This window comes from Cellulomonas sp. PS-H5, assembly GCF_019265565.1.
Classification (GTDB): domain Bacteria; phylum Actinomycetota; class Actinomycetes; order Actinomycetales; family Cellulomonadaceae; genus Cellulomonas.
This window is the reverse complement of record NZ_JAHVCI010000004.1, coordinates 1-115,343: the sequence shown is the minus strand read 5'-3', so window position 1 is coordinate 115,343 and position 115,343 is coordinate 1. Positions and strand designations below refer to the sequence as shown.

The 115,343-nt window shown below is 76.4% G+C and carries 98 protein-coding genes, 3 tRNA genes and 1 other RNA gene (1 of these 102 running past the window's edge); 37 read left to right on the top strand and 65 right to left on the bottom strand.

The window, feature by feature from the left end; translation table 11 throughout:
* Positions 1-2,841 carry the 5' portion of a carbohydrate-binding protein gene (locus tag J5O08_RS03610; protein WP_218705467.1) on the bottom strand. Its footprint begins 177 nt before the window's first position, so the window shows 2,841 of its 3,018 coding nt (coding positions 1-2,841); its start codon is at positions 2,839-2,841; its stop codon lies off the left edge, out of view.
* A gap of 360 nt (positions 2,842-3,201) precedes the next feature.
* Positions 3,202-3,288: transfer RNA gene (locus J5O08_RS03605), tRNA-Ser, on the bottom strand.
* A gap of 85 nt (positions 3,289-3,373) precedes the next feature.
* On the opposite strand from J5O08_RS03605, the gene J5O08_RS03600 reads away from it, so the two are divergent.
* The 3 genes from J5O08_RS03600 (at position 3,374) to J5O08_RS03590 (ending at position 6,430) form a co-directional block, all read left to right on the top strand.
* Positions 3,374-4,249, top strand: a complete 876-nt coding sequence (locus J5O08_RS03600; RefSeq protein ID WP_218705492.1) for a Sir2 family NAD-dependent protein deacetylase — start codon at positions 3,374-3,376, stop codon at positions 4,247-4,249.
* Between the two features lie 229 nt (positions 4,250-4,478).
* Positions 4,479-5,456, top strand: coding sequence for a carbohydrate ABC transporter permease (locus tag J5O08_RS03595; protein ID WP_147794867.1), 978 nt, complete (start codon positions 4,479-4,481; stop codon positions 5,454-5,456).
* Positions 5,456-6,430 carry a carbohydrate ABC transporter permease gene (locus J5O08_RS03590; protein ID WP_218705466.1) on the top strand — a complete coding sequence of 325 codons (975 nt, stop codon included), beginning with the start codon at positions 5,456-5,458 and terminating at the stop codon, positions 6,428-6,430. Before J5O08_RS03595 ends, J5O08_RS03590 begins: the two co-directional genes overlap by 1 nt.
* Before the next feature lie 131 nt (positions 6,431-6,561).
* Here J5O08_RS03590 and J5O08_RS03585 read toward each other — a convergent pair whose 3' ends face one another.
* From J5O08_RS03585 to J5O08_RS03540, 10 genes are all read right to left on the bottom strand, one after another.
* On the bottom strand, positions 6,562-8,598 hold the full coding sequence (locus tag J5O08_RS03585; RefSeq protein WP_218705465.1) for a hypothetical protein: 2,037 nt from the start codon (positions 8,596-8,598) through the stop codon (positions 6,562-6,564).
* A 56-nt stretch (positions 8,599-8,654) separates the two neighbouring features.
* Entirely contained in the window at positions 8,655-9,320 is a 666-nt protein-coding gene (locus tag J5O08_RS03580; protein WP_308281312.1) for an SIS domain-containing protein, read from the bottom strand.
* A complete protein-coding gene (locus J5O08_RS03575) occupies positions 9,313-10,512 on the bottom strand; it encodes an ROK family protein (RefSeq protein WP_218705464.1) in 1,200 nt (399 codons plus the stop codon). The genes J5O08_RS03580 and J5O08_RS03575 overlap by 8 nt, the downstream gene beginning before the upstream one ends.
* Before the next feature lie 396 nt (positions 10,513-10,908).
* A complete protein-coding gene (locus J5O08_RS03570; RefSeq protein ID WP_218705463.1) occupies positions 10,909-11,961 on the bottom strand; it encodes a LacI family DNA-binding transcriptional regulator in 1,053 nt (350 codons plus the stop codon).
* A 34-nt stretch (positions 11,962-11,995) separates the two neighbouring features.
* The gene (locus J5O08_RS03565; RefSeq protein ID WP_218705462.1) at positions 11,996-13,864 is read right to left on the bottom strand and encodes an MBL fold metallo-hydrolase; all 1,869 of its coding nucleotides are present in this window, start codon (positions 13,862-13,864) and stop codon (positions 11,996-11,998) included.
* Between the two features lie 117 nt (positions 13,865-13,981).
* Complete coding sequence (locus J5O08_RS03560; protein ID WP_218705461.1) at positions 13,982-15,691, bottom strand: ATP-binding protein; 1,710 nt, start codon at positions 15,689-15,691, stop codon at positions 13,982-13,984.
* Between the two features lie 133 nt (positions 15,692-15,824).
* A complete protein-coding gene (locus J5O08_RS03555; RefSeq protein WP_218705460.1) occupies positions 15,825-17,408 on the bottom strand; it encodes an FAD-dependent oxidoreductase in 1,584 nt (527 codons plus the stop codon).
* Entirely contained in the window at positions 17,405-19,327 is a 1,923-nt protein-coding gene (locus J5O08_RS03550; RefSeq protein WP_218705458.1) for a hypothetical protein, read from the bottom strand. The genes J5O08_RS03555 and J5O08_RS03550 overlap by 4 nt, the downstream gene beginning before the upstream one ends.
* A 41-nt stretch (positions 19,328-19,368) precedes the next feature.
* Positions 19,369-20,760 carry a GH1 family beta-glucosidase gene (locus J5O08_RS03545; protein WP_218705457.1) on the bottom strand — a complete coding sequence of 464 codons (1,392 nt, stop codon included), beginning with the start codon at positions 20,758-20,760 and terminating at the stop codon, positions 19,369-19,371.
* Positions 20,757-23,579 carry a hypothetical protein gene (locus J5O08_RS03540; protein WP_218705456.1) on the bottom strand — a complete coding sequence of 941 codons (2,823 nt, stop codon included), beginning with the start codon at positions 23,577-23,579 and terminating at the stop codon, positions 20,757-20,759. Before J5O08_RS03540 ends, J5O08_RS03545 begins: the two co-directional genes overlap by 4 nt.
* Positions 23,580-23,740: 161 nt before the next feature.
* Here J5O08_RS03540 and J5O08_RS03535 point away from each other — a divergent pair, with 161 nt between their 5' ends.
* The gene (locus J5O08_RS03535) at positions 23,741-24,208 is read left to right on the top strand and encodes a DUF6234 family protein (protein ID WP_218705455.1); all 468 of its coding nucleotides are present in this window, start codon (positions 23,741-23,743) and stop codon (positions 24,206-24,208) included.
* Here J5O08_RS03535 and J5O08_RS03530 read toward each other — a convergent pair.
* Positions 24,205-25,062, bottom strand: coding sequence for a helix-turn-helix transcriptional regulator (locus tag J5O08_RS03530; RefSeq protein WP_218705454.1), 858 nt, complete (start codon positions 25,060-25,062; stop codon positions 24,205-24,207). The two genes, J5O08_RS03535 and J5O08_RS03530, sit on opposite strands and share 4 nt — an antisense overlap.
* A 174-nt stretch (positions 25,063-25,236) precedes the next feature.
* Between J5O08_RS03530 and J5O08_RS03525 the strand changes: the two genes are divergently transcribed.
* A complete protein-coding gene (locus J5O08_RS03525; RefSeq protein WP_218705453.1) occupies positions 25,237-26,166 on the top strand; it encodes an SDR family oxidoreductase in 930 nt (309 codons plus the stop codon).
* 78 nt (positions 26,167-26,244) lie between these two features.
* Here J5O08_RS03525 and J5O08_RS03520 read toward each other — a convergent pair whose 3' ends face one another.
* The 4 genes from J5O08_RS03520 to J5O08_RS03505 are packed head-to-tail and all read right to left on the bottom strand — an operon-like array spanning position 26,245 to position 30,939.
* A complete protein-coding gene (locus tag J5O08_RS03520) occupies positions 26,245-27,768 on the bottom strand; it encodes an alpha-amylase family glycosyl hydrolase (protein WP_218705452.1) in 1,524 nt (507 codons plus the stop codon).
* Positions 27,765-28,469: an aspartate/glutamate racemase family protein gene (locus tag J5O08_RS03515; RefSeq protein WP_218705451.1), complete on the bottom strand. Its 705-nt coding sequence runs from the start codon at positions 28,467-28,469 to the stop codon at positions 27,765-27,767. Before J5O08_RS03515 ends, J5O08_RS03520 begins: the two co-directional genes overlap by 4 nt.
* Positions 28,466-29,350, bottom strand: coding sequence for a hypothetical protein (locus J5O08_RS03510; RefSeq protein ID WP_308281311.1), 885 nt, complete (start codon positions 29,348-29,350; stop codon positions 28,466-28,468). The genes J5O08_RS03515 and J5O08_RS03510 overlap by 4 nt, the downstream gene beginning before the upstream one ends.
* Positions 29,347-30,939, bottom strand: a complete 1,593-nt coding sequence (locus tag J5O08_RS03505; RefSeq protein WP_218705487.1) for an L-fuculokinase — start codon at positions 30,937-30,939, stop codon at positions 29,347-29,349. Before J5O08_RS03505 ends, J5O08_RS03510 begins: the two co-directional genes overlap by 4 nt.
* Before the next feature lie 94 nt (positions 30,940-31,033).
* Between J5O08_RS03505 and J5O08_RS03500 the strand changes: the two genes are divergently transcribed.
* Genes J5O08_RS03500 through J5O08_RS03490 form a run of 3 tightly spaced genes read left to right on the top strand, consistent with a single transcriptional unit; the run spans position 31,034 to position 33,920 of the window.
* Positions 31,034-31,810, top strand: a complete 777-nt coding sequence (locus J5O08_RS03500) for a DeoR/GlpR family DNA-binding transcription regulator (protein ID WP_218705450.1) — start codon at positions 31,034-31,036, stop codon at positions 31,808-31,810.
* Positions 31,807-33,195, top strand: a complete 1,389-nt coding sequence (locus J5O08_RS21510; protein ID WP_218705449.1) for a four-carbon acid sugar kinase family protein — start codon at positions 31,807-31,809, stop codon at positions 33,193-33,195. The genes J5O08_RS03500 and J5O08_RS21510 overlap by 4 nt, the downstream gene beginning before the upstream one ends.
* Positions 33,192-33,920 (top strand): class II aldolase/adducin family protein, encoded by a 729-nt coding sequence (locus J5O08_RS03490; protein ID WP_218705448.1) that lies wholly within the window; start codon positions 33,192-33,194, stop codon positions 33,918-33,920. Before J5O08_RS21510 ends, J5O08_RS03490 begins: the two co-directional genes overlap by 4 nt.
* Positions 33,921-33,960: 40 nt before the next feature.
* Here J5O08_RS03490 and J5O08_RS03485 read toward each other — a convergent pair whose 3' ends face one another.
* Entirely contained in the window at positions 33,961-34,206 is a 246-nt protein-coding gene (locus J5O08_RS03485) for an STAS domain-containing protein (RefSeq protein ID WP_218705447.1), read from the bottom strand.
* Between the two features lie 260 nt (positions 34,207-34,466).
* Here J5O08_RS03485 and J5O08_RS03480 point away from each other — a divergent pair, with 260 nt between their 5' ends.
* Positions 34,467-37,496, top strand: coding sequence for a glycoside hydrolase family 38 C-terminal domain-containing protein (locus J5O08_RS03480; protein WP_218705446.1), 3,030 nt, complete (start codon positions 34,467-34,469; stop codon positions 37,494-37,496).
* A gap of 192 nt (positions 37,497-37,688) precedes the next feature.
* Here the strand turns inward: J5O08_RS03480 and J5O08_RS03475 are convergent, their stop codons facing one another.
* Positions 37,689-39,740, bottom strand: coding sequence for a beta-N-acetylglucosaminidase domain-containing protein (locus tag J5O08_RS03475; protein ID WP_218705445.1), 2,052 nt, complete (start codon positions 39,738-39,740; stop codon positions 37,689-37,691).
* Positions 39,741-39,914: 174 nt separating this feature from the next.
* Here J5O08_RS03475 and J5O08_RS21320 point away from each other — a divergent pair, with 174 nt between their 5' ends.
* A complete protein-coding gene (locus J5O08_RS21320; protein WP_304518487.1) occupies positions 39,915-42,725 on the top strand; it encodes an alpha-mannosidase in 2,811 nt (936 codons plus the stop codon).
* Positions 42,726-42,807: 82 nt separating this feature from the next.
* On the opposite strand, the gene J5O08_RS03465 is transcribed toward J5O08_RS21320, so the two are convergent.
* Positions 42,808-45,393, bottom strand: a complete 2,586-nt coding sequence (locus tag J5O08_RS03465) for a hypothetical protein (RefSeq protein WP_218705443.1) — start codon at positions 45,391-45,393, stop codon at positions 42,808-42,810.
* Between the two features lie 246 nt (positions 45,394-45,639).
* Here J5O08_RS03465 and J5O08_RS03460 point away from each other — a divergent pair, with 246 nt between their 5' ends.
* Positions 45,640-47,010, top strand: a complete 1,371-nt coding sequence (locus tag J5O08_RS03460; protein WP_218705442.1) for an ABC transporter substrate-binding protein — start codon at positions 45,640-45,642, stop codon at positions 47,008-47,010.
* Positions 47,011-47,082: 72 nt separating this feature from the next.
* Here J5O08_RS03460 and J5O08_RS03455 read toward each other — a convergent pair whose 3' ends face one another.
* From J5O08_RS03455 to J5O08_RS03440, 4 genes are all read right to left on the bottom strand, one after another.
* Positions 47,083-47,544 (bottom strand): nucleoside deaminase, encoded by a 462-nt coding sequence (locus J5O08_RS03455; RefSeq protein ID WP_308281308.1) that lies wholly within the window; start codon positions 47,542-47,544, stop codon positions 47,083-47,085.
* 54 nt (positions 47,545-47,598) lie between these two features.
* Positions 47,599-47,955: a TraR/DksA C4-type zinc finger protein gene (locus tag J5O08_RS03450; RefSeq protein WP_217615080.1), complete on the bottom strand. Its 357-nt coding sequence runs from the start codon at positions 47,953-47,955 to the stop codon at positions 47,599-47,601.
* 70 nt (positions 47,956-48,025) lie between these two features.
* Complete coding sequence (locus tag J5O08_RS03445; RefSeq protein WP_308281307.1) at positions 48,026-48,982, bottom strand: SHOCT domain-containing protein; 957 nt, start codon at positions 48,980-48,982, stop codon at positions 48,026-48,028.
* 38 nt (positions 48,983-49,020) lie between these two features.
* Complete coding sequence (locus J5O08_RS03440) at positions 49,021-49,827, bottom strand: hypothetical protein (RefSeq protein WP_218705440.1); 807 nt, start codon at positions 49,825-49,827, stop codon at positions 49,021-49,023.
* A 202-nt stretch (positions 49,828-50,029) separates the two neighbouring features.
* Between J5O08_RS03440 and J5O08_RS03435 the strand changes: the two genes are divergently transcribed.
* Positions 50,030-51,187 (top strand): pyridoxal phosphate-dependent aminotransferase, encoded by a 1,158-nt coding sequence (locus J5O08_RS03435; protein WP_218705439.1) that lies wholly within the window; start codon positions 50,030-50,032, stop codon positions 51,185-51,187.
* Positions 51,188-51,223: 36 nt separating this feature from the next.
* On the opposite strand, the gene J5O08_RS03430 is transcribed toward J5O08_RS03435, so the two are convergent.
* Positions 51,224-51,748, bottom strand: coding sequence for an O-acetyl-ADP-ribose deacetylase (locus tag J5O08_RS03430; protein ID WP_218705438.1), 525 nt, complete (start codon positions 51,746-51,748; stop codon positions 51,224-51,226).
* A 94-nt stretch (positions 51,749-51,842) separates the two neighbouring features.
* Between J5O08_RS03430 and J5O08_RS03425 the strand changes: the two genes are divergently transcribed.
* Together J5O08_RS03425 and J5O08_RS03420 are read left to right on the top strand one after the other, a co-directional pair.
* Positions 51,843-52,067, top strand: a complete 225-nt coding sequence (locus J5O08_RS03425) for a hypothetical protein (protein WP_218705437.1) — start codon at positions 51,843-51,845, stop codon at positions 52,065-52,067.
* Positions 52,068-52,135: 68 nt separating this feature from the next.
* Positions 52,136-52,618 (top strand): GNAT family N-acetyltransferase, encoded by a 483-nt coding sequence (locus J5O08_RS03420; protein WP_218705436.1) that lies wholly within the window; start codon positions 52,136-52,138, stop codon positions 52,616-52,618.
* 142 nt (positions 52,619-52,760) lie between these two features.
* On the opposite strand, the gene dtd is transcribed toward J5O08_RS03420, so the two are convergent.
* From dtd to J5O08_RS03375, 9 genes are all read right to left on the bottom strand, one after another.
* Positions 52,761-53,198: a D-aminoacyl-tRNA deacylase gene (dtd, locus tag J5O08_RS03415; RefSeq protein WP_218705435.1), complete on the bottom strand. Its 438-nt coding sequence runs from the start codon at positions 53,196-53,198 to the stop codon at positions 52,761-52,763.
* Between the two features lie 10 nt (positions 53,199-53,208).
* Positions 53,209-54,222 carry an asparaginase gene (locus J5O08_RS03410; RefSeq protein WP_218705483.1) on the bottom strand — a complete coding sequence of 338 codons (1,014 nt, stop codon included), beginning with the start codon at positions 54,220-54,222 and terminating at the stop codon, positions 53,209-53,211.
* A gap of 101 nt (positions 54,223-54,323) precedes the next feature.
* Entirely contained in the window at positions 54,324-54,671 is a 348-nt protein-coding gene (locus J5O08_RS03405; RefSeq protein ID WP_308281305.1) for a DUF2516 family protein, read from the bottom strand.
* A gap of 65 nt (positions 54,672-54,736) precedes the next feature.
* Positions 54,737-55,858 (bottom strand): aromatic acid exporter family protein, encoded by a 1,122-nt coding sequence (locus tag J5O08_RS03400; RefSeq protein ID WP_218705434.1) that lies wholly within the window; start codon positions 55,856-55,858, stop codon positions 54,737-54,739.
* A 7-nt stretch (positions 55,859-55,865) separates the two neighbouring features.
* Positions 55,866-57,038 (bottom strand): folate-binding protein YgfZ, encoded by a 1,173-nt coding sequence (locus tag J5O08_RS03395; protein WP_218705433.1) that lies wholly within the window; start codon positions 57,036-57,038, stop codon positions 55,866-55,868.
* Between the two features lies 1 nt (position 57,039).
* A complete protein-coding gene (locus tag J5O08_RS03390; RefSeq protein WP_217615072.1) occupies positions 57,040-57,633 on the bottom strand; it encodes an FABP family protein in 594 nt (197 codons plus the stop codon).
* Positions 57,634-57,799: 166 nt separating this feature from the next.
* A complete protein-coding gene (locus tag J5O08_RS03385) occupies positions 57,800-58,279 on the bottom strand; it encodes a DUF4395 domain-containing protein (protein WP_218705431.1) in 480 nt (159 codons plus the stop codon).
* Between the two features lie 71 nt (positions 58,280-58,350).
* On the bottom strand, positions 58,351-58,791 hold the full coding sequence (locus J5O08_RS03380; protein ID WP_218705429.1) for a thioredoxin family protein: 441 nt from the start codon (positions 58,789-58,791) through the stop codon (positions 58,351-58,353).
* Between the two features lie 49 nt (positions 58,792-58,840).
* Entirely contained in the window at positions 58,841-59,608 is a 768-nt protein-coding gene (locus tag J5O08_RS03375) for a hypothetical protein (protein WP_255589220.1), read from the bottom strand.
* A gap of 157 nt (positions 59,609-59,765) precedes the next feature.
* On the opposite strand from J5O08_RS03375, the gene J5O08_RS03370 reads away from it, so the two are divergent.
* From J5O08_RS03370 to J5O08_RS03355, 4 genes are all read left to right on the top strand, one after another.
* Positions 59,766-60,503, top strand: coding sequence for a response regulator transcription factor (locus tag J5O08_RS03370; protein WP_218705425.1), 738 nt, complete (start codon positions 59,766-59,768; stop codon positions 60,501-60,503).
* 69 nt (positions 60,504-60,572) lie between these two features.
* Complete coding sequence (locus J5O08_RS03365) at positions 60,573-60,788, top strand: hypothetical protein (protein ID WP_218705424.1); 216 nt, start codon at positions 60,573-60,575, stop codon at positions 60,786-60,788.
* 35 nt (positions 60,789-60,823) lie between these two features.
* The gene (nhaA, locus tag J5O08_RS03360) at positions 60,824-62,149 is read left to right on the top strand and encodes a Na+/H+ antiporter NhaA (RefSeq protein WP_308281304.1); all 1,326 of its coding nucleotides are present in this window, start codon (positions 60,824-60,826) and stop codon (positions 62,147-62,149) included.
* An 11-nt stretch (positions 62,150-62,160) separates the two neighbouring features.
* A complete protein-coding gene (locus tag J5O08_RS03355; protein ID WP_218705423.1) occupies positions 62,161-63,084 on the top strand; it encodes an alpha/beta fold hydrolase in 924 nt (307 codons plus the stop codon).
* 67 nt (positions 63,085-63,151) lie between these two features.
* On the opposite strand, the gene nth is transcribed toward J5O08_RS03355, so the two are convergent.
* On the bottom strand, positions 63,152-63,880 hold the full coding sequence (nth, locus tag J5O08_RS03350) for an endonuclease III (protein WP_218705422.1): 729 nt from the start codon (positions 63,878-63,880) through the stop codon (positions 63,152-63,154).
* A gap of 159 nt (positions 63,881-64,039) precedes the next feature.
* On the opposite strand from nth, the gene J5O08_RS03345 reads away from it, so the two are divergent.
* Both J5O08_RS03345 and J5O08_RS03340 read left to right on the top strand, forming a co-directional pair.
* The gene (locus J5O08_RS03345; protein ID WP_168216927.1) at positions 64,040-64,462 is read left to right on the top strand and encodes a hypothetical protein; all 423 of its coding nucleotides are present in this window, start codon (positions 64,040-64,042) and stop codon (positions 64,460-64,462) included.
* 93 nt (positions 64,463-64,555) lie between these two features.
* On the top strand, positions 64,556-65,191 hold the full coding sequence (locus J5O08_RS03340; RefSeq protein WP_203669331.1) for a Crp/Fnr family transcriptional regulator: 636 nt from the start codon (positions 64,556-64,558) through the stop codon (positions 65,189-65,191).
* A gap of 87 nt (positions 65,192-65,278) precedes the next feature.
* On the opposite strand, the gene J5O08_RS03335 is transcribed toward J5O08_RS03340, so the two are convergent.
* The 3 genes from J5O08_RS03335 to J5O08_RS03325 are packed head-to-tail and all read right to left on the bottom strand — an operon-like array spanning position 65,279 to position 66,255.
* A complete protein-coding gene (locus J5O08_RS03335; RefSeq protein WP_218705421.1) occupies positions 65,279-65,761 on the bottom strand; it encodes a RidA family protein in 483 nt (160 codons plus the stop codon).
* Complete coding sequence (locus J5O08_RS03330; RefSeq protein ID WP_146837291.1) at positions 65,758-65,919, bottom strand: DUF4177 domain-containing protein; 162 nt, start codon at positions 65,917-65,919, stop codon at positions 65,758-65,760. The genes J5O08_RS03335 and J5O08_RS03330 overlap by 4 nt, the downstream gene beginning before the upstream one ends.
* 33 nt (positions 65,920-65,952) lie before the next feature.
* Positions 65,953-66,255 (bottom strand): WhiB family transcriptional regulator, encoded by a 303-nt coding sequence (locus J5O08_RS03325; RefSeq protein WP_217615062.1) that lies wholly within the window; start codon positions 66,253-66,255, stop codon positions 65,953-65,955.
* A gap of 249 nt (positions 66,256-66,504) precedes the next feature.
* On the opposite strand from J5O08_RS03325, the gene J5O08_RS03320 reads away from it, so the two are divergent.
* From J5O08_RS03320 to J5O08_RS03310, 3 genes are all read left to right on the top strand, one after another.
* Positions 66,505-68,937 (top strand): transglycosylase domain-containing protein, encoded by a 2,433-nt coding sequence (locus J5O08_RS03320; RefSeq protein WP_218705420.1) that lies wholly within the window; start codon positions 66,505-66,507, stop codon positions 68,935-68,937.
* Positions 68,934-69,911: a metallophosphoesterase gene (locus J5O08_RS03315; protein ID WP_218705419.1), complete on the top strand. Its 978-nt coding sequence runs from the start codon at positions 68,934-68,936 to the stop codon at positions 69,909-69,911. The genes J5O08_RS03320 and J5O08_RS03315 overlap by 4 nt, the downstream gene beginning before the upstream one ends.
* A gap of 87 nt (positions 69,912-69,998) precedes the next feature.
* Positions 69,999-70,072: transfer RNA gene (locus J5O08_RS03310), tRNA-Pro, on the top strand.
* 129 nt (positions 70,073-70,201) lie between these two features.
* On the opposite strand, the gene J5O08_RS03305 is transcribed toward J5O08_RS03310, so the two are convergent.
* The 6 genes from J5O08_RS03305 to J5O08_RS03280 all read right to left on the bottom strand — a co-directional run bounded on the left by J5O08_RS03305 (position 70,202) and on the right by J5O08_RS03280 (position 75,361).
* Positions 70,202-71,350 (bottom strand): diguanylate cyclase, encoded by a 1,149-nt coding sequence (locus J5O08_RS03305; RefSeq protein WP_218705418.1) that lies wholly within the window; start codon positions 71,348-71,350, stop codon positions 70,202-70,204.
* A 106-nt stretch (positions 71,351-71,456) separates the two neighbouring features.
* The gene (locus tag J5O08_RS03300; RefSeq protein WP_147794901.1) at positions 71,457-72,227 is read right to left on the bottom strand and encodes an ABC transporter permease; all 771 of its coding nucleotides are present in this window, start codon (positions 72,225-72,227) and stop codon (positions 71,457-71,459) included.
* Between the two features lies 1 nt (position 72,228).
* Positions 72,229-73,206, bottom strand: a complete 978-nt coding sequence (locus J5O08_RS03295; RefSeq protein ID WP_218705417.1) for an ABC transporter ATP-binding protein — start codon at positions 73,204-73,206, stop codon at positions 72,229-72,231.
* A 78-nt stretch (positions 73,207-73,284) separates the two neighbouring features.
* Positions 73,285-74,055, bottom strand: a complete 771-nt coding sequence (locus J5O08_RS03290; protein WP_218705416.1) for a hypothetical protein — start codon at positions 74,053-74,055, stop codon at positions 73,285-73,287.
* Positions 74,052-74,972 carry an ABC transporter ATP-binding protein gene (locus J5O08_RS03285; RefSeq protein ID WP_218705415.1) on the bottom strand — a complete coding sequence of 307 codons (921 nt, stop codon included), beginning with the start codon at positions 74,970-74,972 and terminating at the stop codon, positions 74,052-74,054. Before J5O08_RS03285 ends, J5O08_RS03290 begins: the two co-directional genes overlap by 4 nt.
* On the bottom strand, positions 74,969-75,361 hold the full coding sequence (locus J5O08_RS03280; protein WP_218705414.1) for a GntR family transcriptional regulator: 393 nt from the start codon (positions 75,359-75,361) through the stop codon (positions 74,969-74,971). Before J5O08_RS03280 ends, J5O08_RS03285 begins: the two co-directional genes overlap by 4 nt.
* A 187-nt stretch (positions 75,362-75,548) precedes the next feature.
* Here J5O08_RS03280 and J5O08_RS03275 point away from each other — a divergent pair, with 187 nt between their 5' ends.
* Positions 75,549-76,487: an NADP-dependent oxidoreductase gene (locus J5O08_RS03275; RefSeq protein WP_218705412.1), complete on the top strand. Its 939-nt coding sequence runs from the start codon at positions 75,549-75,551 to the stop codon at positions 76,485-76,487.
* A 70-nt stretch (positions 76,488-76,557) separates the two neighbouring features.
* Here J5O08_RS03275 and J5O08_RS03270 read toward each other — a convergent pair whose 3' ends face one another.
* The 4 genes from J5O08_RS03270 to J5O08_RS03255 all read right to left on the bottom strand — a co-directional run bounded on the left by J5O08_RS03270 (position 76,558) and on the right by J5O08_RS03255 (position 80,437).
* Positions 76,558-77,634 (bottom strand): aspartate-semialdehyde dehydrogenase, encoded by a 1,077-nt coding sequence (locus J5O08_RS03270; RefSeq protein ID WP_218705410.1) that lies wholly within the window; start codon positions 77,632-77,634, stop codon positions 76,558-76,560.
* Positions 77,631-78,905 (bottom strand): aspartate kinase, encoded by a 1,275-nt coding sequence (locus J5O08_RS03265; RefSeq protein ID WP_217615051.1) that lies wholly within the window; start codon positions 78,903-78,905, stop codon positions 77,631-77,633. The genes J5O08_RS03270 and J5O08_RS03265 overlap by 4 nt, the downstream gene beginning before the upstream one ends.
* A gap of 114 nt (positions 78,906-79,019) precedes the next feature.
* A complete protein-coding gene (locus tag J5O08_RS03260) occupies positions 79,020-79,799 on the bottom strand; it encodes a TSUP family transporter (protein WP_218705408.1) in 780 nt (259 codons plus the stop codon).
* Positions 79,796-80,437, bottom strand: a complete 642-nt coding sequence (locus tag J5O08_RS03255; protein WP_218705407.1) for a TetR/AcrR family transcriptional regulator — start codon at positions 80,435-80,437, stop codon at positions 79,796-79,798. Before J5O08_RS03255 ends, J5O08_RS03260 begins: the two co-directional genes overlap by 4 nt.
* A gap of 130 nt (positions 80,438-80,567) precedes the next feature.
* On the opposite strand from J5O08_RS03255, the gene J5O08_RS03250 reads away from it, so the two are divergent.
* On the top strand, positions 80,568-80,993 hold the full coding sequence (locus J5O08_RS03250; RefSeq protein WP_217615048.1) for an organic hydroperoxide resistance protein: 426 nt from the start codon (positions 80,568-80,570) through the stop codon (positions 80,991-80,993).
* A 315-nt stretch (positions 80,994-81,308) separates the two neighbouring features.
* Positions 81,309-83,843, top strand: coding sequence for a LuxR C-terminal-related transcriptional regulator (locus J5O08_RS03245; protein WP_218705406.1), 2,535 nt, complete (start codon positions 81,309-81,311; stop codon positions 83,841-83,843).
* 30 nt (positions 83,844-83,873) lie between these two features.
* On the opposite strand, the gene J5O08_RS03240 is transcribed toward J5O08_RS03245, so the two are convergent.
* The 4 genes from J5O08_RS03240 to J5O08_RS03225 form a co-directional block, all read right to left on the bottom strand.
* On the bottom strand, positions 83,874-84,452 hold the full coding sequence (locus tag J5O08_RS03240) for a DUF5063 domain-containing protein (protein ID WP_371300529.1): 579 nt from the start codon (positions 84,450-84,452) through the stop codon (positions 83,874-83,876).
* Positions 84,453-84,649: 197 nt separating this feature from the next.
* The gene (gene recR / locus J5O08_RS03235; RefSeq protein WP_147794914.1) at positions 84,650-85,249 is read right to left on the bottom strand and encodes a recombination mediator RecR; all 600 of its coding nucleotides are present in this window, start codon (positions 85,247-85,249) and stop codon (positions 84,650-84,652) included.
* 298 nt (positions 85,250-85,547) lie between these two features.
* Positions 85,548-87,362, bottom strand: a complete 1,815-nt coding sequence (locus J5O08_RS03230) for an HNH endonuclease signature motif containing protein (protein ID WP_218705405.1) — start codon at positions 87,360-87,362, stop codon at positions 85,548-85,550.
* Positions 87,363-87,486: 124 nt separating this feature from the next.
* Positions 87,487-90,759: a DNA polymerase III subunit gamma and tau gene (locus J5O08_RS03225; protein WP_308281303.1), complete on the bottom strand. Its 3,273-nt coding sequence runs from the start codon at positions 90,757-90,759 to the stop codon at positions 87,487-87,489.
* Between the two features lie 567 nt (positions 90,760-91,326).
* On the opposite strand from J5O08_RS03225, the gene J5O08_RS03220 reads away from it, so the two are divergent.
* The 4 genes from J5O08_RS03220 (at position 91,327) to J5O08_RS03205 (ending at position 95,571) form a co-directional block, all read left to right on the top strand.
* A complete protein-coding gene (locus tag J5O08_RS03220; protein WP_218705404.1) occupies positions 91,327-92,238 on the top strand; it encodes a MetQ/NlpA family ABC transporter substrate-binding protein in 912 nt (303 codons plus the stop codon).
* A gap of 587 nt (positions 92,239-92,825) precedes the next feature.
* Entirely contained in the window at positions 92,826-93,725 is a 900-nt protein-coding gene (locus J5O08_RS03215; RefSeq protein WP_218705403.1) for a MetQ/NlpA family ABC transporter substrate-binding protein, read from the top strand.
* Positions 93,726-93,841: 116 nt separating this feature from the next.
* Positions 93,842-94,912, top strand: coding sequence for a methionine ABC transporter ATP-binding protein (locus J5O08_RS03210; protein ID WP_218705402.1), 1,071 nt, complete (start codon positions 93,842-93,844; stop codon positions 94,910-94,912).
* Between the two features lie 59 nt (positions 94,913-94,971).
* Positions 94,972-95,571 carry an ABC transporter permease subunit gene (locus J5O08_RS03205; protein WP_210417435.1) on the top strand — a complete coding sequence of 200 codons (600 nt, stop codon included), beginning with the start codon at positions 94,972-94,974 and terminating at the stop codon, positions 95,569-95,571.
* A 96-nt stretch (positions 95,572-95,667) separates the two neighbouring features.
* On the opposite strand, the gene J5O08_RS03200 is transcribed toward J5O08_RS03205, so the two are convergent.
* From J5O08_RS03200 to ffs, 6 genes are all read right to left on the bottom strand, one after another.
* Positions 95,668-97,125 (bottom strand): FAD-binding oxidoreductase, encoded by a 1,458-nt coding sequence (locus tag J5O08_RS03200; RefSeq protein ID WP_218705401.1) that lies wholly within the window; start codon positions 97,123-97,125, stop codon positions 95,668-95,670.
* Entirely contained in the window at positions 97,122-98,330 is a 1,209-nt protein-coding gene (locus J5O08_RS03195) for an alpha-hydroxy acid oxidase (RefSeq protein WP_308281302.1), read from the bottom strand. The genes J5O08_RS03200 and J5O08_RS03195 overlap by 4 nt, the downstream gene beginning before the upstream one ends.
* A 139-nt stretch (positions 98,331-98,469) precedes the next feature.
* Complete coding sequence (locus J5O08_RS03190) at positions 98,470-100,269, bottom strand: serine/threonine-protein kinase (protein ID WP_218705400.1); 1,800 nt, start codon at positions 100,267-100,269, stop codon at positions 98,470-98,472.
* 125 nt (positions 100,270-100,394) lie between these two features.
* A complete protein-coding gene (locus J5O08_RS03185; RefSeq protein ID WP_218705399.1) occupies positions 100,395-101,771 on the bottom strand; it encodes an FtsX-like permease family protein in 1,377 nt (458 codons plus the stop codon).
* Positions 101,768-102,478 carry an ABC transporter ATP-binding protein gene (locus tag J5O08_RS03180; protein ID WP_218705397.1) on the bottom strand — a complete coding sequence of 237 codons (711 nt, stop codon included), beginning with the start codon at positions 102,476-102,478 and terminating at the stop codon, positions 101,768-101,770. The genes J5O08_RS03185 and J5O08_RS03180 overlap by 4 nt, the downstream gene beginning before the upstream one ends.
* A gap of 160 nt (positions 102,479-102,638) precedes the next feature.
* Positions 102,639-102,735, bottom strand: an RNA gene (gene ffs / locus J5O08_RS03175) — signal recognition particle sRNA small type.
* A 215-nt stretch (positions 102,736-102,950) separates the two neighbouring features.
* On the opposite strand from ffs, the gene J5O08_RS03170 reads away from it, so the two are divergent.
* Together J5O08_RS03170 and J5O08_RS03165 are read left to right on the top strand one after the other, a co-directional pair.
* Positions 102,951-103,316, top strand: coding sequence for a hypothetical protein (locus J5O08_RS03170; RefSeq protein ID WP_218705396.1), 366 nt, complete (start codon positions 102,951-102,953; stop codon positions 103,314-103,316).
* 37 nt (positions 103,317-103,353) lie between these two features.
* Positions 103,354-103,725, top strand: coding sequence for a roadblock/LC7 domain-containing protein (locus J5O08_RS03165; protein ID WP_218705395.1), 372 nt, complete (start codon positions 103,354-103,356; stop codon positions 103,723-103,725).
* A 29-nt stretch (positions 103,726-103,754) separates the two neighbouring features.
* Here the strand turns inward: J5O08_RS03165 and J5O08_RS03160 are convergent, their stop codons facing one another.
* The gene (locus J5O08_RS03160) at positions 103,755-104,489 is read right to left on the bottom strand and encodes an AAA family ATPase (protein WP_218705394.1); all 735 of its coding nucleotides are present in this window, start codon (positions 104,487-104,489) and stop codon (positions 103,755-103,757) included.
* A gap of 110 nt (positions 104,490-104,599) precedes the next feature.
* Here J5O08_RS03160 and J5O08_RS03155 point away from each other — a divergent pair.
* Positions 104,600-104,684: transfer RNA gene (locus J5O08_RS03155), tRNA-Ser, on the top strand.
* Positions 104,685-104,752: 68 nt separating this feature from the next.
* Here the strand turns inward: J5O08_RS03155 and J5O08_RS03150 are convergent.
* The 3 genes from J5O08_RS03150 to J5O08_RS03140 form a co-directional block, all read right to left on the bottom strand.
* Positions 104,753-105,127, bottom strand: coding sequence for a VOC family protein (locus J5O08_RS03150; RefSeq protein ID WP_147794926.1), 375 nt, complete (start codon positions 105,125-105,127; stop codon positions 104,753-104,755).
* 92 nt (positions 105,128-105,219) lie between these two features.
* On the bottom strand, positions 105,220-105,927 hold the full coding sequence (locus tag J5O08_RS03145; RefSeq protein ID WP_147797011.1) for a glycosyltransferase: 708 nt from the start codon (positions 105,925-105,927) through the stop codon (positions 105,220-105,222).
* 361 nt (positions 105,928-106,288) lie between these two features.
* Entirely contained in the window at positions 106,289-107,113 is an 825-nt protein-coding gene (locus J5O08_RS03140) for a DUF5926 family protein (protein ID WP_218705393.1), read from the bottom strand.
* Positions 107,114-107,210: 97 nt separating this feature from the next.
* Here J5O08_RS03140 and pgm point away from each other — a divergent pair, with 97 nt between their 5' ends.
* Entirely contained in the window at positions 107,211-108,884 is a 1,674-nt protein-coding gene (pgm, locus tag J5O08_RS03135; RefSeq protein WP_218705392.1) for a phosphoglucomutase (alpha-D-glucose-1,6-bisphosphate-dependent), read from the top strand.
* Positions 108,885-109,020: 136 nt separating this feature from the next.
* Positions 109,021-109,185 (top strand): hypothetical protein, encoded by a 165-nt coding sequence (locus J5O08_RS03130; RefSeq protein ID WP_168216929.1) that lies wholly within the window; start codon positions 109,021-109,023, stop codon positions 109,183-109,185.
* Here J5O08_RS03130 and J5O08_RS03125 read toward each other — a convergent pair.
* The gene (locus tag J5O08_RS03125) at positions 109,175-109,822 is read right to left on the bottom strand and encodes a DUF998 domain-containing protein (RefSeq protein WP_218705391.1); all 648 of its coding nucleotides are present in this window, start codon (positions 109,820-109,822) and stop codon (positions 109,175-109,177) included. The two genes, J5O08_RS03130 and J5O08_RS03125, sit on opposite strands and share 11 nt — an antisense overlap.
* 86 nt (positions 109,823-109,908) lie before the next feature.
* Here J5O08_RS03125 and J5O08_RS03120 point away from each other — a divergent pair, with 86 nt between their 5' ends.
* Positions 109,909-110,589, top strand: coding sequence for an HAD family hydrolase (locus J5O08_RS03120; RefSeq protein ID WP_218705390.1), 681 nt, complete (start codon positions 109,909-109,911; stop codon positions 110,587-110,589).
* Between the two features lie 32 nt (positions 110,590-110,621).
* On the opposite strand, the gene J5O08_RS03115 is transcribed toward J5O08_RS03120, so the two are convergent.
* On the bottom strand, positions 110,622-110,915 hold the full coding sequence (locus J5O08_RS03115) for a GNAT family N-acetyltransferase (RefSeq protein ID WP_218705389.1): 294 nt from the start codon (positions 110,913-110,915) through the stop codon (positions 110,622-110,624).
* Positions 110,916-110,985: 70 nt separating this feature from the next.
* Here J5O08_RS03115 and J5O08_RS03110 point away from each other — a divergent pair, with 70 nt between their 5' ends.
* Positions 110,986-112,413: an MFS transporter gene (locus J5O08_RS03110; protein ID WP_218705388.1), complete on the top strand. Its 1,428-nt coding sequence runs from the start codon at positions 110,986-110,988 to the stop codon at positions 112,411-112,413.
* A gap of 400 nt (positions 112,414-112,813) precedes the next feature.
* Here the strand turns inward: J5O08_RS03110 and J5O08_RS03105 are convergent.
* Positions 112,814-115,343, bottom strand: a 2,530-nt coding sequence (locus tag J5O08_RS03105; protein ID WP_218705387.1) for an SCO7613 C-terminal domain-containing membrane protein, incomplete at its 5' end; no start/stop codon positions are given.

Below are 115,343 nucleotides of genomic sequence, written 5' to 3'. Positions count from 1 at the left end.
CGGGTCGCCCGGCTCCTGGCGCTGGGTCCACCACGACGCCACCCACTCCGCGCCGCCGTGCGTGACCCGGTCGCCCTCGACGTAGACGGTCGCCGGGTCCCAGGTCGCGAGCTCCTCACCGCCGACCGGGACCGTCGTGGGGGCACCGGTCGCCAGGGGGGCGATCTCGATGCGGTCCAGGTCGGGCGCCCAGCCGTCGGCCCGGCCGAATTCCAGCGACGCGTCGCCCGACCCGAGCTCGACCAGGAACGTGCGCTCGAGGAAGGACGTCCACGCGTACGTGTAGCGCAGGTACGCGTACCCCGAGGACTCCTGCGCGCCCTGCTCCCACACGTCCAGGCGGCGGTCGACGACCTGGGGGTTGTAGTCGTGGCTGCCACTGACCTCGGCGTTGGCGAACCGGACGGTCACCGCGTAGGTGCCCGGCTGGTCCACACCCGGCGCCCGGTCGACGACCACGGCGTTCTCGCGACCCTGACCGATGCTGCCGACCCCGGCCGAGCCCGATGCGTTGGACCCGGTGCTCGCGGCGTACGTGGTGACCCGGGCGTTCCCGCGCAGCTGCGCGTCCTCGGCCTCGACGACGAGCGCCGCACCGGGGTCACCGGTCGCCCGGGTCGTCAGGTCGCGCACCACCGCGCCGGTCGGCGACCGCAGCTCGACCTCGTTGATGCCGTGCGCGAGGTGCAGGCGCGCCGTCGACGACCACGTGCCGGCACCGGGCGCCTCCAAGGTCGCGACGGGGGCGCCGTTCACCGTCACGTCGACGGTCGACGCGGCGGTCGACGCGTACGTCACCGTCACGTCGTGGTACCCGGTCGAGGCGGCGTGCACGTAGGCGTCGGCTCGCGCGTCGCCGCCCGGGAGCGCGGCCCAGCCTCGCGTCCCGTCCGCCCAGGTCAGGACTGCGCCGTCCTCCAGGCGGAGCGTCGAGGCGGGGTAGGTGGTCGGCTCACCGTCGGTGACGTCGGTCAGCGCGAAGGTGTCGAGCGTGATGTCGGCGTTCGGGAGCAGCGTGGCGCCGTCCACGCTGGCCCGCAGGGAGAGCACGTGCTCACCGGCGGTCAGCGCGACCTCCAGCTCGGCGGACCCGCGGTACTGCCACCGGGACGTCGCGTTCAGCGCGAGGTCGGCGGCGTACTGCACCGTGCCGGCGTGCGCGTCGTCGACGAACAGCGCGTGGCGCCCCGGGACGCCGGGAGCCGCGCCGACCACCTCGAACCGGTACGTGCCGTCGCGCGGCACCTCGACCGTCCAGTCCGCGCGCGACGTGGCGCGGTTGAACGACCCGACGTCCTTGCCGTGCGACGCCAGGAACTTCCAGCCGCCGCCCTGCTTCGGGTCCTGCGTGTAGACCTGCGCGTCGGTGAGCGCCGTGTCCTCCGCCTCGACCGAGGCGTGGAAGACCGCGTCGACCGCGACCTCGCGGTCCTGCGCGGGGGTGATGACGACCTGGTAGCCGGCGTACCGGTCGTAGGTCGGCACCGTGAGGGCGAGCTCCCCGTCCGCCACGGCGACGTCCTGCGCCGCCTGGATGACGCGCGGGGTGGCCGCGACGCCCTCGGCGCCGGTGAGGCGCACCTCGCGCACCTCGACGTCGACCGCGCCGCCGAACACGGCGGGGTCCAGACCGGCGAGGTCGACCCGCACGTCCTTCGACCCGCCGCCGTACAGCACGGTGGCCCGTCGGTTGTCGACGTCGACGGCGCCGATGCCCTGCAGCGTGTCCACGGCGTTCAGCGCCGGCGGCGTCACCGCGACCGTCTGCGACCCCTCGAGGTCGCCGTACCACTTGAACATCCACCAGCCGGCGTTCGCGGCGTTGGCCCGGGCGCTGTTGTCCGACAGGTTGCCCGCGTAGTTCCAGTACGCGACCTGGCCGTCGATCTTGAGGTCCTCCATGATCGAGAACCACTGGATCAGCTGACCCGGGGTGCTCATGTCGCGGAGCATCCCCCACTCGGTCACGTTCACGTGCAGCGGCTCCAGGCCCAGGCGCTGCTCGAGCGCCCGGTACGCGTCGTAGTTGCCGCGGAACGTGGCCAGGTTGTCGATGCCGAGCTCGTGCCAGATGAACACGTCCGGCACCGTCCCCGACGCCATCGTGTGCTGCAGGAACGCCTCGGAGCGCTCGGGCTGCCAGCGCGTGTCGCCGGGGCCGCCGATGCGGGCGTCCCCGAGCCCGTGCGCGTCCCAGACCTCCTGGATCACGCCGTGCACCGCGTCCCAGTCCTCGAGGAACGTCTGACCCTGCGTCGACCAGTTGGCGTACCAGTTCCCGCCGTCCGGCTCGTTGAACGGGATGAACACGTAGTCGCCGGGGCGGTCCGACTCGGTGGCGACCGCCTCGGCCACGATCCGCGTCACCTCGAGGAAGTCCCAGGTGCCGTTCGGCGTGTCGGTGAACTCGCCGGTCGCGAGGTCGTAGGTACGGGTGTCACCCGGCCGCTGCCCGCCGTGGTACGGCCAGTCCGGGTAGTAGTCCTGCACGTAGATGTAGAGGTCCTGGCCGTGCTTGTCGAAGAACCCGTCCTCGATCTGCAGGGCGTCGCCCGACGGGTGCTGGGTGCCGAACGGCGCCTTCTGCGACACGTTGGTGATGTGCGCGCCGTTGATCAGCGCCTGCGTGGGCGCGCCGTCGTCACCCAGGCCGTACAGCGCACCGGACGCGCCGCCGCGGAAGTCGCCGGTCGCGCTCGCCAGGTCGACCTGGAGCACGTCGACGTCCGCCTGCTCGGCCTGCCCCGGGGACGGCTGGGCCGACGCCGGGACGGCGCCGAGAACTCCGGTGCCCAGACCCAGGGTCGCGGCCACGGCCAGCCAGCGTGGTGTTCTCGTCATCGAGACGTTCCTTCGCGGTAGGAGGCGAGCTCGTCGAGCGCGAACGGCACGGGCGCGACTGCGAGCTCGTGAGACGTCCATCCATGAAAGCGCATATCACGTGCGGCGTGCAAGACCTCGGCGTTGATGGCCGGCGTCGCTCTGCAAGCGCTATCAGCGCAACGCGACCTGGCCGGGCCGGAAGGACGACGTGGACCCGACGCAGCTCGATGGGGCGCCAGGGCGACCGCGCCGACAACCCCGGCGCCCGCGTCCGCCACCGGGATCCGGCGGTGCCCTCACCGCCCCGAGGGGCTGCCGACGACGTCGCGCCCGGGAAGCACGAGAGCCCCGCCGGACACCGGCGGGGCTCTCGTCGAGCGGTAGCGGTGGGATTTGAACCCACGGTGGACTTTCACCCACACACGCTTTCGAGGCGTGCTCCTTAGGCCGCTCGGACACGCTACCTCGGGCCAGAACAGTACCGGATGCGAGGCGGAACTCCCGCATCGGGAGTCGTACCGTGGTGCACGTGACACCCCCGCGCCTGCCGATCCCCCTCCACGACGCCGTCCGGCCGAACCCGGGGACCGTCGACGACGCGGTCCGGTTGCTCCGTGGCAGCCGCCTCACCGTGCTCACCGGGGCGGGCCTGTCGACCGACTCCGGCATCCCGGACTACCGGTCGCCGGACTCCCCGCCGCGGAACCCGATGACGTACCAGCAGTTCGTCGGCGACGAGGGCTTCCGCCGGCACTACTGGGCGCGCAACCACGTCGGCTGGCGGTACGTGCACCGCACGCACCCGAACGCGGGGCACCGCGCCCTGGCGTCGATGGAGGCGCACGGGGTCGTGCTCGGGGTGATCACGCAGAACGTCGACCTGCTGCACGAGCAGGCGGGCTCCCGCCGGGTGATCGACCTGCACGGCCGGTACGACCGGGTCATCTGCTTGCGGTGCCACCGGACCGTGACGCGCGCCGAGCTCGCCGAGCGGCTGGAGGCCGCCAACCCCGGCTTCGCCGAGTCGGTCGGCGCGGTCGGCGACGTGGAGATCGCGCCCGACGCGGACGCCGTCATCGAGCAGACGTCGCACTTCCGGGTGGTCGACTGCTGGCAGCCCGACCCCGACGGCGGCGACGGCCCGTGCGGCGGGATGCTGAAGCCGGACATCGTCTACTTCGGCGAGACGGTGCCCGGGCCCCGGGTGGCGGACGCGTACGCGCTCGTCGACGAGGCGGACGCGCTGCTCGTGGCGGGGTCGTCGCTGACGGTCCAGTCCGGGCTCCGGTTCGTGCGGCACGCGGCCGAGGAGGGCAAGCCGGTCGTGATCCTCAACCGCGGCGCCACCCGCGGGGACCCCCTGGCGACGCTCACGCTGGACGCGGGGGCGTCGGAGACGCTGACGGAGCTGGCCGACCGGCTCTGAGCGCGGCCGGGCCGGGGGCGCCGGAGGCACGCCCCCCAGAGGCGGGCGACCCCGCTCCGTGCCACGCTCCGGACATATCGCCCGTGCAGGAGAGCCGCGGGCACCGCGGGAGCCTTGCGGCGACCCCACCCGACACCTATAGTCGCGGCATGTGGCATCGTTGCCACATCGTCGGGCGAGGGAGCTGGGCAGGCCTCCCGCCGGCGTCCACGGTCGACTGGAGGCCTCGATGACGCAGCTGAGAGCCGACGCCGCTCCGGCCGTCGCACCCTCGTCCCGCGCCGCTCGCAAGCGCCGCACGCCCAAGGTGCCCTACAACAAGCGCGAGGCGCTGACGGGCTACCTGTTCATCTCGCCGTGGATCGTCGGGTTCCTGGTCTTCACGGCCGGCGCGATGATCTACAGCCTGGTGATCTCGTTCAGCCACTACAACCTGGCGACGAACACGGCCCGCCCCGCGGGCTTCGACAACTACTCCCAGCTGTTCAGCGACCCCCGGGTCGCGACGTCGCTGGCGAACACCCTGTTCTACGCGGTGCTCGCGGTGCCGCTGGAGATCCTGGTCGCGCTGGGCCTCGCCTCGCTGCTGAACCAGGCGGGCCGCGGCGCCGGCTTCTTCCGGACCGTGTACTACCTGCCCAAGATGACGCCCGCGGTCGCGACGGCGGCGGTGTTCTTCCTGCTGCTCAACGGCAACACGGGCGCGATCAACCAGTTCCTGCGGATCTTCGGCATCGAGGGCCCGCAGTGGCTCGTCGACCCGGCGTGGATCAAGCCGTCGATCGTGCTGATGACCCTGTGGGGCGTCTCCGGGACCATGGTGATCTTCCTGGCGGCGCTCAAGAACGTGCCGCGCGAGCTCTACGAGGTCGCCGAGCTCGACGGCGCGGGGGTCTGGCAGCGGTTCCGGAACATCACGCTGCCGATGATCTCCAGCGCCATCTTCTTCAACGTGATCGTGCTGTCGATCGCCGCGTTCCAGGTGTTCGACCAGGCCTACCTGCTGTTCTGGCGCGACCAGTCGAACGCCTCGCCCGAGGCGTCGCTGTTCTACGCGATCTACCTGTTCCAGCAGGCGTTCCGGCAGTTCAACTTCGGGTTCGCCGCCGCCATGGCGTGGCTGCTGTTCCTCATCATCATGGTGATCACGGCCATCCAGATGAAGTTCGGCAACCGGTTCGTCTACTACGAGGGGGGCAGGGACTGATGGCCAGCACCGGCACCACCAGCACGCCCGTCCGCCAGGTCCCCGGCCTGCCGGAGGACGCCACGGGGCAGGGCGACCGCCCGATCGACCCGAACCGGCCGCCGCTGGACGAGAACCGCCCCGGCGGTCGCACCGGCCGCCGGGTGCGCCGCGGCCTCGTCATCGCGGCGCTCGTCGTGATGTCGTTCGTATTCCTGTACCCGTTCGCCTGGCTGCTCGCGGCGAGCCTCAAGGGCCGCGGCCAGGTGTTCGACAACTCCCTGTGGCCGAGCGAGTTCCACTGGGGCAACTACGTCCGCGTGTTCGACGAGCTGCCGCTCGGGAACTGGATGATCAACAGCGTCGGCATCGCGGTCCTGGCCGCGGTCTCGGTCGCGGTGTCCTCGTCGCTGGTCGCGTGGGGGTTCGCGCACTTCCGGTTCCCGCTGCGCGGATTCCTGTTCGGGCTCGTGCTCGCGACGATGATGCTCCCCGGCGCGGTCACGATGATCCCGATCTACCTGATCTGGAAGGAGCTCGGGTTCCTCGGCACCTGGGTCCCGCTGTTCGGCGCGAACCTGTTCGGGTCGGCGTTCTACATCTTCCTGCAGCGGCAGTTCTACCTGGGCCTGCCGCGGGAGCTGTTCGAGGCCGCGCGCATCGACGGGGCGAACCAGTGGCGCACGTACTGGCGGATCGTGTTCCCGCTGTCGCTGCCGTCGTTCATCATCGTGCTGCTGTTCGAGTTCCAGGCGTCCTGGAACAACCTGCAGGCCGCGCTGATCTACCTGAACGCCGGCAGCCCGGAGGACTTCACCGCGCCGCTCGGCATCGCGTACGCGATGACCCGGTACTCGCCGACGGCGGGCGGCCAGGGCGACTACCAGTACGTGATGGTCGCGGCGCTGCTCGTGACGCTGCCGATGCTCGCGCTGTTCGCGTTCGGGCAGCGGTACTTCATCGAGGGCGTGGCGACCCAGGGCCGCAAGGGCTGACGCCGCGCGCCCACCTTCCGCCGAGATAGGACCCCCGCGTCGAGATCGGACCGCCCCAGGTCCGATCTCGACGAGCGGGTCCTATCTCGGCGCCGGGCGCGGGGCGGGCCCCGGGGACGGCGCGACGCGCGTCAGACGGGGTCGGGCAGGAGCGACGGGTCGGCCAGCGCCTGCTCGCACGCCAGGAGCAGCGCGCCGCCGGTCCAGGCGTGGCTCAGCGTGAGCAGCATCCCCTTCGGCTGGAAGCACGCCGTCTGGTAGTACCGCTCGGAGGTCATGCCCCGGTAGGCGTTGAAGTCGCCGTCGAAGCGGGCGACCAGCTGCCGGAAGCACGCGAGCGTCTCCGCGGCCCGGTCGGCGTAGTGCGGGTCGCCGGTGGCGGCGGACAGCTCGGCCAGCTCCCGTGTGCAGACCAGGCCGTAGGCGTGCAGGTGCTGGTTCGACGGCGAGGCGTTGTCGGCGCCGCGGGTCGCGAACCGGTAGACGTCCAGCGGGGTCCCCTCCGGGAACCGGGTGTTGTACGTGTACCGGAAGGTCAGCATCCAGTCCGCGGCGCGGCGGGCCAGGTCGAGCCAGCGCGGGTCCCCGGTGCGCCGGTGCAGCGCGACGTACGACATGACGGCGACGTACCCGTCCTCGGAGGTCGGCGCCAGGTCGACGTCCTCGGGCGCGCCGTGCAGGAACTCGCGGTCGACGAACTGCGCGTAGTGCTCGCCGGCCCGCACGGCGGCCGCGAGGTAGGCGCCGTCCGCGCCGTCGGGCCCGTCCCACCGCCCCGCCTCGGCGAGCGCGGCGACCCAGGTCAGGCCCGCGGCGCCGTGCCAGGACAGCACTTCACCCGTCTCGGCGTGGTGGGCCGACCCGAGGTTGCCGTCGGGCCGCTGCCGGCGGACGACGACGTCGAGGTTCGACCGCAGCGCCGCGGCCCAGCCGGGGTGCGCGGCGCGGACGTCCTCCCCCAGCTCGAGCGCCCGGGCCAGGAACAGCGACGCCTCCGCGAGCGTGCGGGAGTGCAGCGCGCCCGGGGTGCGGGACCAGCTCTGCGACCAGCCGTGCTCCGCGTACCAGACGCCCCAGAACGTGCCCGAGGGCGACAGGTGGTCGCAGACGAAGTCGACGACCCGGGCCGCCGCCGCCCCGGCCTCGTCCGCGCCCCGCCGGCGCGCGTGCGCCAGCAGCGCGTACGCCCAGGGGATGCCGCTGACCCAGCCGACGTGCATGGCCTGCCGGTCGACGGTCAGGCCGTCCCGGCCCGAGACCTCGCGGTCGAAGCCGACCGTCTCGAGCAGCACGCCCGGCTCCGCGTAGTGCCAGCGGTGCAGGCCCTCGGCGGCGAGGTCGGCGGCCTCCGCGATCCCGACCCAGGGCCGCAGCGGCGAGGCCGCGCGGGTGCGCTCGTGCTCCTCGCGCAGGATCGCGGCGTAGGCGTGCCGGTCCGGGCCGGTCGCGTACACGGCGAACCGCAGCGTGACCCGCTCCCCCGGCGCCCAGCGGTAGGTCGTCGTCTCCGCGGGGCGCGGCGTCCCGGAGCCGTAGTACGACACCGGGCCCTCGCGGAACGGGAAGGTCAGGTGCACGCTGCCGACGCCGGTGGCGGCGTCGTGCGCCAGGCCGAGGCCGGTCATGCCGAGCGCGGTCGTCTCCGGGGCGACCAGCGCGACGCCGCCGGGGCCGGCCCAGGCGAGCACGGCCGGGGTCGCGGCGCGGTCCGCGCGGTACTCCCAGTGGTCGCTCACCATGCCGGCCGGGTCGTCCGCGCCCACCTCGAACCGCGGGAACGGCCGGTCGCAGTCGACGGGCCGGTTCTCGCCGTAGAACGCGCCGGGGATCAGCCACCAGGGCGCCTCTGGCGCGGCCGGCAGGTGCACCCGGAACCGGATGCCCGCCTCGGTCGGCGCGTCGCCGCGGTGCTCGACGTCGAGCCGGACGTCGACGCGGCCCGAAGCAGTGGGCGCCGCCCAGGTGGCGCGGACGTGGAACGACCCGGCCTCGCCGGCGACCGCGCCCGGCCCGGCCGGGGTCGACGGCGCCGCAAGCACGGTGCCGTCCGCCAGCACCACCTCGGCCACGTGCGGCACGGCGGCCACCACGGGGCCGTCGTCGCCGGACCACGCCGACCCCGCCGGCCGGAGCGACCCCGTCGGTCGCAGCAGGACGCCCTCGTCCACGTGCCCACCCTCCGCCGCGGAGCGGCCGTCGGTCGATCGGTCGGTCTGCCGGCCGCTCAGGCCGCGGGCGGCTCGTCGGCGGCCCAGGCGTCCACCATCTCGCTGATCACGTGCAGCACCAAGGTGTGCATCTCCTGGATCCGCGGCGTCGCCGAGGACGGCACCAGCAGCAGGTGGTCGGCGTGCTCCCGGGCGGGTCCGCCGTCCCCGCCGGCGAGCAGCAGCGTGGTCGCGCCGTTCGCACGTGCGGACTCGAGGGCGCGGACCACGTTCGGGGAGCGGCCGCTCGTGGTGAACGCGACGACCAGGTCGCCCGGGCGGGCGAGCGCCTCGACCTGGCGGGCGAACACGTCCTCGTAGGCGTAGTCGTTCGCGATGCAGGTCATCGACGTCGGGTCCGTGCTGAGCGTGACGGCGGGCAGCGGGCGCCGGTCCCGCTTGTAGTGGCCGACGAGCTCGCCGGTCAGGTGCTGCGCGTCCGCGGCGCTGCCGCCGTTGCCGAACGTGTACAGGGTGCCGCCGCGGGCGAACGTGTCGCGGACCAGCTCGCCGGCGGCGCGGATCCGGTCGGCGAGCCCGACCATGGCGCCGGCCACGTCGGCGTGCGCGGCGAGGTGGGCGTGCAGCCAGTCGGCGGGGGCGTCGGGCGCGTCGGCGGCGGCCGGGCGGGCGGGGACGGGCGGGACGGCCGGGGTGAGGATCGGGGCGGTGGGGTCAGACACGAGCGGCCTCCGTCGGCGCGTGGTCGTGCGGCGGGCGGGTGGGTGCGGCGGCGTGGGTGTCGGCGGGCGCGGCGGCACCGGCGGTGCCGGCAGAAGCGGCGGTGCCGGCGGTCGCGGCGGTGCCGGCGGTCGCGGCGGTGCCGGCAGTCGCGGCGCGATCGACGGACCCGGCGACGACGTCTGCGCCGCCCGCAGCCAGCACGTCGAACGCGATCGCCCCGGCCCCCACGACGCAGACGACGTCCCCGAGCGCGGCGAGCCGCACCGTCGCGGCGCGCGCCGCCGGGGGCATGGCTTCCCGGGCGACGATCTCCCGCACCGGGTCGAGCAGCATCGCGCCGGACCGGGTCACCCCGCCGCCGAGCACGACCAGCTCCGGCTCCAGCACGTTGACCAGGTCGGACACCGCGCTGCCGAGCAGGTCGACGGTCTCGTCCCAGACCCGCGCGGCGAGCGGGTCCCCGGCGGCCGCGGCGGCGCTGACGTCCGCGGCCGTGACGGCGGCCAGGGCGGCGAGCGACGACGGCGCCTCCCCCGGCTCCGCATCGGCGAGGGCCTCGGCGGCGCGCGCCGCGATCGAGGACCCCGACGCGTACGCCTCGATGCACCCGCGCCGCCCGCACGAGCAGGCGCGGCCGCCGCGGCGGACGGTGATGTGGCCGAGCTCGCCGCCGTTGCCGGCCGCGCCGCGGTGCAGCCGGCCGTCGAGGACGACGCCGCCGCCCACGCCGGTCGACACGGTCAGGTAGACGAGGCTGCCGAGCCCGCGCCCGGCGCCGTACCGGTGCTCGGCGACGGCCGCGGCGGTGGCGTCGTTCTCCAGCGCGAACGGGACGCCGAACGCGGCGGTCGCCAGCGGGCCGATCGGGACGTCGTCCCAGCCGGGCAGGTGCGGCGGCGACTGGAGGACGCCGGTCGGCGCGTCGAGCGGGCCGCCGCACGCGATGCCCACGGCGCCGACGGGTCCGAGCCCGGCCTCCGCGACGGCCTCGTGGCCCATCGCGAACAGCCGCGCGATCACGGCGTCCGGCCCCTCCTCGCGGCGGGTCGGACGGACGCGCAGCCCGTGCACGGCCCCGTCCGGGGTGACCACGCCGACGGCGAGCTTGGTCCCGCCGATGTCGAGCGCGAGGACCGGCGTGCCGCTGGCCGTGCCTCCGCCCGCGGGCGCGGGCGAGCCGTCCGTCGTCATCCGTCCTCCAGACCCCCGGCGGGCGCGCGGCCGGGTGCGGCGGCGCGTGGCGACCCCGGGACCCCAACGGCATCGGTGCCGCGGGATCGCTCTGGGATCGATTCCAGATCGAGCATAGGAGCGGTCGGAAGAGAGCGTCAAGCCAGGCGCGGGAAAACGATGCCGCGACGTGGGATCGAGTCCAGGTCAGCCGACGTCGGCACGAGCAGCGGGCGCCGACGCACGACCGGGCGCGCGCCGCGAGAGTGGAACGCTCTGACGGACACGCCGACGGCGAGTCGGGCGCAACGTTCCACCGAGCGGGCACGGCGGCAGGATCCGGGGCGCGCGACGGGCGCGGCACTGGGGCGCGCGCGTGCGGCAGCCCCGCGTCAGGCGCGGCGACCGACCGGCGCGTCAGGCCTCGGGCGGGGCCGCGGTCGACCCGCGCTGCGCCACGGCGGCCGAGAGCATCACGGTCCGCTTGGGCGACTCGGGGCTCTGGATCCGCTCGAAGAGCTGCCCCACCGCGGCCTCGCCGAGCGCGACCGCGTCCTGCGCGACCGCGGTGACGCCGGGCGTCACCATCGTCATCCAGGGGGCGTCGTCGAACGACACCAGGCTGAGGTCGTCGGGCACCCGCAGGCCGAGCGCCTGCGCGGCGCGCCACACGCCCTCCGCGAGCACGTTGTTGGCGGCGAACACGGCGGTCGGCCGGTCCGGCCCGCCGAGCAGGTCCCGCGCCACCCCGGTCGCGGCGCCGACGTCCCAGCCGCCGCGCACCACGAGGGCGTCGTCGAGCGGCAGGCCGGCGGCGAGGAACGCGGACCGGTAGCCGACCAGGCGGTCCCGGCCGGTCGTCCAGTCCATCTCGTCGATGAGCAGCGCGACCCGGCGGTGGCCCTGCTGCAGCAGCCCGGTGGTGACCCGCTCCGCGGCCGCCTTGTTGTCGACGACCACGGCGTCGCAGGTGCCCTCGGCGAACTGGCGGTCGACCTCGATCACGGGGATCCGGTGCCGGCCCAGGTACTCGGTGGCCTCGGCGGACAGCGGGGTGAGGATGACCCCGGCGACGCGCAGCGCGACGAAGGTCTCGGCGGCCTCGAGCTCGGCCTCGACCGACCCCGCGTCGTCGGCCAGCATCATCGCGTAGCCGCGCTTCCGGGACTGGGCGCTGACCCCGCTCGCCAGGTCGGCGTAGAACGAGTTCCGCAGGTCGGAGACCAGCACGCCGATGGACCGGCTGACCTGCTGGCGGAGGTTGCGCGCCATCGCGTCCGGCACGTAGCCGAGCGTCTGGGCGGCGCGCCGGACCCGCTCGCGCACGGCGGGCGCGACGTAGCCGCGGCCCGTGAGCGCGCGCGAGGCGGTGGAGCGGGAGACGTCGGCGGCCTCGGCCACGTCCTTGATCGTGGCGCGGCGTCCCGGGGCGGTCGCCGCACCGCGCGTGCCCGGCGCGGCAGCCTCCATGCAGTGCTCCTCGATCCCCCGGCCCCCTCGGGCCTCAGTCCGCCACGACGTCCACGAGCGCCTCGGCGTGCTGGCCGAGGCGCAGGTCCCCGATGCTGACGTCGACGGCCAGCCGCCGGCGGACCGCCGCGGGACCCGTGGGCACCACGTCCAGGTCGATCTCCGCGTGCCCGCCGGGCGGGAGCGCGACGACGGCCTCGTCGGGGTGCGCGCGCCAGCCTAGCGGCAGCACCGCGCGCACGGTCGCCTTCCGCTCCTCGCGCGCGGGGTTGCGGACCGTCACGGTGAACCGCGCGGGCCGGTCGGCGGGCACCCGGGAGACGTAGGGGGCGATCCGCGCCATGTGCGTGTCGCTGCCCAGGTCGAGCTCGTCGAGCGGCAGCAGGTCGTGGTGGATCTGCACCAGCTCCTCGGCCTCGTCCTCCAGCATCGCGAGGTAGGCGTCGTCGACCCACCGGGGCTCCCAGTGCCCCGACACCATCACCCCCGGCGCCACCCGGCGGTAGAGCGCGGCGCTGTCCCGGTAGTCGGTGATCCGGAACAGGTTCCGGTACTGGTAGTTAAGGATCTCCCGCCGGTTCCCGGGGATGCCGAGCCCGTCCTGCTGGTCGCCCGTGACGAGCACCCGCACGCCGTCGACCTCCACCTCGAAGGCGGCGGCGTACAGCGTGTGACCGGGCAGCTCGTGCACCGTGATGTCGTACTCGTGCCACCGGAAGGTCCCCCCGATCGGGAGCACGCGGTCCACCGGGATCGGGTCGTACCACTGGCAGGGCAGGTCGAAGCGCATCGGGTCGGTGAGGATCGGCTCGACGTTCGACGGCGCCCACACCTCGGTGCCCTCGACCTCCCGCAGCAGGTTCATCCCCGCCACGTGGTCGTCGTGGTAGTGCGTGGGCAGCACCGCCTCGACGGTGGTGACGCCGTGGTCGCGGCGCAGCGCGGGCAGCGAGGCGAGCCACGGTCGGCGGGACGCCCGGTCACCGCCCGAGGGCAGGCCCGTGGTCATGTCGTACCCGTAGTCCATCAGCAGCGCCGCGCCGTCCCGCGAGACGAGGACGTACGAGCACGCGTTGCTCGACAGGTTGAGCAGGAAGTGCTCGGTGATCCGCTGGAACGGCTCCGCCAGGCGCAGACGCAGGTCCCACGGCTGCGGCCGCCGCGAGTCGACGTAGCCCCGCATCCGGGTCGCCAGCAGGCCGAGCGCGTGCTGCGGGTCGTCCATCGGGCGGCCGTGGGACGGGAGCAGCAGGTCGAGGTGCTCGTCCATCAGCAGGTAGCAGGACAGGACCGTCATCGCCGGCCCCTCGTTCTCGGTGTACGACCACTGGGTGGCCGCGAGCGACCAGACCTTGCCGGGCGCGTAGACGAGGTCGCCGGTGAACCCGAGGCGCCGGCCGTCGCGCTCGACGACGTAGGACACCGACCCGGTGGTGTGGCCCGGCGTCGGCACGACCTGGACCGGGACCCCGCCGTAGACCCGCGTGCGGTACTCGGGCACCACGTCCGCGACCGGGACGGGGTCGAGCAGCGAGAACCGGTCCTCGCGCAGGTTGTAGTCGTTGACCACGCGCCGGGTGCGCCACATCTCGTCGACCCGGTCGAACAGGTCGCGCTCGACGGGCGGGACGTGGATGGCGATGCCCGCCGCGACGGCGCGGGGCAGGCCCTGGCCCTGGTCGCGGTGGTGGTGGGTCATCAGCACGTCGGTGATCCGGTCGACGCCCATCTCGGCCAGGAGGTCCAGCACGGCGCCCGAGCCGAAGTCGATCGCGACGGCGGTGCGGGTGCCGTCGGGCGCAGGCTCGGCCGCGCGGACGACGTAGACGTGGCAGGTGTCGGCGACGCGGAACACGCCGGGCGCGACCTCGACGACCTCGGTGGCGGCGACGGTGGCGGGCATGACGCCTATGGTATCGATTCCAGATGGCGCGCCACAAGCGGTGCGACGGAAGAGAAGCGCTGCTCAGCGGCGGTTTCGGCCGCTATGCCCGGATCGTCCTGCGGGGACGGGACCGCGTCAGTCGTCAGCCTTCGTCGGCTTGTAGAAGAAGCCTCGCCCTTGCCTCGACGGCCGACCCGGCTCGATCTGACCAGCCTCCTCGAGCCCGCGGAGCACCGTCTGCACATTGGTCGGCTGAGCCCCTACGACGCTCGCCAGCTCGGTGCTCGAGACGCGACCTCGGGCTCGCGCCCACTCGAGTGCGACATCGGCCCTGGCGAGCCCTCTGCGGGCGGCGCCCGTCTCCTCGTCCTCCTCCGCGAGCGCGGTGCGCGCGCGGTCACTCAGCCGCCACGCGGGTTCGGACGACTCCGGGACACCCGCCACCGGCTCGAGCACGCTCGAGCCGTCGATCGTCACGCCGCGGAGGCCCTCGATCGCACCACTCGCCTCCAGCGCGCTCAGCTGCAGCAGCGGTGCCGCGCGTGCGACATCCACCCACCAGCGCTCCACGAGGTGACGCAGGAGCATCAGGACCGTGAGATCGGTCCGCTTCTCTTCCGGTCGCAGACGGCTCAAGAACCGGATCCACGACACATCGAGCGCGCTGCCGACGAGCGCCGCGCGAACGAAGGGGCCCGCGACCTCGGCGATGTGCGGCGCGGGATACCCGACCGAGAGCATCTCGCGCACCATCCGGTCCACGCCGATCCCCTCCCGCTCAGCCAGCCGAAGCGAGGAGAACAGCTCCGCGAGAGCACGATTTCGGGCCTGCGACGGGTGCGTGATGATGTTGTCCGGCGTGACACCTCCGACGAAGCCACCGGGCGAGGTGACGGTCAGGGTGGTCCCGACGTGCTCGACCACGGTAGGTGCGGCACTACCCCAGTCACGGTGCACGACGCCGTTCACGACAGCTTCCCGAACCGCGAGAGGCGGAAGGTCTCGCACACGTCCCACCACGAGTCCCCTGACGACCTGCCGCACTCCGTTGTGGACGCCGATGACGCGCTCGACCTCGGCGATCTCCTCGATCACCGACCGGCCGCCTTCCCTGACGCGCGCGACACTGTCACCACCCGCTACCGCGCGCCGGACATAGTCCAGCGCGGGCTCCGGGCGACCGACGAACGCGAGTGCTCCCGCGTTGGTGAGATACCCGTCGGAGGTCACGACGTTGAGGCGCCGCAGCAGCTCTGCGTCCGTCGCTCCCGCCAGGTCGACCGCGGCGTTCTCGCCAGATTGGCGAAGGAACTCCCGCGCCAGAGCCATCGCCGCCGGCCGGACCTGGTGCGGCTCGACCGGAGAAGGGCTCTCCGACCAGTCGTACCGGCTCACCGTCATCCTGCGCGCATGCCACGTCGCCGCGTCGACTTCGACGCAGCGGTCGGAGACCCGCCAGGAGATGCGCCCCTTCCAACGGACGGGTTCCAGCGCCTGGGGCGACCGGACGACGAGGAGACGAACCCCCCGTACGGACACCTCACGAGCGTCGATCGTCAGGAGCCGCTGCGTGAGGTCGTAGATCCGGCTGCGCAACCACTCGGGATCAAGCTCCGTCCCGACCAGGGTGCCGTCGTCAGCGACGCCGACGACAAGGGCACCACCACCCTCCGTGTTCGCCATGCACGCCGCCTCGCCCGCGAGCTGAAGGGCGGCAGCCTCGTTCTGGCGCGTGGTCGGCTGGACAGCACCGCTCTTGTCCCGGCGACCAGCCTCTTCCTTGAGATCGACGTGCTTCGCTTCAAGCGTGTCGAGATCTGTTGCGGCAGCGAGCGCGACGAGCACGCGTTCGATCTCTGCTTGAACCGGGTCCGGGCCGAAAAGTGTCGCAGGCGTCGTGCTCGCGACTCACACCATAACTAAGTTCTGACGAAAGTTATGGGTGAGGGCGATCGCGGGGCGACACCATCACTTCTGACTACAGCAGCGCCAGGACCTGGCCCGCCGCCCGCAGCTCGTCCTGCAGCGCGGCGACGTCGACCGCCTGCACCGCCCGCCCCGACGCCGCCGCCCGCGCCGCCGCGAGCCCCGCGACGTGCCCGAGCATCTGGTACTGCGGCTCCATCCGGATCGACGAGAACGCGACGTGCGACGCGGACACGCACACCGGCACGACGAGGTTCGTGCAGTCCGCCCACCGCGGCACCAGCGCCCGGTACGGGATCGGGTACGGCGGCACCGGCACGGAGTAGTACCCCTCGGTGACGACCATCCCGACCGGGCGCGGGTGCTCGTGCACCCAGCGCCAGGTGCGCTGCACCTCCCGGACGTCCAGGTGGTACGAGCCCATCGCCACGACGTCGTGCCACCGGGCCGGCCCGCGCAGGTCGTGCTCGGTCAGCACCACCTCGCCGACCATCCGGCGCGCCTCCCGGACGTAGAGCTGGTGCGGCAGGTGGCCCGTGTCGGTGAACTCGTCGGCGGGCAGCCCCCAGCGGGCCAGCTCGCGGCGCACCGGCGCGGGCACCTCCGGGTCGTGAGTGAGGAACCACAGCAGGTCCTGGGCGTGGTGCAGGTGGTGCCGGCGGATCTCCTCGCGGCGGTCCGGGCCGGCGGTCGGGTACTCCCACGCGGTGCCGTCGAGGACGCTGAGCGAGAACGGCCCGAGCGAGTTCCCGTCCGCCTTGCCACCGGGGAGGTTCGGCTCGAGCCCGAGCAGCGATCCCGCCGCCGGGACGTGGCCGGCGCGGGCCCAGTGCCGGAACAGCCGGCGGCCGAGCTCCCAGTGCGCGTCGTCGTACCCGGGGCGGCGCTCGACGGGGACCCGGTCCGCCGCGGTGGTCAGGCACAGCCGGTAGCCGTAGGACATCACGCCGCCGTCGCCGGACCCGACCGGCGCGAGCGGCACGTCCCGGACCTGCGGCAGCACCGGGCCGGGCGTCTCCCCCGACGGGTCGTCGACGAACGGCGACACCCACCCGGGGAACGCGTGCCGCCCGGGGACGGGCTCGCGGCGGCCGGCGAAGGCCTCGCCGTGCAGCGACCGGTCCTCCCGGCCGACCCGCGACGGCACGCCCGCGAGCGCCAGCAGGTCGCCCTCGTAGGTCGCGTCGACGAACGCCCCTCCGGCCCAGGTCCGGCCGTCCGCGGTGCGCACCGTCCGGATCGCCCGGTCCGCGACGTCCGCCGACCGCACCGCCGCACCGTGCTCGACCCGGACGCCCGGGTGGTCGAGCCAGCGCCGCAGCACCGCCTCGGCGACGTGCGGCTCCGGGCCGGCGTACGCGCCGACGGGCACGCCGTAGTGCGCCGCGACCTCCGCCCGGAACCGGGCGGCCATGCCGCCCAGGACCCGGACGTCGCCGACGTCGGTGTAGCCGAGGCCGCCCGAGGTCATGCCGCCGACGTGGTCGCCGGGTTCGAGCAGCAGCACGGAGGCGCCGGCCTCGGCGGCGGCGGCCGCGGCGCACACGCCGGCCGAGGTGGCGCCGACCACGACGACGTCGGCCTCGGCGACCGGGCCGGGGTCCCCGGCGGCGCCGGCTCCCGGGCCGCCCCTCACGCCCGGGCCTCCGCCGTAGACCCCGCGCGCAGCCCCGTCCGGTACGCCGCCCAGGACCGCGCCACCAGCGCGAGGTCCTCGGCGGCCAGCGGCTCCTGCGAGCGGTCGACGCGCTCGGCGTAGTACAGCGCCGGCACCCCGCCCTCGGCCTGCGCCGCGACGTAGTCCCGCCACTGCGCCAGGTCGAGCATCGGCCACTGGTCGGTGTCGACGAGGTGCCCGGGGAGCGCGGCGCGGGCGATCGACCGGCGCACCCGCATCTGGTCGGCCAGCGGCACGACCTCGCCCGCGGTGTCGCGCTCCAGCACGTCGTTGAGCCGGACCATGTCGCAGACGTCCGCGAACGCGGGGTGCGGGGTGTGCGTGACGACCAGCGCGTCGGGCTTGGCGGCCTTGGCCGCGCGGTACAGGTCGCCGAGCAGGGCGTGCAGCGCGGCGACGCCCCAGGGCGCGTCGGCCGCGGCGCCGGTCGCCGGGTGCCGGCGCACCGAGTGCCCCGCCGGCGCCCGCTGCGTGAAGTCGACCTTGAACCCGTCCGCGTCGACCCCGTCGGGCCCGAGCAGGTGCGCCACGGTGCGCCGGACCCGCTCCCGGTAGGCCGGGCTGGCCGGGTCGACCGCGACGGGCCGACCGGCGGCGTCCACCAGGCACTCCTCGACGGGAAGCCCCTCCGGGTCCCAGGCCTTCCACCACAGCAGCACCCGCTGCCCCGCCGCGTGCCGCGCGGCCACCCAGGCGCGGAGGTCGGGCCACCGCTCCGGGTCGACCTCCGCCGTCCCGTAGGCCCGCTGCCACCTGTCGTCGACGACGACCGTCCCCGGGACGACGTCGTGCGCCGCGAGGTGCGCGAGCAGCTCGTCGTACACGTCCTGCCGGGCCAGGTCCGGCGCGATCGGCAGGCCCGGGGGCACGACCGCCGGGCCGAGGTCCTGGACGAAGTACGGGTGCGCCGCGGGCTCGCCGGGCAGCGGCGCGCGGGCGCACTGGGCGCCCCAGCCGCAGAAGATCGGCTCCGCCCACCAGTCCGCGGCCGGCGCGACCGGCCCCTCCGGCGCGCCCGCCGCCACCAGGTCCGCGCGGTGGTCCGCGAGCGCCGCCCACGGGTCGGCGGCCGGGCGCAGCACCAGGGCCGGGCTGCGCCAGGTGCCGTCGACGGCGGTGTGCGCGTCGTGGTCGAGCTCGAGCAGGAAGCCGCCGTCGAGGGGCTGGTACCGGAGCTCGGCCAGGCGCAGCGCGGCGACCGGGGCGACCAGGCCGAGGGCGAGCCAGCCGGGGGCGCCGCCGTCCGCCGGGCCGGGCGTCGCCGGCACGTCGAGCGCCGACGCCGCGGGCTCCCGGCCCAGCACGAGGCACAGCGGCGGCGGGGAGAACACCGCGTGCAGCCGCCCCGGCGAGGCGTCGCCGAGCACGCCCAGCGTCGCCGCCGACGCCGCGGGGCGGACGAGGTCGACGGGCTCGGTGGGCGTCGGGACGAACACCGAGCGGTACTCGACCGAGGACCGGAACGTCCCGCCCGCGCCGGTGCGCAGGACGGCACGCCCGCCGAGCAGCCGGACGTCGGTGAGCACGCCCGCCCCCGCGACCTCGACGGTCAGCTCGAGCCGGTCGGGCAGGCAGCGCAGCGTCGTCCGCCGGCGGCCCCACGCGGTGCTGCCGCAGTCGAGCCGCACCTCGGCGACGGGGGTGTCGACGGGGTCGCCCCCGACCGGCGCGCCCGCGGCGTCGTGCACCGTGGGGGCGCCGACGTCGTACGACTCGTCCGCCGCGCCGACGACGTCCACCGACGCGAGCAGGCTCAGGTGCGACCAGATCCGGCCGTCGGGGTCGGCGAGCACCGCGCGCGGCGGGTCCGCGCGGACCTCGAGCACGTAGGCGTCGGCGTGGATCGTGCGGGTGCCGGGGGCGGCGGTGATGCGCATGGGTCCTCGTTGTCGGTGGTCGGGGTGCGGTCGGCGCGGGGTCAGCCGAACGGGGCGGTCGCGGGCGCGGCGTCGGGCAGCGAGCCGGTGCGGGCGATCTCCGCATACACCCGCCCGGAGTCCTTCACGGTCCGCAGGCCGGTCGGGTAGTCGACGTGCACGAGCCCGAACCGGGGCCGGTACCCGAGCGACCACTCGAAGTTGTCCAGCAGGGACCAGTGCAGGTACCCGACGACGGGTGCGCCGGCCGCCATCGCCTCGTGCACGGCCCGCAGGTGGCCCAGCAGCAGGTCGGTGCGGCGGACGTCGTGCACCCGCCCGTCGTGGGTGGGCCCGTCGCCGAAGACGCCGCCGTTCTCGGTGATCATCAGCGGGGTGCCCGGGTGGTCGCGGTGCAGCCGGAGCAGCAGGTCGCGCAGGGCGTCGGGCACGATCTCCCAGCCCTCGTCGGTGCGCCGCACGTCGCCCGCCGGCCCGACGACCTGCCACGGGAACGGCCGATCCGGTCCGGTCGGCGCGGCGGCCACGACGCGGCGCGTGTAGTAGTTCACGCCGATCCAGTCCTGCCGGCCGCCGATCCGGTCCTCGTCGCCGGGGCGGATCACGTCGTCCAGCGACCACCCGAGCGCGCGCTCCCAGTGCGCCCGCACGTCGTCCGGGTAGCCGCGGCCCGCGAGCGGGTCGAGCGACCACCGGTTCACGTAGCCGTCCGAGCCCCACGCCGCCGCCGCGTCCTCGGCGGAGCCCGTCGCCGGGTCGCACGGGAACAGGCTCAGCGCGCAGCCGGTGCGGGCGCCGGGCGCGTGGGCCTTGACCGCGTCCGCCGCGGCGCCGTGGCCGAGCAGCACGTGGTGCGAGGCGGCGACCGCGGCGCCGAGGTCGGCGACCCCCGGCGCGTGCAGGCCGAGCTGGTAGCCGAGCAGGGCGACGATCCACGGCTCGTTCTGCGTGACCCACCACGTCACCCGGTCGCCCAGCCGCCCGGCGACCGCGTCGGCGTACTCGGCGAACGCGTCGACGGACGACCGGCCGGCCCAGCCGCCGTCCGCCATGAGCGCCTGCGGCATGTCCCAGTGGTTGAGGGTGAGCACCGGCTCGACGCCGCGCTCGAGCAGGGCGTCGACGACCCGCTCGTAGTGGTCGAGCCCGCGGCGCTCGACGCGCCCGCGGCCCTCCGGCACGACCCGGGCCCACGCCACCGAGAACCGGTACGCGCGCAGCCCGAGCTCCGCGACCAGGTCGACGTCCTCGCGCCAGCGCCGGTACGAGTCGCAGGCGCGCGAGCCGTCGCCGCCGCCCTCGACGGCGCCGGGTCGCGCGGCGAACTCCTCCCAGACCGAGCGGCCGCGGCCGTCGGCGTCGAGGCTGCCCTCCACCTGGTACGCCGAGGTGGCGGCGCCCCAGAGGAAGCCGGGCGGGAAGGTCGTGGTCACGGGCGGGCCTCCTGGGGGATGCGCGGGGCGGGGATGGGCGGGGCGGGGATGGGCGGGGCGGGGATGGGCGGGGCGAGGTCGGCGGCCGGGAGGTTCCAGGCCTCGAGGACGAGCCGGCGGTCCTCGGGCGCGGCGGTCCAGCGGGCCCGGAGCGTGCGGGTGGCGCCGGGGAGCAGCGGCCGCGGGTCGCCGTCGAGGACCGCCCGGCCGGGCGCTCCGGCGGGCCGGGCGTCGAGCAGCGCGAGGCCGACGACCGCCGGCCCGGCGCGGTGCGCCACCTCGACGAGCGCCGCGTCCGGGCCGTCCGGGCGCACGGCGACGGCGACGGTCGCCGGCGCGAGGTCGAGCAGCGGCGACAGGTCGGCGGCCGACGTGGCCACGACCACCTCATGGTCCAGCCGCTCCCCGTCCGAGGCGGTCCACACCACCTCCCAGAGCAGCACGGCCGCCCCGGGCAGCGCGGCCGCGGGGTGCCGGAGGTCGCCGACCGGGCGCGGCTCCCGCACCGCCTCCGGCACCGCCCACCGGCGCTCGGCCAGCACGTCGCCGTCGGCGGTCCGCAGCCGGGCGACCACGCGCGAGCCGGCCGGGACACCCGCGTCGGACCACAGCCAGACCTCCGCCGCGGCGTGCGCCCGGCCGCCCCAGGCGGTGGTCGCGGTGCGCAGCGTCGCGCGGTCGGGGGCGAAGGCGCGCGCGACCGCGTGGAACGCCGGCTTCGGGTCGCCGAGGTGGTCGACCACCGCGGTGCACCACGTGTTCGGGTACGACTCGGCGAGCTGCCACGGCAGCACCAACGAGCAGCGCGGCCACCGGCGCCGGTCCGCCTCGACCGCGTACGCCAGGCCGGTCGCCTGCAGGTGCTGGCTCGCGCGCCGGTAGCCGTCGACGTCGGCGAGCCGGCCACCGAAGCACTGCTGCACCAGCGGGGCGTTGTCCCACCACTCGCCGAGGTGCCGGTGCACGGGGTTCGACCGGTCGAGCGGCCACACCCGGTCGGCGGGCACCAGGTGGTCGAGCAGCCGGCGGTTGGCCATGCCCTCGACGCCGAACTCGCTGTGCGCGAGGCAGGTGCCCGCGTCCGCCAGGGCGTGCTGGCCCGTCAGCCCCTGGTGCTCCCAGGGGCCGTGCACGTCGTGCTGGTCGTCCGGGGCGGCGGCGATGACGTCGGCCCGGTGGTGGAACGCCGGGCCCGTCGGCGACGTCGGCAGCCACGCGCGGCCGGGGTCGAGTCGGGCGACCTCGTCGCGCAGCGCCGCCAGCGCCGGCGACCGGTCCTCGTCCAGGGGGACGCCGTCGAGGTCGAGCTCGTTGCCGCCGCCCCAGACCAGGAGGCTCGGGTGGTGCGTGCGCGGCGGCACCACGACCGCGGCCTCGCACCGCATGAGGTCGACGAACGCCGGGTCCTCGCTCGGGGCGCTCTGCATGCCCGACGACGACTGGGACAGCTCCTGCCAGACCAGCAGCCCGGCGCGGTCGCAGGCGTCGTAGAACTCCTCGGTCTCGACCAGCCCGCCGCCCCACACCCGCAGCAGCGCCGCGCCCGACGCGGCGGCCAGCCCGACCAGGTGCTCGACGCGGTCGCGGGTGATCGTGCCGTACTGGGCGTCGGCGGGCGCCCAGTTCCAGCCGACGAGCGGGAGCCGCACGCCGTTGACCTCCGCGGTGTACCCGCGGGCGTCGCCGGGAGCGCCCGCGTTCGGGACGAGGCGCGCGGTGCGGAAGCCGGTCGTGCCGCGCCACAGCTCGCGGCCGCCGCCGGCGACGGCCAGGCGGACGGCGTACGTCGTGGGGGTGCCGAGGTGGCGGGGCCACCAGAGGTCGGGCGCGGGGACGCGGAGGGTGACGTCGAGCGGGCGGGCGGCGGGCGCGCCCGGGAGGTGGGGGCGGGGGGCGCCGGGGGCACCGAGGGCACCGGGGAGGTCGACGCGTCGGGCGGCCACGACGGCGCCGGAGGAGTCGACCACCTCCACGTCGACCGCGGCGTCCCCGTCGTCCCCGACCTCGACGACCCCGCGCACCCGCACGGTCCCGTCGATCGCGGCCCCGAGATCGGTGCTTCCGGCCGAGATCGGTGCTTCCGAGCACCGATCTCGAGCCGAACCACCGACCTCGGCGGCCACGAGGTCCGCGCGCACCGTCACCTCCGCGAGGTGCACCCGGTCGAGCACGACGCGGGCCGGGCGCCACAGGCCCTGGTGCGGCAGCCGCGGGCAGAAGTCCCAGCCCTCGGTCATCCGCGGCCGGTGCGCCCGGACGCGCTCGGTGCGACCGACCTGCGGCTCGTTCGGCGGCACCGGGTCGACGACGACGGCCAGCCGGTGCGCGCCCGGGGTCTCCGCGGCCGCCGGGAGCTCCGCCCGGAACCGGTGGTACAGCCCCTCGACCCGGCCGAGCGGCTCCCCGTCCCAGAGCACGGTGCCCGACGGGTCGACGCCGTCGAGCTCCAGCACCGCCCGCTCCCCCGGCCCGAGCGCCGGCAGGTCGACGCGGCGGCGGTGGACCCAGTGCCGGGCGCCGGTCCACTCGGCGGCGCGGCTGTTCCGGTCGCGGTACGGGTCGGGCAGCTCGCCGGCGTGCGCCAGGTCGGTGACCACGGAGCCGGGGACGGTCGCCGGCCACCAACCGGGCGCGGCGGCGACGGCCCGGGCGGCGTCGGCGGCGTTGTTCCGAGCCGCGACCGGCGCGTCGACGTACCACTGCCAGGTGTCGCCGAGCGCCTCGCGGACGAGCCAGCCGGGGCCGGCGAGGTCGAGGACGCGCCCGTCGTGGGGGCGCGCGGGGGCCGGGGCGTCGTCGCTGGTCGGTCGATGTGGCATCGTTGCCATATCGCTATCCGACCACACCGGGGCGAGGCGGCGCAACGCGCACGTGCCGCCTGATCCCGCCGCCGGATCCCGCCGCCGGATCCCGCCGCCGGAACGCGCCCGCGGGCGGCCGGAGCCCTGCCACACTCGGCAGCACGACGGACGGGGGCGCGATGGCCGAGGCACGGTTGGACGACGACCGGGACCCCGCGCGCCCGGCGCCCCCGGACCCCGGGGCCCACGCCGTGCGCGACCGGCGCCGCTCCGACCGAGCCCGCGTGGTCGAGGTCGTCGCGCTGCTCGGCGGGGCGGCGCTGATCCCGGTGCTGTTCTGGCAGTACCTCGACGTGTACCTGGCGTTCTTCGGCGAGCAGAACGTCGCGAGCCCGGCGGACGGCACCCGGTACGTCGTCACCGCGACCGCGTGCGTCGCGCTCCTGCTCGTCGGCACGGGCGCGGCGATCATCGGCGAGCACACCAGGGCCGTCGTGGCGGGCACGGCGCTGCTGGCCGTCGGGCTGGTGGCGGCGGTCCTGTTCGCGGTGCCGTCGGACCGGTTCGCCGTCGACCCGCCCGACAACCGGCCCGGGCCGGACTACGTCCCCTGCTACAGCGGCAGCGGCGACTGCCCGGGCGGCTAGCCGTCCGCCAGCGCGCCCAGCCGCTGCCGGCCCACGACCGCGAGCAGCCGCAGCTTCTCCGCGCTCTCGCTGCCCGGCACGGCGGTGTAGACCAGCATCAGGTGCGACTGCTCCGGGTCCACGAGCGTCTGGCAGCTCAGCTCCAGCGCGCCGACCTCCGGGTGCACGAACCGCTTGGTCTCCCGCGGGCGCAGCCCGACCTCGTGCCGCTCCCACAGCTCGCGGAACTCCGCGCTCCGGTCGAGCAGCAGCTCGGCGTACCGCGCCGCGCGCGAGCCGGGGCCGCGCCGGGTCAGCACCTCGCGGAGCCCGGAGGCGTACAGCCGGGACAGGAAGGCGTGGTCCTCCGGCTCGTACAGGTCCCGGGCGCCCGGGTCGGCGAACCACCGGTACCCCAGGCTGCGCGACGGCCCGGTGAACCGGGTGGTGTCGCCGGTCAGCGCGACGCCCGCCGGGGTCTGCCGCAGGGTCTCGCCCGTCTCGGTGACGACCTCGGCCGGGGTGTCCTGCAGCCGGTCGAGGATCCGCAGCAGCGCCGGGCCGACGTGCTCCCCGCTCGCGCCGCGGGCCGGCGGGTGGTGGCCGGCGAGCCGGAACAGGTGGTCCCGCTCGCCGAGGGACAGGTGCAGGCCCTGCGCGATCGAGGCGATCATCTGCTCGGACGGCTGCGGGCCGCGCTCCCGCTCGAGCCGCGCGTAGTAGTCGGTCGACATGTGGCAGAGCACCGCGACCTCCTCCCGGCGCAGGCCGTCCGTGCGGCGGCGCGGCCCGCGCGGCAGGCCCACGTCCTCGGGCTGCAGCGACTCCCGCCGGCGGCGGAGGAACTCCGCGAGCCCCGCCCGGTCGATCTCCATGCGCCGCCCTCCCGCGATCCGGCCGGCGCGTCCGCCCGGCCCCGCCGTCGTTCCTACCCTGCCCGGCGCCCCGGAGCCACGGCCCGGCGATCCGTGGATGAGCGCGCCCTGGATCCGCCCCGCGCCCGCGGCGACGGTGGTGCCACCCCGACCGCCGCACCCCGAGGAGCCACCGTGTCCCGCTTCGACCTCACCGTCCCCGACCAGTCCGGTCGCCGCGCCGTCGTCACCGGCGGCAGCGACGGCATCGGGCTCGGCATCGCCACCCGCCTGGCCGCCGCCGGCGCCGAGGTCGTGCTGCCGGTCCGCAACCCCCGCAAGGGCGAGGCCGCCCTCGCCGCGATCCGCGCAGCGGCCCCGGGCGCCGACGTCTCCCTGCGCACCCTCGACCTGTCCTCCCTCGACTCGGTCGCCGCGCTGGGCCGCACGCTGCTCGACGAGGACCGGCCGGTGCACCTGCTGGTCGGCAACGCGGGCGTGATGACCCCGCCCGACCGGCAGACCACCGCCGACGGCTTCGAGCTGCAGCTCGGCACCAACCACCTCGGCCACGCCGCGCTGGTGCTGCACCTGCTGCCGCTGCTCCGCGCCGGGCAAGCCCGGGTGGTGTCGCAGCTCAGCATCGCCGCCGCGCGCGGCCGCGTGCACTGGGACGACCTGAGCTGGGAGCGGTCGTACGACGGCATGGCGGCGTACCGGTCGTCGAAGATCGCGTACGGGCTGTTCGGCCTGGAGCTCGCGCGCCGGAGCGAGGCCGCCGGCTGGGGGATCACCAGCGTGCTGTCGCACCCGGGCGTCGCGCCGACCAGCCTGCTCGCCGCGCGGCCCGAGGTGGGCCGGGCGGGCGACACCCGCGAGGTGCGGCTGATCCGCCGGCTGTCGGCGTGGGGCATCGCCGGCACGCCGACGTCCGCCGGGCTGCCGGCGCTCTACGCCGCCACGTCGCCCGAGGTGCGGGGCGGGCGGCTGTACGGCCCCCGCGGGCTCGGCCACCTGGCGGGCGCGCCGGCCGAGCAGCGGCTGTACCGGTCGCTGCGGAGCGCGGACGAGGCCCGGCGGGTCTGGGAGGAGACGGAGCGGCTCGTCGGGGTGCGGGCGGTGTGACCGGGCGCCGCGAGCGCGGGACCGGCGGACCGGCGACCGCGCCGCGGGTGCAGCCCCGCACGGCACCGGACCCGCCCGTCAGCCTCGGCCCGCCCCGTCCTCCGCGAGCGCCGCCAGGTCCGCGACCGTCGCGTACCGCGCGTCGCCCTCGGGCCCCCCGGCCACCTCGATCACGAACGCCGGCGCCCCCGGCGTCAGGTCCACGCTCAGCACCGCCGTCGCCCCCGCGCCGTCGTCCCAGCCGAGCACCAGCCGCCCCGGCCCGTCCTCCCGGGACGCGAACGCGCCCCCGAACGCCGGGTGCCGGGTGCGCAGCGCGACGAGCCCGAGCTGCGCCCGCGTCACCTCGCCCGCGAGCGCCGCGGCGAGCTCGGCCGCGTCGTAGCCGTGCCGGTTCACCTCGCGGCCCTGCCCGGTGCGGGCGAACCGCTCCATGTCGTCCGTCCCGGCGAGCAGCCCGACGTAGTAGATCTGCGGGCGGCCAGGCACGAACAGCTGCACGGCGCGGGCGAGCAGGTACGCGACCGGGTCCTCGCCGAGCACCGAGAAGAACGTCGCGTTGATCTGGTGCGGCATCGCCGCCCACGCGGGCGTGGTGGACGCGAGCGCCGACCGGCCCGCGGTCCGGCGCTCCGCCTCGGCGAAGACGCCCGCCATCTCCGCGGTCGACAGCAGGCCGGGCCGGTCGCCCGCCGGTCCCGCGTCGATCACTCCGATGCCGTCGTGGGTGTCGAGCACGGTGATCGCGTTGCGGGGACGGATGTCCAGCCAGTGCGCGAGCCGGGCCGTCTCCCCCGTCGCCAGGCCGTGCAGCAGCAGCGGCGGCAGCGCGAAGTCGTAGACCAGGTCCACCAGCGGGGCGATCGCCGCCTGCTGGGTGTGGTGCGCGTGCACCTCGACCAGCACCTGCAGCCCCTCGGCGTGCGCGAGGGCGGTGATGTCCTCGACGAAGGCCAGCGTCTCCCGCGTCATGAACGAGTCGGTGCCCGGCATCTTCACCGCGTAGCCGACCGCGTCCAGCCGGACCGTCGACACCCCGCCGTCGGCGAGGGTGCGCAGGGTGCGGCGCAGGTAGGCGCGCGCGGCCGGGTGCTGCACGTCGAGGTCGACCTGTGTGGGCATGAACGTCGTCCACACCAGCCGCCGGGTGCCGTCGGCCCGCTGGTACGGCGTGAACGGCAGGCCGAGCCGCGGCCGGTAGAACGCCGTGATCTCGCGCTCGCCGGCACCGTCCGGGAACACCGTGTCGTAGGTGAGGAACATGCCGTCGGACGGCGACTGCGCGCCCCGGGCGAGCCAGTCGCGGAACTCGGCCGAGTCCGCCGACACGTGGTTGACGATGAGGTCCGCGGTCACGTGCACGCCGTCGGCGGCGAGCGCCCGCACGTCGTCCCACGTGCCGAGGCGCGGGTCGACGGCGTTGTGGTCGACCGGGTCGAAGCCGGCGTCGTCGCCGTCGAACGGCACGAAGAACGGCAGCAGGTGGACGCCGCGGAACACCGCGAGCGGGCCGTCGCGGAGCAGAGCGCGGACACCCGCGAGGTCGCCGCCGAGCCGCTCGGTGTAGGCGAGCAGGTGCACCCCGTGGTCGGCGGCGGTCACCGGGTGCCTCCCGCCAGCGCGGCGACCAGCGCCGCCAGCCCGCCCGCGGGCGAGGTGAGGACCGGGACGGCCACCTGCACCCGCGCGGCCGCGCCCGCCATCGACGCCTGCGCCAGCACCACCGCGTCGGCCCCGGCCGCGGCCTCCGCGACCGCCCGGGCCACGAGGGCGTCGGCCCGGTCGCCGTCCCCGGCCTCCCGCGCGGCCGCGGCGCCGTCGACCACCCGGGCGTCGACCTCGACCGCCGCGCCCGCGTCCGCCGCGGCGCGCGCGACGAGCCGGCCGGTCGGACCGAGCGTCGAGGCGAGCGTGGCGAGGACGGCCACCCGGCCGCGAGCGCCGGGAGCCGCGGCCGCGGCGACCGCCTCCCGCGCCATCGGGGCGTCGACGCGGAGCACGGGGACGTCGACGTGCGCCGCCGCGGCCTCGGCCGCCTCGCCGACGGACGAGCAGGTGACGAGGACCGCGGACGCGCCCGCGTCGGCGAGGTGCCGGACGTGGGCGAGCACCGCCGCCTCGACCTCGGGCGTGACGCCGGACGCCACGGCGGTGGCCAGCAGCCACCCGTCGACCACGTGCACCCGGCGCAGGCCCGGGGCCGCGGCGTCGAGGTCGGCGTCGAACCGGGCCGCGAGCGCCGGGACGGTGTGCAGCAGCCCGGCGGTGCCGGCCGACCCGGGCGCCGCGGGCGCGGCCGTCACGCCGCGGTCCACGGCCGGGCCTCCGCGTCGACCAGCTCGACCAGCCGCTCCAGCCGCGGCACCGACACCTCCGCGAGCGCGGCCGGCACGTCGGGGCGGCCGACGACGTCGCTCCACAGCGCCCGCCCGGCCAGGAACCCGCTCGCCCCGCCCCGGCAGGCCGCGCGCACGGCGCCGGCGAAGTCGTCGCGGTCGACGCCCTGCGACAGCACGACCCACGGTCCGGTGACCGCCTCGCCGAGCGTGGCGCACGCCCGCTCGAGCTCCGCCGGATCGGCGCGGCCGCCCAGCGGCACCTGCACCTTGTAGAGGCTCGGGCGGAGCGCGGACAGCTCGCGCGCGGCCTCCGCGATCGCGACCTCGGTGTCCCAGGTCCCCGCCGCCGTCTCCTCGGGGGTCGCCCGCACCACCGGCTCCAGCACCGACAGCACCCCGCGCGCGGCGGCGACCTCGATGAACCGCCGGGCGAGCTCCACGCGCTGCTCGCGGCGCGCGTCCCGGCGCCAGATCACCAGCAGCTTGACCGCGACGGCGCCGTGCAGGTCGGACTCCGGGGCGACGACGACCTCGTCCAGCCCCGTCTCCTCGACCGGGCCGCCCGGCTCCTGCTCCAGCGCGTCGGCGGCGAGGATCAGCCCGCACGACGGCGGCAGCAGCGGGGCCGCGCGCTCGACGCCGTAGTCGCGGTCGATGAGGAACCCGGAGGCCAGCGGGCTCAGCGCCCGGGCGACGTCGAGCTTGAACGCGACCATGCGCTCGTCGTCGACGCGGCCGGCGCCGGCCTGGTCGAACATGTGGCGCAGGCTCTCGCGCTGGTCCATCGCGACCATCGCGAGCGCGCCGGACGGGCGGGCGATGGCGTCGAGCGTCGGTGCGGTCACGGGTGTCCTCCGGGGGTCGGGGCGAGGTCGTCGGGGTCGCGGGCGGCGCGGGTGAACCGGGCCAGCGCCGCGCCGGCGTCGGGGTGCGGGGGCGGCAGCGGCTCCCCGCCCGGCAGCCCGGGCAGGGCGGGCAGCACGGGCGGGTCGTCCGGGTCGAGCAGGCCGGCGCGGTGCAGGGCCAGCAGCGCGGCGCCGGCCGCGACCGGCTCGGCGCAGTCGACGAGCCGCACCGGCACCGGGCTCAGCTCGGCCTTGGCGCGCATCCACGCCGCGTTCCGGGTCGCGGGGCCGCCGAGCACGACGAGCCGGTCCGGTCGCAGGGTCGGGTCGGCGGCGGCACCCAGCGCCAGCTGCGCGTCGAGCATCCACCGGGCCTGCAGCGCGAGCCCGTCGACCATCGCGGCGGTCAGCGCCACCGCGTCGTGGGCCGCGCGGTCGCCGACGACCCGGGCGCGGGCGGCCGGGTCGGGGTCGGGGGTCTGGCGACCCGAGACGTACGGGAGGACGACCGGTCCGGCGGCACGGTCGGGGCGGGCGTCGTCGGGCAGCGCGGCGACCGCGGCGAACAGCTCCTCCGCCGCGCGTCCGCCCGCCTCGTGCTCGAGCCACCACCGCACCATCGCCCCCGCGCTCGACGACCCGGCGAGCAGCGCGGGCCGGCCGGCGACGGTGCGGACCAGGCTCATCCCGGCGCGCGCGACGGCGGCGCGCACCGGGTCGGCGGCCAGCACCGTGCAGACCGCCTCCGCCGTGCCGATCGAGTCCGCGGTGCTGCCGGGCTCCCGGACGCCCGCGGCCCACGCCCCGACCGCGTGGTCGTGGCCGGCGACGGTGACCGGCGTGCCGGCGCGCAGGCCGGCGGCGACCCAGGCGCCCGGCCGGACGGTCCCGGCGACGGACCCGGTCGCGGCGACGCGCGGCAGGTGCTCCGTGCGCAGGCCGACCTCGGCCAGCAGGTCCGCGTCGAACGCGGTCGGCAGCGCCGCGTCCGCCGGGGGCAGGCGGTAGGCCATCGAGCGGCCGGCGAGCGTGTGGTCGGTGACGAGGTCGCCCGTCAGGCCGAGCGCCGCGAGGTCGGCGACCCCCGCCCACCGGGCGAGCGCGCCGCGCCGGTCGGGGTCGTGCGCGGCGAGCCAGGCCAGCGTCGCGAGCGGGACCTTGGCGCTCGGGCGGACGCCGGTGGCCTCGAACAGCGCGGTGGCGCCGAGCCGGTCGGCGAGCGCCGCCGCCTCGGCCGCGGCCCGCTGGCCGTCCCAGCGCAGCCAGGGCCCGAGGGGGCGGTCGCGCGCGTCGAGCGGGACGCCGGTCTCGGCCATCGAGGCGACGCCGACGGCGAGGGGGACGGGGGCGGCCCGGCGGGGACGGGCGGGGCGGGGCGTGCGGGCCTGCTCGGCCGCGTCGGCCCGGGCGGCCACGGCCAGCGCGCGGACGGCGAGCCGGCGCAGCACCCGGTCGAGGTCCGCGGGCCCGGGCGTCGGCGCGGACGCCACCGCGAGCAGCTCGACGACCCCGTCGGCGGCCGACCTCGGCGCAGCGACGAGCGCGACCTTCGTGTTCGTGGTCCCGACGTCGATGCCGAGGCCGAGCATGCGGCTCACGGCAGCAGTCTGTGCGGTATCGAACAGATCGGTCAACCGTGTGCGCTCGTTGACATCCGTGCCGGGCGACCGTTGGATGGCGTCCGTGCGCTACTCCGCCGCCCCCCGCCGACGGGACGAGCTGCTGCGCCGGCTCGAGGAGTCCGGCTACGTCTCGTCGAGCACCGCCGCGGCCGAGCTCGGCGTCTCCGAGATGACGATCCGCCGCGACCTCGGGCAGCTCGCCGCCGAGGGCCGGGTCCGGCGCGTCGTCGGCGGCGCGTCGCTGGTCGACGGCAGCGCCGCCCCGCCGTTCGAGCTGCGCCGGGGCGAGGCCGCCCGGGAGAAGGACGCGATCGCCCGCGCCGCGCTGCCGCTGCTCGCCGACGCGGGAGTGGTGGCGCTCGACGCCGGCACGACGGTGGCGGCCCTCGCCCGGCGGCTGCCCCAGGGGCTCACCGTGATCACGCACTCGGTCCCGGTCATCACCGCGTGCACCGGCCGCGACGACCTCGAGGTGGTGGCGCTCGGCGGGACGTTCCACCGGGCGACCCGCTCGTTCGCCGGCCCCGCCACCCGCGCGGGCCTCGCGGACCTGGCCGTGGACGTCGCCGTGCTGTCCGCCACCGCCGCGGGACCGGGCGGCGTCTACTCCGCCGACCCCTGGGACGCCGACACCAAGCGGGCGATGGCCGCGATCGCCGACCGCGTCGTCCTGCTGCTCGACCACCGCAAGCTCGCGGCGCGGGCGCCGATGCGGGTGCTCGGGCTCGAGGACGCGCACGCCGTGGTCGTCGACGACGAGGCGACCCCGGAGCAGCTCGCGATGCTGCGCGAGCGGTGCGAGCGGGTCGTCGTCGCGGACACCGGGACGACGCCGTGACCGGACCCCGGCTCGGTGTCGTCGCCGACGACGTCACCGGCGCGTGCGACCTGGCCGACGCCGTCCGGGACGCGGGCGGCTCCGCCGTCGTCGTGCTCGGGGTGCCGGGGCCGGGGCTCGACCTGCCGCCGTGCGACGCCGCCGTCGTGGCGCTGCGCACCCGCACCGCGCCCGCGGCGCAGGCGGTCGCGGAGTCGGTCGCGGCGGCGTCCTGGCTGCGCGACTGCGGCGCGTCGGCCGTCTACCAGAAGTACTGCTCGACGTTCGACTCCACCGACGAGGGCACCATCGGGCCGGTCGCCGACGCGCTGCTCGACCTGCTCGGGCCGGGGGCCGTGGCGGTCGGGACGCCCGCGACGCCGCGCGCCGGGCGGACGCAGTACCAGGGGCACCTGTTCGTCGGCGACCGGCTGCTGTCGGAGTCGCCGCTCCGGCAGCACCCCCTCACGCCGATGACCGACCCCGACCTCGTGCGGGTGCTGGGACGGCAGACGCCGCGGGGAGTGGGGCTGCTGCCGTGGGAGGCGCTGCGGGGTCCGGACGCCGGCGCTGCGCTGGCGCGGGTCGTCGGCAGCGGGGTCGCGCACGTGCTGGCGGACGCGCTGACGGACGAGGACCTGGACGCGCTGGCGCGGGTCGTCGGGGCCGGTGGCGCGGGTGGCGTGGCCGCGGGGACCGAGCCGGCCGGGACCGACCCGGCGGGCGCCGGGTCGGCAGGCGCCGGGTCGGCAGGCGCCGGGTCCAGCGAGCCCCGGGTCGACGGGCGGCCGGTGCTGCTCGGTGGCGCGGCCGGGTTCGCCGCCGCGCTCGCCCGCTCCTGGGCGTCCGGCGCGGCGGAGCCGGCCGGCGCCCCCGCGCCCCGGGCCTCCCGCGGACGGGCGCTGATCGTGTCCGGCTCCTGCTCGGCCCGCACCCGCGAGCAGGTCGACCGGTTCCCCGGCCCGCGGGTCCCGCTCGACGCCGACGCCCTGGCCGCCGACCCCGACGGCACGCTCACCGCGGTGCTCGACGCCCTGCGCGCCGCCTACGCGGACGGCCCCGGCCCGGTGCTCGTGTCGTCGTCGGCCGACCCGGACGCGGTCCGCGGCACCCAGGAGCGGCTGGGGGTCCGGCGGGCGGCGGCGGCGCTGGAGCGCGCCGCGGGCGAGGTCGCGGCGCGGGCCGTCCGGGACCTCGGCGTCGGCCGGCTGCTGGTCGCGGGCGGGGAGACCTCGGGGGCCGTCGCGACCGCGCTCGGGCTCGGCGTGCTGCGGGTCGGGCCGGCCGCGGCGCCCGGCGTCCCGTGGATGGTGCCGGTCGACGGTCCGGCCGTCGCGGTGCTGCTCAAGTCGGGCAACTTCGGGGGCCCGGACCTGTTCACGACGGCGTGGGAGGCGTGCCCGTGACCGAGGACCTCCCGAGGGGCACCTGGGACCCGTGGGCCGTCCCTCCCGGCCCGGGCGGGCTCGAGCTCGAGGCCGCGACCGTCGACGCCGCCCGCGAGCCGCTGGTCGCGGCCTGCCGGCACCTGGCCGGTCGCGGGCTGTCACCCGGCGGGTCCGGGAACGTCAGCGTCCGGATCGGCTCGTCGCTGCTGATCACCCCGACCGGGTCGAGCCTCTCGCGCGTCCGCCCGGCGGAGCTGGCCGTCGCGACCGTCGAGCCGGGGCCCCCGAGCGGTGACCCGAGCGACCCGGTCCCGTCGAAGGAGCTCCCGCTGCACCGCGCCGTGTACGCCGCACGCCCCGACGCCGTCGCGGTGGTGCACCTGCACTCCCCCGCCGCCGTCGCCGCGTCGTGCCTGGAGCCCGCCGCCCTGCCGCGCGAGACGGCGACCGGGCCGCTGCCGGCGGTGACGCCGTACCAGGTGATGCGGCTCGGCGACCTGCCGGTGGCGCCGTTCGCGCTGCCGGGGTCGGCGGCGCTGGCCGCGGGGGTCGCGGCGCTGGCGGCCGACGCGCCGGCGATGCTGCTGGCCAACCACGGCTCGCTGGTCGCGGGGGCGCACCTGCCGGCCGCGCTCGACCTGGCCGAGGAGCTCGAGGCCGCCGCGCAGGTCGTGCTCCTGCTCGCCGGCGTCCCGCACCGCCGCCTCACGGCCGCGCAGGTCGCGGCGCTCCGCGCGCGCTGACCCGCCGCCCGGCCGGGTGGGCCTCCGGCCCGGCGTGAGGTCAGCCCGGCAGCCGGACCTGGCCGCCGAACTCCCGGCAGTGCCGCTGCACCGCCTCGAGCGTGCTGCGCCCGGCCTCGTCGACGACGCGCACCGCGGTCGCGTCGACCGTGAGCTCCTCGCCGGTCGCGCCCAGCAGGCAGTGCAGCGCCTCGCGCAGGGCGGACGCGCTGTGCACGTCGAGGTCGCCGCGTACGGCGATCACCGACGGCCGCGTCGGCCGCCCCAGATCGATCGTGACGTCCACGGTCCCGCCTCCCCGCTCCGGCGCGGGCCGCCACTGCTGCACCCCGCGCTGCGAGGGTAGGAGCGGTTCTCCTGCGGCGCGCGGGGAAGTGGTGCCGCCTGCCCCGTCCCACATCCCGGCGCTTCTCTGGTGTGCAAAGTCGCACATCCTCTAGTGTGGCAACGTTCCTACATCCGTCCGGCGTCGCACGGTTCCCGGGACGCGGGCCCGCCCGGCCCGCGCCGCGGACGGAGCCGCGCGGCACCACGCCGAGGAGAGCCGTGCACCGCACCCTGTCCGACCTCACCGCCCGCATCGACCGCGTCCTGAGGGACCGGGTGCTCCCGGTCGTCCACACGCACCGCACCCCGCTGGAGGTCACGGTCGCCCACCTGCCCGGCGAGCCGGTGCCGTTCGCCGAGGCCGTCCGGCTGCCGTTCGCCCCGACGGCCGTCGGCGAGCCGTGGGGCCGCGCCTGGTCCACGAGCTGGTTCCGCCTGCGTGGCGTCGTCCCGCCCGAGATGACCGGCCGGCGCGTCGAGGTGCTCGTCGACCTCGGGTTCCGCACCGGCGGGCCCGGCTTCGAGGCGGAGGGGCTCGTCTACACGCCCGACGGCGTGCCGCTCAAGGGCATCGAGCCGCGCAACCTGTACGTGCCCGTCGCGGACCCGGCCCGCGGCGGCGAGGTGGTCGACCTGTACGTCGAGGCCGCGGCCAACCCGTCGATCGGCGGCTCGCCCACCACCGACCTCGGCGACCTGGGCACCGTCCCGGACGTGCCGCTCTACCGGCTCGCCCGGGCCGAGGTCGCCGTGCTGGACGAGGAGGTGCAGGCGCTGGCGCTCGACGTCCAGGTGCTGCACGAGCTCGCCCTCCAGCTCCCGGTCAACGACCCGCGCCGCGAGCGGGTCCGCGCCGGTCTGGAGCGGGCCGTCGACGCGCTCGACGTCCGGGACGTCCCCGGCACGGCCGCCGCCACCCGGGCGGAGCTCGCCGAGCTGCTCGCCTCCCCCGCCGCCCCGAGCGCGCACCGGGTCTCGGCGGTCGGCCACGCGCACATCGACTCGGCCTGGATGTGGCCGGTGCGGGAGACCGTCCGCAAGTGCGCCCGCACGTTCTCGAACGTCGCCGCGCTCGCCGACGCCTACCCGGACCTGCGGTTCGCCTGCTCGTCCGCGCAGCAGTACGCGTGGGTCCAGGAGCACCACCCGCACGTGTTCGCCCGGATCAAGGAGAAGGTCGCGTCGGGGCAGTTCGTGCCGGTCGGCGGCATGTGGGTCGAGTCCGACACCAACCTGCCCGGCGGCGAGGCGCTCGCCCGGCAGCTCGTGCAGGGTCGGCGGTACTTCGCGCGGGAGCTCGGCGTCGAGGAGCAGCCCGAGGTCTGGCTGCCCGACTCCTTCGGCTACACGGGCGCGTTCCCGCAGCTCGCGCGGCTGGCCGGGGCGCGGTGGTTCCTCTCGCAGAAGATGTCCTGGAACACCACCAACCGGTTCCCGCACCACACGTTCTGGTGGGAGGGCATCGACGGCTCGCGGGTGTTCACGCACTTCCCGCCCGCCGACACCTACGGGGCCAAGCTCTCCGGCGAGCAGCTGGCCTACGGGGTGGCGAACTTCGCCGACGCGGGGCCGGCCAACCGCAGCCTGCTCCCGTTCGGCTACGGCGACGGCGGCGGCGGCCCGACCCGCGAGATGATGGAGACCGCGCACCGCGTGGCCGACCTGGAGGGCTCGCCGCGGGTCGTCGTCGAGACGCCGGCCGAGTTCTTCGCCGCGGCCGAGGCCGAGTACCCGCAGGCACCGGTGTGGTCCGGCGAGATGTACCTGGAGTTCCACCGCGGCACGTACACCAGCCAGCTCGCCATGAAGCAGGGCAACCGGCGCACCGAGCACCTGCTGCGCGAGGCCGAGCTGTGGGCCGCGACCGCCGCCGTCCGCGCCGGGGCCGACTACCCGTACGAGCACCTGGACCGGCTCTGGCAGGACACCCTGCTGCTGCAGTTCCACGACATCCTGCCCGGCAGCAGCATCGCCTGGGTGCACCGCGAGGCCCGGGACACCTACCGCCGGCTGGCGGGCGAGCTCGAGGCGCTGGTCGCCGAGGCGCTGGCCGCGGCCGCCGGGCCGGGCGACGTCGAGGTGCTGGCGAACGCGGCCCCGCACGACCGGGCCGGGGTGCCGGCGCTGGCGGCGGGGATCGCCGAGGGGGCGCCGGGGGCCGTGGCCGTGTCCCGCGAGGGCGACGCCGTCGTGCTCGACAACGGCGTGCTGCGGGTGCGGGTCGACGCGGACGGCACGATCGGGTCGGTGCGGGACCTCGTCGCCGACCGCGAGGTGCTGGCCCCCGGCGCCGCCGCCAACGTGCTCCAGCTGCACCCGGACCAGCCCGTGCGGTTCGACGCGTGGGACGTCGACGAGTTCTACCGGCACCGGGTGCGCGAGGTCCGGTCGGTGACCGCGCTGGACGTCGACGAGGCGGACCCCGCGCGCGCCGAGGTGCGGGTCACCCGGCACGACGGCGGCTCGGCGTACGTGCAGACGATCGCGCTGGTGGCGGGCGAGCGGCGGGTCGACCTGGCCCTCGACGTCGACTGGCACGAGCGCGAGACCCTGCTCAAGGCGGCGTTCCCGCTGGCGGTGCACGCCGAGCGCTCGACGGCGGAGACGCAGTTCGGCCACGTGCACCGGGCAACCCACACCAACACGTCCTGGGACGCCGCCCGGTTCGAGATCTGCGCGCACCGGTGGCTGCACGTCGCGGAGCCGGGCTACGGCGTCGCGGTCGTCAACGACTCGACCTACGGGCACGACGTCGGCCGCCCCGGGCCGGGGGACGCGCGGGGCGCGGGAGCCACGACGGTCCGGCTGTCGCTCGTCCGCGCGCCGCGGTACCCCGACCCGGAGACCGACCAGGGCCGGCACACGATGCGGTACGCGCTCGTGCCCGGCGCGGGGGTCGACGACGCCGTGCGCGAGGGGTACCGGATCAATCTTCCGGCCCGCCGGGTGCGGGGCGCGGGCCCGGTCGAGCCGCTGGTCGCCGTCGAGGGCGCGGTCGTCGAGGCCGTGAAGCTCGCCGACGACCGGTCGGGGGACGTCGTCGTGCGGCTGTACGAGGCCCGCGGCGGGCGGTCCCGGGCGGTGGTGCGACCCGGTTTCGCCTGCGCGGGGGCGTCGGTGCGCGACCTGCTCGAGCGCGAGGACCCGGAGGTGGCGGCGCTGGCGCCGCTCGCCGACGCGGGCGACGGCGCGCTGGCGCTGGACCTGGGTCCGTTCCAGGTGGTGACCCTCCGCCTGACCCGCGCCTGACCGGGCGGCGAAGGGCCCGTCGGCGGTGCCCGCGGGCTCGGAGCATTCGCCCCGGCCACGGCCCCGACGCGCGCCCCCGTCGTCGAGCGCGGTAGATCCCAGCGACCGCGGTGGTTCCCGCCGGGCGCGGTCATTCCACCTACCGCGCTCGGCGCGAAGCACCGCGCTCGGCACGCGCGAGGTTCGGGCGCGTCAGGGCACGAGAACCGCGGCGGGGGGCGGGGCGGGGAGCAGCAGGCGCGCCAGCGCCTCGTCGAGGAGGGACCGGCCCGCGTCGGTCAGCAGCCAGCGTGCGGCGCCGTCGTCCGTGAGGAACGCGACCGTCCGCGCGGCCGGCGCGAGCGTGCCCGTGGCGAGCGGCGTGGCCGCCGGCACCTCCACGAGCACCGGGAGGGGCTCCGGCTCCGGGGCGCGGGCCAGCACGCGGGCGCCCGGCACGGGCTCGCACCAGGTCAGCCGACCGGCCCCGCGGTGCACGACCACCTCGCAGCCGTCCGCGCGCACCAGCCGGTCGCGGTCGAGCAGCACGCCCGAGGTCGTCCCGACGCCCAGCGACACCAGCCGACCCCAGGCGAGCACCGGCACGGCGACCCCGGCCAGCGTCTCGGCGGCAGCCGCGGGGGCGTCGGGGGTGAGCGCGACCAGGTCGACGCCGGCGTCGTCGGCGGGCGGCCAGGTGGACGCCGTCCGCACATCGAGCCCGCGCGACCGCAACCAGCGGGCCGTCGCCTCGTCGCCCGCGGAGGGCTCCGCCCCCGTGACCAGCACCGCGCGGCGCCCAGGCCCGGCTCCCGCGTCCCCCGGGCGCGCGCGGTCCGTGCCGAGCGGGGGCTCCGCACCCGGTGCGTGCTCCCCGCGCTCGCCGCCGGGCACCCGACCGGCCAGCGCTGCCCGGACGAATCCCGCGACGTCCGCCCGCAGCACGTCCGGAAAGTCGGTCTCGACGACGTCGAGCGCCGCCCGCGCGGCAGCGGGGACGCCCGCTCCGCGCAGCAGCGCGCACGCCGCGAGCCCCGCCGCCCCGGCGTGCGCGGCGGCGTCGAGCCACGGGCGCAGCGCCGCGACCAGGGCGTCCGCCTCCGCGTCCTCCCCGGCGCCGGTCGCGTCCGCCGCGCAGCCCTCGAGCGCCCGCATCCGCCCCTCGACCTCCGCCAGCGCCCCCGCGTCGCCCGCGAGCGCCGCCGTCGTCGCCCGCGCGAGCCCCGGGTCCCGCGGCGCCCCCGGCGGCCACGCCGCGCACGCCCGCACCAGCGGCCCGACGACCCCCGCGCGCGGCCCGGCGACCAGCGCCAGCGCGTCCGCCGCCGCCCGGGCCGGGTCGTACGCCGAAGGGTCGCGTGCCCAGGCGCCGACGGTCGCGAGCGGGAGCCGGGACGGCAGCGCCTCGATCATGGCGTTCGCGACGGTCCCGTCCAGCGGCAGCCCGTCGACGTCGTCCGGCCGGCCCGTGAGCGGCCCGAGGAACAGCCGGCTGCGGTCGAAGTCGTTGACCGGGACGTTGTCCCACAGCACGATCCGCCGCCCGAACGCCTCGGCCGCGGCCAGCACGTCCTCCTGGGTGACCTCGCCGACGACGATGTCCCGCCCGGTCCACAGCACGCGCGCGTCCGCGGGCAGCGCCGAGCCCAGCGCGTCCCGGTACGGCGAGCGCCCGCAGCCGGCGTAGTCCGTGGGGCACACCGTCATCGGCCCGGTGAGCCCGTGCGGCAGCAGGAACGCCTCCCGGAACCGCGCGGCCGCCTCCCCGTGCGCCCGGCCGCTGCCCGCCTGGCCCGGGCCGAACGCCGCGACGTCCTCGGGGTGCGGCAGGTCGTACGGCACGTCGTCGAACAGCAGCCACACGTCCCGGACCCCGGCGGCGCGCACCTGCTCGGCCTTGGCCGCGAGCGCGGCGTGCTCGACGTCGTCGGAGAACCGCATCGACAGCCCGGGCGCGACGGACCACACGAACGCCACCCCTGCGGCCGCGGCGCGCGCGGCGAGCTCCCCGAGCCGGGCGAGCTCGGCGTCGGGGTACGGCTCGCGCCACCGCTCCCGGTGCCACGGGTCGTCCTTCGGGGCGTAGAGGTAGGTGTCCAGCCCGAGCCCCGGCGCGGCGTCGAGCAGCGCCAGCCGCTCGTCGTGCCGCCACGGCGGGCCGTAGAACCCCTCGACCACCCCCGCGGACAGCCGCCCGGCCGGGCGCGGGAGGCCCGGGTCCGTCGCGGGGCGTGCGGGCTCGTGCGGTCGGCGTCGACGCGGCATGCGCACCAGCCCACCAGCGGCGACGCCGATGTGTCAATCTTCGGACAGATGTGCGCAGACGCTCGTGACGTGCACCCGCGGCCATCTGCGGGCACCGTCGACGCCCCTCGATATGGGATCGATTGCAGCGTACGATCGACCCGACCACCCGCGCGACGACGCACGAGGAGCACGATGAGCCGGCCACGCCAGACCACGGGCGCGCCCCTGTCCAACGCACCGGCGGGCACCCAGCCCCGGGACCTGCCGCCCCACCCCCGCCCGCACGCGACGCCGGACCGGACCATCCACATGATCGGGAACTCGCACATCGACCCCGTCTGGCTCTGGCCGTGGCAGGAGGGCTACCAGGAGGCGCGAGCGACGTTCTGGTCGGCGATCCACCGGATGGACGAGTACCCCGACTTCGTGTTCACCTGCGACCAGATGGTGCTGCTGTCCTGGGTCGAGGAGCAGGACCCGGAGCTGTTCGCCCGGATCACGGAGCGGGTCGCCGAGGGCCGGTGGGTCAACGTCGGCGGCTGGTGGGTCGAGCCGGACTGCAACATGCCGATGGGCGAGTCGTTCGCGCGGCAGGGCCTGTACGGCCAGCGCTACCTGATCTCCCGGTTCGGGAAGCCGGCGACGGTCGGCATGAACGCCGACCCGTTCGGGCACAGCGCGAGCCTGCCGACGGTGCTGCGCGGGCAGGGGCTCGACTCGTACCTGTTCCTGCGGCCCGGCCCGCACGAGAGCGCCCTCGACGACACCCTGTTCCACTGGCAGGCGCCCGACGGCAGCCGGGTGCTCGCCTACCGGATCCCGTTCGAGTACTGCTCCCCCGCGGGCTCGGTCGACGGCCAGGTCGACAAGGCGCTCGGCGCGCTGGACCGGTCGCTCGGCGACGTCATGGTGCTCTACGGCGTCGGCAACCACGGCGGCGGCCCGACGATCGCCAACATCGAGTCGATCCACCGCTACGACCGGATGGGCTCGTTCGGGCGGCTGCGGATGTCCTCCCCGCGCGAGTACCTGGACGGCGTCCGCGACCGCGGGCCGGCGTTCCTCGACGGCCTGGCGACCTGGACCGACGACCTGCAGCACCACGCCCCCGGCTGCTACTCGGCGCACTCCGGGATCAAGGCCTGGCAGCGCCGCGCCCAGTACGCCCTGCTGTCCGCCGAGCGCTGGGCCGCGGTCACCGCCGTCCACGACGGCACCCCGTACCCGCGCGAGGACCTGGAGCGCGCCTGGAAGCAGGTGCTGTTCAACCAGTTCCACGACGTGCTGCCGGGCTCCGCGATCGAGCACGCCTACGACGACGCCCGCGACCAGCTCGGCGAGGCCGTCGCGATCGCCAAGCGGATCATCGTCCGGGCGCACAACACGATCGCCCGGCAGGTCGACATCCCGCTCGACACCGCGACGCAGCCGGTGCTCGTGTTCAACCCGCACCCGTGGCCGGTCTCGACGGACGTCGAGCTGCACTACGGCTCCCACCCGGGCGCCGTGCACGTGGTCGACGGGGACGGCGCGGTCGCGGTGTCCCAGCCGACGCAGTCCCGCGCGGCCACCAACCAGACCGGCCGCGGGGCCCTGGTGTTCCGCGCCGAGGTCCCGGCGCTCGGCTACCGGCTGTACCGGGTCCGCACGGAGGCCGAGCCGGCCCGCCCGGAGTGGAGCGTCGCCGCCCCGGGCGCCCTGTCGGCGACCGGGACGGTACTGGAGAACGACCTGGTCCGCATCGAGCTCGACCCGGCGACCGGCTGGATCCGCTCGTACCTGGACAAGCGCACCGGGCTCGACGTCCTGCGGGGCGTCGACGGCAGCCGGCACACCCAGGTCTGCGACGACCCGACCGACACCTGGGGCCACCGCGTCGTGTCCTACGCCTGGGCGGGCGACAGCATGGCGCTCGCGCGGGTCGTCGTCCGGGAGTCCGGCCCGCTGCGCGCCCGGGTGCGGGTGGAGCGGACGTGGGGGTCCTCGACGCTCACCGAGGAGCTGCTGCTCGACCACGACTCCGCGGTGCTGCGCGTCGACGTCACGCTGGACTGGCGCGAGCGGGCGCACCTGCTCAAGCTCCGGTTCCCGACCGCGCTCACCGATCCTCGCGCGACCTACCAGATCCCGTACGCCGAGCTCGAGCGGCCGGTCGACGGCGCCGAGGAGCCCGGCCAGGGCTGGGTCGACCTCACCGGCACGCTCGACGGGCGGCCGGCGGGCCTGACGCTCGTCACGACGAACAAGCACGGCTACGACGTGTCGCCCGGCGACGAGCCGAGCATCGGCGTCACCGCCGTGCGCAGCCCGGTGTACGCGTGGCACGACCCGCGCCTGCTCGACGGCGAGGACGTCTACGCGTACCAGGACCAGGGGATCCAGCGGTTCTCCTACGAGCTGGTCCCGCACGCCGGCGACCGGCACGCCGCCGACCCCGGCCGCCGGGCCGCGCTGCTCGGGTCGCCGGTGCGCGCGATGCTCGAGTCGTTCCACGCGGGCGCGCTGCCGCACACGGGGTCGTTCGCGTCCGACGGGGGCGGCGCGGTGTCGATCACCGCGCTCAAGGGCTCGGAGGACCCGGTCGACGGGCCCGGCGGCGCGGACCTCGTGGTGCGGGCGGTCGAGACCCGCGGCGAGCGCGGAACCGCCCTGCTCGAGCTGCCGGTCGTCGGCCGGACGGTCGAGGCGGAGTTCGGGCCGTTCCAGCTGCGGACGTTCCGGGTGCCGGCCGACCCGTCCGCGCCTGTGGTGGAGGTCGATCTGGTGGAGCGGCCGCTGGCCGACGCCGGGGGCGGCGTGCGGGCCGCCGCGGCGGGGTCGGCGGGGCCCGAGCGCCGGGCGGCCGACGAGCAGGAGCGGCGGGTGGCGGCGGAGACGCCCCGGGCGACACCGACCGACGACCACGCGGCCACCGACGCGCTGACCACCACGGAGGCGTCGACGTCGGACGCCACGGGCCGCCCGCGCCCGGCCGAGGCGCCGTCGGCGGACGACGCGGGCTGACCCGCGCCTCGACCGTGCAACCGACGCGTCGAGCGAGCAGGCCACGGTTGCTCGCTCGACGCGTCGGCTACCCCCTCGGCGATCAACCCTCCCGGCGGAGCCGCACCTCGCCCACGTCGTGCGGGCCCAGCGGCACCCGACCGACGCCCGCGACGCGCCCCGGGCCGTCCCACACCACCTGGGCCACCACCGGGTCGGCACCCACGTTCCGCAGCCGCACCCGCACCGACCCGTCCGGCATCGGCCGCACCTCGGCCAGCACCCGCTCCGCCGGCGTGACCCGCAGGCCCAGCCCGCCCTCGGCGGTCACCGGGCCGTCGTAGGCCCGCGCCTGCAGCGGCTCCGCCAGGTCCCGCCCGAACACCCGCACCCGCTCCCGGGTCACCGGGCCGTCGACCGCCGCGAACCGGTACCGGTACGTCCGGGTGCCCTCCTGCCGGGCCTGGAAGTTCGTGAAGTGCAGGTTGTTCATCAGCCAGGAGGAGACGTAGCCGGTCGGCGCGCGCAGCGTCCGGGCCCACTCGCCGGTGTGCAGGCCGCCGAGCTGCACGAGCGGCGCGTCGACCGCGCCCCAGAGCACCCCGCCGTCCGCCCCCGGCGCGTGCACCCCGACCGCGTGCTGGATCGAGTACCAGTCCTTCGACGTGTCCGGCAGCTGCTCGGTCTCGGCTGCGTACACCGCGCCCGCCGTCTCGAGCAGGAACTCCGGATCGGGCACCCGGAACGGGAACGCCACGTGGATGCTCTCCGGCCCGAACGCCTCCGGCTTCACCAGGGCGACCTCGAGGTCCACGACGTCGACGTCGCGGTAGAGGGTCAGGGTGGTGGTCGCGGCGGGCAGCCCCGGCGGGGTCGTGCGCCACGCGATCCGCGCCCAGGCCTCGGTCTCGGTGACCAGCGGCTCCTCGTCGCCGGTCGCGTGCCGCCGGTCGAAGTCGGGCCCGGGGAAGTCGGGGTGGAAGTCCTTCGGGTCGCGGACGACCATCGGGTGCACGCTGCCCGGCACCACGGTCTCGGTGACGACCGCGCCCAGGCCGTGCCCCGCGCCGTCGGCGTCCACCAGCTCGCGCCCGCTCGGCACGTGCACCAGCGAGACCACCCCACCGCGCGCCGGGTCCACGACGGCCCGGTACGCGCCGCACGCCACCTCCCGCGCCGCCCGCGCGCGCCCCGGCTCCGGCGGGAGCGGCACGGTCACCACCCCGAACGCCGGGACGGTCGCGACGGTCCGCGCGCGCGTCCGGCCGTGCACCTCGACGTCCACCGGCTCGGTGCGCGCCCGCTCGGTCGGGTTCACGACCACGACCCGGGTCGCGCCCGCCCCCGCGGGCCGGTCCGCCCCGGCGGCCCCGCCCCCGCTCGCCAGCACCCGGAACAGCCCCTCGACCGCCAGGTCCCGCGCGACGTCGAACGCCCCGTACGCGAACGCGGCCTTCGCGTTCCAGTGGGAGTGGCTGAACGACGAGTACGGCTTGGAGTAGGTCTCCCAGGACCCCCACGTGTGCTCCGCGAACAGCAGCAGCTCCGCGTCCACCCGCTCCAGGTCGCGCGCGACCTCGGCGTCGGACCGCAGCCGCACCGGCCCGCGCCGGTAGCCCATGACGTCCGCGAGCGCCGGCGTCCCGTCCCCGCGCAGCCGCGTGAGCCCGAGCGTGGTCTGCGCGGCACGGGCGAACGACCGGGCCTCCCGGTAGACGGCGACCTCCCGGGCGGTGGACCCGTGCCCGTGCGCCCACCAGTCCGACCACTCCCCGCGCGCGACCGGGACGTCGGCGGCCTCGGCCTGCGGGACCAGGACGTCGAGGGCCTCGTCGATCGTGGCCGTGCGCATCGGCACGTCGGGGTGCCGGGCGTTCCAGTGCCGGACGACGTCGAGGAACAGCGCCGTCGGCCACCGGTTGTCGTTGGCCGCGTGCACGACCGCGGTGTCGTACGGGTAGTCGTCCCGCTTCCCCAGCGCGGCGACGAAGTCGGCGACGTGCGCCTCGGCCGCCTCGACGTCCCCGTCGACGATCCCCCACTCCTCGCCGACGCCGTAGTGCGTCGACAGCCAGGCGAACACCCGCGCGCCCGAGGGCCCCTCCCACCAGAACCCGGTCGGCTGCGGGTAGGGCGCGCGGCCGTGGTCGGGGTTGAGCGCCATCACGAGCCGGTCGATCCCGGCGCGGCGCATCGCGTCCACGGCGCCCCAGGCGATCCCGTTCACGTCGCCGTGCTGCTCGGTGCGGACGGGGACGCCGGCGGCCCGCACCCGGTCCAGCGCGTCGTAGGCCGCCCCGAGCTCGGCGTCGCCGAGCAGCTGGGTCATGTTGAGGTGGCCGCCGGTCACCGCGACCCGCCCCTCGCCCACCCGGCGGCGCAGCCGCTCGACGTCCGCAGGCCCCGCCTCGGCGAGGAACCGCAGCACCGGGCGGGCGACCTCGAACGTCCAGCGGAACGCGTCGGGGCCGTCGCCGTCGTTCGTGTCGCACAGGTCGAGCACCCGCCGTACGGTCGCGGCGTGCAGGTCGTCGACCAGGCGCGGGCTGTTGGTGTAGCCGACGTCGTGGTGGGTGTGGCCCACCAGCAGGACCTGCCGGATCGGGCGGTCCAGCCACGGGCCGCCGGGCAGCGGCCGGGCCGCCGCCGGCGACCGGTCGGTCGGCGTCTCGTCAGGTGCGGACGGCATCGTTGAGTCCTCACTTTGTGGCATCGTTTCCATACGAGCCTAGCCACGTGTCGGGCTCGCAGTCCACGGTGTTCAGGCGTTCGACAGGCGTGATCACTCCGTGATCCCGAGGGTCTTGTCTCAGCCGAGAGCCCTGAACTACCGTCCGATGTGGGAAGGTTTTCAGATCCTCGGCACCGGTGCCGAGGACTCTCCCGCGGGCCGGCGACGACGCCGCCCCGCAGGTGCGAGGAAGGGAAGACGTTCATGAGGAAGAGTCGCCGCGCCGCGATCGCCCTGCTGCCGGTCACCGCACTGGCCCTGGCCGCCTGCAGCTCGGGCGGAGGTGGTGACGAGGGGTCCGGCGGATCCACCGACTTCAGCACCGAGGCCTCGGGCTCGCTCAAGGCCTGGGGCTTCGAGAACGCCGACGACGTCGGCCAGTCGCGCCTCGACTACGCCGCCGACCAGCTGTCCGACGTCCAGATCGATCTCGACGCCACCGCGTTCGACGCGCAGAAGTTCACCACCCGGCTCGCCTCCGGCGACGTGCCGGACGTGGTGCAGATGGACCGCCGGTACGTGACCACGTACGCGGCGCAGGACCTGATCCTGCCGCTGGACGCCTGCTACAGCGCCCACGACGTGGACCCGGACGAGCAGTACTACCCCTCGGTCGTCGACGACGTGCGGTACGGCGACCAGGTGTGGGCGGTGCCGCAGTTCTACCAGCCGCCGGCCATCATCCTGAACAAGCGGGTCATGGACGCCGCGGGCGTGACGGCGGACCAGATCGACACCTCCCAGCCCGACGTCCTCGTCGCTGCCGTCGAGAAGATGTACGCCGAGAGCGGCGGCGTCCCGACGACGCTCGGCCTCGACCCCGTCGCCACCGGCCAGGGCGGCCTGTGGATCCTGGGCCAGGGCGGGCAGCTCACCGACGCCGACGGCAAGCCGACGCTCGACGACCCGTCCAACGTCGCCGGCATCGAGCTGCTCAAGCAGATCACCGACGCGCAGGGCGGCTTCGCCAAGGTGAAGTCGTTCACCGACTCGTTCGACACCTTCGGCGACAACAACCAGTACGTCACCGACCAGGTGGGCGCGCAGGTCAACGCCCAGTGGTACCCGAACGTGCTCGGCGCCTACGTCGGCCAGATCGAGATCGAGGCGGTGCCGTTCCTCGATCAGGACGGCAACCCGTTCTCGGTCGCCTCCGGCACGGCGTTCGTCATCCCGGCCGGCGCCCAGAACAAGGACGCCGCCTGCGCCTGGATGCTCGACCTCACCTCGCAGGACGCGTGGATGGCGGCCGGCGAGGCCCGCGCCGACACGATCGCCTCCGACGGCGGGATCAACACCGGCCTGTTCACCGGTTCCCCGGCCGCCGACAAGGCGATCCGCGACCAGTACGTGACCGAGACCGGCGACGCCGGCTTCGACCAGGTCATCTCGACCTACTACGACGTCGTGGAGTACGGGAAGACCTTCGGGTCCTCGCCCGCCGGCCAGGACATCCAGAACGAGCTGAACAACGCCATCACCGCGGCGCTGCTCGGGGACAAGACCCCCGAGGAGGCGCTGGCCGACGCCCAGACGGCGGCGCAGCGCGCGTACGACAACATCACGGGCGGCTGACCGCCGCACCACCCCGCACGACGAGGGCCCCGCCGCGGACGGCACCGCGGCGGGGCCCTCGTCGGGCCGGACTCAGCGGTGCTGCGCGAAGAACTCCCGCAGCACGGCGCCGCACTCCTCCTCGCGCACCCCGCCGACCACCTCGACCCGGTGGTTCAGCCGCGAGTCCCGCACCACGTCCCACTGCGACCCGCACGCCCCGGCCTTGGGGTCCCACGCGCCGAGCACCAGCCGCGGCACCCGTGCCAGCACGGTCGCCCCCGCGCACATGAGACACGGCTCGAGCGTCACCACCAGCGTGCAGTCGTCCAGCCGCCACCGGCCGAGCGCCTCCGAGGCGGCGCGCAGCGCGAGCACCTCGGCGTGCGCGGTGGGGTCGGCGTCGGCCTCGCGCCGGTTCCGGCCCGCGCCGACGACCTCGCCGCCGGGCCCCAGCACCACGGCGCCCACCGGGACGTCACCCGTCGCGGCGCAGCCGGCGGCCTCGGTGAGGGCCAGGCCCATGGCGGTCAGGTCGTCGGGGCGCGCGAACATGCTCACCATCCTCGCGCACGTGGCCGGGGCCCCGGCGGGCGGGTGCGCCCGCCGTCAGCGCCCCGCGCACCCCACGCAGGTCCGCGCGGTCGGCACGGCGCGCAGCCGCTCGACGGGGATCGGCCGGTGGCACCGCAGGCACGTGCCGTACGTGCCCGCGGCCAGCCGGTGCTCCGCCTCGTCGATCTCCCGCAGCCGGTCGCGCTGGTCGTGCGTCAGGGCGTCGAGCAGGCGGCGCTCGTAGGCGATCGTCGACCCCTCGGGGTCGTGCTCGTCGTCGGCGACCGACTCCCGGGACGCGGCGACGACCGCGTCCCGCTCGGCGTCGGTGCCGGCGAGCCGCGCCAGGGCCTCGCGCCGCCGCTCCGCGAGGAGCGCGGTGACCTCGGTGGGGTCGAGCGTCTGCGCCATGGGACCAGTATCCGCCCGGACGGCGCGACGCGGCAGGTCGACCGGCGCGCCCCCGCGCGCGGGACCCGGGTCAGCCGGCGAGGACGCGCGCCTTCGCGGCGGCGTACTCCTCCTCCGACAGCGCCCCCGAGGCCCGCAGCGCCTGCAGCCGCTCGAGCGCGTCGACGACCGTGCCGCTGCCGCGCGCGCCCGCCGAGGACGACGCACCCGGTCGGCCCGCGCCCGAGCCCGAGGTACCCGACGTCCCGGTCCGCCCCGGACCCGCGGGCCCACCGCCCGGCAGGTCGTCCTCCGGCAGCGGCACCAGCACCCGGACCGCCTGCTCCCGGGCCGCGCGGCCGGCAGCGGTGAGCGGCGGCGCGGGCACCACGACCACGAGCCGCCCGGCGTCGTCCGGCCGCTCGGGGTCGTAGTAGGCGCGCGGCGGGTGCCGGAACGCCTCCCGCGGCACCCGGGTGCGCACCGCGTGCCGGACGCCGCGGACGTCGTCGAAGTGCACCGTCGCCCCGACCACCGGGCCGGTCGCGCTCTCGTAATCCCGCACCCGGGCCCAGGTGCCGGTGCGCCCGCCGAGCCGCGCGAGCAGCCCGGCGCCCCGCAGCACCCGCACCCCGCCCCACAGGGCCGCGACCAGCCCGAGCGCGAGCACCAGCGCCGCGATCAGGACGTTCCGCCGCACCGCCTGCTCGGTGGTCAGCCCGTCGGTCACGGCCGCCGACCAGCCCGCGAGCAGCGCCCCGGCGCCGAGCACGACCGCGAGCCCCGGCGTCGCCCGCCGGGTGAGCGGCACGGCGGTGGCGCCGGCCGCGAGCAGCGCCAGCCCGCCCAGCACCGGCGCGGCACCCGCGAAGTCGTCCGTCGCGCACGTGCCCGCGAAGCACTCCCACCGCACGAGCGTCGCGTCGTGGGCCCCGAGCCGCAGCAGCCACCACGCCACGGCGCCGAGCGCGACGGCCGCGAGCGCCGTGCCGGCGGTGCGGGCGGCGGACCGGGACAGGACGGACGTGGGGTCGGGCGCGGGAGTCACGACCCCCATCCTGCCAACGCCGGAGGTCCGTGTGCAGGTCAGGGCACCGACGACCGGACGACGCCCGGACGCAGCGGTGTCACCCGCCGGCGCAGGTCGCGCGGCCGCGGGCGGCGGTCGAGCACCCCGGGGACGGCCGAGGTGGCCAGGAGGAGCCCTCGGAGGTCCCGGTCGATCATGCCGGCGAGCCGGAGGAGGTCGCCGAACCCCTCCGCGGCCGTTCGCCGGCGCTCACGGCCGTCGGGGCCGCGCTGCCCCGGGAGGGGGTACCCGGCGATGAGCGGCTCGTGGTGGGCCACACGGTTGCGCAGCGCGTTGACCCGGGTGACGACCTGGTGCGCGTAGGTACGGCCCCAGCGCTCCCCGTCCCCGCGCGCGGTCGCGCGACCGCCGGGGAACGCGCGGTCCAGAACTCCTCGCCACAGGACCAGGTCGTAGTCGCACCGCACCCGCCGAGGATCGCGGCCCGTGTACGCCCCGCGGTCGAGCAGCCCGGCCCAGAACCCGAAGGTGCACTGCGCCACGACCCGACCCGGCAGCTTCGGTCCCACGACGCGACCGTGGGCCTCGGCGAGCTGCGCCGCGGTCCGGTCGTCGAGCGGGACCTCGACCCGCTCGTACCAGCGCTCGCCCCACCGCTCCGCCAGCCGGTCGTTCATCGCGTTCCGGACCGCGATCTCGAGGAGCGCGATGTCGGCGAAGAACGCCACGGCGAGCTCCCGGTCCCAGAGGTACCGCGCTCGGGCGAGGTCGGCGTCACCGCCCGACACGCGCACGTAGGTGCCCATCCGGGTCGCGGACACGGAACGGTCCAGGGCGTCGCGCTGCGCGCGGGAGAGGGGCATCGGTGCGCCTCCGGGAGGGGGTAGCCTGGTCGGGCAATCCCCGGCGTACGCCTCTGTCGAACTCGAGTCGGCACGCAGCCGGGGTTTTTCTCTGCCCCCAGCCTGGGGGCCGCTCGGATCTCGCAGCAGGACGTTCGCCCCACCCGGCCACCGCACGGAGGCGGACACGGCGCCGACACATCGCGGGACTAGCCTGCACCTCGTGCCCGAGATCGCCCCCCACGCCCGCGCCGTCCCCGCCTCCGGCATCCGCCGGATCACCGAGCTCGCGTGGTCGCTGCCGGGGGCCGTGGTGCTGAGCGTCGGCGAGCCCGACCTCCCGACGGCGCCGCACGTGCTGGAGGCCGCACGCGAGGCCCTGGCCCGCGACGACACCCGGTACACGCCCAACGGCGGCATCGCCCCGCTGCGGGACGCGGTCGCGGAGTGGCTCGACCCGGAGCACGCCCTGCCCGTCCGCCGCGACAACGTGTGGATCACGGCAGGTGGTGCGCAGGCGCTGCACCTCGGGCTCAGCCTGACGGTCGGCGCGGGCGACGGCGTGCTGGTCCCGGACCCGGGCTACCCGCCGTTCTCGATGGCGACCCGGCTGCTGCAGGCCGAGGCGCAGCCCTACGCGCTGCGGCCGGAGGACGGCTTCCTGCCCGACCCGGCCGCCGTCGAGGCCGCGATCACCGACCGCACCCGGGTGCTGCTGCTGAACTCGCCGTCGAACCCGCTCGGCACGAGCCTGCCCGCCGACCTGGTCGCGGAGCTGGTGGACGTCGCCCGCCGCCACGATCTGTGGGTGCTGTCCGACGAGTGCTACGCCGCCTTCACGTACGACGCGCCGCACGTGCCCGCCGCGCGGTTCGACACCGACGGCCGGGTGCTGACGCTGCACACGTTCTCGAAGACGCACGCGATGACCGGGTTCCGCGTCGGCGTGCTGGTGGTGCCGGACCGGATGGCGCCGCTGATGCCGACGCTGCAGGAGTCGATCGTGTCCTGCGTGAACACCCCGGCGCAGTACGCGGCGCTCGCCGCGCTCACCGGCCCGCAGGACGCGGTCGAGGACGCGCGGCGCACGTACCGGGAGCACCGGGACCTCGCGACGGCGATCCTCGACGAGCGCGGCATCCCGTGGTTGCCGGCCGCCGGCGGGATCTACCTCTGGGCGGACGTCGCGCACGCGACCGGCGGGGACGTCGCGGCCTGGGCGGAGGACCTGGTGCGGACCGCGGGGGTGGCGGTGGCCCCGGGCTCGGCGTTCGGCGCCGAGGGCGAGGGCTGGGTGCGGATCTCGCTCACCGCCAGCGCCGAGGACCTGCGCGCGGGGCTGTCCCGGCTGCCGGCGCGGACGGCGGTCGCCGCGGGCTGACGCTCGGCCGGGGCGCTCGGCCCGGGCACGCTGCGATCAGTGCTCCGCGAGCGCCTCCTCGAACGCGGCGAGCACGCCGGGCGAGAACAGCACGAACCGCACCAGGTCGAGGCCGTCCGGGTGCGCGGCGGCCCACCCCCGCGCGGCGGCGACCGCCACCTCCGCGACGGTCGCCGGGGCCCAGCCGTAGACGCCCGCGCTCACCGCGGGCACCGCCACGGTGCGCGCGCCGACCCCCGCCGCGACGTCGAGCGAGCGCGTGAACGCCGACCGCAGCAACGCCGGGTCGGTCTCGCCGGCGTGGGCGTTCGGCCCGACGGTGTGCACCACCCAGCGCGCCCGCAGCCGGCCCGCACCGGTCGCCACGGCGTCCCCGACCGGCAGCCCAGCGGGCAGGGACGTGCGGCGCAGCTCCCGGCACTCGGCGAGCAGGTCCGGCCCGGCGGCGGCGTGGATGGCCCCGTCGACGCCCCCGCCGCCGAGCAGCGAGGAGTTCGCCGCGTTCACGACCGCGTCGACGTCCTGGTCGGTGATGTCCCCGGGGACCGCCTCGATGCGCATGCCCCCATCGTCGCGCGGACCTGCGGCGCTCGTCCTGCGGGCGCGACCGCCCCGGCCTACGGTGGCCCCACCTGCGAGCCCCCGGGAGGACACCGTGACCGAGCCGATCCCCACCGAGCCGACCCCGGCCGGCCCCGACGGCACCGAGCCCGTCCCGGTGCACCACGACGGCCGCGAGGACGTGCCGCTGCTCGAGGACGACGAGACGATCCCCCCGCGCCCGGAGGAGGACGTCGCCGACGTCGCCCGCGCCGTGCCGGACCCCTCCGGGCACGGCGTCCCGGAGGTCGGCGCCGACGAGGCGCGCCTGCACCCCTGAGGCGTTCACCCGGGGGCGCGCCGTGCGCCCCGGGCGACGAGCCGCGAGCCGTTTGGCATGCTGTCCGCGTGCAGATCAGGCGCGTGCAGGAGGACGACTGGCGGTCGGTCCGGGACGTGCGCCTGCGCGCCCTGCGGGAGGACCCCGACGTGTTCGGGTCGTCGCTGGCGCGCGAGGAGCTGTTCGCCGAGCCGCACTGGCGCATGCGGCTGCGCAGCGCCTCGACCTGGGTGGTCGACGAGGAGGGCACCCCGCGCGGACTCGTCGGCATGATCCAGGAGCCGGGATCTCCGACGTCGGACCGGCACGTGGTCCAGCTGTGGGTCGCCCCGGAGGCGCGCCGCCGCGGCATGGCGTGGGCGCTGCTCGACGCCGTGAAGGACGCGGCGCGGGCCGAGGGCGCCGAGACGGTGTCGCTGTGGGTCGTCGACGGGAACCACGCGGCGGGCGACCTGTTCGTCCGCGCGGGCTTCGTTCGCACCGGCGAGCGCCACGCCCAGACCCGCGACTCGTCGCGCATCGAGGAGCGCCTGGTCCTCCGCCTGCCCTGACGCTGCGCCCCGCGCCCCGCGCCCCGCGCCCCGCGAGTGCCTACCGGACACGTCGAGTGCCTACCCAGCGGATAGGCACTCGACGTGTCGGTTGTGCGGTCGGCGTGGCCGCGGCCCTCGGCACGGAGCCCCGCCCCGGCCGTCAGGTCTCCGGGGCCGACTCCAGGAGCAGCGTCACCGGGCCGTCGTTCACCAGCTCGACCGCCATGTCGGCCCCGAACACCCCCGTCGCGACCGTCAGGCCCCGCGCCCGCAGGTCCGCGACCACCGCCTCGACCAGCGGCTCCGCGACCGGACCGGGCGCCGCCGCGTTCCACGTGGGCCGACGGCCCTTGCGCGCGTCGCCGTACAGCGTGAACTGGCTGACGACCAGCACTGGCGCCCCGGCCTCGGTCACCGACCGCTCGCCGCGCAGGACCCGCAGGTCGGCGACCTTGCGTGCGACGTACTCGACCTGCGCGGGTCCGTCACCGGGGGTCACGCCGACCAGCACGACCAGACCCTCGCCCTCGAACGCGCCGACGACCGCGCCGTCCACCGTGACCGAGGCCCGGGTGGCGCGCTGGACGACCGCCCTCACGCGACCGCCCTCACGCGACCGCCTCGGGCGCGGTCGCCGCGAACGCCGGCACGACGGAGCCCACCGGCTCGCCGTGCCCGAGCACCGGCACGTCCCCGAGCGCGTCCAGCGCCGCCAGGTCGACCCCCGGCACCCCGGCGGCTCCCGCGACCCGCAGCGCCGCCGCGAGCACGGCCGGCCGCGGCCGCCCGCCTCCGTCGGCGACCTTGAACGCCACCGCGGACCCGTCCGGGAGCGCCGCCGCGTAGACGCCGTCGGCGCCGTCCTTGGCGACCAGCCCCGGCACCGCCCGCATGGCCCGGGTCACGTCCCGCTCCGCACCCCCGACGAGCTCGGGGTGCTCGGCCATCGCCAGCGCCACCCGGGCGAGCGGTGTGCCGGGGTCGGCCACCGGCGCGACCGCGATGCGGGCGAACGCCCGCGCGAGCCCGGTCAGCGTGGTGGAGAACAGCGGCGCGCCGCAGCCGTCGACGGTCACGTGCCAGGCCTGCTCGCCGGTCAGCTCCTCGACCGCCGCGCGGCACGCGACCTGCACGGGGTGCTCGGGCTCGCGGTACTCGGCGGGCTCCCAGCCGGGCTCCCCGGCGTGGGCGACGCAGGTCGCCAGCATCGCGGCGTGCTTGCCGGAGCAGTTCTGCGCGACCGGCTCCCTGCCGTGCCCCTCGGTGCGCCACTCGAAGGCCGCCTCGGCGTCCAGCGGGAAGTCGGGGGTGTTGTCCAGCGCCGACTCGTCCAGGCCCGCGCCGAGCAGCGTCTCGCGCACGACCCGCAGGTGCTCCGGGGTGCCGTCGTGGCTGGCGCAGGCGAGCGCGAGGTGCGGCCCGTCGAGGTCGAGCCCCGCGCGGAGCATGCCGACGGCCTGCAGCGGCTTGAGCGAGGACCGGGCGAGCACGGTGACCTCCGGGTCGCCCAGCGCCAGGCGCACCGAGCCGTCCGGCGCGAGCACGACCAGGTGCCCGAGGTGCACCGATTCGACGAGCTCCCCGCGCACGACGCGGGCGAGCGGCACGGCGGCCGAGGCCACGTCGCCCGCGCCCTCGGCGTGCCGCGCGACGACCGCCGCGGCGGCCTCGCCGTGCAGCCGCTCGGCCAGGTCCGGGCCGCCCTGCCGGATGCCGGGCACGCTCACCACCCGCCGCGGGTCGGGCCCTGGCCGCCACCGCCGCCGCGACGGCGGGAGTGCGGCGCGATCGCCGGGCGCACGTCGACCAGGTAGACGATCGCGGCGACGGCGCTGAGCAGCGCGAGGAACGTCGGGAACGCCCCGAGACCGAGCGGCGGCGGCACCGAGAAGAACGCCACCGCGGTCGCGATGCCCAGGATGATCGACCAGATCTGCTTGGTCTGCTTGCCCGCCGCGACGTACGCGGACGCGGGGCGGCGCAGCGCGTCGACGAGCGCCCAGACCGCGAGCACGAGGATGACGAGGGTGAACAGGAGGAACAGCAGCACCTGCACGTTGCCGAAGATCACGGGGCGAGCCTACGGTGCGCCGGCCGCCGCGCGCCCGGCGGGGTCGGCTCCCCGCCCCGGGCGCGTCAGATCTCCGGCAGCGCCTCGCGCGCGGTGCGGGAGTCGACGCCCGCCGCCTCCAGCAGGTCGACCACGAGCGACCGGACGAGCAGCAGCAGGCTCTGCGCCTGCAGGTCGTCGGGCGTCAGCGTGAACGGGTCGAGCTCGCCCGCCAGGCGCAGCAGGTCCTCCCGCGCGCGCAGCGGCTCCGCCCCCGCGCCGAGCGCCGCGGCCAGGGCGTCGGCGGCGAGCGCCACCCGGTCCACGGCGTCCGCGACCGGCCCGAGGTCGCGCTCCCGGTCCGCCTGCACCGACGCGAGCGCGCGCCGGGCCAGCACCCGGGAGTTGCGCACGGCGCGGTCGACCCGGACCGCGGACTGGCCGATCCACGCGAGCTCCGTGCGGTGCCGGCGCGCCGCCGGCGAGACCCGCGCCAGGTCGCGGGCGGAGCCGGCGGCGTCCTGCCACTCGTCGAGCGCCGGCTGCGAGGCCCGGCCGCGGATGAGCGCGTCCTCGACGTCGTGCTCCGACGGCCCGCGCATCCCGCGGGCGAGCAGCCGGAGCATCCCGGCGAGCTCCTCCACCGCGGCCCGCCCCTGGGCACGGGGTCGCCGCCGCGGGTCGCTCGGCGTGAGGGCGGCGACGGCGAGCGCGACCAGGCCGCCGACGAGCGCGTCGGTCCACCGCCCGACCGGCCCGCCCGACGCGCTGACCGCGGGCAGCCCGACGATGACGATCGACTGCACGCCCGCCTGGGTCGTGAGCATCGGCCCGCGGTCGAGGAACCGGGCGATCAGTGCCGCGACCAGCAGCACGAACGCCACCTGCCACGCGCCGGTGCCGATGACGTGCACCACGAGGTCGCCCAGCCCGACGCCGATCGCGACGCCCACCGCGAGCTCGGCGACCCGGCGCAGGTCGCGGTCGGCGGTGAACCCGAGCGCGATCCACGCGCTCACCGGCGCGAAGAACGGGGCGCTGTGCCCGAGCACGGCGGACCCGATCCAGTAGGCGACGCCCGCGGCGAGCACCGCCTGCAGGATCGGCACGAACGCCGTCCGGACCCGGGCGCGGCCCTGCCGCACGCGCGCGGCGACCTGGACCCGGACCGCCGAGGGCCCCTGGTCCGGCCGCGCCGCGCCCGTCACCGCGGGGTCACAGCATCGGGTGGCCGCCGAGGCCGCGGGTCAGCGGCCCCCGCGCGGCCGGGCGGTCGACGGACACGCCGTCGCCCGGGACCACGATCTCCTGGCCGGCGGTCAGCACGCCGCCGTCGGCCTCGACCACGACCTCGACGTCCACCGGCACCGAGCGCTTCACGACCGCCAGCGCGACCGGGCCGAGCTCGTGGTGCCGGGCGACGGTGGTGACCACCCCGACCTCGCGGCCGGGCTCGCCCGTGCTGAGCAGGTCGCCGAGGTCGCGCACGACCGCGCCGGCCTCGGGCAGCACGTGGCCCGACCCGTCGAGGTGCAGCATCACCAGCCGACGCGGGGGCCGGCCGAGGTTGTGCACCCGGGCGATGGTCTCCTGGCCGCGGTAGCAGCCCTTGTGCAGGTGCACGGCGGTGCGGAGCCAGTCGAGCTCGTGCGGGATCGTCCGGTGGTCGACCTCGCGGCCGGCGCGGGGGCGCCAGGCCTCGACGCGCACGGCCTCGCTGGCCCAGGTGCCGACGAGCGGCCAGCCGGCTGCCTCGCGCGCCCGCACGGCGTCGGCCAGGCCGGCGCGCGGGACCAGCACGAGCCGCCACGCGCGGTCGGCGCCGGGGTGCTCGTCGTCGGGCAGGCCGTACCGGGTGCCGCCGGGCAGGGTCCGCGGCCACGGGTCGCGCCAGGTGACCGGCTCGCCCTCGGCGCCCTCGGCGTCGACCGGCTCGCCGATCGCGGCCCAGCCGTCGGTCACGTCCGCGACCTCGACGCGCAGCATGAACCGCATCCGGTCCAGCCACGTCGCCAGCCCGGGCGCGGTCTCGCTGATCAGCCAGGTGGCCTCGCCGTCGTCCACGACCGCGGCGGCGTGCTCGACGTGGCCCTGCGGGCTGAGCACGAGCGTCTCCGTCGAGGTCCGCGGGGGCAGCGCGGTGAGCTCCTGGGAGGTGATGGAGTTCAGCCAGGACAGCCGGTCCGGCCCGGTGACCCGGACGACGCCCAGGTGCGACTGGTCCACGACCGCGCCGCCGCGGGTCAGCGCACGCTGCTCCGCGGTCGGGTCGCCGTAGTGCCAGGCCACGCCCGCGTCGGGACCGGACGCGGCGACGGCGCCGTGCCGGTCGAGCAGCGGGCTGCGGTGCCGGGGCTCCGCCGGTGCGACCGCGACGTCGTCGGACATGTCAGTCCGTCACGCGGCTGAGCCGCGCGGAGGCGTACGACTGCAGCTCGTGCCCGAACGCGGCGAGGTCGTGCGCCCACATGAGCTCCCCGTTGACGAGGCCGTACAGGCGCTTGCCCGCCGACACCTCGGCGCCGGACGCGGTGCGCGCGATGACGTCGCTGACCAGGTCGATGCGCCCGTTGCCCGTCGCGCCGACGTACACGGCGACGTGCCCGGACGGGTCGGCCAGGAGCAGCTCGACCGGCGACAGCGCCGACCCCATGCCCTCGGGCCGCTCCGGCGGGATGCGCCAGTAGCCGCTCTCGGTGTTCCAGACCGCGCCCTCGCCGTCGCCCTCGGCCGGGGCGGTCGCCTCGGCCGGGGTGCCGTCGGCGTCGGCGATGGCCGAGGCGTCGTCCGGCACGACGACGAGCCGGATGGTGGACGTGTAGGACAGGTACGGGCCGCCGTCGTGGTCGATCACCACGTCCTGGGTGAACGCCGTCTCCTCGATCCCCGGGTACCCCACGACGCCTTCGCCGTGCCACCGCCCCACGAGCCAGGCGAGCGGGTACATCTCCGGGGCGAGGCCCTCGGGCAGCGTGAACGCCATGGAAGCCCTTCTTGTCAGCGCTGTCCCTTGAACAGCCGGTAGACGACGAAGCCGGAGAACCACCCGATGGTGAGCGTCGCGGCGACGAGCAGACCGATGAACACGATCTCGAGTGCGTGCATCTGCCGATCCTAACGACGACGAGGCCCCGTGCCTTCCCGACGCCTCAGGACCGGGCGTGCCGCACCCGGACGCCGAGCAGGAAGAGCTCGCAGCCGAGGCACAGGCCGAACGCCGCGTTCAGCACCGCAGCCACGAGCGCCAGCGCCGCCGCGACGACCACCGCGCCCGGGACGCCGAGCAGCGCGAGCAGGAAGCCCGCCCCGGTGATGACCAGGCCGACCAGCTGCGCGAATTGCGGCGGGCGCGGGTCCTCGAGCTCGGCGGGCGGGGCGAGCCGGGGGCGCACGAGGCCCCGGTAGACCAGCCCCTGGACGGACCCCTGGGCCCCGCGGACCGCGCCGACGGCGAACAGCGCGGCGACGACGGCCAGCGCGACCGTCGCGGCGGCGCCGGGGAGCAGCAGGACGACCACGAGCAGGACCGCGGTCAGGGCGGCGCCGACGCGCGGGCCGCGGGGGTCGATCCCGGCGGGTGCGGCGGCGGGGGCGGAGGCGGGCTGCGGCGTGCGGGGGGACGCGGGCACGGGGGTCTCCAGGGGGTGCGGCGGGTGGGGTGGTCGGGCCCGGGCCGGGCGGGCGCCGGGCGGGGCGCCCGTCAGGCGGCGGTCGGACAGCGGTCGAGCGCGCCGAGCGCCTCGACGGCCTGCTCCCGGGTCGTCGCGCCGGACAGCCGCCCGCGGACGGCACCGGCGCCGTCCAGCACCAGCACCGTGGGGGTGCGCAGCACGTCGAACCGCCGGACCAGGTCCAGGCGGTCCTCGGCGCGGACCTCGACGTGCGCGAGCCCGGCCCGCTCCCCGGCGAGGGCGCCCAGCACGGCGGCGGTGCTGCGGCAGGGCGCGCACGCCTCGGAGGACAGCTGCAGGAACGTCGCGGCGAACCCGAGCGGCGCGCCCAGGTCGGCGGCGGTCAGCCGGTCGGCGACCCCCGCACCACCGCCGGCCGCCACGAAGCGCCCGTTCCGCGAGCGCCACAGCAGACCGACGACGACGGCGGCCCCGAGCACGCCGAGGACCAGCAGGACGCGCAGCCCCATGCCCACCCCCGGGTCGCGGCGCGGGTGCGCCCGGCGGGCGGCCCGGTCGTCAGCCGACGAGCACGCGGCCGACGACGTAGACCAGGATGCCGGTGACGGCGACGGGCAGCACAGCGACCGCCCACCCCGCGAGACGATGTTCCAGGGCGGGCAGCCGGTCGAACAGGGCGTCGCCCGCGGCGACCAGCACGCCGATCGCCGCGCCGAGCAGCGCCCCCGACAGCAGCCCGACGACGGGCAGCGCGGCACCCGCGACCAGCCCGCCCGCGACGGCGGCGCCGAGCGTCGCGCCGGCGCCCGCCCAGCCGCGCAGGGGCAGCGCCGTGACGGCCGACGCGACGGCGAGGGCGACCGCACCGGTCACCACGACCGCGTCGCCCGCCGCGGTGCGCTCGGCCGCGAGCCAGCCGGCCGCGCACACGGGCACCAGCGCGCCGGCGACGGTCCCGGCGACCGACTCGACCAGCCGCTCGCGCCCGTCCCGCCGCGCGAGCTCCGCCACGAACGCGGCGAGCACCGCGCCGGCGAACACCGCGGGCACGTCGCCCAGCAGCGGCTCGGTCGTCGTGACGTGCACGACCACGACGGCCGCGACCCCCGCGAGCCCGATCACGACCCCGCTCCCGACGCGCGCGGGCAGCCCGGCGACACGGGGCCAGCCGACCGCGAGGACGCCGGAGAGGACGATGAGGAGGGCGGCGAGGACGACGCCGTCCCGGCCGGCGAGCGAGACGCCCCCGAGGACACCGGCGACGGCGACGAGCGTCGCCAGGACGGCCGTGGTCACGGCGCGGTTCGAGGCGGGCACGGGCGCCATCCTCGCATCCCGGGGCCCCGCACCCGGCATCGGGCCGGTCGCGGCCGCCCGCGGGGTGCGCCCCGCTTGTACCACCGCCATGTGTCGCGCACGCACGCCTCGACGTGACATCCGAGGGGTACCGTGTCCCCAATTCGGACGGGAGGAGGGCCGCTGCGTGGCCGACCTGCTGCTGCTCACCCCCGCATCGGGGGGTTCGTCCCAGGTGCTGCCCGCGCTCGGGCTGCTGTCCCACCGGGTCCGCGTGCTGCCCGTGGAGCCCTCGGCCCTCGTGGACGCGCCCGACGCCGACATCGTCGTGCTGGACGCGCGCCGCGACCTGGTGACCGCGCGCACCACGTGCCGCCTGCTGCGCGCGACCGGTCTCACGGTGCCGCTCGTGCTGGTCCTGACCGAAGGCGGCCTCACCGTCGTCACGGCCGAGTGGGGCGCCGACGACATCGTGCTGGAGAACGCGACGCCCGCCGAGGTCGAGACCCGGTTCCGGCTCGTCATCGAGCGCGCCGCCCGGTCGTCCTACGACGACCAGCCGCAGGAGATCTCCTCGGGCGAGCTCATGATCGACGCCGGCGGGTACACCGCCCGGCTGCGCGGCCGCCCGCTGGACCTCACCTACAAGGAGTTCGAGCTCCTCAAGTACCTGGTGCAGCACCCGGGCCGCGTGTTCACCCGCGCCCAGCTGCTCCAGGAGGTCTGGGGCTACGACTACTACGGGGGCACCCGCACGGTCGACGTCCACGTGCGTCGGCTGCGCGCCAAGCTCGGGCCCGAGCACGAGCAGCTCATCGGCACCGTGCGGAACGTCGGCTACCGGTTCGACCCGCCGAAGGACCGCCGCGCGGCCGACGGCGGTACCGCCGCGACGTCGCCCGCCGAGGTCGCCGCCGACGCCTGACGAGCGCCCACCACCTACGGAGGGGCAGGGTCGTCGGTCGCGGTCGCCGTGCGCCGCCACGATGGCGGGATGACCCCGCTGACCTGGGTGCTGTCCGGCCTGTCCGCCGTCGTGCTCGTCGGCGCGCTCGCGCGCCTCCTGCACCGCACGCGCCCCGGCCGCGCAGCCCGGGGGCTGCTCGTCGTGACCACCGACCCCGCGACCGCCACCCGCGCGGTCGAGGGGCTCGCCCGCGAGGTCGAGGCCGCCGCGGACGAGCTCGACGCCGGACCCGGCTCGCCCTGACGCCGGACGACGTCGCCGGTACGCTCGTCCGCGGTGTGCCGGGAAGTCTGGTCGGCGTCCACCTCGTCGACCCCACGGAGAGCCGCACCGTGACCCCCGCCCCGCCCCCCACCGAGGACTCCGGCTCGCGCCTGTTCGGCGCGCTGACCCCCGGCGGACTGGCGAACCTGCTCGACACCCTCCGCGCCGAGCGCACCGGCGGCGTCCTGCTGCTCGTGGGCGCCGTGGTCGCCCTGCTCTGGGCCAACTCGCCCTGGTCGGCGGCGTACACCACGATCTCCGACACCGTGGTCGGCCCGGCCGCGCTGCACCTCGACCTCAGCCTCGCGTCGTGGGCGACCGACGGTCTGCTCGCGATCTTCTTCTTCGTGGTCGGCGTCGAGCTCAAGCGGGAGATCGTCGACGGGGAGCTCCGGCGCGTGCGCACCGCGGTCGTGCCCGTCGTCGCCGCGGTGGGCGGGATGGCCGCCCCCGCGCTGCTCTACCTGCTCGTCAACGCGACCGCCGCGGACGGCGCGACCCGCGGCTGGGCGGTGCCGACCGCGACCGACATCGCGTTCGCCGTCGCGGTGCTCTCGGTGGTCGGCCGCAGCCTTCCCGCGTCGCTGCGCGCCTTCCTACTGACGCTCGCCGTGGTCGACGACCTGCTCGGCATCGTCATCATCGCCGTGGTCTACACCGACGGGCTGCACCTGGTCTGGCTCGCCGCGTCGCTCGTGGCGGTGGCGGCGTTCGCCCTGCTGGTCCGGGTCCGCCGCCCGGGCGTCGCCGGGCACGCCGCCCTCGTGGTGCTGGCGGTGACCGCGTGGGCGCTCATGCACGCGTCCGGGGTGCACGCGACCATCGCCGGGGTGCTGCTCGGCCTCACCGCGCCGGCGCTGGCCCGCCCGGGTGAGTCGTCGAGCGTCGCGGAGCGGCTCGAGCACCGCTGGCGCCCCGTGTCGGCGGGGTTCGCGGTGCCGGTGTTCGCGCTGTTCGCGGCCGGCGTGCCGCTGTCCGGCGGGGCGCTCGCCGACGCCGTCCGGGACCCGGTCGCCCAGGGCGTCGCGCTCGGGCTCGTGGTCGGCAAGCCGCTGGGCATCCTGGCGGCGACGTGGCTGGTCGCGCGGTTCACCCGCGCCACCCTCGCCCCCGACCTGCACTGGCGGGACGTGGGGGCCGTCGGGCTGCTCGCCGGCATCGGGTTCACCGTCTCGCTGCTCATCGGCGAGCTCGCCTTCGGGGCCGGCAGCGCCCACGACGAGCACCTCAAGGTCGCGATCCTGCTGGCGTCGACGACGGCCGCGGTCCTCGGCGGGGCGGCCCTCGCGGCGCGCGACCGGGCGCACCGGTCCCGCCGGACGGGGGCCGGGACGCGGTAGGTTCGGCGTCGATGACCGTCGACTCCGCCGCCCTCCTGCTCGACGGCCCGTGGCGGCACCACTTCGTCCCCGCGAACGGCTCCCGGTTCCACGTGGCCGTCGCCGGCCCGGACGACCGGGACGCCCCGCTGGTGGTGCTGCTGCACGGGCTGCCCGAGCTGTGGTGGGCGTGGCGCCACCAGCTGCCCGCCCTCGCCGAGGACGGGCACCGGGTCGTCGCGATGGACCTGCGCGGCACCGGCGGCTCCGACAAGCCGCCGAGCGGCTACGACGTGCCGACCCTGACCCGGGACGTCGCCGGCGTGGTCCGGTCCCTCGGCTGCGACCGCGCGGTCGTCGTCGGGCACGGCGTCGGCGGCGGCGACGTGGCCTGGGCCATGCCCGCCTACCACCCGGGACTCACCCGCGGCGTGGCGGTGCTGTCCTCCCCGCACCCGCTGACCCGCCGGGCGGACCCCCGCTCGGGCCTCCGCGCCCGGGCCGCGCAGCGGATGGCCGAGATCCAGGTCCCGTACCTGCCCGAGCGCGCGATGACCCGCGGCGACCTCGTCGCGCGGCTGCTGCGCGAGTGGGGCGGCCCGCGCTGGCCCGACCCCGCGGCGCTCGCGCTGTACCGCCGGGCGGCGCACGTCCCGTTCGCGGCGCACTCCGCGCTGGAGCAGGTCCGCTGGCTGTACCGCTCCGGCGTCCGTGCCGACGGGCGCCGGCACGCGGTCGCGCTGCGGGACGCGGCGCCGGTGCCGACGCTGCAGGTGCACGGCGGGTCGGACGGCTGCTACACGGTGTCCCGGGCGATGGCCGACGGGTCCGTGGCCCGCCGGCTCGGGCCGCACTACCGGTTCGAGATGCTCTCCGGCGCGGGCCACTACCTGCCCGAGGAGGAGCCCGACCGCGTCACCGCCCTGCTCCGCGACTGGCTCCGCGAGCTGCCCTGACCTCCATCCCGGCCCGGTTCCGCCGAGCGGGCAGACGATGTCCCCTCGCACCGCGGGGTGGGGACGTCTACTGCCCGCTCGACGGGACGGGGGGCGCCGCGACCCGGACCAGGGCCGACGGGCAGTCGCCCGTGATCGGGCAGGTGGCGCAGTCCGGCTTGCGGGCGTGGCAGGTGCGGCGGCCGTGGAAGATCAGCCGGTGGCTCAGCAGCGTCCACTCCGGCCGCGGGATCAGCGCCGCGATGTCCTGCTCGACCTTGACCGGGTCCTCCTCGGTCGTCCAGCCGAGCCGCCGGGCGAGCCGGCCCACGTGGGTGTCGACGGTGATGCCGGGCACGCCGAACGCGTCGCCCAGGACCACGTTCGCCGTCTTGCGGCCGACGCCCGGCAGCGTCACCAGGTCCTCGAGCCGGGGCGGCACCTCGCCGTCGAACCGCTCCACCAGGGCGCGCCCGAGGCCCTGCAGCGAGCGCGCCTTGGCCCGGAAGAACCCGGTCGGCCGGATCAGCTCCTCCAGCTCGGCGGGGTCCGCGCCCGCGTAGGCGGCGGCGTCGGGGTAGCGCGCGAACAGCGCCGGCGTCACCTGGTTGACCCGCACGTCGGTGGTCTGCGCGGACAGCACCGTCGCGACCAGCAGCTCCAGCGGCGACCGGAAGTCGAGCTCGCACCGGGCGTCGGGCCAGCGCACCGCCAGCGCGCGGTTGACCCGGCGCGCGCGACGGACCAGGGCGACCGGCGGCCGGTCCGCCGCGGACCCCGGGGCGGTCGCCGCCGCGGGGCGCCGGGCGGGACTCATGCGGCCAGCGTAGGTCCCCCGGGGGACAACGGTTGCTCTGGGCGAGTGACCGGGACTTGATCACATGACCAACTTCTCAAGTCGGGCACCCCGGGCGTCGAAAGACGGGGGGACGCGACCTGTGGCCGTACGGGTCGTCCGAGAGAGTGGGCGGACCGCATGACCCTGGCCGGCACGGCTGACCAGCTCGTCGAGCTGCGCCGGCAGCGCGGTGCGCTGCGCCTCGAGCACCAGCACGTCGTCCGCTGGCGGCGTCTGGTGCGCGACCGCCTCGAGCTCGCCGTGGCCGCCGCCGCCCCGCCCGAGGCGCCGGGCGCCTGCCCGGACGTGCGCAGCGTCCTGGGGGACGCCGCCGTCGACGTGCCGCCCGCCGCCGAGCTCGCGGCCGCCGTCCGGGGCGCGCTGCCGATCGCCGAGGTGCACGAGCTGCCGCGGCTCCGTGACCTGGACCTGCGCCTCGCCCGCTACGAGATGCGGCTCGAGGACGCGCTGAGCCGCCTGACCGACCGGTACATCGACCGGCTCGCCCGCGACGTCACCGAGGGAGGCGTCGACGCGCTCCGCCGTCCTGCCGGCGCGTGATGAGGCACACTGAGGGGCGTCACATCCCGGCAAGAAGGTGAGGTCCCTCCCGTGGAGGACGACGTCGTGCTCACGGCGCCCCTGTTCCAGAACATGGACCCCGAGGCGTCCCGGACGCTGCTCGCGTCGATGGCGCCCGTGCACGTCGCCCGCGGCGAGGTGCTGTTCCACGAGGGCGAGCCGGGCGACCGGCTCTACGTGATCCGCTCCGGCAAGATCAAGCTCGGCCGCCGGTCCTCCGACGGCCGCGAGAACCTGCTCGCCGTGCTCGGCCCCGGCGAGATGTTCGGCGAGCTCTCGCTGTTCGACCCGGGCCCCCGCACCGCCACGGCCACCGGCCTCGCCGACGCCGTGGTGCTCGAGCTCGGCCACCACGACCTCATCCCGTGGCTCGAGCAGAACCCCACCGTCGCCAAGCACCTGCTCGGCGCGCTCGGCCGCCGGCTGCGCCGCACCAACGACGCCCTGGCCGACCTGGTGTTCTCCGACGTCCCCGGCCGCGTGGCCAAGGCGCTGCTCGACCTGTCGCACCGGTTCGGCCAGCAGACCGACGAGGGCGTCCGGGTCGCGCACGACCTCACGCAGGAGGAGCTCGCGCAGCTCGTCGGCGCCAGCCGCGAGACCGTGAACAAGGCGCTCGCCGACTTCGCCGCCCGCGGCTGGGTCCGGCGCGAGGGCCGCGCGATCGTGCTCCTCGACGTCGACCGGCTGGAGCGCCGCGCCCGCTGAGCCGGCGCACCCGCGCGCACCGACGACGACGGCCCGGCCGCAGCCCCTCAGGGGCGCGGCCGGGCCGTCTCGCGTCGGCGGCGGGGCTCAGGCCTCGGGCGCGAGCTCCACGACGATCTCGACCTCGACCGGCGAGTCGAGGGGCAGCACGGCGACGCCGACCGCAGAGCGGGCGTGCACGCCCGCCTCGCCGAACACCTCGTGCAGCAGCGTGCTGGCGCCGTTGATCACGCCGGGCTGGCCGGTGAACGCCGGGTCGCTCGACACGAAGCCGACGACCTTGACGACCCGGACCACCCGGTCCAGGTCCCCGACCAGCGAGGCGACGGCCGCGACGGCGTTCAGCGCCGCGGTGCGGGCCAGGTCCTGCGCGGTCTCCGGCGACACCTGGCCGGGGCCGGTGCCCACCTTGCCGGTGACGGGGAGCTCGCCCGCCACGAACGGCAGCTGGCCCGACGTGTACACGTACGCGCCGGTCTGCACCGCGGGGACGTAGGCGGCGACGGGCGCGGCGACCTGGGGCAGCTCGATGCCGAGCTCCGCCAGCCGCGCGACGACGGCGCCGGTCACTTCTCGCCCGTCGGGCGCTTGAGGTAGGCGACGAGCCCGGTCTCGGACTGCAGGACCTGGACGAGCTCCCAGCCGTCCTGACCCCACTGGTCGAGGATCGCCTTGGTCGCGTGGACGATGAGGGGGACGGTCGCGTACTCCCACGTGGTGGTGGCCATGGCGCCACCCTAGCCGTGCCCCGCGGGCGCCGGTCAGGCCCCGGCCGCCTGCTCCACCGGCTCGGTGCCGAGCAGCTCGTCGTACCAGGACTCCACCTCGGGCCGCCGGCGCCGCAGCGCGCGCCGCTCCCGCTCGGTCATCCCGCCCCACACGCCGAAGTCGGCGCGCGAGTCGAGGGCGTCGGCCAGGCACAGCAGCCTGACGGAGCACCCCGCGCACACGGCCCGGGCATCGCGCTGCGCGGCGCCCTCCACGAACAGCGCGTCGGGCGCCACTCCCCCGGCGCCGCACTTCGCGTTCGCCGTCCAGTGCCCGTCGGGCCCCGCGATCGTCATCGAGCCATCCCTACTGTCCCCTGCGAACGGGACAGCACCGCCCGCGGACCGTCGTACGCGACGCCCCGGAGCGGCAGTCCCCCCTGCTGCGCCCGACCGTATCGGGTCGATTCGTCCCGTCGCATCCTCCGTTCGGGTTGTTCGACCCGGTCGGCCAGCGGCGGCGTGCGTGTGCAGGTACGGTGCAGGTCCCCCCGGGCCCTGTGGACGACCGGCGGCCGCACGGGGTGCTCCCGTACCCTGGCGGGCATGGCTCCCTCCCCCTCGCCGCGCGGGCGGCAGGTCACCGTCGTGCAGGCGCTGGCGCTGCTGCTCGCCTTCGTGCTGACCGCGGGCGTCGGCGGTCTGCTGACCGCCGGGCTCGTGCTGCCGACCGTCGCCGTAGCGAACACGGCGACCGACCTGAGCGTCGAGGCGTTCGAGGACCTCCCGTCCGAGCTCGAGACCCGGCCGCTGTCCGAGAAGTCGGTGATGCTGGCCAACGACGGCACGACCGTGCTGGCCGAGTTCTTCTCGGAGAACCGGATCGTCGTGCCGCTGGACCAGGTGTCCGTGCAGATGCAGAACGCCGTCGTCGCGACCGAGGACAAGCGGTTCTACCAGCACGGCGGCATCGACCCCGCCGGCATGGCGCGCGCGCTGGTCAAGAACCAGGTCAGCGACTCCACGCAGGGCGCCTCCACGCTGACCCAGCAGTACGTGAAGAACGTGCTCATCGAGACGGCGGTCCGCGACGGCGACCTCGCCGCCGCCGAGGCGGCCCGGGAGGCCGACGGCACCGAGGGCTACGCGCGCAAGCTGCGCGAGGCCAAGCTCGCCATCGCGCTCGAGAAGACGATGACGAAGGACCAGATCCTCGAGAACTACCTCAACATCGCGCAGTTCGGGGTCGCGACGTACGGCGTGGAGTCCGCCGCGCTGCGCTACTTCAGCAAGCACGCGGTGGACCTCACCTACCTCGAGGCCGCGACGATCGCCGGCATCACCCAGAGCCCGACGGCGTTCGACCCGGTGCGGAACCCCGAGGAGTCGCAGCAGCGTCGGAACATCGTGCTCCGGCTGATGAACGAGCAGGGCTACATCACGCAGGAGGAGTACGACGCCGGCATCGCGGCGCCGATCGCCGACACCCTGCACGTGAGCGAGGCCCAGAGCGGCTGCATGGCGGCCGGCGACGTGGTGCAGGGCTCCGGCTACTTCTGCGACTACGTCACGCACGTCATCCGGAACGACCCGGCGTTCGGCGAGACCGCCGAGGAGCGCGAGGAGACGCTGTACCGCGGCGGCCTCACGATCACCACCACGCTCGACCCGCGGCTCCAGACGCTGGCCGACACCCAGGTCAAGGCGACGGTCCCGGTCGACGACCCCAACGGGGTCGGGTCGGCCATGTCGGTGGTGGAGCCGGGGACCGGCCAGATCAAGGCGATGGCGCAGAACCGGAACTTCAACAACACGGCCGACGCGACGGGGCGCGACTCGTCGGTCAACTACAACACCTCGTACTCCTACGGCGGGTCCGGCGGCTTCATGCCCGGCTCGACGTTCAAGCCGTTCACCCTGCTCGAGTGGCTCAAGACCGGCCACAACCTCAACGAGAGCGTCAACGGCACCGAGCGCACGCTCAACACGAACCAGTTCACGGCGTGCGGGTCCCGCTACCCGAGCCAGACCTGGAAGGTCGGCAACGCCGAGGGCGGCTCCGGCAACATGTCGGTGATGCAGGCGACGCAGCAGTCCGTGAACCTCGCGTACCTGTCGATGGCGATGCAGCTGGACCTCTGCAACATCATGGAGGGGGCCAAGCAGCTCGGGGTCACCAGCTCGAACGCCGGTGCCGAGGGCCAGGCCATCGAGGCGAAGCCGTCCAACGTGCTCGGCTCGGGCGTCACCAGCCCGCTGGCGCTCGCCGGCGCGTACGCGGCGTTCGCCTCGGGCGGCGTGTACTGCACGCCGATCGCGATCACCAACGTGAAGAACGCCGACGGCGAGGACATCCCGATCCCCGACGCCGGCTGCCACCAGGCCATCGACCCGAACGTCGCCGCCGGCATGAACGAGGCGATGAGCAACGTCTGGAACGGCACCGGCAAGTCGATCGGGCGGCCGTCTTTCTACACGGCCTCCGGCAAGACCGGCACCACGACCCGCAACGAGCACACCTGGTTCGCGGGTTACACGCCGCGCCTGGCGTCGATCGTGTGGGTCGGCTACCCGGACCGCAACGAGCAGATGAAGAACATCACCATCAACGGCAGGTTCGCTCGGTTCGCGTACGGCGCGACCTACGCGGGCGTCACGTGGAAGAACTTCATGGACGAGGCGCTGAACGACGGCCAGCCCAATCCGGGGTTCACGGCTCCGAGCAGCGACCTCCGGTACGGCCAGGCCATCCCGATCCCCTCGGTCGTGGGCCAGGACCAGAACACGGCGATCGCCACCCTGCAGAACGCCGGGTTCTCCGCGAGCGTCGGCGGGACGACCGCCTCGGACATCACGCCGGGGTCGGTCGTCAGCCAGAGCCCGTCCGGCAGCGCGCCGGCGGGCAGCTCGATCACCCTGACGCTGTCCAGCGGCCCGGGCGCACCGGCCGGCGACGGCGGCGGCGGTGGCGGGAACCCCGGTGGCGGTGGCGGTGGCGGCAACAACGGCGGCGGTGGCGGCAACGGCGGGAACGGATGACCCACCCCGTCGCCCGTGCCCTGGGCGGGACCGCGCTCGCCGGCGCCGCAGCGGTCGCGTGGGGCACGCTCGTCGAGTCCCGCTGGTACGCCCTGCGCGAGGTCACCGTCCCGGTGCTCCCGCACGGCCAGGACCCGCTCCGCGTCCTGCACCTGTCCGACCTGCACCTGACCCCCGGCCAGCACCGCAAGGTCGACTGGGTCCGCGACCTCGCGTCGCTCCGTCCCGACCTCGTGGTGGACACCGGCGACAACTGGGCGCACGTCGAGGCGATGCCCGCGCTGCTGCACGCGCTGGAGCCGCACCTGGGCACCCCCGGGGCGTTCGTGTGGGGGTCGAACGACTTCTTCGCCCCGTCGCCCAAGAACCCGGCCCGGTACCTGCTCCCCGACGCCCGCACGACGCCGCCCCGCCCGCCCGTGGAGCTGCCCTGGCGCGAGCTCGGCAACCGGTTCCGGTCCGCCGGCTGGGTGGACCTGACCAACCGCCGCGACGAGGTGAAGGCCGGCGGCCGGCGGATCTCGCTCGTCGGCACCGACGACGCGCACCTGGACCGCGACCGGTTCCCCGCCGCCGGCGGCCCGGACGACGTCCGCCCGGCCCCCGTGGTCGACGACGCGGGCGTGGCCCGTGCGGCGCACGGCGACGTGGACCTGCACCTCGGCGTCACGCACGCGCCCTACCGCCGCGTCCTGGACGCGATGCACGCCGACGGCGCGGACCTCGTGCTCGCCGGGCACACCCACGGCGGCCAGCTCGCGGTGCCCGGCTACGGCGCGCTCGTCACGAACTGCGACCTCCCCCGCGACCGGGCCAAGGGCCTGCACGGCTGGCCGGGCCTGCGGCCCGACGCCCGCGGTGGCGCGGACTCCACCTGGCTGCACGTGTGCGCCGGCCTGGGCACGTCGCCGTACGCCCCGGTGCGGTTCGCGTGCCGGCCCGAGGCCACGCTGCTGACGCTCGTCGCGGCCTGAGACGCGACGCTCCTCACACTTCGACCTCCTGGGCCGCCCCCGATGCACGACCACCGGCTCGCGTCGGCTATGCTGGGCGGGCTTCACCGGGGTGTGGCGCAGCTTGGTAGCGCGCCTCGTTCGGGACGAGGAGGTCGTGGGTTCGAATCCCGCCACCCCGACCGGTGAGAAGACGAAGGCCCGGACCGCACGGTCCGGGCCTTCGTCGTCCCCGGGTACGCGCCCCTACGGACTCAGCGCCGCGGACCGCGAGGCTCACGGCGGGGCGCACGCCGGGCGAGTTGCCGGCCTCAGCAGCCCGCGTGCTGGTCCCGCCGCCCGCCGGGCCGGTCGCTCGAGTGGTCCCGCACTCCCGGCGCCTGCGGGCCCGCCCCGGGGCGCCGCGCGGCCGCCAGGCCCTCCGTGGCGATCCGGAACCGGTCCCGTCCCGCCTGCTTCGCCCGGTAGAGCGCGATGTCCGCGGCGGCCAGGGCCGACCCAGCCGGGGCGCCGTCCGTGATCAGCGCGATGCCGGCGGAGAACGTCACGCCGGTGCCCTCCTCGGCCCACTCCGCGCGCAGCGCCCGCAGCATGTTCAGCGCCTGCACCGGCTCGGTGCGCGGCAGGATCAGCACGAACTCCTCGCCGCCGTACCGGGCCGCGTAGTCGCGGCGCCGCAGGTGCTCGTGGAGGACGTGCCCGAACCGCTCGAGCACGGCGTCGCCCGCGGCGTGGCCCCGGCTGTCGTTCACGCGCTTGAAGTGGTCGAGGTCGGCGATGACGACGCAGTCGCCCGCGACGGCCCGGGTCAGCCGCTCCTCGAGGTCGCGCCGGTTGGCGAGCGAGGTGAGGAGGTCGGTGCGCGCGTCGGTGCGGAGCCGCCGGCGCACGTCGCGCTGGTAGGCGGTGGCGAGCGCGATCACCTGGGCCGTGCCCCACCAGGTCACGGCGTAGATCACGAGCCGCACCACGGCCTTGCCGTCCAGGGTCGACGCCATCGCGACGTACGCGCCGCACGCGGCCGGCAGCAGCGCGAGCGCAGCGCGCCCGGGATGGAACAGTCCCGCGTAGACGAAGCACAGCGGGATCAGGCCGACGAAGGCGCTGGCGATGCCGGTGGTGGTGAGGCCGACGGCGCCGAGGGCGAGCAGCAGCGCGAGCGGGAACGCGAGCGTGCCCCAGCCGTCCCGGTGCCACCGCACCCGCAGGCTCACGCACACCAGCGCCAGCATCGCGCCGGACATCGCGGCCAGCACCCGCAGCCCGTGCCCGTCGACCCCGAGGCACAACGCGCCGAGGATCACGACCGCCCCGCCGAACAGCAGCAGCACCCGCCCGGCGGCGGCCGCGCTGCCGCCCGCGCGCGCCCAGGCCGGGACGTGCGCGAGCAGGCGCACGACGACGGGCGCCTCGTGCGGCGCCCGCCCGTGTGCGCGGCGTCCAGGGCCGATCGGGGGCATACCCGGATGATCGGCCGCCGACCCGGGTCACTTCAGAGGATGGTTGAGATCTGCACCAATTCTCGACGTGATCCCCAGCACGCTCCCAGGGAGCGCGCGCGGCGGCTCAGCGCCAGCGGAACAGCCGGGCCGAGAGCGGCACCAGGACGACGGTCCACCCGGCCATCACGAGGAGCTCGCGCACCGGCACCCCGGCGCCGACCCAGCCGTCGAGCATCGCCTGCGACCCCGCGCCCAACGGCGTCCACGCGGCGACCTGCTGGACGACCTCGGGCATGATCGGCAGCGGCAGCCACACGCCCGCGAAGAACAGCGACACGAAGTAGACGGTCATCCCGATGCCGGTCGCCGCGCCCGCCGTCGGCGCGCGCGCCGCGATGAGCGACCCGACGCCGAACGTCGAGGTGGCCGCCAGCAAGAACCCGGCGAGCACGACGCCCGGCCGCTCCGGTGCGCTCACGTCGACGACGAGCATCCCGACCGCGAGCGCGAGCACGGCCGCCACGAGGAGCGCGGCCACGTTGACGAGGACCTGCGCGACCAGGAGGCGCGAGGGCGGCAGCGGGGTCGTCGAGAGACGGCGGAGCACCCCGGTGCCGCGGTAGGTGGCGATCGTGATCGGGTAGACGGACAGCGCCACGGTGCCGACGGCCAGCGTCAGGACGATCGGCGTGTAGCCGGTGATGCCGTTGATCTGCGACAGCAGCGGGTCGTCCTCGCTGTACGGGGTCGACCCCCAGGGCATCGCGAGGCCGAGCACCGCGAGCAGCACGGCGGGGAAGAGCACGGCGAAGAACACGTTGGACGGCTCGCGCAGCGCGAGGCGCCCCTCGACGGCGGTGACCCGGGCGAGCACCCGGGGGCTGGTCGCGGACATGTCAGGCCTCCACGCGGTCGGTCGCGGACGGGGTGGCGGGGCGCGCTCCCGGGTCGGCCGGAGCACCGGTCAGCCGGACGAACGCGTCCTCCAGGGTGCTGCGCTGCACGCGCAGGTCGTCGGGCCGGACCCCGGCGCCGGCGAGCGCGACCATGACGTCCTGCACCACGTTGCCGGTGCCGCGGACCCGCACGGACCCGTCGGCGTCGAGGTCGACCGAGCCGACCGACCCGAGGGCGCCGAGCGCGGCCGCGTCGACGGGCGCGGACGGCCGGAAGGTGAGCGTCTGGTCGGCCCCGACCAGGGCGGCGACCTCGGCGGGGGTCCCCTCGGCGACCACCCGGCCGGCGTCGACCAGCACGACGCGGTCGCAGAGCCGCTCGGCCTCCTCCATGAAGTGGGTGACGAGCACGATCGTCACGCCGCGCCGCCGCACGCGTTCGACGACGTCCCCGGTGTCCCGGCGCGCCTGCGGGTCGAGGCCGGTGGTGAGCTCGTCGAGGATCGCGAGCTCCGGGTTGCCCACCAGCGCCAGCGCGATCGACAGCCGCTGCTTCTGGCCGCCGGACAGCGCCCGGAACTGGGTGCCGGCCTTGTCGGCGAGCCCGAGGTCGCGCAGCAGCTCGTCGGGGTCCGCGGGGTCGTCGTAGAAGCAGGCGTACTCCTCGACCGCCTCGCGGACGGTGATCCGCAGGGGCAGCGCCGACTCCTGCAGCTGCAGCCCGACCCGCTCGCGCAGGGCGGCGCGGTCGGCGGCGGGTCCGGCCGGGTCGAGCCCGAGGACGCGGACCGTGCCGCCGTCGGGCTCGCGCAGGCCGCCGATCATCTCGACGGTGGTGGTCTTGCCGGCGCCGTTGCGGCCCAGCACGCCGACGATCTCGCCGCGGTGGACGGTCAGGCTGACGTCGGCGACGGCGACGGTGCGGCCGTAGCGCTTCTCCAGGTGCTCCGCGTGGATCACGGGGTCTGCTCCGGGCATGACGGGATCTCCTCCTCGCGTGGTGCGGGTGGGTCGGGTCGTGCGGGGGGTGTGCGGCGCGCCACGGGGCGCGTCGGGTCAGCCGCGGCGGGGTGCGATCGAGCGGCGGGTGGCGATCAGCCAGAACGCGGCCGCGAGGGCCGCCGTCATGACGGCGGAGGCGGTGAGGACCAGCGCGAGCGGGGTGGCCTCGCCGGTGCTGCCGAACAGGTCGGAGAAGGGGACCCAGTCGTTCGAGTTGCCGACCAGGATCGTCATGGCCACCGACGGCCCGGCCGTGAGCGGCAGCGTGAGGGTGCCCCACCACCCGCCGGCGGTCGCGTACACGGTGCCGACCAGCAAGCCGCTGACGTAGGCGACGACGAACGTCGCCAGGTACGCGACGAGCAGGCTGCCGAAGCTCACGTCGGGGTCGAACCAGCCCTGGTCCTGCAGCGACCACTCCCACCCCATCGCGCCGTACCAGGCGCGCTCGGCCATCAGCCCGCCGGCCATGAGCACGGCGAACGCGACCGCGAGCACCCCCGCGGCGGCGAGCGCGCCGCGCACGTAGCTGCGCCGGGTCATGCCGCTCGCGACGTGCACCTGCGGGTAGGTGGTGGCGATCCCGATCATGATCGAGAACGGGAACCAGACCCCGCTCTGCCGGGCGAACCAGATGGTCGAGGTCCCGACGTCGCCGACCGCGTCGACGACCAGGGGCACCGCGACGACCACGACGAGCACGATCGCCCAGTACCAGAGCGCCACCTGGCCGAACCAGGCGAGCAGGCACGTCGCCGTGCGCAGCACCGGGCCCTGCCGGGTCGCCGGCCGGGCGGGGAACAGGGTGCGGGTGGTGGTGCTCATCGGGCCCTCCCGAGCTCGCGCGCCGCGTCCGCGGCGCCGTCGGCGGTCAGGTGCACGAACAGGTCCTGCAGCGGCACCGGCCCCAGGTCCAGGCCGGCGGCCTTCGCGTCCGCGGCCTCGCCGTCCGCGAGCGTCGCGAGCACCGTGGCCTGCACGGTGCCGCCGAGCTGCTGGCGCCCGAGCACCGTGCGCCCGACGACGAACCGCTCGACCTCGCGGGCCGGCCCCGTCACCGAGACGCCGGTGACCCGCAGGGCGTCCGCGTCCTGCGCCAGCAGGACCCGCCCGTGGTCCAGGACCACGACGTGCTCGAGCAGCCGCTCGACCTCGCCGATCAGGTGGCTGGACAGCACGATCGTGCGCGGGTGCTCGACGTAGTCCTCGAGCAGCGCGTCGTAGAACGCGTACCGCGACGGCGCGTCGAGGCCGAGGTGCACCTCGTCGAGCAGGGTCAGGTCCGCGCGGGCGGCGACGCCGAGGACGATGCCGAACGCGGACTTCTGGCCGCGGGACAGCTTCTGCGGCTTCGCGCCCGGGTCCAGCTCGAACCGGTCCATGAGGCGCTCCGCGACCTCGCGGGAGAACGCGGGCCGGCAGTCCTCGGTGAACCGGAGGTTCGAGCGCAGGGTCTCGGTGTCGAGCACGTCGCCCGACTCCCGGACCAGCAGCACCCGCGGCAGGAGGTCGTCGTTCTCCCAGGGGTCCTCGCCGCCGACCAGCACCGCGCCGGACGTCGGCCGGCGGAACGCGGCGGCCACGGACGCGAGGGTCGTCTTGCCGGAGCCGTTGCGGCCCAGCAGTCCGGTGATGGAGCCCGCCGGGACGGACAGGTCGACCTCGTCGAGAGCGGTCTTCCGGCCGTAGCGCACGGTCAGGCCGCGCGCCTCGAGGCCGAGCGGCCCGGCCGGGGCGGTCACGACGCCGCCCCGTCCTGCCGGTCACCGGCGGTGCGCGCGGCGTGCGCCCGCAGCCGGGCGATGACGTCCTCGAGCGGGATGCCGAGCGCGCGGGCGTGGTCGGCCACCGGGTCGACCGTCTCGGCGAAGAAGGTCTCCCGGCCCTCGGCGCGCAGCCGGTCCGGGGCGCCCGGGGCGACGAACATCCCGACGCCGCGGCGCTTGTAGAGGATCCCGTCGTCGACGAGCTGGGCGAACGCCTTCGCGGCCGTGGCCGGGTTGATGCGGAAGGTGGTGGCGTACTGCGTCGTGCTCATCACCTGCTCCTCGGGCTGGAGGTCGCCGCGCAGGACGTCCTGGCGGATCTGGTCGGCGATCTGCACGTAGATGGGGTCGCGGCCGTCGAACACGGTCGACCTCCTCTCGTGCGGCTGGTTCTATGGTTCGTTACTCCACTAATGAACCACAGGAGCGCGACCCGCGGCAAGACCGAGCAGGAAGTTCGCCTTCGAAGCACTTGCTTCTGATTCGCAGCATGTATACCGTCCTCGATATCGCTTCGAATCCGAAGCACCACGGAACGACCGAGGAGTCACCATGAAGGCAGTGCGGTTCCACGAGACCGGCGCGGCGGACGTCCTGCGCCACGAGGACGTCGAGCTGCCGGTCCCCGGCGCCGGCGAGGTCCGGGTCCGGGTCGCCGGCTCGGCGTACAACCCCGCAGACGGCGGCATGCGGGGCGGCTTCCTGCCGATCCCGATCACGCTGCCGCACACCCCGGGCTACGACGTGTCCGGCACGGTGGACGCGGTCGGCGCCGGCGTGACGAGCCTGGCGGCCGGCGACCGGGTCGTCGGCTTCCTGCCCATGGCGGCCGACGGCTCCGCGGCGGAGTTCGTCGTCGCCCCCGCCGAGGCGCTGGTGCCGGCACCGGCCCGGATCCCGCTCGCCGACGCGGCCGGGCTCCCGTCGGTCGGGCTCACCGCCTGGCAGGCGCTGTTCGAGGCGGCCGGCCTCGGGGCCGGGCAGCGGGTCCTGGTCAACGGCGCCGGCGGGCCGGTCGGCGGCTACGCCGTCCAGCTGGCCCACCGCGCGGGCGCCCACGTGATCGCGACCGCCAGCCCGCGCAGCGCCGCGGCCGTCCGGGCCGCGGGCGCGGACGAGGTGGTCGACCACACCGCGACGTCCCTGCTGGACGCCGTGACCGAGCCCGTGGACGTGCTGCTCAACCTGGCGCCGGTCACCGAGGAGGGGTTCACGGCACTGGCCACCCGGGTCCGCGACGGCGGGGTCGTCGTGTCCACCACGCCGCGGGTCGCGACCCCGGAGGACCCGGCGCGCGGCGTGCGCGCCGTGACCGTGTACGTGCACCCGGACGCGGAGGTGCTGCGGCAGCTCGTCGCGCTGGTCGACGCCGGCGAGCTGCGCGTCGAGATCGCGCGGCGCGTCCCGCTGGCGGAGCTCCCCGCGCTGCACGCGGAGGCCGACGCCGGCCGCGTGCACGGCAAGGTCGTGGTGGTCCCGGCGGGCGCGTGAGGGCCCCGGACGACGGAGGACCCGCCGCCCGGCTCGTGGTGAGCCGGTGCGGCGGGTCCTCGCGCGCGGGTCAGGCGGTCGCGGCGCGCAGGCGCGCGGCCAGCAGCTCGGCGACCTGCACGGCGTTGAGCGCCGCGCCCTTGCGGAGGTTGTCGTTCGAGATGAACAGCGCCAGGCCCCGCCCGTCGGGCGCGCCCGGGTCCTGCCGGATGCGGCCGACGAGCGACGGGTCGGCGCCCGCCGCCTGCTGCGGGGTCGGGACGTCGGCCACCTGGACGCCCGGCGCACCGGCGAGCAGCTCGTACGCGCGCCCCGGGGTGATCGGCCGGTCGAACTCGGCGTTGATCGACAGCGAGTGCCCCGTGTACACCGGCACCCGGACGCAGGTGCCGGACACCAGCAGGTCGGGGATGCCGAGGATCTTGCGCGACTCGTTGCGGAGCTTCTGCTCCTCGTCGGTCTCCAGGCTGCCGTCGTCCACCAGGTTGCCGGCCAGCGGGATCACGTTGAACGCGATCGGCGCGACGTACTTCTGCGGCTCCGGGAACGTCACCGCACCGCCGTCGTGCACCAGCGCGAGCGTGTCCTGCTCGACCCCGGCGCGCACCTGGTCGTCGAGCTCGCGCGCGCCGGCCAGGCCGGAGCCCGACACCGCCTGGTAGGTCGACACGACGAGCCGGCGCAGGCCGGCCTCCTCGTGCAGCACCCGCAGCACCGGCATCGCGGCCATCGTGGTGCAGTTCGGGTTCGCGACGATGCCCTTGCGCACCTCGTCGAGCGCGCCCGGGTTCACCTCGGACACGACCAGCGGCACGTCGGGGTCCATCCGCCAGGCGGACGAGTTGTCGATCACGGTGACGCCCGCGGCGGCGAACCGCGGCGCCTGCGCCTTCGACGTCGCGCCGCCGGCGGAGAACAGCGCGATGTCGAGGCCGCTCGGGTCCGCGGTCTCGGCGTCCTCGACCACGACCTCGGCGCCGCGCCACGGCAGCGTCGTCCCGGCCGAGCGCGCGGAGGCGAAGTACCGGATCTCGGCCACCGGGAAGTCGCGCTCCTCCAGCAGCCGGCGCATCACGGCGCCCACCTGGCCGGTGGCGCCGACGACGCCGACCCGCAGGCCCGCGCCCGTGCTCACGCTCTCGCTCATCGTCCGGTCCCTCCGTACACCACGGCCTGCTCGTCGGCGCTGTCCAGGTCGAACGCCGTGTGCACCGCGCGCACGGCGTCGTCGAGCTGGTCCGCACGGGTCACCACGGAGATGCGGATCTCCGAGGTCGAGATCATCTCGATGTTGATGCCGGCGTCCGACAGCGCGGCGAACAGCCGGGCGGACACGCCGGGGTGCGACTTCATGCCCGCGCCGATCAGCGACAGCTTGCCGATCGTGTCGTCGTACTGCAGCGACGTGAAACCGATGTCGGGCTGGTGCTGGGTCAGCGCCGCGGTCGCGGCCGCCCCGTCGGTGGCGGGCAGCGTGAACGAGATGTCCGTCCGCCCGGTCGACGCGACGGACACGTTCTGCACGATCATGTCGAGGTTCACGCCCGACCCGGCGACGACCTCGAAGATGCGCGCGGCCTTGCCGGGCACGTCCGGGACGTCGACGATCGTGATCTTCGCCTCGCTGCGGTCGTGCGCGACGCCGGCGATGATCGGCTGCTCCATCGGGGCTCCTCCTTCGGTCGGGGCGTCCGTCACCAGCGTGCCCGGGTGGGTCGAGAACGACGATCGCACGTGCACGGGCACCCCGTACCGCCGCGCGTACTCCACGCAGCGCAGCACGAGCACCTTGGCGCCGCTCGCGGCCATCTCGAGCATCTCGTCGTAGGTGATGCGGTCGATCTTGCGGGCCGACGGCACGATGCGCGGGTCGGCGGTGAACACGCCGTCGACGTCGGTGTAGATCTCGCAGACGTCGGCGTGCAGGGCGGCGGCGAGTGCGACGGCCGTGGTGTCCGAGCCGCCGCGGCCGAGGGTCGTCACGTCGTTGGTGTGCTGCGTGACGCCCTGGAACCCGGCGACGATCGCGACCGCGCCGGCGTCGACGGCCTGCTGGATGCGGCTCGGCGTCACGTCGATGATCCGGGCCTTGCCGTGCACGGAGTCGGTGATGACGCCCGCCTGCTGGCCGGTGAACGACTGCGCCTCGACGCCGAGGTTGCTGATCGCCATCGCCAGCAGCGACATCGAGATCCGCTCGCCGGCGGTGAGCAGGATGTCCATCTCGCGCTGCGGCGGCAGCGGCGTCACCTGCTGCGCGAGGTCGATCAGCTCGTCCGTCGTGTCGCCCATCGCCGAGACGACGACCACCACGTCGTCGCCCGCGCGCTTGGCCTCCGCGATCCGCTTCGCGACGCGCTTGATGCTGTCGGCGTCGGCGACCGAGGAACCGCCGTACTTCTGCACGATGAGGGCCACGGGAGGGAGCTTCCTGCTGCGGGGTCGCGGGCGCCGGGCGGCGACCGCCGGGGTCGGCGGAAGTCTAGGCCTCGGCGCAGCACGCACCCGCGGTCCGCCCGCATCGCGGGACCGTCAGAGCAGCTCGGCCCCGAGCCGCACGATCAGCACCGCGACGACCACCAGGAACACCACCCGGACGAACCCGCTGCCCCGCGCGACGGCGGTGCGCGCGCCCAGGTAGGAGCCCAGGACGTTCGCGACCCCGACCATCAGCCCGAGCCGCCACAGCGGCGCCCCCTGCGCGGCGAACACGATGAGCGCGCCGAGGTTGGTCGCCGCGTTGACGATCTTCGCCTGCGCCGACGCCTCGAGGAACGCGTAGCCGAGCACCCCGACCAGCGCGATGACCAGGAACGACCCCGTACCCGGGCCCAGGAGGCCGTCGTAGAACCCGATGCCGGCGCCCAGCGCGAGCGCCACCAGCAGGTGGGTCCGCCCCTGCCAGCGCAGCGCGGTGGCCCGGCCGACCTGCGGCCGCGCGACGGTGTAGACCGCGACGGCCACCAGCGCGACGAGGATCACCGGGACGAACACGTCCTCGGGCAGCAGCGAGGCCAGCGCCGCTCCCCCGCCGGCCCCGACCAGCGCCGCGAGCGCCATCGGCCCCGCGGTCCCCAGGCCGGGTTGGACGCGCCGGTAGTACGTCGCCGCGCTGACGGAGGTGCCCATGATCCCGGCGAGCTTGTTGGTCGCGAGCGCCTGCACCGGGCTGATGCCCGGCACCAGCAGCAGGGCCGGCAGCTGCACCAGGCCGCCGCCGCCCACGACGGCGTCGACCCACCCCGCGGCGAACCCGGCCAGCACCAGGAGCACCACGGTGCCGACCGTGAGCTCGAGGCCCGAGACCGTCACGCGGCGGTGCGGGGGGTGGTGCCGGGCGCCCGGTGCGCGGCGACCACCGCCGCGCCCGCGTGCCGGAGGGTCGCCGCGACGGCGGCCGCGCGCTCGGAGCCCCCGACGTACCCGGCGACCATCGCGCCGTCCCGCAGCACGACCAGCTCCTCGGCGGCGCCGACCGGGTCGTCCAGCCCGAGGTCCGCGAGGAGGTCGGCTGCGGCCGCGACCATCCACCGCCGGTGCTCCGCGACGACCGCGCGGACCGGGTGGTCGGGGTCGGCGTACTCGGCCGCGGCGTTGATGAACGGGCAGCCGCGGAACCCCGGCCGGCACGACTCCGCGCCCAGGCCCTCGGCGTACCCGCGGAGCACGGCCTCGGCGTCCTCGGGGTGCGCGGCGCGGACCGCGTCCAGGGCGGCGCGCTCCGCCGCGGCGACCGCGCTCAGCCAGGCCACCACCAGGGCGTCCTTGGTCGGGAAGTGCCGGTAGAACGTCACCTTGCTGACCTCGGCCGCCGCGATGACCCGGTCCGCGCTCACCGCGCGGATCCCGTCGGCGTAGAACAGCCGGGCGGCGGCGTCGAGGACGCGGGCGGCGACCGGCGAGGCGGGCCGGGCGTCGGCGGGCGCGGGTGCGGTCGCGGGGGGCGTCACGGGGTCCTCCTCCTCGGGGTCGGCGCGGCGGCGGGCGGGCCGGGGCGCTCGCCGGTGAGCCAGTCTGGCACGCGCGGCCGATCTGTGGCATACATAGACGTACTAGTTCGTCTACCTAGAGGTTGTCCCCATGAGCGCGCTCTACACCGCCACCGCCACCTCGACCGGCGAGGGCCGCGCGGGAGGCCAGGTCACCAGCGACGACGGCGTCCTCGACCTGACGCTCGCCGTCCCGGCGCCCATGGGCGGCCCCGGGGGCGGCACCAACCCCGAGCAGCTGTTCGCCGCCGGCTGGGCCGCGTGCTTCCACTCCGCGCTCAAGGGCGTCGCGTCGGCCGCCAAGACGCCGATCCGCGACTCCGCGGTGGTCGCCGACATCGGCATCCTCCCCAACGGCACCGGCGGCTACACCCTGAGCGCCGCGCTGCACGTCGAGATCGGCGGCGTCGACCAGGCCACGGCGGAGAAGCTCGTCGAGCAGGCCCACCAGGTGTGCCCGTACTCGAACGCCACCCGCGGCAACATCGACGTCCAGCTCGACACCACCGTCGCCTGACCCCGCGGCGGAAGCGGGCGGCGCGCCGCGCCATCGCACCCCGCGCACCCGGCGTACCCCGCACCCCGCCCCGAGGACCCCGGCCCGCGCACCGCGCCACCGCGCACTGCGAGCAAGCACGCGACACGTCGCGGGGGGGCCCCCCCCGGGGGGGGGGGGGGGGGGCCCCCCCCCCCCCCCGCGCCCCCCCCCCGCCCCGTGTCCGCTACCCCCTCGGCGCGCGAACCGCGGGCCTACGCTGGCCCCGGGCGGTCACGGGCGGGCGCCGGTCCGGCGCGTCGCGCACCGCGGGGGGTGCAGCGGGGTGGGAGCACGATGAGCGGCGGCGGCCGGGACGAGGCCCTGATCGCGGTGCGCCGCTGGCTGGCGGCCGGGCGCGACGTGGTGCTGCGCGGCGAGCGGGGGATCGGGAAGTCCGCGACGCTCGAGGCCCTGCGCGCCGATCTGTCGGACCGCCGGCTGCCCGGCGTGCTGCTGCGGGCGAGCGGGCCGGCGCCGTTCGCGGCGGTGCTGGACCACCCCTCGGCGCCGCCGCGCGTCCCGGACGAGACCGGCCTGACCGCCTGGCTGGCGGACGAGCTCACGGCCCCGCGCAGCGTCCTGCTCGTCGACGACGTGGACCGGCTCGACCCCGGCAGCCTGCGCGTCGTGCAGCGCGCCCTGGTGCGCACCGGCTGCCGGCTCGTCGCCGCGACCACGGCCGACCTGCTGCGCACCGCGCCCGGCGGACCGCGCGAGCTGCTCGTCGCCCGTGCGCCGGCCGAGGTCCGCGTCCCGCCGCTCGGCCTCGCGGCGCTGAGCGCGCTCGTGGCGACCGTGCTCGGCGGCCAGGCCGACGCCGCGCTCACCAGCGCCCTCCTCGCGCAGTCCGGCGGGAACCCCGGCGCCGCGGTCGCCCTGCTGTCGGCGGCGCGCGCCACCGGCGCGCTGCGCCGCGAGGCGGGCCGGCACGTCGACGACGGGCGGCTGCTGGAGGTGCCGGCGGACGCCGTCGCGGCGCTGTTCCTCGCCACCCTGGACGGTGCCCGGGTGGACGCGCTCGAGCGCCTCGCCGTCGTCGGTCCCGTCGCGCCCGGGGCAGCGGCGCAGCTGGTCGAACCCGCCCTGCTGGACGACCTGGCGGACCAGGGCCGGGTGGTCGAGAACGAGGCGGGCGGGGCCGACGCCCTGCTCGTCGTCGCACCGCCGGCACTGGCCCGGGCACTTCGGGACCGGGTCGCCCCGCCGCACCGCCGTCGGCTGCTGGCCGCGGCGCGCGCCGCGGTCGGTGACGTCGTCGCCGTCGTCGACCCCCCGCGGCCGGACCTCACCTCCCTGCTCGCCCGGGACGCCGCCGGCAGCGCCGACGTCCTGCGGTGGAGCACGCAGGTCACCGGCGTCGTGCACGAGCGCGCGGCCGCGGCCGAGGCGTCCGCGCACGCCGCGTGGTCGGCCGACCCGCGGCTGGGCACCGCCACCGCGTACCTGGCGCAGCTCATGCGGCGACCCGCGCGCGACCAGATCGCCGCCGTGTTCCGCGACACGACCCGGGGCCCGGAGGACACCGACGACGACGCGCTGACGTACCGGTACTACCGCAGCAGGTGGGAGTCCTGGCGCGGGGACGACGCCCCGGAGGGCCGCGGCGACGACGCCGGCACCGGGGGTCCTCCGCCGGGTTCCGAGACCGACGGCTCCGGCCGGCTCGACGCCCTCGAGGACCTCAAGCAGCGGCTGGTCACGGAGATCCGGGACGGGCGGTCACCCGAGGACGTCGCCGCCGCCGACCCTCCGCGCGTCACCGCGACCGCCTTCCGCGGCGCCCCCGGCCCGCTGACCGCGGCCGCCCTGCTGGAGGCCGGACGACCCGACCTCGCCCTGGCCGTCCTCGACCGCGCCGACGACGCCGACCGCGGGCCGGCCCCCGACGCCGACGAGGTCCGGCACTACCGGATCGCCCTCCGGGGCGAGTGCCTCACCCTCCTCGGCCGGCTCGACGAGGCCGAGCGGCACGAGCGTCTCCTGCTCAGCGCCGCCTACGACGCGTACGACGCCTTCGGCATCCGGGTGCACGCCACCGTGCTCGCCGAGGTCCTCTGCTTCACCGGCGAGATCGAGGCCGCCTGGCGGGTGCTCAGCACCGCCCTGCGGCTCGGCCCCGCCGGCCCGATCGAGACGACCTACTACCGCCGCGGCCTGGCCCTCGGGGCCGTGCTGCAGGTGGGCGCGGGGAACGTCGACCTGGCACGCGCGCTCCTCCGCGAGCTGGAGAAGACGCCGCGGCTGTACCGGCCCCTGATCCGGTCGCTCCGCGTGGTCGGCGCGATCGCGGTCGCCGTGGCCGAGGGCGACCGGACGACCGGCGCCGAGATCGCCTGGCGCGCAGGCTCGTCCTACGCGGAGGCGGGGCTCCGACAGCCGGCGCTCGTGACGTGGGCGTTCGCTCCCCCGCCGCTCACCGCCGAGCGCGCCGCGGCCGTCCGCGCGACCCGACGCGGCGTCGTGCTCCCGCTCCTGGACCCGTACCTCGACCTGCAGCTCGCGCTCGCCGACCGGGACACGGCGGCCGTCGCGGCGGCGCTCCCTCGCGTGCATCCGCGCGTCACCAGCACGTTGACCGCCGCGGCCCGCGAGCTGCTCGGCCTGGACGACGGCACGGCCGCGGACCACCGCGCGCGACCGGTCAGCGCGGAGCCGCTGTCCGACCGGGAGCGCGAGGTCGCGGCACTGGGGAGGGACGGGCTCAGCAACCGGCAGATCGCCGAGAAGCTGCACCTGAGCGTCCGCACCGTCGAGAACCACATGAGCCGGGCGCTGCGGAAGCTCGGCTACCGGGCCCGGGGCGACCTCCGCCGGTGGACGGTGGCCTGACGCCCGAGCACCGCGCCGCCGCCGTGCGCGTCAGGGCTGCAGCGCGTCGTACTCCGCCTCGGCCGCCACGTCGTCGTCGACGTCGAGGCGCAGGTGCGCCAGCAGGGTCTGCAGCGTGCGCAGCACGCTCGCCGCGCGCTCGCCCCAGGTCGACAGGTAGGAGAACTGCCACCACCACAGCGCCTCGAGGACGTGGCCGCGCTCGTGGTGCCGCAGCCCCTGCAGCAGCGCGCCCGCGACCGCCACCAGGTCCCCCGACAGCGTGGACGTGGTGACCTCGCCGCCCAGGACGGGGTCCACCACCTCGGCGTAGTCGTCCACGCCGTCGAGCACCTCCGCCAGCGCGGTGCGCAGCGGCTCGACGTCCGGGTCCGGGCCGACGTCCGGCTCGAACCGGTCCGTGGGCACGACGTCGACGATCGCCCCGAGCCGCGCACCGACCGCCAGCACGTCCGAGACGGCGAGCAGCAGCAGCGGGATCGCGGCGTCCGGGTTGCTCCCCGACGCCACCTCCGTGACCGTCGTGAGGAACGCGCGGCACTCCCGCGCCGTCGAGTCCGCGACGGCGCGCAGGTCGGCGGCCTCCGGGTCGAGCGCCAGGTCGTCCACCTGGGCCGAGTCGGTCGCCACGCGCAGGTCGTCCTCGGGTGCGGTCACGGGGGCCATGCTGCCCCTCCGGATCGCGACACGCCCGCCGGCGGGCTCGACACGCGGGACGGCGAGGACCGTCGGGACGAATCGGACGGCGCGCGGGCGCCGGCCGAGCGGGCTCGTCGGCACCCCCCCACCGGGCAGGGGCTCCGGCGTCAGGCGCTGATGCGGCGCCGGCCCTCGAACGCCCGACCGAGCGTCACCTCGTCCGCGTACTCCAGGTCGCCGCCGACCGGCAGGCCCGACGCGAGCCGGCTGATCGTCAAGCCCATCGGCACGAGGAGGCGGGCGAGGTAGGTGGCGGTGGCCTCGCCCTCGACGTTCGGGTCCGTCGCCAGGATCACCTCGGTGACGGTGCCGTCGGCCAGCCGGGTCATGAGGTCCTTGATGCGCAGGTCGTCCGGCCCGACGCCCGCGATCGGGTTGATGGCGCCGCCGAGCACGTGGTACCTGCCGCGGAACTCGCGGGTGCGCTCGATCGCGACGACGTCCTTCGGCTCCTCGACCACGCACAGCACCGCGGGCGACCGACGCGGGTCGCGGCAGATGCGGCAGAGGTCCTCCTCGGCCACGTTGCCGCACTGCACGCAGAACCGGACCTTGGCCTTCACCTCGGTCAGCGCGTCCACCAGGCGGCGCACGTCCGTGGGGTCCGCCGCGAGGATGTGGAACGCGATCCGCTGCGCGCTCTTGGGACCGACGCCGGGCAGCCGCCCCAGCTCGTCGATCAGGTCCTGGACCGCGCCCTCGTACACGCCGCACAGCCTACGTCCCGCCGCCGACAACCCGCGTGCCCGCGCATCCGGGTCGGAGAACCGGGGCGGGCGGCAGGTCGCACGAGGCGGGCGAGCCAGGCGGACGGGTCAGGCGGGCAGGCCGGGCAGGCGGGCAGGGCGGGCAGGCGGGCGGGCCGCACGAGGCGGGCGAGCCAGGCGGACGGGTCAGGCGGGCAGGGCGGGCGGGCGGGCAGGGCGGGCGGGCAGGGCGGGCGGGCAGGGCAGGCCGGGCAGGCGGGCAGGGCGGGCCACGACCCGGAGGTCCGAACCCCCTGAGTCAGAACGGGGGTGGTGCGTCGTAGGGGTCGGCCGTGGCGTCGTGGGTCTGCCCGGTACCGGGTCGGGTGAGGTACCGGTGGCCGGTGGGGGTGATCCACTCGAAGAGCCCGGGGCTGATCTGCCGCAGCCGGAACCCGCCGTCGGTCTTGAGGCGGTGGTGCCGGTGACACACCGGGCCCAGGTTGTCCGCATCGGTGCGACCCAGGGGCGCGTCGGGGTCGCCACCCGGTCGGGGGTGGAACTCCTGGGTGTGGTCGAGCTCGCAGCCGCACGCCGGGACCCTGCACCCGGGTGCGGCGCAGGTCTTGTCCCGGACGCGGATGAGCTCGGCCAGGGCGGCGGGTGGTCGGTACCGTTCGCGGCCGACGTCCAGGACCCGGGCGGTGAGCGGGTCGGTGACGACTCGCTGCCAGACCCCGCCGATCGCCAGCGCCCGGGCCTGGACGGCATCGATGGGCCCGTGGCCGTCGAGGTGGGCGGGCTGGTCGTCCAGGCCGAGCAGGGTCGCGGCGGGGATGGCGATCCGGACCTCGGCACCCGGACGGCCCGAGCAGCGAGTGCAGCCGTGACGCGCGGGCACGGACGCGGTCCTCACGCCGGCGTCGGTCTCGACCTGGGTGGCGGACTCGACCTTCGCATCGAGGTCGACGTCGGTGTCGGTGGCGATCCCCGGCGGCGCGCATGCCACACCCGGCGGAGGGGCAGGGTGCTGTACGCCTCGCGCTGCGTCGGTGGCGGTGGCGGTGTCGTCGAGCGGAGTGAGGGTGGCGATCGGGATCGGCTCGACCGCGCGGGTGAGCACCACCCCGTCCCGGTCGGTGGAGGTCGCACCGTTCCACGACCGCTTCGGCTCCGGCGGCACCGCCAGCCCAGGGGACAGGTGGACCTCGAACGCCGGACCATCCGACGCGGGGACGTCGCCCACCACCAGGTCCCGCAGGCCGTCGGCGCGCAGCTGGTCGAGGGTGCGGTCGTCGCCGAGTGCCTTGGCGGTCTTCGCGGCGTGCGTGAGGACCCCGTCGACGCGGAGCGCGTCCGCCGCGTCCAGGACCAGCCACATCGAGGCCATCCCGTCCGGCTGCGGACGCGGGTGGGACACCCTCCTCGTGCACCGGGCGCGCTCCCGGCGGGCGGCGGCGCCCTCGGGGTCGACCAGCCGGATCTCCCGCGCCACCCGCTGCCGGAGCTCGGCAACGGAGCACTGGTGCGCGTCGGGCAGCACCGCGTCCTCGACCGCGTGCGCGACCTGGAACGACAGGTCCGCCAACCCCGCGGTCAGGACCTGAGCCTTCGCGGGGTCGAGGTGCCCAACCTCCAACGCCTCGCGGGTCGCCCCGAGCATCCCGTCCAGCACCAGCGCCCGGTGCACGGTCTTCGTCGCCGTCACCAGCGGCCAGCCCAGGCGCATGGCGAGCTCGTCGCCGGCGACGCAGGCCTGGGTCGGCGGGGCGCCCGCGAGTGGGGACCACTCCGGGCTCATCTCCTCCCGGGAGGCGAGCTCGGCGATCAGGCCGAGGGTCCGGGCGTGCTGGTAGGACTCGATCCGGGTCTGCGCGGCGATCACCTCGACCAGCACCCCTGAGGGCAGCACGTCCGGGTCCAGGCCCCGCAACCACGCATCCAGCACCGGCCCCGGCTCGCAGGACCGGATCGCCTCGACCTGCCGCTGCTCACCCGTGCGCGGCGCCCCACCCGCCGCCACGACCGGGTCCGGGCCGAAGTCCGTCAGGCAGGTCCCGTCGGGCCCGTAGACCGGCAGCACCCCGGCGGCGACCGGGTCGCCGTCGGGGTGTCCCTGCAGGTCAGATGCCATGGAACGACACTACCGACGGCCACCGACACGACCCCGGCGGCCGACACCCGCCCTGGGGACGACGCACGACCACCGCACCTGTGGACGACTCGGCGTTCCCCTCGAACGGCTCGCCGGCCGAGGGTCAGTAGCCCTCGTCGACCGGCTCGTCGATGACCGTCGCACCCAGCGCCTGGGCGAGGAGCGGGATGCCGGACAGGCTGCTGGAGCCGATGTCGGGGTCGTCCATGGACGGCTCGTCGTCGGCCCAGGTCACTCGGGGCGCGGTCGCGACAGCGCCTCCGCCGGCTGCGGCCGCCCGGGCGGCGGCGCGGACCCGGTCCGCGCCGCTCGTGGGCGCCGACGACGGCGTGACGGCCGCAGCCGGGCGCGCGGAGGACTCCGCCGCGTACGGGTCGGGGCCCGGGTCGGGGGGAAGCGGGACGTCGCGCGCCCAGTCGTCGTCCGGGGGCTCCGGAGCACCTGGGTCGTCGGGGTGCGGGTCCCACGGCGGCGGCGCGCCCGGGTCGGTGGCCGCGGGGCGGGCCGCGGGACGGCCGGTCCCGGCTCCGCGCGCGGTGGCGCGCTCCTCCCGGGTGGCACCGCCGCTCGACCCGGCATGGTCGCCCGCGCCTCGAGCAGACGCCGCCGACTTCGGGTCGGCGCCGGCCTCATCCGCTGCTCCCGCCCGGCTCTCGGCACCGGCGCGCCCGCGAGCGGCGGACGGGACACCCAGGACGGCGTCTCGACCGTCCGGGCCACCGTCACGGCGCGGCCGCTCGCCACCGTCCGTACGCGGTTCGGCGGGGGTCTCGCGGTCGTCGCCGCCCTCGGGTCGCACGTCGACGCGGGCGGTCGTGGTGCCGGACGAGGCGCGGGTGCCGCCGAGCGGGGCCACGACCGGCCACCCGTCGTCGGACACCGCGACGACCGGCACCCGCTCACGCGCCACGCCGACAGGGGCGACCGCCGGGCCACCGGGCGCCGCAGACCCGTCGGGTACCGGCGCCTGCTGCTCCCGCTGGTCGACGGGGAGGTCGGCCTGCCCCGCGCCCGCACCGGGCCGGTCGGCCTGACCCGCGACCGCACGGGCGCGGTCGGCCTGACCCACCTCCGCGCCGGGGCGGTCGGCCTGCACCGTGCCGGCGTCGGAGCCGTCGCCGGACGCGCCGTCTGTCTCGGCCCCGGACCGACCACCGGCCGCGGGCGTCACGGTGGCGGAGGACCAGGGATCCGCCGCGTCGGGGTCGTCGTCCGCGGGCGTGTCGACGCCGGACGGAGCCGGCGCAGCGGTGTCGTGCGGCGCCCGCGCCGCCTCCACCGGGCTGGGTACGGGAGCGGGGACGGGCGCCGGTCGAGCGGCGTCCCAGGACGCCGCGGCCTCGGCCGCCGACGGCGCGCCGCCTCCCCGACCCGCGGGCGAGGGCGTCGCGGGACCGGGCCGTCCCGCGGCCGGGGCGCCGTCGCCGGACAGCACCGGCTCGACCTTGACCGTGAACCCGAGCGTCTCGCGCACGGCCTGCTGGACCAGGTCGGCGTGCGGGCCGGACCGGAACGCCGACGCGAGCCCGGGGGCGCCGAAGCCGAGCTTGAGGGTCGTGGCGTCGAGCTCGACGACCTGCGCGTTCTGGCTGATCAGCACCCAGGTGGTCTTCTTGAGCCGGGCCAGGGTGTCCAGGACCTCGGGCCAGCGGCGGCGGAGCATCTCGGTGTCGCCGCCCCCGGGGGCACCGGCGGGGCGCTCCGGCGGGGCCACCGGCTCGGCGGTCGGGACGTCGTGCGGGACCGGCGCGCGCTCGGCCGTGGGGGCGACGGCGGGGACGGGTCGGTCGGACCCGTCGGCCGACGCGGGACCGTCCGCCGGACGCCGCTCGTCGGCCGGCGCCGGACCCTCCGCCGGGCGTCGCTCGTCGGCCGGCACCGGAACGGCGGGTCGCCGCTCGTCCGCCGGGGCGTCGCCGTCCCCGGCCGGGCCGTCGACGGCACCCGCCTCGGCACCGGGAGCCGCCGGGGTCGACTCCGCGGCGTCGTCGACCGTGCCGGCTCCGTGCGCCGCGTCCGGGGTCACCGGTGCCCCGTCGTCGTCGGCGACACCCTGCGGCGTCGACGCGGCGGCCGACGCCTCGGGCAGCGGGGCCGGCGGCGGCGTCACGACGGCCACCCGCTCGACGGGCGCGGCAGGCGCGAACGCGGGGGCGGCAGCGGCGGCGGCCGGCGCGGCGGGCGCCGTCGGCGCACCCCCGGGGCCCGACGCGACGCGCACGCCCTCGCGCTCCAGCCGGTCGACCCGCGCCCCCAGGCCCGAGGCGGAGTCGTCGAGCGCGGGCAGGAGCAGGCGCGCCATGAGCAGCTCGAGGTGCAGCCGGGGCGAGGTGGCGCCCGTCATCTCGGACAGCGCGGCGTTCACGAGGTCGGCCGACCGGGACAGCTCGGCCGCACCGAGGTGCGCGGCCTGCTGCTGCATCCGCGCCATCTGGTCGCCGGGCACGTCGCGCAGCACCGCCGCCGCGGCGTCGCCGGAGGCGGCCAGCACGATGAGGTCGCGCAGCCGCTCGAGCAGGTCCTCCACGAACCGTCGCGGCTCGTGGCCGGTCGAGATCACGCGCTCGACCACCCGGAACGCGCTCGCGCCGTCCCGGGCGGCGACCGCCGCCACCAGGTCGTCCAGCAGCGACGCGTGGGTGTAGCCGAGCAGGGCGACGGCGTCCTCGTAGACCAGCCCGTCCGGGCCGGAGCCGGCGATGAGCTGGTCGAGCACGGAGAGCGAGTCGCGGACCGAGCCGCCGCCGGCGCGCACCACGAGCGGCAGCACGCCGGAGCCGACGGTCACGCCCTCGGTGGTGCACAGCTGGTCCAGGTAGCCGACCATGACGTCCGGCGGCACGAGCCGGAACGGGTAGTGGTGCGTGCGGGACCGGATGGTGCCGATGACCTTGTCGGGCTCCGTCGTCGCGAAGATGAACTTCACGTGCTCCGGCGGCTCCTCGACGATCTTGAGCAGCGCGTTGAAGCCCTGCGGCGACACCATGTGCGCCTCGTCGAGGATGAACACCTTGTACCGGTCGCGGGCGGGGGCGAACGTGGCGCGCTCCCGCAGGTCGCGCGCGTCGTCGACGCCGCCGTGGCTGGCTGCGTCGATCTCCACGACGTCGAGGCTGCCGGGGCCGCCGCGGGCCAGCTCGACGCAGGACTCGCACACGCCGCACGGGGTGTCGGTCGGGCCCTGCGCGCAGTTGAGGCAGCGGGCGAGGATGCGGGCGGACGTCGTCTTGCCGCAGCCGCGCGGGCCGGAGAACAGGTACGCGTGGTTGGTCTGCCCCGAGCGCAGCGCCTGCCGGAGCGGCGCGGTGACGTGGTCCTGGCCGACGACCTCCGCGAAGGTCTCGGGCCGGTAGCGGCGGTACAGGGCTGTCGTCACCCCAGAACTCTAGAGGGGACGGCCGACATCCCGGGACCCCTCCGGGAGGAGCTGGGGACCGAGCCCGGCGAGCGGTCGCGACGCACGGAGACCCGGCCACGCCGCGGCCGCCACGGCCCCTGACGCGTCACGTACGCGTCACCGCGTCCCACATCTCGGACGCACTGTTCCATCAAGCGAGACGCACGGCTAGGTTCGCCGTCATCGCGGGCCAGGTCGGCCCGCCCGACGCCCGAGGAGGAGGCAGCCCGATGCGCCAGCACGCCACGACCACCTGCCGCCCCTCGATGTGCGCCGCCGCGCGGGCCCTCGCCTGTCGCTGTACCGCCGCGGCCTGACCGCGAGCGGTGCCGGCGGCCGACCGAGCCGCCACCCGGGCCACGGCCCGGCCCGGGGCCCACGCCGTCCCGGCGCACCGCACCCGCGCAGCGCCGCCCTGCGCCGCTCCCCCGGCTCCTCCCCCGCGAGGCAGCCGACCCGTAGCCGCGCACCCCGCACCACCCCCGACCCCGCAGCACCCCCGACCCGGCACGTCCCCTGCCGGGCCCACCCGAGAGGCACACCCCCATGAAGCGCAGACTGACCGCCTGGATCGCCGCGATCGCCGCCACCGCGTCGCTCGCCGCCTGCGCGTCCGGCGGCGGCGAGAGCTCGGCCGGTGCCACCGCGACCGCCGACGCGGACAACCGCGTCACGGTCCGCGTCGGCGTCACCGACAAGGCCCAGGAGTACTGGACGACGTTCACCGACCTGGCCGCGGACGAGGGCATCGACGTCGAGCTGGTGAACTTCACCGACTACACGCAGCCCAACCCGATCCTCAGCTCGGGCGACCTGGAGCTCAACCAGTTCCAGCACCTGCTGTACCTGGCGAACTACAACGTGAACTCCGACGACGACCTGCAGCCGATCGGCTCGACGGCGATCTACCAGCTCGGCCTCTACACGACCAAGGGCTACGCCTCCCCGGAGGACGTCCCGGAGGGCGCCGAGATCGCCATCCCGAACGACGTGGTGAACCAGGCGCGCGCGCTGCTGGTCCTGCAGTCGGCCGGCCTGATCTCGCTGGTCGACGGCGGCAACGCGTTCTCGACGCCCGCCGAGGTCGACGAGGCCGCGTCGAAGGTGAAGGTCGTCCCGGTCGACGCCAACCAGACGGCGGTGCAGCTGCAGAGCCTGGACGGCGCGATCATCAACAACAACTTCGCGACGGACGCGGGCATCGACCCGACCACCGCGATCTACTCCGACCTCGAGGACACCGACACCGCGCGGCCGTACCTCAACCTCTGGGTCGCCCGGGCCGAGGACGCCGACAACCCGGTCTTCCAGCAGCTCATCGAGATCTACCACTCGCCCGAGGTCACCGACCAGCTGGTGGAGGAGAACGGCGGCACCGCCGTGGTCGAGGACGTGCCGGCCGACGAGCTGCAGTCCGACCTGGCCGACCTCGAGGACCTGGTCCGCGAGAACGCCTGAGCACCCGGTGGACGGCGCCGGCCCCGCGACGGGGTCGGCGCCGTCGGCGCGTCGGTGGGCGCCGGGGGGGCGCCGCAACCCCGTTCGGTGGCGGGACCGCGGCCCCGGTGGCACCGTGATCGCGCGGCACCCGGGGTGCCGTGAGACCCGCGGACGCGGCGCTCCCGGCGGGTGCTAGGGTCGCCCGCGTCCGCCCCCACCCAGGGACAGGAGTCGAGCACGTGAGCACCCACGCCGCTTCCGAGCGCCGCGCGCAGCCGATGCGTGTCATGGCCGGGGCGTCCTGCGGGCTCATGTGCTGTCGCCAGCGAATGTGCTGACGCTGCACCCTCGCAGCACGGCCCTCCCGCGGCGGACGTCCCGCCCGGCCCGACGCTCCTGAGCGAGCCGACCGGCCCGACGGGACACCTCCTCCCGGCCCCGATCCCCGACGGCCCGCCGTCCGGCCCGGGGCCCCGCCGGTCGGCCGAGACCCCGGCGCCGCGGCCTGGCCGCACGCCACCGCCCCGCGGGCCCGGCCACCGGCCCGCACGGGGCTCGCCCCGAGCCGAGCCCCACGCTCAGATCCACCGGAAGGCAGCACCACCATGAAGCGCAGACTGACCGCCGCCCTCGCCGCCCTCGCCGTGGGTGCCCTGGCCGCCTGCTCCGGCGGCGAGCCCGCGGCCGCTCCGACCACGGCCGACCCGGACAACCCGGTGACCGTGCGCGTCGGCGTGACCGACAAGTCGAAGGCCTACTGGACGACCTTCACGGACCTCGCGGCCGAGGAGGGCATCGACGTCGAGCTGGTGAACTTCACCGACTACCAGCAGCCGAACACCGTGCTCAGCGAGGGCCAGCTGGAGCTCAACCAGTTCCAGCACCTGCTGTTCCTGGCCAACTACAACGTCAGCGCGGACGACGACCTCGCGCCCATCGGCGCGACCGTCATCTACCAGCTCGGCCTGTACACGACCCAGGGCTACGCCTCCCCGGACGAGATCCCGGACGGCGGCGAGGTCGCCATCCCGAACGACCCGACCAACCAGGCGCGCGCGCTGCTCGTGCTGCAGTCGGCCGGGCTCATCTCGCTGAAGGACGGCGGCAACGCGCTGTCGACCCCCGCCGAGATCGACCAGGCGGCGTCCCGCGTGAAGGTCGTCCCCGTCGACGCCAACCAGACCGCGATCCAGCTGCAGGACCTGGACGCCGCGGTCGTCAACAACAACTTCGCCGCCGACGCGGGCATCGACCCGACCACGGCGATCTACTCCGACCTCGAGGACACGGACACGGCCCGCCCGTACGTCAACATCTGGGTGGCGCGGGCCGAGGACGCCGACAACCCGGTGTACGCGGACCTGATCGAGATCTACCACCGCGACGAGGTCATCGGCCAGCTCCTGGAGGAGAACCAGGGCACCGCGGTCGAGCAGGACCTCAGCCCCGAGGAGCTGCAGGCCAGCCTCACGGAGCTCGAGGACCAGGTCCGCGCCGCGGGCTGACGCACACGGTGCGCCGGGCGGCCCACGGGTCGCCCGGCGCACGACCGCCCGCCGGCGCGACGCCGGCACCCGCCACCCGCACCCCGCGGGCGACCCCCACCCAGGACGGTGACCCGATGACCGCGATGGTCTCCCTGCGTGACGTGACGAAGGTGTTCGACGGGTCCTCAGGTCCCGTGCGCGCCGTCGACGGCGTCACGCTCGACATCGAGCGCGGCGACGTGTTCGGCGTGATCGGCTACTCCGGTGCCGGCAAGAGCACGCTGGTCCGGCTGATCAACGCGCTCGAGGCGCCGACCTCGGGGCAGGTGGTGGTCGACGGCACCGAGCTCACCGGGCTCAAGGAGCGCGGCCTGCGCCCCGCGCGCGCCGGGATCGGCTTCATCTTCCAGCAGTTCAACCTGCTGAAGTCGCGCACGGTCGCCGCGAACGTGGCGTACCCGCTGCGGGTCGCGAAGTGGCCCAAGGCCAAGCGCGAGGCCCGCGTCAAGGAGCTGCTCGAGTTCGTCGGGCTGTCCGACAAGGCCAAGCAGTACCCCGACCAGCTGTCCGGCGGGCAGAAGCAGCGCGTCGGCATCGCCCGCGCGCTGGCGACGTCGCCGGCCCTGCTGCTCGCGGACGAGGCCACCAGCGCCCTCGACCCCGAGACGACCAAGGACGTGCTCGACCTGCTCCGCCGGGTCAACCGCGAGCTCGGCGTGACGATCGTCGTCATCACGCACGAGATGTCGGTCGTCTCCTACCTGTGCAACAAGGTCGCCGTCATGGAGCACGGCAAGGTGGTCGAGGAGGGCGACGTCTACCGCGTGTTCGCGGAGCCGACGCAGCCGATCACGCGCCGGTTCATCGGCGCCGCGCTGCACGACCGCCCGCGGCCCGACGTCGTCGCCCGGCTGCGCGAGCGGCACGCGGGCCGGATCGTCACGATCGCCATCCGGGAGAGCGAGGCGACCGCCGGCATCATCGTCACCGAGCGGCTGCGCGCCCACGGGATCGACGGGCACGTGGTGTTCGGCGGCATCACCGAGGTGAACTCCCGCCCGCTCGGCTCGCTCACCTTCGCGCTGGAGGGCCCGGACGCCGCGATCGACGCGTTCCTCGCCGACCTGCGCGCGCACACCGAGGTCATCGAGCACGCCCCCGACGGCGACCATGCCGGCCCCGCGAGCAAGGAGGTGGGCGCGTGAACTCCAACGGCGTCTCCCTGTGGCCCGAGCTCTGGCAGGCGCTCGGCGAGACCCTGCAGATGGCGATCGCCGCCCTGGCGATCGGCGGGCTCGCCGGCCTCGTGCTCGGCATCGCGCTCTACGTGACCCGCGCGGGCAACATCCTGGCCAACCGGCCGGTGTTCGTCGTGCTCAACGTGCTGGTCAACATCGTCCGGCCGATCCCGTTCATCATCTTCATCACCGCGGTCCGGCCGCTGACGCAGGCGCTCACCGGGGCGTCCTACGGCGTCGAGGCCGCGATCCCGGCGCTGGCGATCATGGCGACGTTCGCGACCTCCCGCATCGTCGAGCAGAACCTCGTCGCGCTCGACCCGGGCGTCGTCGAGGCGGCGCGCGCCATGGGCGCCGGGCCGCTGCGGATCATCGCGACCGTGATCGTCCCCGAGACGCTCGGCCCGCTCATCCTGGGCTTCACGTTCCTGTTCGTCGGCATCGTCGACATGACGGCGGTCGCGGGCGCGATCGGCGCCGGCGGCCTCGGCGACTTCGCGATCGTCTACGGGTACCAGCGGTTCAACGACGTGGTCACGTGGACCGCCGTCGCGGTGATCGTGGTGATGGTCCAGCTGGCCCAGTTCCTGGGCAACTTCCTGGCGCGCAAGGTCCTGCGCCGCTGACGCGCGTCGCACCCCGGTCCGCGAGGTCGAGGGTTTCCGGCGAGGTCGAGGGTTTCCGCCCGGCGATCTCGGGGAAACCCTCGACCTCGTCGGGTTCTAGAGCTTCTTGCCCGGGTTGAGGATGTTCCGAGGGTCCAGGACCTGCTTGATGCCGCGCTGGAGCGCCAGGACCCGGTCGCCCAGCTCGCCCGGCAGGGCGTCCCGCTTCTCGGTGCCGATGCCGTGCTCGCCCGTGACCGTGCCGCCGAGCTCGACCGCCAGGCCGAGGATCCGCGCGTGCGCCTCCGCGGCCGCGGCGACCTGCGCCGGGTCGGCCGGGTCGAACGCGATGACCGGGTGCAGGTTGCCGTCACCGACGTGCCCACCGGTGCCGATCGGCAGCCCGACCTGCGCGGAGATGTCGCCCAGCCGCTCCAGGAGCTCGGGCAGCCGGGTGCGCGGCACCGCGACGTCCTCGTTGATGCTGCCGCCGCGCACGGCCCGCATCGCCGGGTTGAACGCCCGCCGGGCGCGCAGCAGCGCGTGCAGCCGCTGCTCGTCGTGCGCGACGTCCACCGTCAGGGCGCCGTGCTCCCGGGCGATCGCCTCGTAGGCCGCGACGTCCTCGACGCCGCCGACCGCCTCGTCGGTGATCGCCAGCAGCATCGCCTCGGCGCCCGCGGGCAGCCCCGCCCCCGGGTCGTACGCGACGAGCGACGCCAGCACGACGCCGTCGAGCAGCTCCAGCGTCGACGGGCGGTGCGGGCTCGCGATGATCGCGTTCGCCGCCTCCAACGCGTCGGCCACGGTGCCGAACGTCGCGGACACGCCGCGGTCCGGGCCGGGCGCCGGCAGCAGCCCGAGCGTCGCCTCGGTGACGACCGCGAGCGTCCCCTCCGACCCGACGACCAGCCCCGTGAGGTCGAGCCCCGCCACCGCCTTCACGGTCTCCGGCGACGTCCGGACGACCTCGCCGTCGGCCAGCACGACCTCGAGCGAGCGCACGAAGTCCCGGGTGACCCCGTACTTCACGCAGCGCATCCCGCCCGCGTTGGTCGCGATGTTCCCGCCGATGGTGCTCTGCGCGTACGACGCCGGGTCCGGCGGGTAGAACAGCCCGCGAGCGGCGACCGCGTCGACCAGGTCCTTCGTGACGACGCCCGGCTGGACGACGGCGACCTGGTCGACCGGGTCGATCCGGCGGATCTCGGTCATGCGCGCCGTCGACAGCAGGATCGCGCCCGGGACGGCGTTGGCGCCGCCGGCGAGCCCGCTGAGCGCGCCCTGCGGCACGACGGGGACGCCGCGGGCGTGCGCGGCACGGAGCACGGCGGACACCTCGGCGGTGGTCGACGGCTGCACCAGGGCGACCGGCTCGCCGGTGGGCGGGGTCGCGGAGCCGTCCTGGGACCGGCCGCGCAGGGCGTCCGTGTCCGTCACCAGCGCCTCGGCGGGCAACGCGGCGCGCAGGTCGGCGAGGACGGCCGCGAGCACGGCGGCGTCCGGCGTCGCGGCGGGGGCGGCCGGGCCCGGGTCGGCGGGACCGGGGTCGACGGGCGAGCGGGTCTCGGTCACGGCAGCCTCACGTGCTCGGGGGTGAGCTCGGCCAGGGACCGCACGCCGAGCAGGCGCAGGGTCCGGGCGATCTCGGTGGTCAGGATGGTGCCGACCCGGTCGACGCCGCGCTCGCCGCCGGCCATGAGGCCGTACAGGTAGGCGCGGCCGAGCATGACGGCGCGCGCACCGTGCGCCACCGCGGCGACGACGTCCGCGCCGTTCGAGAAGCCGGTGTCGACGTACACCTCGGCCCGGTCGCCGACCGCCTCCACCGTGCCGGGGACGAGGGTCAGCGGCACCGGCGCCCGGTCGAGCTGCCGCCCGCCGTGGTTCGACAGCACGACGGCGTCGGCGCCCGCAGCGACCACGCGCTCGGCGTCGGCGACGGTCTGCACGCCCTTGACCACGAGCGGCCCGTCCCACTGCTCCCGCACCCACGCCAGGTCGGCGAGCTCGACCGTCGGGTCGAACATGTGCCCCGCGAGCTCCTCGATCGTCCCCTGCCAGGAGTCGAGCGTCGCGAACCGCAGCGGCTCGGTGGTGAGGAAGTTCAGCCACCACGAGGGGTGCAGCGCGCCGTCGACGACGGTCTTCACCGACAGCGCGGGCGGGATGCTGAACCCGTTCCGGTTGTCGCGCAGCCGCGCGCCGCCCACCGGGACGTCGACGGTGATGACCAGCGCCTCGTAGCCGGCGGCCTTCGCGCGCGCCATGAGCTCGGTCGAGGCGCCGCGGTCCTTCCACACGTACAGTCCGAACCAGTTCCGCCCGTCCGGCGCGGCGGCGGCCAGGTCCTCGATCGACGTCGTGCCCATCGTCGACAGCGTGTACGGGATGCCGGTGCGCGCCGCGGACCGGGCCACGGCCCGCTCGCCCTCGTGCTGCATCATCCGCGTGAAGCCGGTCGGGGCGTACAGGAACGGCGCCGCGGCGGGCCGCCCGAGCACCGTCGTCGACAGGTCGACGTCGCCGACGTCGCGGAGCACCGACGGCCGGAACTCCACGTCCCGGAGCGTGCGGCGGGCCCGGCGCAACGACACCTCGGCCTCGGCGGCGCCGTCCACGTAGTCGAAGATCGACCGCGGGGTACGCGCCCGGGCGATCGTCCGCAGGTCCCGCACCGTGTACGCCCGGGACAGCCGGCGGGCCACCGGGTCCAGCTCGAGCGGACGCATCCGCAGCAGGGGCCTGAGCTCGGACCAGGTCTGCAGCCGTCGCCGCACGTGTCGCCTCCTCGCCGGTGGGCCCGGCGGCTCCGGGCCCCGCCCGGGCACGGTAGCCCCGCGGGCGCGACGGGCGCGGACGCGTCTCAGCGGGCGACGGGCGGTGCCACGCCGGCCGCCGTCCACGCGCAGCGGCGGGTCAGCCCCCCGCGGCGGCCTGCTTGCGCTCGGCCCGCTCGGCCGCGTTGCGGTGCGCCTGCTCGTTCGCGTGCGCCGCCGGGCCGGGCCCGCCCTCCGTCACCCCGGGGGCGTCGCCGGCGGCCGGGCCGTCACCCGCGCCGGGGTCCGCCGCGCCGGGCTCGACCGCGACCGGGTCCGTCGCGCCGGGGGAGGTCGACACCTCGGTCAGCGCGCCGCCGGTCACCACCACGCCCTCCGCGGGTCCCGCCGTCCCGCCCGCGTCCGCGCCGTCCGCCGCGCCGTCCGCGGTCGTCGACGCCGCACCCGGACCCGTCGCGACGGTCACAGTGCCCGCCTCCGAGCCGCCCACGTCCGCCGCCTGCTCCTCGCCCGCCGGTGCCGCCGTAGCGCCGTCCTGCCGCGCCGACGGACCCTGCGACACCCCCGCGGGCTCCTGCGTCGTCGCCGCCGGGTCCGCCGCGGGGGCCTCGGGCGCCAGAGCGCTTCCCGCGACCACCAGCGCGGCCGCCACGCCGAGCACCGCGGTCCCGACGACCGCGCCGCGTCGCCGCCTGCGCGCGGTCGCCCCGGCGTCGTCCTCGGTGTCCCCCGGGCCGGCCGGGTCCGCCGCGCCGCGCTCCGCCGGGTCCGCCGCGCCGCCCTCCGCCGGCTCCGGCCGCAGCCCGACGAGCAGCCGGGGGTCGACGCCGAGCGTGGGCGCGTCGAGGTCCGCGTCGAGCCGGGCGTCGAGCCCCGCGTCGAGCGGCCCGTCGGGCAGCGGCCCGCTCGGGTGCTCCTCGAGCGCGCCGGGCTCGGCCGGCCCGCCGGCGCCGGGCAGCGAGACGGTGCCCAGCGGCACCGCTGCGGCCCCGATGTCCCCCGCCACCGGCCCGACGCCGAGCGCGCCCGGCCGGAGCAGCGCCCGCAGCTCCTCGGCCGCGCCCGCCGCGGTCAGCCGGTCCAGCGGGTCGAGCGCGGTCATCGAGCCGATCAGCTCCGCCCACCGCGGCCCGAACCGCTCCGGCAGCGGCACAGGCCGGTGCAGCCGCGCCACCGCGGACGTCAGCGCGTCCCCGGGGAACGCCCGCTCGGCGGTGAGGCACTCGACCAGCACCAGCCCGAGCGCGTACACGTCGGACGCCGCCGTGAGCCGGCCGCCGGTCGCCTGCTCCGGGCTGAGGTAGGACGGCGTCCCGAGGAGCTCCTGCGTCGCGGTCGCGGTCTCGTCGGCGCGCACGCGGGCGATGCCGAAGTCCGTCAGCTTGGTCCACGAGCCGCCCGCGCCGGACCGGCCGGCCGGGGGCAGCAGGATGTTGCCGGGCTTCACGTCCCGGTGCACGACGCCCTCGTCGTGGATGTACGCGAGCGCCTCGGCGACGTGCACGCCGACCAGGGCCGCGTCCTCGGCCGACAGCGGGCCCTCCGCGAGCCGGGCGGCCAGCGAGGGTCCGCGCACGAGCTCCATGACGAGGAAGTCCTGCACCTCGCCGCCGGGCAGCTCGGTGGTGCCGGCGTCGAGCATCATCACCAGGCCCGGGTGGGCGAGCCGGGCGAGCAGCCGCATCTCGGCGCCGTGCCGCTCCTCGTCGTCCGGGCCGCCCGCCGACGGATGGAACACCTTCACGGCCACGTCGCGGGCCAGCACCCGGTCGTGCGCCAGGTAGACCTCGGCCATGCCGCCGCGCCCGAGGCGCTCGCCGAGCGTGTACCGACCGCCGAGCACGGCGCCCGCGGGGAGCGCCTGCTCCCGGGGGCGCAGCCCGGCTCCGGGCGCGACGCCGAGGGCAGGCGCGGTCGCCTGCTCGAGATGGTCACCCATCGACGAACCTCCTCGACGTGGAGTACCAGGATCACCGGGGACCCTCGCACGCGCGCGTCGAGACGGGTGACGTCACCTGCACGGGGGAACGCCGCCAGCGGCCCGCGAGCCGCCCGCCGGACCGGTCAGTCCGGCCTGACCTGCGTCTCCGCCAGGACGGAGCGCAGCAGCGGCCGGCTGGTCTCCGTCGCGCCGAGCACCAGCAGGCACCCGGCCGTGAGGCACGTCACGAGCAGCAGCAGCCCGCTCGGGTCGGTCACGCCCGCGACCCCGAACAGCGGCGACAGCATGACCACGGCCGTCGCCGCCGACCCCACGGCGACCAGCAGCATCGGCACGAGCACCTCCCGGCGCCGCACCGAGTCCAGGAGCGCCACCGGCGTGCCCGCGAGCACCTGGAGCGCGTACTCCCGGCGCCGGTCCAGCACCGTCGCCGCCTGGGTGATCCCCGCCGAGGCCGCCGCCACCAGGAACGTGATCGCCAGCGTGAGCAGCGCCCCGCGCATGAGGTCGCCGGTGAAGGTCCGCATCTCGGCGACCTCGGCGGCGGACGCGCCGTCGCCCGCCGACCCCGACGCGAGCAGCGGCACCACCGCGAGCGCCCCGGCGACGAACCCCGCCAGCCCCAGCCCGCCCACCACCCGCCACGACGCCCGCGGGTCGTCGACCAGCCGGCGCGCCGCGAGCAGCTGCGCGGGCGTCCGGGCCCGGCGCACCCGCAGCCGGCCGACCAGCCCGAGCGCCCACGGCCCGACGAGGTTGAGCGCGGCGAACCCGAGCGCGAGCGACCCGATGGCGAACGCCACCGCGAAGGCGCCGAGCTGCCCGAGCACCAGGGTCACGACCATGAACAGACCCATCGCGGCCAGCGCCAGCACCGCGCGCACGGCCCGCATCCCCGGCGGGGTCTGGCGCCGGGCGACCCCGAGCGGCGACACGACGACCCGGCGCAGCGAGACGACGCCGCTCACGACGGCCAGCAGCGGCACCACGAGGCACGCGGCCGCGAGCACGGGCCAGCCCACCCACAGCTCCCCCGCGGAGAACGTCGACCCCTGGAACGGCACCCGCGTCCACACCGGCAGGAGCGCGACGTACCCCGCCGCCCCCGCCACCGCGCCCGCCAGCCCCTGCCAGGCGGTCTCGACGACGGTCAGCGCGACCACCTCGCGGGGCGTCACTCCGAGCAGCCGCAGCGTCGCCAGCCGCGCATCCCGCCGCGCGACCCCGAGCCGGGCCGCCGACCCGCCGAGCGTGAGCAGCGGCACGACCAGCAGCACGACGGCCGTCCACGCGAAGACGACGTACGAGTCGCCGTACTCGCGCTGGAAGGCGTCGGCGGGGTCGGCCGCGCGGCCCGCGAAGCCGAGCAGCCCGCCGACCACGGACAGGGTCAGGGCCGTCATCACGGCGAACGCCGCGACCGCGAGCGCCGTCGTCAGCCTGCTGTCCCGGCCACCGGCGCGGCGCAGCCGCGGCGCGAGAGCGAGGACGGCGCTCACCGGGTGCTCCCCTGCGGGGCGCGGCGCTCGTCCGCCACCACGCGGCCGTCGCGCACCTCGACGCGCCGCCCGCACCACGCCGCCACGCCCGCGTCGTGCGTGACCACGACCAGGGAAGCGCCCGCGAGCCGGGTCGTCTCCGTCAGCACCCGCATCACCTCGTGGCCCGTCGCCTGGTCGAGGGCACCGGTCGGCTCGTCGGCGAACACCACCTCGGGCCCGGTGATCAGGGCGCGGGCGACGGCCACCCGCTGCGCCTGGCCGCCGGACAGCTCCCCGGGGCGCCGGCCCTCCATGCCCGCCAGGCCCAGCGAAGCGAGCCACCGGCCCGCCAGCTCCGTGGCCTCCCGGCGGGGCGTGCCGAGCAGCATCGGCGCCAGGGCCACGTTCTCGATCGCCGGCAGCTCCGCGAGCAGCTGGCCGAACTGGAACACGAACCCGTACTGCCGCCGGCGCACCAGCGAGCGCTCGCGCTCGTCGAGGTCGTGCAGGCCGCGCCCCGACAGCGCGACCGTGCCCGAGTCGGGGACGAGGATGCCGGCGAGGCAGTGCAGCAGGGTGGACTTGCCCGACCCGGACGGGCCCATCACCGCGACCGACTCGCCGGGGGCGACGTCCAGGTCGACACCGCCGAGCGCGGTCGTCGCGCCGAACTGCTTCACGAGGCCGCGGGCGGAGAGCCGGGGGCCGGGGGTCGTCGTGCTCATACCGCCAGCGTCCCGTCGCGCCGGGTCCGGCCGCGTCGGACCGCGGTCGCGTCCTCGCGGGGCGTCGGCTGCGACCGGGGGCGGAGGCCGGGTGCCGGGTCCGACCCGGGACGGACGACCTCCGGGCGACCCGCGGGCCGCACTCGGCCGCGTCCGGGCATGCAAGGACCCCCCGCACACCCGCCAGAGCTCACCTGCCCTTGCTGCCTTCCGGCCCTGGGGGGGTTCAGCGAGATGACGCCGCACGAGGGGTCTGCCCCCAGCCTAACGCAGACGGGCCCCCGATCCCGCCGCGTCACGACCCGCCCGACTCCCGGTCGACGCCCGATCGGGGCACCGGATCACCCGCGCCCGGGGTGCAGGGAGCCCGCTGACCTGTCGATACGGCTGAGTGCGGCCAGACGTCCCACGACTCGCGTCCGCGCTCCCCGACCTCCCGGCGGCCCCGTCCGCCCCTGCGAAAGGCACCTGCGTGGCCACCGTCGACCAGACCCTCACCGCCGCCATGTCCATCGAGGGTGCGACCGCCGTCGCGCTCGTCGACTTCGACTCCGGGATGCTCCTCGGCTCCGCCGGCGGCGGCATCGACCTCGACCTGGCGGCGGCCGGCAACACCGACGTCGTGCGCGCCAAGTTCCGCACCCTCGCGTCCCTCGGCCTGTCCGACGGCATCGAGGACATCCTCATCACGCTGACCAGCCAGCTGCACCTGATCCGCCTGCTGCAGAGCGCGCACGGCCAGGGCCTGTTCCTGTACCTGGTGCTCGACCGCAGCCGCGCGAACCTCGCGATGGCCCGCCGGCAGCTGCTCAACCTCGAGCGCGACCTGGACCTCTGAGCCCCACCGACCGACCGCACGAGGAGGACGCCGCGGCATGATCATCCGCCAGAACGGCCTGCAGGTCGCCGCCACGCTGCGGCACGCCGTCGACGGGATCCGTCGCGTCCTCCTCGTGCAGCGGGACGGGACGCCGTTCAGCGACGACGGCCCCGAGGAGGACCGCGACCGGCTCGCCGCCCTCGTCGTCGCGTGCGTCGAGATGGCGCACCACACCGCCGCGGGGGCGTCGCTCACCGGCCTGGCGGCCTGCACCGTCCGGACCGACGACGGGGCCGTGGTCGCCACGCCCGTGGGCGACCGGTTCGCGCTGGCCGTCGTCGCCGAGCCGACGGTGAACCTCGTGCTGCTGCAGCGGGTCCTGGTGCCGCAGGTCGAGCACCTGCTCGCGCTCGACGGCGGCGCCTGACCCCCGGACGGCCGCGCGGGGTACGCGCGTCAGTCGTCCAGGCGGCGCAGGTAGCGCTCCGGCGCCGCCAGGAAGCCGCGCCAGGACTGCACGAGGTCCGCGTCCTCCCACGCCGTCTCCCGCAGCCCCCACTCCCCGACCTCGAGCACGCGCGCCCCGGGAAGAGCCGCGAGCAGCGGCGAGTGCGTCGACAGCACCACCTGCGCCCCGCTCGCGAGCAGACCGCGCAGGTGCGCGAGCAGCGCCAGGCAGCCGGTGAACGACAGCGCCGACTCCGGCTCGTCCAGCAGGTACAGCCCGCGCCCGCGCATCCGCGACACGGCGATCTCCAGGAACGACTCCCCGTGGGACATCTCGTGGAACACGGGCTCCGGCGGTCCCCCGAACCGCGGGTTCTCCTCGAGGTAGGTGTAGAAGCCGTGCATCGTCTCGGCTCGCAGGAAGAAGCCGCGCCGCGCCCCTCCGGCCCCGCGTTCCAGCAGCAGGTGCCGCCACAGCGCCGACTCGGACGGGCGCGTCTCGGCCCGCGCACCCGTCGACCCGCCCTCGGCGCCCGTGCCGAAGGCCATCGCCAGCGCCTCGACGAGCGTCGACTTCCCCGCGCCGTTCTCCCCCACCAGCACCGTCGCCGGGCCGAGGTCCCAGCCGTCGCGCAGCACCTGCGCCACCGCGGGCACGCGGGTGAACCACGCGCCGGCGTCGACGGGCTCGCGGTCGTCGGCACGCACGCGGCGCACGGGCAGGGCGGGACCGGTCAGGGGCACGCAGGACAGCCCACCACACGGGGCCGACAGCCGCGCCGGGGCGGCGCCGACGTCGCGAGTCCGGCCCGGTTACCGAGCACGGCTCCGGCTCGGGTACCCTCTTGAGGCCGGGAGGATTCGCCTAGTGGCCTATGGCGCACGCTTGGAAAGCGTGTTGGGTTCACGCCCTCGGGGGTTCGAATCCCCCATCCTCCGCAGGTCGAAGGGCCCGCCACCGCGTCAGCGCAGGTGGCGGGCCCTTCGTCATGCCCGGCGCGGGCCGGTCACTCCGTCCCGTCGGTGTCCGTCGTCCCCTCGTAGAGCCCGATCTCGTTGCCCTCGGTGTCGATGAACACCGCCCACCAGCTCGTCTCGCTGATCTCCGCCTTCGGGCGCACGACCCGCCCGCCGAGCTCGGTCACCTGGCGCAGCGTGTCGTCGATCGAGTCGACCTCGACGTAGGACCGCGGCCGGTCGAAGTTCTCGTCCCGCGGCGCGAGCCCGCCGCCGCTGATCTTGTTCGGGGCCTGCCACATCGGGTAGCCCTCGTAGCCCGGGTACTCCTGGATCTGCCAGCCGAACAGGGCGCCGTAGAAGCCCTTCGCGCGGTCGACGTCGTCGACCGGGATGTCGATGTGCGTGATGTCGCCGTGTGCCATGTCCACACTCCCGAGACCGGCGACCCCGCGCCGCTGCGGGATCGGCTGCGCCCAGCGTACGGCCGGCCCCCGACAGGCGGGAGGGCCGGGCGTCAGCCCTTCTTGCGCGGCGCCGCCCCGATCGAGCGCAGCCGGCGCGCCGCCACCGCGAGCTGCACGTCGCGGTACTGCGCGGCGCGGTGCATCTGGCCGCGCAGGTCGCTGCCCGAGGGGCGGTGCCGCAGGTCGCACGGGACCTCGACGGCCACGAACCCCTTGCGCAGCAGGTCGATCGTCATGCCGGTCTCGACGCCCCAGCCGCGGGCGAGCGGCGTCGCGGCCTCGAAGGCCTCGCGGGTCAGGCACCGCATGCCGGACAGCGGCTGCGTCGGGGTCCAGCCGGTCAGCGACTGGATCGCGCGCCGGGCGGCGCCCACGACGATGCCGCGGCCGCCGGCGCCAGGCTGCGGCGGCAGCAGCGCGATCGACACGTCGGCGGTGCCCTCGAGCACCGGCGGGACCAGCGGCGCGGTGTTGACGGCGGTGTCCCCGAGGTCGCCGTCGATGAACAGGAGCAGGCGGGGCGGGCGGTCCGGGGCGTCGCGCATGGCGACGACGGCCGCTCCGGTCTCCATCGCGGCGGCCTTGCCGCGGTTGTGCGAGTGCCGGACGACGACGGCACCGGCCTCGCGGGCGACGTGCTGCGTGTTGTCCTCCGAGCCGTCGTCGACGACGAGGACCAGGTCGACGTTCGGGATCGCCCGGGCCGAACGGACCGTGGCGGCGATCCGGCGGGACTCGTCCTTCGCGGGGATGACCACCGCGACGCGCTGGCGGGACCGGCCGGTGCGCGCGGTCGTCGTGGGCGTCTCGAGCGGCGCGGGCTGCTGCGGCTGGGACCGCCGGGGCTTGCGCGGGGCCGGCTCCTCCGCCCGGGCAGGGCGGTCGGCGACCGATCGCTCCTCGGTCCTGTCCTCCGCCTCGCCCGTCACGCGGGTCAGCCTATCGATCCGGCCGGGCCGCGCGCGCCCTCGGGGCCCGGACACGCGGACGCTGCACACGACGGTCACACAGGCGGCGCGGGGCCGTCACCAGCGGGTCCGCCGCGGCGCCCGGTCCCGGGGACGCCGCAGGCCGCCCGCGGCGCACCGGGGCGGTGCGTCGGGGCGGCCTGCGGGTGGCTCAGCGGAGCGTGACCTGCCGGGCGACGATGCCGGCGCGGGCGCGGCGGGCGTTCGCGTCGAGCGGCTCGGTGTCGGCGAGCGCGGCGGTGAACTTCGGCGCGAACGCGGCCACGGCCGGCTCGACGTCCTCGGCCTCGCTGCCGCGGGCCAGCTCCCACACCGGGACGACCAGGCCGTTGGACCGGAAGTAGCCGATGAACTTGGCGCCGTCGAAGCCGGACTCGCGGCGGCCGTGCAGGCGGGCGAGGCCGTCGATGACCTGCTGCTCGTCGTGCGGCTGCGCCCAGCGCAGGTACTCGCGGGCGCCCATGCGGACCCAGTAGGCGGCGTCGACCGCGGCAAGCTTCTTCGTGTCGACGACGCCCGCGTCGGCCTCCTCGATGGCGGCCTTCAGGTCGGGCGTCATCTCGGTGTCGGCGGCGACCCAGTAGGCGAAGCTCTCCTCGACCGTCACCTCGAACGGGACAGTGGTGTCGAGCACGTCCTGCAGCCGCGGGCCGGGGCCCGCGAGGCCGGAGCTCTGCACGGCGGTGCCGGGCTCGGAGTCGAGCGCCTCCAGCAGCGCGGCGGCGAGGTCGCGGCTCGCGTCGCCGGAGCCGCCCACGACCTGCAGGGCGAGCAGCACGACGCCGTCGGCGCGGTGCAGGGCGGCCCAGCCGTCGGGCAGCACGGTCGTGACCGTGATGTCGCGCGCGCCGTGCTCGGCGTTCGTGCGGGCGGTCGCGGTGGCGGCGGGCACGAGCTCGCGCAGGGCGACCCAGTCGGGCTCGCCGGGGAGGCCCTCGAAGGGGCGCAGCACGAAGTCGACGGAGGAAGAGGCCATGCGCACCAGGCTACCGGGCCGGTCGGCTCCCCGGACGGGCTCGACGCGTCGCGCGCTCGACCAGCCGCGCGTGGGCCGTCGGTGGCAGGATCGGGCCATGGACCCGCGCGCCGGAACCCCTGCCCAGCCCTCCGACCTCGTGGACGTCGACGCCATGCTCGCCGCGTACCACGACCGCCGCCCCGACCTGGAGGATCCCGCGCAGCGCGTGGTGTTCGGCACCAGCGGCCACCGCGGCTCGAGCCTCGACGGCGCCTTCAACGAGGCGCACATCGTCGCGATCACCGCCGCGATCGTCGAGTACCGCCGCAGCCAGGGCACCGACGGCCCGCTGTTCATCGGCCGCGACACCCACGGCCTGTCGGAGCCGGCGTGGCGGACGGCGCTGGAGGTGCTGGCGGCGGCCGGCGTCGAGGTGCGCGTCGACGCCCGCGACTCCTGGACCCCGACCCCTGCCGTGTCGCACGCGATCCTGCTGCACAACGGCGCCGCGACCTCCGAGGGCGTGCGCGCGTCCGGCCCCGGCCTGGCGGACGGCATCGTCGTCACCCCGTCGCACAACCCGCCCCGGGACGGCGGGTTCAAGTACAACCCGCCGCACGGCGGGCCGGCGGGCTCCGAGGCCACGAAGTGGATCGCGGACCGCGCCAACGAGCTGCTCGCGAGCGGCGTCGACCGGGTGCCGCGCGTGGGCGTGGACGCCGCGCTCGCCGCCGACACCACCCGCAAGCACGACTTCCTCGGCGCGTACGTCGACGACCTGACGCACGTGCTCGACCTGGACGCGATCCGGTCGGCCGGCGTGCGGATCGGCGCGGACCCGCTCGGCGGCGCGTCCGTCGAGTACTGGGGCGCGATCGCCGAGCGGTACGGCCTGGACCTCACGGTCGTGAACCCGCGGGTCGACCCGCAGTGGTCGTTCATGACCCTCGACTGGGACGGCAAGATCCGGATGGACTGCTCGTCGCCGTCGGCGATGGCGTCCCTGGTGAACGCCATGCAGGGCGACTCGCCGTTCGACATCGCGACGGGCAACGACGCGGACTCCGACCGGCACGGCATCGTCACGCCCGACGCCGGCCTGATGAACCCGAACCACTACCTCGCGGTGGCGATCCGGTACCTGTACTCCGGCGCGCGCCCGGGCTGGCCGGCGGACGCCGCCATCGGCAAGACCCTGGTGTCGTCGTCGCTGATCGACCGGGTCGCGGCCGACCTGGGCCGTCGGCTGCTGGAGGTGCCGGTCGGCTTCAAGTGGTTCGTCCCCGGCCTGCTCGACGGGTCGGTCGGCTTCGGCGGCGAGGAGTCGGCCGGGGCGTCGTTCCTGCGCAAGGACGGCACGGTGTGGACCACGGACAAGGACGGGATCATCCTGGCGCTGCTCGCCTCGGAGATCCTCGCGACGACCGGGAAGTCCCCGTCGCAGCACCACGCCGAGCTCGTCGGCCGGTTCGGCGAGTCCTGGTACGCCCGGGTGGACGCGCCGGCGACCCTCGAGCAGAAGGCCACGCTCGGGAAGCTGTCGCCGGAGCAGGTGACCGCCACGACGCTCGCGGGCGAGGACATCACCGCCAAGCTCACCTCCGCGCCGGGCAACGACGCGGCGATCGGCGGCCTCAAGGTGACGACCGAGAACGCGTGGTTCGCCGCGCGGCCGTCCGGCACCGAGAACGTCTACAAGATCTACGCGGAGTCGTTCGTGGGCCCCGAGCACCTGACGCAGGTGCAGGAGGCCGCGAAGGACGTCGTGTCGGAGGCGCTCGGCGGCTGACCGGCCCCACCACCGCGACGGCGCCGCCACCCACCCGGGTGCGGCGCCGTCGTCGTGCGCGGGGTGCCGTCCTCGACGCGCGGACCGGCGGGGACGCGCCTAGCGTGGGGCGCTCCACCGCAGCGAAGGAGCAGTGATGAGCGAGGACGTCACGCCGTTCCCCGAGGACTCCCCCGACGCCCTGACCGAGCCGGACGTGGACGAGATCCGCGACGAGGAGGTCTCGGACGAGGAGGTCGCCCGGTCCATGCCGGACGCCAGCCCGTCCGACCAGGACCCGGGCTCGTACCTCAACCCCTGAGACCGCCCGCCGCGCCGGGCCTCGGCAACGACCCGGCGCGGCGGCGCGACACCCGCGCGGCGCGCAGCGCGAGCACCAGGGCCAGGGGCGCCAGCGACTCCGCGCCCGCCACGGCGCGCTCAGCCAGGCCCTCGAAGGCCCCGCCCCGGGCCTGCTCGGCGACGAACCAGCCCAGCAGCGCCAGCAGCGCCGCCGTCGCCGGGACCGCCACCGCGGGCCGCAGCGGCCACGGCCCGGACCGGCGCGCGGACGCCGCGGGCCACAGCGCCAAGGCCCCGAACGCCACCGCCGCGGCGACCCCGTGCGCCGACGGGACGCGGTCCAGCGGCAGCAGGCCGACGGCGGCCGTCCCCACGCCGCCGAGCGCGAGCACGAGGCGGCCCGACCGCGGCACGTCGCGCAGCCCCGCGGCCGTCGCGACGTGGGCGAGCCCCGTGACCAGGAGGCCGACGGTCATCACGCCCGGGCGCGGCACGTCGGCGGTGGCGAGCTCGCTGATCGTGCGGGACACCGGGTCGAACGCGGGCGCCAGGGCCTCGGCGAGCAGCCAGCCGCCGATCATCGCGACGGGCGCCGCGACCGCCGGGACCAGCACCCAGGAGCGCGGGGCGGGGGCGGGGCGGCTCGGGCGGGGCACCGCCGCACGCTAGCCCGCGCCGCGGGGGGACGCCCGCCGGGCGCTCCCCGGTCGCGGGCCGGACGACCAGCCGCTAGACCGGAGGCATGACCGGCACCGACGCACCGACCGCCGTCCTCCTCGACATCGACGGCACGCTCGTCGACTCCAACTTCCTGCACGTGCACGCCTGGGTCCGCGCCTTCGGGGAGGTCGGCCACCCGGTCGACGCCTGGCGCGTGCACCGGCGGATCGGGATGGGGTCCGGCCGGCTGATCGGCGAGCTGCTGGGCGCCGACGCCGACCGCCTCGGGGACGAGGCGAAGGAGCGGCACACCGCGCGGTACGCCGAGCTCGAGGACCTGCTGCGGCCGTTCGACGGCGCGCGCGACCTCGTTCGGGCCCTGGCCGACCGCGGCGTGCGCGTCGTGCTGTCGACGTCCGCGGCGCCGGAGGAGCTCGAGAAGCTCCGGGCGACGCTCGACGTCGACGACCTCGTGCAGATCACCGGCGCCGAGGACGTCGACGAGGCGAAGCCCGAGCCCGACCTCGTGCACGCCGCGCTCGACCTGGCCGGGGTGCCGGCCGAGCGCGCGGTGTTCGTCGGCGACTCGGTGTGGGACGTCGAGGCCGCGGTGCGGGCGGGCGTGCCGTGCGTCGGGGTACTGTCCGGCGGCACCTCGGAGGCCGAGCTCCGGGACGCCGGGGCGGCCGACGTGGTCGAGGACGTCGCCGCGCTGCTGCGGGACCTCGACGCGACGCCGGTGGGAGCGCTGCTGCGCGGCTGACCGCGCCGCCGGTTCGGGTCGCCGGCCCCGGCTCAGCCGACCGGGTCGACCACGAGGTCGCGGTACTCGGGGTGCTCCTCGACGTAGGCGCGCACGAACGGGCAGCGCGGCTCGACCCGGTCGCCCGCGGCACGCACGGCGTCGAGCGCCTCGCGGACCAGCGTCGACCCGATGCCGTGGCCCTCCTGCCGCGGGTCGACCTCGGTGTGCGTGAACACGACGACGCCGGGGCGCCGCTGGTACTCCGCGACGCCGAGGACGGTGCCCTCGGCGTCGGTGATCTCGAACCGCTGCTGGTCGGTCACGTCCGTCACGCGCGTCGTCATGCCCCGAGTATCCGCACGGGGCGCCGGAATGCGCGAGCGACGTGTCGGTGCGGGGTGCGACACTGACCGCGTGCTGGGGCCCTACCGCGACGTGCTCTCCCGTCCGGGGGCGCTGGCGTTCTCCTCCGCCGGGGTGATCGCCCGGCTCCCGATGTCCATGGTCGGCATCGGAATCGTGCTGATGATCGAGGCGCTGTACCACTCGTACGGTCTCGCCGGCAGCGTGTCCGCGGCGTACGTGCTGGCGCAGGCGATCTGCTCGCCGCAGCTCGCGCGCCTCGTCGACCTGCACGGGCAGGCGCGGGTCATGCGGCCGGCGGTCGCGGTGTCCGCCACCGCGCTCGTCGGGCTGGTGGCGTGCGCGCTCGCCGACGCGCCGGTGTGGTCGCTCTACGCGACCGCGGTGGTCGTCGGCGCGACCGTCGGGTCGTTCGGCGCACTGGTCCGCGCCCGCTGGTCCCACGTCGTCGACGACCCGCGTGCCCTGCACACCGCGTACTCGCTGGAGTCGGCGCTGGACGAGCTGGTGTTCGTCGTCGGCCCGATCCTCGCGACGACCCTCGCCACCGCCGTCACGCCGTCGGCCGGCCTGATCGTGCCGGTGGTCGGGATGGTGCTGGGCGGGTTCTGGTTCCTCGGCCAGCGCGCGACCCAGCCGCCGCCGCACCCGCGCGAGGTCGTCACCGCCCCCGACGGCACGCCCGTGCGCCGCCGCTCCGTCATGCGCTCGGGCGGGATGATCGTGCTGGCGGTGGTGTTCGTCGCGATGGGCGCGATCTTCGGCGGCACCGACGTCAGCACCGTGGCGTTCGCCGAGGAGTCCGGCCGGCCCGGGCTCGCCGGGGTGATCCTCGCGGTGTTCGCCTGCGGGTCGATGATCTCGGGCCTGCTCTACGGCGCCCGGCACTGGACGACGCCGCTGTGGCGCCGGTTCGCGATCGGCATGGTCGCGCTCGCCCTGGGCGCGTCGCTGTTCGTCCTGGTCGACTCGATGACGATGCTCGCGGTCGTCATGTTCGTCGCGGGGTTCGCGATCGCGCCGACGCTGATCAACGGCAACGGGCTCGTGCAGGACCTGGTGCCCCGCGAGCGGCTGACCGAGGGGCTGACCTGGGTCGGCACCTCGCTCGGCGTGGGGGTGTCGGTCGGGTCGTGGATCGCGGGGCTGCTCATCGACCGGCAGGGCTCGCACGGCGGGTACCTCGTCGTCGTGGGCGCGGCCGTGCTGGCCGTCGTGGCCGTGCTCGGGTCGATGCGGGTGCTGCGCGCGGGGGCGGCGGGCGCAGGCGGGCACGGCGCCGGGGTGGACGCGGGGGTCGTCGGCGAGGCGGGTTCGGGTGCGACCCTCGACGGCGCGCCCGGTGCGGGAGAGGGCGCCGTGGGCGGTGGGCCCGAGGCCGGCGCCGCGACGACGCGCCTCGGCGACGCCGACGCCGGGGCCGACGGGGCGGCGGCGCTGGACGCCGACGCAGCGCCGCGGGGCGACGCCCGGCGCTGAGCCCACGCCACCCGCGGCGGCGCCGCGCCCCCACGCCTCCGCGCCTCCGCGCCTCCGCGCCTCCGCGCCTCCGCGAGTGAGCATCAGACACGTCGAATGCCTATGCGCTGGATAGGCACTCGACGTGTCGGTCATCCACTCGACGCACGTGCGCACGACGTGGGCGGGTGGCTCGTCTCAGCAGCGCGCCGCCCGGGAGCCGCACGCAACCCCTCAGCGCCGCTCGCGCGTCAGCGCAGCACGCGCGTCAGCGCCGCTCGCGCGTCAGCGCAGCACGCGCGTCAGCGCCGCACGCGCGTCAGCGCAGCACGCGCGTCAGCGCCGCACGCGCGTCAGCGCAGCACGCGCGTCAGCGCAGCTCACGCGTCAGTGCCACTCGCGCGTCAGCGCCGCTCGCGCGTCAGCGCAGCACGCCGCCCGCCGTCGACCGGCCCTCGGCCACCGCCGTCCGGCGGCGCTCCGCGAACACGCCGAGCACGAGCAGCAGCCCGCCCGCCGCCAGCAGGGTCAGCAGCCACGGCCCGGCGGAGATCGTCCGGCCGAGCTGCGCGGCGAACACGCTGAGCACCGCGACCGGCAACGCGCCCGCGCCGAGCACGAGCGGCGCGCGCAGCATCTCCCGTGCCCCCTCGAGCATGAACCCGAGCGCCAGGACGACCACGAGGATCGCGCGCCAGGTCATCGGGTCGGTCCAGATCGCGAGCATCGACGGCCCGAGGGTCGCCAGGATCCCGGGGGCCAGCGTCGCGACGGACGTCGCCCGGCCGACGGGCCACGCAGGACGCGGGCCGGCGGGGACGGCCGAGGACGACGAGGCCCAGCCGGCGGGGGCCCCCGGCGCACCGAGGGGCCCGCGCCCACCCGGGCCCTGGGCCGCGAGCGCCGCGCGCAGCGCCACCCAGCCCATCGCCGTCAGCGCGAGGCCGAGCGGCAGCGCGAACACCTCGACGCGCAGCTCCCGGGGGCTCCACGCGCCGATCGCCCACGCGAGGGCCGCCAGCCAGAGCACCCAGCCGGGCGGGACGTCGGTGGCCAGCGGCCCGCGCTCCCGCGAGGCCTCGGACCGCACCGCGGCGACAGCGAGCGCCAGCAGGCCGAGCTCGACGACCCAGCCGGTCCAGGTCAGCGCCCAGGACGGCCGCACGGCGACGAGCGCACCGACCGTGAACGCCGCGATCGCCGGGGCGAGCGCCCAGCGCCGCGCCGCCGGGAGGCGGTCGACGAGCAGCCGCCCCAGCGCGCCGAGCAGCACCGCGCCGACGAGCGACCACAGCAGGGCCGCGCCGAACAGCCGCGCGTTGGCGACGCCGCCGCCGACGGGCGTGCCCGCCGCGAGGTGCGCCGCCCGGACCGCTCCCGCGAGCGCCGCCGCCGCGCCGCCGACGAGCAGCGGCTCGGAGAGCGCCGCCCAGGCGCGCGAGCCCGCGGCGCCCGGACGCCGACGGAGGACGCCCGCCAGCACCGCGAGCGCGGCGACGCCGAGCAGCACCGCCGCCCGCACCCCGACGTCCCGGCCCGCGACGGCGAGCAGCAGCGTCGGCGCCACGAGCAGCGCGACCCCGGCGGCGACGAGCGGACGCCAGCGGTCGCCCCGGCGGGCGAGCAGCGTGCCGACCACGACAGCGGCGAGCGCCGGCGGCGCGGTGTACGCCTCGACGAGCCCGACGCCCCACCAGACCAGCGCGGACCAGACGACGCCGCACCACAGCACCGCGGCCGGCCACCACGCGAGCCGCCGCTCCGGCCGCAGCGCCACGGCCGTCGCCCCCGCGCCGAGCAGCGCGCAGAGCACGAGGACGGTGTCCGCGCCGGTGGCCGTGCGGGTGATGCCGAGCAGCAGCGCGACCGCGCCCGTGCCGGCGGCGGCGAGCTCGACCGCGAGCCGCGCGTGGTCGCCGGGGGTCCCGGGTGCGTGCCGGCGCAGGCGGTCGCCGAGCGCGGGGGCGGCCACCGCGGCCGCCGAGGCCAGCACTGCGACGACGGGCAGCAGGACGGGCGACCCGGAGCCGGGCAGGAGCACGGCGCCGGCGCAGATGACGACCACCGAGACCGTCGGCAGCACGAGGGCGGCGGCGGTGACGCGTGCCCACGCCGGTACCGGTCGGGTGCGGGTGTCGAGCAGCAGCACCTCGACCAGCAGCAGTGCGGCCGCCGCGCCGGCTCCCCACCAGGTGCGGTCGGCGGCGACGGCCGCGATCGCGAGCACCGCGGGGACCAGCGCGACGACGAGCACCCCGAGCCAGGTGTCGTCGGCCACCCGCGGCAGCACGGCGAGCGCCGCCGCGACGACGAGCAGCGCGACCGCGAGCCCGCCGAGCACGCCGGGCCCGTCCCAGCCCGACCACGCGAGCACGGCCGCGAGCACCGCGCCGGCGTAGGCCGTGGCGATCCCCACCAGGACCGCGCGGACGTCCCGCGGCAGCAGGGCGCGCGCCCGGAGCAGCAGGACGACGACGGCGACCGCGCCGACCGCCGTCGTCGGGCGGGACACCCAGGTCAGCAGGGCGAGGAAGGCGAGCTGGACGAACGCGGCCGTGGCGAGGGTGCCCCGCCACGGGGGTCGCGGGGCGGGGCGCACGAGCGGTGCGCCCGGGGCGTCCGGGGCGGTCCCCGGGAGGGCACCCGAGGCGACGGCACCCGGCGCGGCACCGGGCAGCTGCGCCACCCGCGTCGTCGCGGGCGTCCGCCGCGCCACCTCGACGAGCGCCGCCGCGAGCGCCAGCTCGGCCAGCAGCAGCGGGGCCGTCCAGGCGCGCAGCAGCGCGACCGCGACCCAGGCCGCGAGCACGACGCCGGCGGGCAGGCACGCCCGGCCGACGACCACCGCGGCGTGCTGCCGCAGCACGGTGACGCGGGTCGGGGCGGCGGGGCGCTGCGGGTGGACGGGCGGCAGGGGGCGGGCCGCCGGCGCGGCCACGCCGGACGCCGGG

What these genes read in the sequence shown, in the direction of transcription:
- J5O08_RS03595 (WP_147794867.1), top strand. Translation starts at nt 4,479, where the DNA reads ATGACGCAGCTGAGAGCCGACGCCGCTCCGGCCGTCGCACCCTCGTCC.
- J5O08_RS03590 (WP_218705466.1), top strand. Translation starts at nt 5,456, where the DNA reads ATGGCCAGCACCGGCACCACCAGCACGCCCGTCCGCCAGGTCCCCGGC.
- J5O08_RS03575 (WP_218705464.1), bottom strand. Translation starts at nt 10,512, where the DNA reads ATGACGACGGACGGCTCGCCCGCGCCCGCGGGCGGAGGCACGGCCAGC.
- J5O08_RS03570 (WP_218705463.1), bottom strand. Translation starts at nt 11,961, where the DNA reads ATGGAGGCTGCCGCGCCGGGCACGCGCGGTGCGGCGACCGCCCCGGGA.
- J5O08_RS03565 (WP_218705462.1), bottom strand. Translation starts at nt 13,864, where the DNA reads ATGCCCGCCACCGTCGCCGCCACCGAGGTCGTCGAGGTCGCGCCCGGC.
- J5O08_RS03550 (WP_218705458.1), bottom strand. Translation starts at nt 19,327, where the DNA reads ATGCGCATCACCGCCGCCCCCGGCACCCGCACGATCCACGCCGACGCC.
- J5O08_RS03540 (WP_218705456.1), bottom strand. Translation starts at nt 23,579, where the DNA reads ATGCCACATCGACCGACCAGCGACGACGCCCCGGCCCCCGCGCGCCCC.
- J5O08_RS03535 (WP_218705455.1), top strand. Translation starts at nt 23,741, where the DNA reads ATGGCCGAGGCACGGTTGGACGACGACCGGGACCCCGCGCGCCCGGCG.
- J5O08_RS03530 (WP_218705454.1), bottom strand. Translation starts at nt 25,062, where the DNA reads ATGGAGATCGACCGGGCGGGGCTCGCGGAGTTCCTCCGCCGCCGGCGG.
- J5O08_RS03505 (WP_218705487.1), bottom strand. Translation starts at nt 30,939, where the DNA reads ATGCTCGGCCTCGGCATCGACGTCGGGACCACGAACACGAAGGTCGCG.
- J5O08_RS03475 (WP_218705445.1), bottom strand. Translation starts at nt 39,740, where the DNA reads ATGCCGCGTCGACGCCGACCGCACGAGCCCGCACGCCCCGCGACGGAC.
- J5O08_RS21320 (WP_304518487.1), top strand. Translation starts at nt 39,915, where the DNA reads ATGAGCCGGCCACGCCAGACCACGGGCGCGCCCCTGTCCAACGCACCG.
- J5O08_RS03465 (WP_218705443.1), bottom strand. Translation starts at nt 45,393, where the DNA reads ATGCCGTCCGCACCTGACGAGACGCCGACCGACCGGTCGCCGGCGGCG.
- J5O08_RS03460 (WP_218705442.1), top strand. Translation starts at nt 45,640, where the DNA reads ATGAGGAAGAGTCGCCGCGCCGCGATCGCCCTGCTGCCGGTCACCGCA.
- J5O08_RS03455 (WP_308281308.1), bottom strand. Translation starts at nt 47,544, where the DNA reads ATGTTCGCGCGCCCCGACGACCTGACCGCCATGGGCCTGGCCCTCACC.
- J5O08_RS03450 (WP_217615080.1), bottom strand. Translation starts at nt 47,955, where the DNA reads ATGGCGCAGACGCTCGACCCCACCGAGGTCACCGCGCTCCTCGCGGAG.
- J5O08_RS03440 (WP_218705440.1), bottom strand. Translation starts at nt 49,827, where the DNA reads ATGCCCCTCTCCCGCGCGCAGCGCGACGCCCTGGACCGTTCCGTGTCC.
- J5O08_RS03430 (WP_218705438.1), bottom strand. Translation starts at nt 51,748, where the DNA reads ATGCGCATCGAGGCGGTCCCCGGGGACATCACCGACCAGGACGTCGAC.
- J5O08_RS03395 (WP_218705433.1), bottom strand. Translation starts at nt 57,038, where the DNA reads ATGTCCGACGACGTCGCGGTCGCACCGGCGGAGCCCCGGCACCGCAGC.
- J5O08_RS03390 (WP_217615072.1), bottom strand. Translation starts at nt 57,633, where the DNA reads ATGGCGTTCACGCTGCCCGAGGGCCTCGCCCCGGAGATGTACCCGCTC.
- J5O08_RS03380 (WP_218705429.1), bottom strand. Translation starts at nt 58,791, where the DNA reads ATGGGGCTGCGCGTCCTGCTGGTCCTCGGCGTGCTCGGGGCCGCCGTC.
- J5O08_RS03375 (WP_255589220.1), bottom strand. Translation starts at nt 59,608, where the DNA reads ATGGCGCCCGTGCCCGCCTCGAACCGCGCCGTGACCACGGCCGTCCTG.
- J5O08_RS03365 (WP_218705424.1), top strand. Translation starts at nt 60,573, where the DNA reads ATGACCCCGCTGACCTGGGTGCTGTCCGGCCTGTCCGCCGTCGTGCTC.
- J5O08_RS03355 (WP_218705423.1), top strand. Translation starts at nt 62,161, where the DNA reads ATGACCGTCGACTCCGCCGCCCTCCTGCTCGACGGCCCGTGGCGGCAC.
- nth (WP_218705422.1), bottom strand. Translation starts at nt 63,880, where the DNA reads ATGAGTCCCGCCCGGCGCCCCGCGGCGGCGACCGCCCCGGGGTCCGCG.
- J5O08_RS03345 (WP_168216927.1), top strand. Translation starts at nt 64,040, where the DNA reads ATGACCCTGGCCGGCACGGCTGACCAGCTCGTCGAGCTGCGCCGGCAG.
- J5O08_RS03340 (WP_203669331.1), top strand. Translation starts at nt 64,556, where the DNA reads ATGGACCCCGAGGCGTCCCGGACGCTGCTCGCGTCGATGGCGCCCGTG.
- J5O08_RS03330 (WP_146837291.1), bottom strand. Translation starts at nt 65,919, where the DNA reads ATGGCCACCACCACGTGGGAGTACGCGACCGTCCCCCTCATCGTCCAC.
- J5O08_RS03325 (WP_217615062.1), bottom strand. Translation starts at nt 66,255, where the DNA reads ATGACGATCGCGGGGCCCGACGGGCACTGGACGGCGAACGCGAAGTGC.
- J5O08_RS03320 (WP_218705420.1), top strand. Translation starts at nt 66,505, where the DNA reads ATGGCTCCCTCCCCCTCGCCGCGCGGGCGGCAGGTCACCGTCGTGCAG.
- J5O08_RS03315 (WP_218705419.1), top strand. Translation starts at nt 68,934, where the DNA reads ATGACCCACCCCGTCGCCCGTGCCCTGGGCGGGACCGCGCTCGCCGGC.
- J5O08_RS03305 (WP_218705418.1), bottom strand. Translation starts at nt 71,350, where the DNA reads ATGCCCCCGATCGGCCCTGGACGCCGCGCACACGGGCGGGCGCCGCAC.
- J5O08_RS03300 (WP_147794901.1), bottom strand. Translation starts at nt 72,227, where the DNA reads ATGTCCGCGACCAGCCCCCGGGTGCTCGCCCGGGTCACCGCCGTCGAG.
- J5O08_RS03295 (WP_218705417.1), bottom strand. Translation starts at nt 73,206, where the DNA reads ATGCCCGGAGCAGACCCCGTGATCCACGCGGAGCACCTGGAGAAGCGC.
- J5O08_RS03290 (WP_218705416.1), bottom strand. Translation starts at nt 74,055, where the DNA reads ATGAGCACCACCACCCGCACCCTGTTCCCCGCCCGGCCGGCGACCCGG.
- J5O08_RS03275 (WP_218705412.1), top strand. Translation starts at nt 75,549, where the DNA reads ATGAAGGCAGTGCGGTTCCACGAGACCGGCGCGGCGGACGTCCTGCGC.
- J5O08_RS03270 (WP_218705410.1), bottom strand. Translation starts at nt 77,634, where the DNA reads ATGAGCGAGAGCGTGAGCACGGGCGCGGGCCTGCGGGTCGGCGTCGTC.
- J5O08_RS03250 (WP_217615048.1), top strand. Translation starts at nt 80,568, where the DNA reads ATGAGCGCGCTCTACACCGCCACCGCCACCTCGACCGGCGAGGGCCGC.
- J5O08_RS03245 (WP_218705406.1), top strand. Translation starts at nt 81,309, where the DNA reads ATGAGCGGCGGCGGCCGGGACGAGGCCCTGATCGCGGTGCGCCGCTGG.
- J5O08_RS03230 (WP_218705405.1), bottom strand. Translation starts at nt 87,362, where the DNA reads ATGGCATCTGACCTGCAGGGACACCCCGACGGCGACCCGGTCGCCGCC.
- J5O08_RS03220 (WP_218705404.1), top strand. Translation starts at nt 91,327, where the DNA reads ATGAAGCGCAGACTGACCGCCTGGATCGCCGCGATCGCCGCCACCGCG.
- J5O08_RS03215 (WP_218705403.1), top strand. Translation starts at nt 92,826, where the DNA reads ATGAAGCGCAGACTGACCGCCGCCCTCGCCGCCCTCGCCGTGGGTGCC.
- J5O08_RS03210 (WP_218705402.1), top strand. Translation starts at nt 93,842, where the DNA reads ATGACCGCGATGGTCTCCCTGCGTGACGTGACGAAGGTGTTCGACGGG.
- J5O08_RS03205 (WP_210417435.1), top strand. Translation starts at nt 94,972, where the DNA reads ATGGCGATCGCCGCCCTGGCGATCGGCGGGCTCGCCGGCCTCGTGCTC.
- J5O08_RS03190 (WP_218705400.1), bottom strand. Translation starts at nt 100,269, where the DNA reads ATGGGTGACCATCTCGAGCAGGCGACCGCGCCTGCCCTCGGCGTCGCG.
- J5O08_RS03180 (WP_218705397.1), bottom strand. Translation starts at nt 102,478, where the DNA reads ATGAGCACGACGACCCCCGGCCCCCGGCTCTCCGCCCGCGGCCTCGTG.
- J5O08_RS03165 (WP_218705395.1), top strand. Translation starts at nt 103,354, where the DNA reads ATGATCATCCGCCAGAACGGCCTGCAGGTCGCCGCCACGCTGCGGCAC.
- J5O08_RS03150 (WP_147794926.1), bottom strand. Translation starts at nt 105,127, where the DNA reads ATGGCACACGGCGACATCACGCACATCGACATCCCGGTCGACGACGTC.
- J5O08_RS03140 (WP_218705393.1), bottom strand. Translation starts at nt 107,113, where the DNA reads ATGGCCTCTTCCTCCGTCGACTTCGTGCTGCGCCCCTTCGAGGGCCTC.
- pgm (WP_218705392.1), top strand. Translation starts at nt 107,211, where the DNA reads ATGGACCCGCGCGCCGGAACCCCTGCCCAGCCCTCCGACCTCGTGGAC.
- J5O08_RS03130 (WP_168216929.1), top strand. Translation starts at nt 109,021, where the DNA reads ATGAGCGAGGACGTCACGCCGTTCCCCGAGGACTCCCCCGACGCCCTG.
- J5O08_RS03120 (WP_218705390.1), top strand. Translation starts at nt 109,909, where the DNA reads ATGACCGGCACCGACGCACCGACCGCCGTCCTCCTCGACATCGACGGC.
- J5O08_RS03115 (WP_218705389.1), bottom strand. Translation starts at nt 110,915, where the DNA reads ATGACGACGCGCGTGACGGACGTGACCGACCAGCAGCGGTTCGAGATC.